General features: G+C 73.4%; 108 protein-coding genes, 2 pseudogenes and 1 riboswitch (1 of these 111 cut by a window edge). Of the genes and pseudogenes, 35 read left to right on the plus strand and 75 right to left on the minus strand.

The window, feature by feature from the left end:
* The 3 genes and pseudogenes from CXR44_RS39970 to mraZ all read right to left on the minus strand — a co-directional run.
* Positions 1–441 (minus strand): annotated as a pseudogene (locus CXR44_RS39970) (hypothetical protein); the annotation flags it as partial.
* Positions 425–1,396, minus strand: a complete 972-nt coding sequence (gene rsmH / locus CXR44_RS01565; protein WP_101783476.1) for a 16S rRNA (cytosine(1402)-N(4))-methyltransferase RsmH — start codon at positions 1,394–1,396, stop codon at positions 425–427. The gene rsmH and the pseudogene CXR44_RS39970, both read right to left, overlap by 17 nt.
* Positions 1,397–1,616: 220 nt before the next feature.
* Positions 1,617–2,048: a division/cell wall cluster transcriptional repressor MraZ gene (mraZ, locus tag CXR44_RS01570; RefSeq protein ID WP_101783477.1), complete on the minus strand. Its 432-nt coding sequence runs from the start codon at positions 2,046–2,048 to the stop codon at positions 1,617–1,619.
* Between the two features lie 463 nt (positions 2,049–2,511).
* Between mraZ and CXR44_RS01575 the strand changes: the two genes are divergently transcribed.
* The 3 genes from CXR44_RS01575 to CXR44_RS01585 are packed head-to-tail and all read left to right on the plus strand — an operon-like array spanning position 2,512 to position 7,168.
* Positions 2,512–3,489, plus strand: a complete 978-nt coding sequence (locus CXR44_RS01575; RefSeq protein WP_101783010.1) for an AAA family ATPase — start codon at positions 2,512–2,514, stop codon at positions 3,487–3,489.
* On the plus strand, positions 3,486–4,748 hold the full coding sequence (locus tag CXR44_RS01580) for a DUF58 domain-containing protein (protein ID WP_101783011.1): 1,263 nt from the start codon (positions 3,486–3,488) through the stop codon (positions 4,746–4,748). The genes CXR44_RS01575 and CXR44_RS01580 overlap by 4 nt, the downstream gene beginning before the upstream one ends.
* A complete protein-coding gene (locus CXR44_RS01585) occupies positions 4,745–7,168 on the plus strand; it encodes a transglutaminase TgpA family protein (protein ID WP_101783012.1) in 2,424 nt (807 codons plus the stop codon). Before CXR44_RS01580 ends, CXR44_RS01585 begins: the two co-directional genes overlap by 4 nt.
* A 386-nt stretch (positions 7,169–7,554) precedes the next feature.
* Here CXR44_RS01585 and CXR44_RS01590 read toward each other — a convergent pair whose 3' ends face one another.
* From CXR44_RS01590 to CXR44_RS01600, 3 genes are all read right to left on the minus strand, one after another.
* Entirely contained in the window at positions 7,555–7,950 is a 396-nt protein-coding gene (locus CXR44_RS01590) for a DUF3040 domain-containing protein (protein ID WP_101783478.1), read from the minus strand.
* A gap of 204 nt (positions 7,951–8,154) precedes the next feature.
* Positions 8,155–9,396, minus strand: a complete 1,242-nt coding sequence (locus CXR44_RS01595; RefSeq protein WP_101783013.1) for a DNA polymerase IV — start codon at positions 9,394–9,396, stop codon at positions 8,155–8,157.
* Between the two features lie 33 nt (positions 9,397–9,429).
* Positions 9,430–10,182, minus strand: coding sequence for a methyltransferase domain-containing protein (locus tag CXR44_RS01600; protein ID WP_245898744.1), 753 nt, complete (start codon positions 10,180–10,182; stop codon positions 9,430–9,432).
* 127 nt (positions 10,183–10,309) lie between these two features.
* Between CXR44_RS01600 and CXR44_RS01605 the strand changes: the two genes are divergently transcribed.
* The gene (locus CXR44_RS01605) at positions 10,310–10,639 is read left to right on the plus strand and encodes an MmcQ/YjbR family DNA-binding protein (protein ID WP_101783015.1); all 330 of its coding nucleotides are present in this window, start codon (positions 10,310–10,312) and stop codon (positions 10,637–10,639) included.
* A gap of 41 nt (positions 10,640–10,680) precedes the next feature.
* Here CXR44_RS01605 and CXR44_RS01610 read toward each other — a convergent pair whose 3' ends face one another.
* The 4 genes from CXR44_RS01610 to CXR44_RS01625 all read right to left on the minus strand — a co-directional run bounded on the left by CXR44_RS01610 (position 10,681) and on the right by CXR44_RS01625 (position 13,652).
* Positions 10,681–11,520, minus strand: coding sequence for a hypothetical protein (locus CXR44_RS01610; RefSeq protein WP_101783016.1), 840 nt, complete (start codon positions 11,518–11,520; stop codon positions 10,681–10,683).
* Between the two features lie 93 nt (positions 11,521–11,613).
* A complete protein-coding gene (nusB, locus tag CXR44_RS01615) occupies positions 11,614–12,024 on the minus strand; it encodes a transcription antitermination factor NusB (RefSeq protein WP_101783017.1) in 411 nt (136 codons plus the stop codon).
* Positions 12,025–12,585: an elongation factor P gene (gene efp / locus CXR44_RS01620; RefSeq protein ID WP_101783018.1), complete on the minus strand. Its 561-nt coding sequence runs from the start codon at positions 12,583–12,585 to the stop codon at positions 12,025–12,027. It abuts the gene before it with no gap.
* Positions 12,586–12,611: 26 nt separating this feature from the next.
* Positions 12,612–13,652: a M24 family metallopeptidase gene (locus CXR44_RS01625; protein WP_101783019.1), complete on the minus strand. Its 1,041-nt coding sequence runs from the start codon at positions 13,650–13,652 to the stop codon at positions 12,612–12,614.
* Between the two features lie 238 nt (positions 13,653–13,890).
* Here CXR44_RS01625 and CXR44_RS01630 point away from each other — a divergent pair, with 238 nt between their 5' ends.
* From CXR44_RS01630 to CXR44_RS01660, 7 genes are read left to right on the plus strand one after another with little or no spacing between them, the layout of a single operon-like run.
* Positions 13,891–14,997, plus strand: coding sequence for an aminotransferase class V-fold PLP-dependent enzyme (locus CXR44_RS01630; protein ID WP_245898745.1), 1,107 nt, complete (start codon positions 13,891–13,893; stop codon positions 14,995–14,997).
* Positions 14,994–16,301 (plus strand): ABC transporter substrate-binding protein, encoded by a 1,308-nt coding sequence (locus CXR44_RS01635; protein ID WP_101783021.1) that lies wholly within the window; start codon positions 14,994–14,996, stop codon positions 16,299–16,301. Before CXR44_RS01630 ends, CXR44_RS01635 begins: the two co-directional genes overlap by 4 nt.
* Entirely contained in the window at positions 16,298–17,200 is a 903-nt protein-coding gene (locus tag CXR44_RS01640) for a carbohydrate ABC transporter permease (protein WP_101783022.1), read from the plus strand. The genes CXR44_RS01635 and CXR44_RS01640 overlap by 4 nt, the downstream gene beginning before the upstream one ends.
* Entirely contained in the window at positions 17,197–18,006 is an 810-nt protein-coding gene (locus CXR44_RS01645; RefSeq protein WP_101783023.1) for a carbohydrate ABC transporter permease, read from the plus strand. Before CXR44_RS01640 ends, CXR44_RS01645 begins: the two co-directional genes overlap by 4 nt.
* 2 nt (positions 18,007–18,008) lie before the next feature.
* Positions 18,009–19,718, plus strand: coding sequence for a glycoside hydrolase family 36 protein (locus CXR44_RS01650; RefSeq protein WP_101783024.1), 1,710 nt, complete (start codon positions 18,009–18,011; stop codon positions 19,716–19,718).
* Positions 19,719–20,747, plus strand: coding sequence for a LacI family DNA-binding transcriptional regulator (locus tag CXR44_RS01655; RefSeq protein ID WP_101783025.1), 1,029 nt, complete (start codon positions 19,719–19,721; stop codon positions 20,745–20,747).
* Positions 20,748–22,043 (plus strand): glucosidase family protein, encoded by a 1,296-nt coding sequence (locus CXR44_RS01660; RefSeq protein WP_101783026.1) that lies wholly within the window; start codon positions 20,748–20,750, stop codon positions 22,041–22,043. It begins immediately after the preceding gene.
* Positions 22,044–22,058: 15 nt separating this feature from the next.
* On the opposite strand, the pseudogene CXR44_RS42060 reads toward CXR44_RS01660, so the two are convergent.
* The 5 genes and pseudogenes from CXR44_RS42060 to CXR44_RS01680 all read right to left on the minus strand — a co-directional run.
* Positions 22,059–22,160: pseudogene (locus CXR44_RS42060) on the minus strand (IS982 family transposase); the annotation flags it as partial.
* 92 nt (positions 22,161–22,252) lie between these two features.
* The gene (locus CXR44_RS01670) at positions 22,253–23,671 is read right to left on the minus strand and encodes a serine/threonine-protein kinase (protein WP_180903146.1); all 1,419 of its coding nucleotides are present in this window, start codon (positions 23,669–23,671) and stop codon (positions 22,253–22,255) included.
* A 139-nt stretch (positions 23,672–23,810) separates the two neighbouring features.
* Positions 23,811–25,103 carry a dicarboxylate/amino acid:cation symporter gene (locus CXR44_RS01675; protein ID WP_101783028.1) on the minus strand — a complete coding sequence of 431 codons (1,293 nt, stop codon included), beginning with the start codon at positions 25,101–25,103 and terminating at the stop codon, positions 23,811–23,813.
* An 80-nt stretch (positions 25,104–25,183) separates the two neighbouring features.
* Positions 25,184–25,267, minus strand: coding sequence for a putative leader peptide (locus CXR44_RS42065; protein WP_397022363.1), 84 nt, complete (start codon positions 25,265–25,267; stop codon positions 25,184–25,186).
* An 83-nt stretch (positions 25,268–25,350) separates the two neighbouring features.
* Entirely contained in the window at positions 25,351–26,391 is a 1,041-nt protein-coding gene (locus tag CXR44_RS01680) for an LLM class F420-dependent oxidoreductase (protein WP_101783029.1), read from the minus strand.
* A gap of 107 nt (positions 26,392–26,498) precedes the next feature.
* Between CXR44_RS01680 and CXR44_RS01685 the strand changes: the two genes are divergently transcribed.
* Entirely contained in the window at positions 26,499–27,386 is an 888-nt protein-coding gene (locus CXR44_RS01685; protein ID WP_180903147.1) for an endonuclease/exonuclease/phosphatase family protein, read from the plus strand.
* Here CXR44_RS01685 and CXR44_RS01690 read toward each other — a convergent pair.
* The 33 genes from CXR44_RS01690 to pyrR all read right to left on the minus strand — a co-directional run bounded on the left by CXR44_RS01690 (position 27,372) and on the right by pyrR (position 63,352).
* Complete coding sequence (locus CXR44_RS01690) at positions 27,372–27,962, minus strand: nucleotidyltransferase family protein (protein WP_101783030.1); 591 nt, start codon at positions 27,960–27,962, stop codon at positions 27,372–27,374. The genes CXR44_RS01685 and CXR44_RS01690 overlap by 15 nt on opposite strands.
* 9 nt (positions 27,963–27,971) lie before the next feature.
* Positions 27,972–29,072: an XdhC family protein gene (locus CXR44_RS01695; protein ID WP_101783031.1), complete on the minus strand. Its 1,101-nt coding sequence runs from the start codon at positions 29,070–29,072 to the stop codon at positions 27,972–27,974.
* Positions 29,065–30,144 carry a vWA domain-containing protein gene (locus CXR44_RS01700; protein WP_101783032.1) on the minus strand — a complete coding sequence of 360 codons (1,080 nt, stop codon included), beginning with the start codon at positions 30,142–30,144 and terminating at the stop codon, positions 29,065–29,067. Before CXR44_RS01700 ends, CXR44_RS01695 begins: the two co-directional genes overlap by 8 nt.
* Positions 30,137–31,003, minus strand: coding sequence for an AAA family ATPase (locus tag CXR44_RS01705; protein ID WP_101783033.1), 867 nt, complete (start codon positions 31,001–31,003; stop codon positions 30,137–30,139). The genes CXR44_RS01700 and CXR44_RS01705 overlap by 8 nt, the downstream gene beginning before the upstream one ends.
* A gap of 76 nt (positions 31,004–31,079) precedes the next feature.
* Complete coding sequence (locus CXR44_RS01710; protein WP_101783034.1) at positions 31,080–31,532, minus strand: PH domain-containing protein; 453 nt, start codon at positions 31,530–31,532, stop codon at positions 31,080–31,082.
* 20 nt (positions 31,533–31,552) lie between these two features.
* Complete coding sequence (gene ribH, locus CXR44_RS01715) at positions 31,553–32,023, minus strand: 6,7-dimethyl-8-ribityllumazine synthase (RefSeq protein WP_101783035.1); 471 nt, start codon at positions 32,021–32,023, stop codon at positions 31,553–31,555.
* Positions 32,020–33,237, minus strand: a complete 1,218-nt coding sequence (locus CXR44_RS01720; RefSeq protein ID WP_101783036.1) for a bifunctional 3,4-dihydroxy-2-butanone-4-phosphate synthase/GTP cyclohydrolase II — start codon at positions 33,235–33,237, stop codon at positions 32,020–32,022. Before CXR44_RS01720 ends, ribH begins: the two co-directional genes overlap by 4 nt.
* A complete protein-coding gene (locus CXR44_RS01725; RefSeq protein WP_101783037.1) occupies positions 33,234–33,902 on the minus strand; it encodes a nicotinamide mononucleotide transporter family protein in 669 nt (222 codons plus the stop codon). Before CXR44_RS01725 ends, CXR44_RS01720 begins: the two co-directional genes overlap by 4 nt.
* Positions 33,899–34,489, minus strand: a complete 591-nt coding sequence (locus CXR44_RS01730) for a riboflavin synthase (protein ID WP_101783038.1) — start codon at positions 34,487–34,489, stop codon at positions 33,899–33,901. The genes CXR44_RS01725 and CXR44_RS01730 overlap by 4 nt, the downstream gene beginning before the upstream one ends.
* Entirely contained in the window at positions 34,489–35,904 is a 1,416-nt protein-coding gene (gene ribD / locus CXR44_RS01735; protein WP_245898746.1) for a bifunctional diaminohydroxyphosphoribosylaminopyrimidine deaminase/5-amino-6-(5-phosphoribosylamino)uracil reductase RibD, read from the minus strand. The genes CXR44_RS01730 and ribD overlap by 1 nt, the downstream gene beginning before the upstream one ends.
* A 102-nt stretch (positions 35,905–36,006) precedes the next feature.
* Positions 36,007–36,137: riboswitch (FMN riboswitch) on the minus strand.
* 90 nt (positions 36,138–36,227) lie between these two features.
* The gene (locus tag CXR44_RS01740) at positions 36,228–37,037 is read right to left on the minus strand and encodes an oxygenase MpaB family protein (RefSeq protein WP_101783039.1); all 810 of its coding nucleotides are present in this window, start codon (positions 37,035–37,037) and stop codon (positions 36,228–36,230) included.
* Positions 37,038–37,290: 253 nt separating this feature from the next.
* On the minus strand, positions 37,291–37,809 hold the full coding sequence (locus CXR44_RS01750) for a MauE/DoxX family redox-associated membrane protein (RefSeq protein WP_101783041.1): 519 nt from the start codon (positions 37,807–37,809) through the stop codon (positions 37,291–37,293).
* A 314-nt stretch (positions 37,810–38,123) separates the two neighbouring features.
* Positions 38,124–38,786, minus strand: a complete 663-nt coding sequence (gene rpe / locus CXR44_RS01755) for a ribulose-phosphate 3-epimerase (protein ID WP_101783042.1) — start codon at positions 38,784–38,786, stop codon at positions 38,124–38,126.
* A 148-nt stretch (positions 38,787–38,934) separates the two neighbouring features.
* Entirely contained in the window at positions 38,935–40,389 is a 1,455-nt protein-coding gene (locus CXR44_RS01760; RefSeq protein ID WP_101783043.1) for an RsmB/NOP family class I SAM-dependent RNA methyltransferase, read from the minus strand.
* A gap of 352 nt (positions 40,390–40,741) precedes the next feature.
* Entirely contained in the window at positions 40,742–41,671 is a 930-nt protein-coding gene (gene fmt / locus CXR44_RS01765) for a methionyl-tRNA formyltransferase (protein ID WP_101783044.1), read from the minus strand.
* Positions 41,672–41,673: 2 nt separating this feature from the next.
* Complete coding sequence (gene def / locus CXR44_RS01770) at positions 41,674–42,222, minus strand: peptide deformylase (RefSeq protein WP_101783045.1); 549 nt, start codon at positions 42,220–42,222, stop codon at positions 41,674–41,676.
* Positions 42,223–42,248: 26 nt separating this feature from the next.
* Positions 42,249–43,583, minus strand: coding sequence for a hypothetical protein (locus tag CXR44_RS01775; RefSeq protein ID WP_101783046.1), 1,335 nt, complete (start codon positions 43,581–43,583; stop codon positions 42,249–42,251).
* 142 nt (positions 43,584–43,725) lie between these two features.
* Positions 43,726–45,252 carry a hypothetical protein gene (locus CXR44_RS01780; RefSeq protein ID WP_101783047.1) on the minus strand — a complete coding sequence of 509 codons (1,527 nt, stop codon included), beginning with the start codon at positions 45,250–45,252 and terminating at the stop codon, positions 43,726–43,728.
* A gap of 49 nt (positions 45,253–45,301) precedes the next feature.
* Entirely contained in the window at positions 45,302–48,025 is a 2,724-nt protein-coding gene (locus tag CXR44_RS40515) for a primosomal protein N' (RefSeq protein ID WP_245898747.1), read from the minus strand.
* 473 nt (positions 48,026–48,498) lie between these two features.
* Positions 48,499–49,686, minus strand: a complete 1,188-nt coding sequence (metK, locus tag CXR44_RS01795; RefSeq protein ID WP_101783048.1) for a methionine adenosyltransferase — start codon at positions 49,684–49,686, stop codon at positions 48,499–48,501.
* Between the two features lie 137 nt (positions 49,687–49,823).
* Positions 49,824–50,153 (minus strand): hypothetical protein, encoded by a 330-nt coding sequence (locus CXR44_RS01800; RefSeq protein WP_101783049.1) that lies wholly within the window; start codon positions 50,151–50,153, stop codon positions 49,824–49,826.
* A gap of 158 nt (positions 50,154–50,311) precedes the next feature.
* The gene (coaBC, locus tag CXR44_RS01805; protein ID WP_101783050.1) at positions 50,312–51,499 is read right to left on the minus strand and encodes a bifunctional phosphopantothenoylcysteine decarboxylase/phosphopantothenate--cysteine ligase CoaBC; all 1,188 of its coding nucleotides are present in this window, start codon (positions 51,497–51,499) and stop codon (positions 50,312–50,314) included.
* Between the two features lie 8 nt (positions 51,500–51,507).
* Positions 51,508–51,777 (minus strand): DNA-directed RNA polymerase subunit omega, encoded by a 270-nt coding sequence (gene rpoZ, locus CXR44_RS01810; protein ID WP_101783051.1) that lies wholly within the window; start codon positions 51,775–51,777, stop codon positions 51,508–51,510.
* A 5-nt stretch (positions 51,778–51,782) separates the two neighbouring features.
* Positions 51,783–52,355: a guanylate kinase gene (gmk, locus tag CXR44_RS01815; protein ID WP_245898823.1), complete on the minus strand. Its 573-nt coding sequence runs from the start codon at positions 52,353–52,355 to the stop codon at positions 51,783–51,785.
* A 139-nt stretch (positions 52,356–52,494) separates the two neighbouring features.
* A complete protein-coding gene (mihF, locus tag CXR44_RS01820; RefSeq protein WP_020541698.1) occupies positions 52,495–52,818 on the minus strand; it encodes an integration host factor, actinobacterial type in 324 nt (107 codons plus the stop codon).
* 690 nt (positions 52,819–53,508) lie between these two features.
* Complete coding sequence (pyrF, locus tag CXR44_RS01825; protein WP_101783053.1) at positions 53,509–54,207, minus strand: orotidine-5'-phosphate decarboxylase; 699 nt, start codon at positions 54,205–54,207, stop codon at positions 53,509–53,511.
* A complete protein-coding gene (locus CXR44_RS01830) occupies positions 54,204–55,181 on the minus strand; it encodes a dihydroorotate dehydrogenase (protein WP_101783054.1) in 978 nt (325 codons plus the stop codon). The genes pyrF and CXR44_RS01830 overlap by 4 nt, the downstream gene beginning before the upstream one ends.
* A 59-nt stretch (positions 55,182–55,240) precedes the next feature.
* Positions 55,241–56,092 (minus strand): dihydroorotate dehydrogenase electron transfer subunit, encoded by an 852-nt coding sequence (locus CXR44_RS01835; RefSeq protein WP_245898748.1) that lies wholly within the window; start codon positions 56,090–56,092, stop codon positions 55,241–55,243.
* 36 nt (positions 56,093–56,128) lie between these two features.
* Positions 56,129–59,419, minus strand: a complete 3,291-nt coding sequence (carB, locus tag CXR44_RS01840; protein ID WP_101783056.1) for a carbamoyl-phosphate synthase large subunit — start codon at positions 59,417–59,419, stop codon at positions 56,129–56,131.
* The gene (gene carA / locus CXR44_RS01845; protein ID WP_101783057.1) at positions 59,406–60,512 is read right to left on the minus strand and encodes a glutamine-hydrolyzing carbamoyl-phosphate synthase small subunit; all 1,107 of its coding nucleotides are present in this window, start codon (positions 60,510–60,512) and stop codon (positions 59,406–59,408) included. The genes carB and carA overlap by 14 nt, the downstream gene beginning before the upstream one ends.
* Positions 60,509–61,798: a dihydroorotase gene (locus CXR44_RS01850; protein WP_101783058.1), complete on the minus strand. Its 1,290-nt coding sequence runs from the start codon at positions 61,796–61,798 to the stop codon at positions 60,509–60,511. Before CXR44_RS01850 ends, carA begins: the two co-directional genes overlap by 4 nt.
* 67 nt (positions 61,799–61,865) lie before the next feature.
* Positions 61,866–62,786: an aspartate carbamoyltransferase catalytic subunit gene (locus CXR44_RS01855; protein ID WP_101783059.1), complete on the minus strand. Its 921-nt coding sequence runs from the start codon at positions 62,784–62,786 to the stop codon at positions 61,866–61,868.
* Positions 62,783–63,352, minus strand: coding sequence for a bifunctional pyr operon transcriptional regulator/uracil phosphoribosyltransferase PyrR (gene pyrR / locus CXR44_RS01860; protein WP_101783060.1), 570 nt, complete (start codon positions 63,350–63,352; stop codon positions 62,783–62,785). Before pyrR ends, CXR44_RS01855 begins: the two co-directional genes overlap by 4 nt.
* A 190-nt stretch (positions 63,353–63,542) precedes the next feature.
* On the opposite strand from pyrR, the gene CXR44_RS01865 reads away from it, so the two are divergent.
* From CXR44_RS01865 to bldD, 6 genes are all read left to right on the plus strand, one after another.
* Complete coding sequence (locus CXR44_RS01865) at positions 63,543–63,836, plus strand: DUF3040 domain-containing protein (protein WP_101783061.1); 294 nt, start codon at positions 63,543–63,545, stop codon at positions 63,834–63,836.
* 84 nt (positions 63,837–63,920) lie between these two features.
* Positions 63,921–65,165 carry an arginine deiminase gene (locus CXR44_RS01870; protein ID WP_101783062.1) on the plus strand — a complete coding sequence of 415 codons (1,245 nt, stop codon included), beginning with the start codon at positions 63,921–63,923 and terminating at the stop codon, positions 65,163–65,165.
* A gap of 3 nt (positions 65,166–65,168) precedes the next feature.
* On the plus strand, positions 65,169–66,104 hold the full coding sequence (gene arcC, locus CXR44_RS01875; RefSeq protein ID WP_101783063.1) for a carbamate kinase: 936 nt from the start codon (positions 65,169–65,171) through the stop codon (positions 66,102–66,104).
* Positions 66,105–66,153: 49 nt separating this feature from the next.
* The gene (locus CXR44_RS01880) at positions 66,154–67,554 is read left to right on the plus strand and encodes an amino acid permease (RefSeq protein WP_101783064.1); all 1,401 of its coding nucleotides are present in this window, start codon (positions 66,154–66,156) and stop codon (positions 67,552–67,554) included.
* Between the two features lie 2 nt (positions 67,555–67,556).
* Positions 67,557–68,435 carry a universal stress protein gene (locus CXR44_RS01885; RefSeq protein ID WP_101783065.1) on the plus strand — a complete coding sequence of 293 codons (879 nt, stop codon included), beginning with the start codon at positions 67,557–67,559 and terminating at the stop codon, positions 68,433–68,435.
* Between the two features lie 291 nt (positions 68,436–68,726).
* Positions 68,727–69,221, plus strand: coding sequence for a transcriptional regulator BldD (bldD, locus tag CXR44_RS01890; protein ID WP_101783066.1), 495 nt, complete (start codon positions 68,727–68,729; stop codon positions 69,219–69,221).
* Between the two features lie 801 nt (positions 69,222–70,022).
* On the opposite strand, the gene CXR44_RS01895 is transcribed toward bldD, so the two are convergent.
* Positions 70,023–70,469 (minus strand): SAV_6107 family HEPN domain-containing protein, encoded by a 447-nt coding sequence (locus CXR44_RS01895; protein WP_101783067.1) that lies wholly within the window; start codon positions 70,467–70,469, stop codon positions 70,023–70,025.
* 662 nt (positions 70,470–71,131) lie between these two features.
* Here CXR44_RS01895 and CXR44_RS01900 point away from each other — a divergent pair.
* Complete coding sequence (locus tag CXR44_RS01900) at positions 71,132–71,686, plus strand: NUDIX domain-containing protein (protein ID WP_219601632.1); 555 nt, start codon at positions 71,132–71,134, stop codon at positions 71,684–71,686.
* 267 nt (positions 71,687–71,953) lie between these two features.
* On the opposite strand, the gene CXR44_RS01905 is transcribed toward CXR44_RS01900, so the two are convergent.
* Together CXR44_RS01905 and CXR44_RS01910 are read right to left on the minus strand one after the other, a co-directional pair.
* Positions 71,954–72,145 (minus strand): ferredoxin, encoded by a 192-nt coding sequence (locus CXR44_RS01905; protein ID WP_101783068.1) that lies wholly within the window; start codon positions 72,143–72,145, stop codon positions 71,954–71,956.
* 9 nt (positions 72,146–72,154) lie between these two features.
* Positions 72,155–73,345: a cytochrome P450 gene (locus tag CXR44_RS01910; RefSeq protein WP_101783069.1), complete on the minus strand. Its 1,191-nt coding sequence runs from the start codon at positions 73,343–73,345 to the stop codon at positions 72,155–72,157.
* Positions 73,346–73,442: 97 nt separating this feature from the next.
* On the opposite strand from CXR44_RS01910, the gene CXR44_RS01915 reads away from it, so the two are divergent.
* Positions 73,443–74,054 carry a TetR/AcrR family transcriptional regulator gene (locus CXR44_RS01915; protein ID WP_101783070.1) on the plus strand — a complete coding sequence of 204 codons (612 nt, stop codon included), beginning with the start codon at positions 73,443–73,445 and terminating at the stop codon, positions 74,052–74,054.
* 142 nt (positions 74,055–74,196) lie between these two features.
* Here the strand turns inward: CXR44_RS01915 and CXR44_RS01920 are convergent, their stop codons facing one another.
* Positions 74,197–76,041 carry a hypothetical protein gene (locus tag CXR44_RS01920; protein ID WP_101783071.1) on the minus strand — a complete coding sequence of 615 codons (1,845 nt, stop codon included), beginning with the start codon at positions 76,039–76,041 and terminating at the stop codon, positions 74,197–74,199.
* A gap of 104 nt (positions 76,042–76,145) precedes the next feature.
* On the minus strand, positions 76,146–77,087 hold the full coding sequence (locus tag CXR44_RS01925; RefSeq protein WP_101783072.1) for a LysR family transcriptional regulator: 942 nt from the start codon (positions 77,085–77,087) through the stop codon (positions 76,146–76,148).
* Between the two features lie 74 nt (positions 77,088–77,161).
* Between CXR44_RS01925 and CXR44_RS01930 the strand changes: the two genes are divergently transcribed.
* Together CXR44_RS01930 and CXR44_RS01935 are read left to right on the plus strand one after the other, a co-directional pair.
* Positions 77,162–77,593 carry a RidA family protein gene (locus CXR44_RS01930; RefSeq protein WP_101783073.1) on the plus strand — a complete coding sequence of 144 codons (432 nt, stop codon included), beginning with the start codon at positions 77,162–77,164 and terminating at the stop codon, positions 77,591–77,593.
* A gap of 149 nt (positions 77,594–77,742) precedes the next feature.
* A complete protein-coding gene (locus tag CXR44_RS01935; protein WP_101783074.1) occupies positions 77,743–78,726 on the plus strand; it encodes an aldo/keto reductase in 984 nt (327 codons plus the stop codon).
* A gap of 67 nt (positions 78,727–78,793) precedes the next feature.
* Here CXR44_RS01935 and CXR44_RS01940 read toward each other — a convergent pair whose 3' ends face one another.
* Positions 78,794–79,666, minus strand: coding sequence for a L,D-transpeptidase family protein (locus tag CXR44_RS01940; protein WP_245898749.1), 873 nt, complete (start codon positions 79,664–79,666; stop codon positions 78,794–78,796).
* Positions 79,667–79,759: 93 nt separating this feature from the next.
* On the opposite strand from CXR44_RS01940, the gene CXR44_RS01945 reads away from it, so the two are divergent.
* The gene (locus CXR44_RS01945) at positions 79,760–80,260 is read left to right on the plus strand and encodes a YbaK/EbsC family protein (protein ID WP_101783075.1); all 501 of its coding nucleotides are present in this window, start codon (positions 79,760–79,762) and stop codon (positions 80,258–80,260) included.
* Positions 80,261–80,270: 10 nt separating this feature from the next.
* On the plus strand, positions 80,271–80,849 hold the full coding sequence (locus CXR44_RS01950) for a GNAT family N-acetyltransferase (protein WP_101783483.1): 579 nt from the start codon (positions 80,271–80,273) through the stop codon (positions 80,847–80,849).
* A 338-nt stretch (positions 80,850–81,187) separates the two neighbouring features.
* On the opposite strand, the gene metF is transcribed toward CXR44_RS01950, so the two are convergent.
* Entirely contained in the window at positions 81,188–82,111 is a 924-nt protein-coding gene (metF, locus tag CXR44_RS01960; RefSeq protein ID WP_101783484.1) for a methylenetetrahydrofolate reductase [NAD(P)H], read from the minus strand.
* 91 nt (positions 82,112–82,202) lie between these two features.
* Here metF and CXR44_RS01965 point away from each other — a divergent pair, with 91 nt between their 5' ends.
* Entirely contained in the window at positions 82,203–83,270 is a 1,068-nt protein-coding gene (locus CXR44_RS01965) for a polyprenyl synthetase family protein (protein ID WP_101783485.1), read from the plus strand.
* A gap of 211 nt (positions 83,271–83,481) precedes the next feature.
* Here CXR44_RS01965 and thiE read toward each other — a convergent pair whose 3' ends face one another.
* From thiE to CXR44_RS01980, 3 genes are read right to left on the minus strand one after another with little or no spacing between them, the layout of a single operon-like run.
* Positions 83,482–84,117, minus strand: a complete 636-nt coding sequence (gene thiE, locus CXR44_RS01970) for a thiamine phosphate synthase (protein WP_101783077.1) — start codon at positions 84,115–84,117, stop codon at positions 83,482–83,484.
* On the minus strand, positions 84,095–84,469 hold the full coding sequence (locus tag CXR44_RS01975) for an Rv2175c family DNA-binding protein (protein ID WP_101783078.1): 375 nt from the start codon (positions 84,467–84,469) through the stop codon (positions 84,095–84,097). Before CXR44_RS01975 ends, thiE begins: the two co-directional genes overlap by 23 nt.
* 30 nt (positions 84,470–84,499) lie before the next feature.
* Complete coding sequence (locus CXR44_RS01980; RefSeq protein ID WP_245898751.1) at positions 84,500–85,663, minus strand: NAD(P)/FAD-dependent oxidoreductase; 1,164 nt, start codon at positions 85,661–85,663, stop codon at positions 84,500–84,502.
* A 162-nt stretch (positions 85,664–85,825) separates the two neighbouring features.
* Between CXR44_RS01980 and thiO the strand changes: the two genes are divergently transcribed.
* The 4 genes from thiO to pknB all read left to right on the plus strand — a co-directional run bounded on the left by thiO (position 85,826) and on the right by pknB (position 90,189).
* On the plus strand, positions 85,826–86,980 hold the full coding sequence (gene thiO, locus CXR44_RS01985; protein ID WP_101783080.1) for a glycine oxidase ThiO: 1,155 nt from the start codon (positions 85,826–85,828) through the stop codon (positions 86,978–86,980).
* Positions 86,977–87,177 (plus strand): sulfur carrier protein ThiS, encoded by a 201-nt coding sequence (gene thiS, locus CXR44_RS01990; RefSeq protein WP_101783081.1) that lies wholly within the window; start codon positions 86,977–86,979, stop codon positions 87,175–87,177. The genes thiO and thiS overlap by 4 nt, the downstream gene beginning before the upstream one ends.
* Positions 87,170–87,925, plus strand: coding sequence for a thiazole synthase (locus tag CXR44_RS01995; protein WP_101783082.1), 756 nt, complete (start codon positions 87,170–87,172; stop codon positions 87,923–87,925). Before thiS ends, CXR44_RS01995 begins: the two co-directional genes overlap by 8 nt.
* Positions 87,926–88,080: 155 nt before the next feature.
* Complete coding sequence (gene pknB / locus CXR44_RS02000) at positions 88,081–90,189, plus strand: Stk1 family PASTA domain-containing Ser/Thr kinase (protein ID WP_144069828.1); 2,109 nt, start codon at positions 88,081–88,083, stop codon at positions 90,187–90,189.
* Between the two features lie 42 nt (positions 90,190–90,231).
* On the opposite strand, the gene alc is transcribed toward pknB, so the two are convergent.
* The 9 genes from alc to uraD form a co-directional block, all read right to left on the minus strand.
* Positions 90,232–91,188 carry an allantoicase gene (gene alc, locus CXR44_RS02005; protein WP_101783083.1) on the minus strand — a complete coding sequence of 319 codons (957 nt, stop codon included), beginning with the start codon at positions 91,186–91,188 and terminating at the stop codon, positions 90,232–90,234.
* A complete protein-coding gene (allB, locus tag CXR44_RS02010; RefSeq protein WP_101783084.1) occupies positions 91,189–92,529 on the minus strand; it encodes an allantoinase AllB in 1,341 nt (446 codons plus the stop codon).
* Positions 92,530–92,560: 31 nt separating this feature from the next.
* Positions 92,561–93,757, minus strand: a complete 1,197-nt coding sequence (locus CXR44_RS02015) for a glycerate kinase (protein ID WP_245898752.1) — start codon at positions 93,755–93,757, stop codon at positions 92,561–92,563.
* Between the two features lie 100 nt (positions 93,758–93,857).
* Complete coding sequence (locus tag CXR44_RS02020) at positions 93,858–95,249, minus strand: 8-oxoguanine deaminase (RefSeq protein WP_219601633.1); 1,392 nt, start codon at positions 95,247–95,249, stop codon at positions 93,858–93,860.
* Complete coding sequence (locus CXR44_RS02025; RefSeq protein ID WP_101783085.1) at positions 95,246–95,716, minus strand: (2Fe-2S)-binding protein; 471 nt, start codon at positions 95,714–95,716, stop codon at positions 95,246–95,248. The genes CXR44_RS02020 and CXR44_RS02025 overlap by 4 nt, the downstream gene beginning before the upstream one ends.
* Positions 95,716–96,576, minus strand: coding sequence for an FAD binding domain-containing protein (locus CXR44_RS02030; RefSeq protein ID WP_101783086.1), 861 nt, complete (start codon positions 96,574–96,576; stop codon positions 95,716–95,718). The genes CXR44_RS02025 and CXR44_RS02030 overlap by 1 nt, the downstream gene beginning before the upstream one ends.
* 2 nt (positions 96,577–96,578) lie before the next feature.
* Complete coding sequence (gene pucL / locus CXR44_RS02035) at positions 96,579–97,445, minus strand: factor-independent urate hydroxylase (RefSeq protein ID WP_101783087.1); 867 nt, start codon at positions 97,443–97,445, stop codon at positions 96,579–96,581.
* Complete coding sequence (gene uraH, locus CXR44_RS02040) at positions 97,446–97,745, minus strand: hydroxyisourate hydrolase (RefSeq protein WP_101783088.1); 300 nt, start codon at positions 97,743–97,745, stop codon at positions 97,446–97,448.
* Positions 97,742–98,251, minus strand: a complete 510-nt coding sequence (gene uraD, locus CXR44_RS02045) for a 2-oxo-4-hydroxy-4-carboxy-5-ureidoimidazoline decarboxylase (protein ID WP_101783089.1) — start codon at positions 98,249–98,251, stop codon at positions 97,742–97,744. Before uraD ends, uraH begins: the two co-directional genes overlap by 4 nt.
* A gap of 173 nt (positions 98,252–98,424) precedes the next feature.
* Here uraD and CXR44_RS02050 point away from each other — a divergent pair, with 173 nt between their 5' ends.
* Positions 98,425–99,264, plus strand: a complete 840-nt coding sequence (locus CXR44_RS02050; RefSeq protein WP_101783090.1) for a deoxyribonuclease IV — start codon at positions 98,425–98,427, stop codon at positions 99,262–99,264.
* 220 nt (positions 99,265–99,484) lie between these two features.
* Here the strand turns inward: CXR44_RS02050 and CXR44_RS02055 are convergent, their stop codons facing one another.
* Positions 99,485–100,852 (minus strand): FAD-binding oxidoreductase, encoded by a 1,368-nt coding sequence (locus CXR44_RS02055; protein ID WP_101783091.1) that lies wholly within the window; start codon positions 100,850–100,852, stop codon positions 99,485–99,487.
* 211 nt (positions 100,853–101,063) lie between these two features.
* Here CXR44_RS02055 and CXR44_RS02060 point away from each other — a divergent pair, with 211 nt between their 5' ends.
* A complete protein-coding gene (locus tag CXR44_RS02060; protein WP_101783092.1) occupies positions 101,064–101,966 on the plus strand; it encodes an RNA polymerase sigma-70 factor in 903 nt (300 codons plus the stop codon).
* 540 nt (positions 101,967–102,506) lie between these two features.
* Here the strand turns inward: CXR44_RS02060 and CXR44_RS02065 are convergent.
* Together CXR44_RS02065 and CXR44_RS02070 are read right to left on the minus strand one after the other, a co-directional pair.
* The gene (locus CXR44_RS02065) at positions 102,507–103,250 is read right to left on the minus strand and encodes a LytR/AlgR family response regulator transcription factor (protein ID WP_101783093.1); all 744 of its coding nucleotides are present in this window, start codon (positions 103,248–103,250) and stop codon (positions 102,507–102,509) included.
* 100 nt (positions 103,251–103,350) lie between these two features.
* Positions 103,351–103,947: a molybdopterin-dependent oxidoreductase gene (locus CXR44_RS02070; protein WP_219601634.1), complete on the minus strand. Its 597-nt coding sequence runs from the start codon at positions 103,945–103,947 to the stop codon at positions 103,351–103,353.
* A 278-nt stretch (positions 103,948–104,225) separates the two neighbouring features.
* Here CXR44_RS02070 and aroF point away from each other — a divergent pair, with 278 nt between their 5' ends.
* The 3 genes from aroF to CXR44_RS02085 all read left to right on the plus strand — a co-directional run bounded on the left by aroF (position 104,226) and on the right by CXR44_RS02085 (position 107,048).
* Positions 104,226–105,257 carry a 3-deoxy-7-phosphoheptulonate synthase gene (aroF, locus tag CXR44_RS02075; protein WP_101783095.1) on the plus strand — a complete coding sequence of 344 codons (1,032 nt, stop codon included), beginning with the start codon at positions 104,226–104,228 and terminating at the stop codon, positions 105,255–105,257.
* A 163-nt stretch (positions 105,258–105,420) separates the two neighbouring features.
* Positions 105,421–105,693, plus strand: a complete 273-nt coding sequence (locus tag CXR44_RS02080; protein WP_101783096.1) for a hypothetical protein — start codon at positions 105,421–105,423, stop codon at positions 105,691–105,693.
* Positions 105,694–105,695: 2 nt separating this feature from the next.
* Complete coding sequence (locus CXR44_RS02085; protein WP_101783097.1) at positions 105,696–107,048, plus strand: Dyp-type peroxidase; 1,353 nt, start codon at positions 105,696–105,698, stop codon at positions 107,046–107,048.
* 25 nt (positions 107,049–107,073) lie between these two features.
* Here the strand turns inward: CXR44_RS02085 and CXR44_RS02090 are convergent, their stop codons facing one another.
* Together CXR44_RS02090 and thiI are read right to left on the minus strand one after the other, a co-directional pair.
* The gene (locus CXR44_RS02090; RefSeq protein ID WP_101783098.1) at positions 107,074–107,523 is read right to left on the minus strand and encodes a MarR family winged helix-turn-helix transcriptional regulator; all 450 of its coding nucleotides are present in this window, start codon (positions 107,521–107,523) and stop codon (positions 107,074–107,076) included.
* Complete coding sequence (gene thiI, locus CXR44_RS02095; RefSeq protein ID WP_101783099.1) at positions 107,520–108,722, minus strand: tRNA uracil 4-sulfurtransferase ThiI; 1,203 nt, start codon at positions 108,720–108,722, stop codon at positions 107,520–107,522. The genes CXR44_RS02090 and thiI overlap by 4 nt, the downstream gene beginning before the upstream one ends.
* 203 nt (positions 108,723–108,925) lie before the next feature.
* Here thiI and CXR44_RS02100 point away from each other — a divergent pair, with 203 nt between their 5' ends.
* Complete coding sequence (locus CXR44_RS02100) at positions 108,926–109,942, plus strand: MHYT domain-containing protein (RefSeq protein ID WP_245898754.1); 1,017 nt, start codon at positions 108,926–108,928, stop codon at positions 109,940–109,942.
* A gap of 229 nt (positions 109,943–110,171) precedes the next feature.
* Here CXR44_RS02100 and CXR44_RS02105 read toward each other — a convergent pair whose 3' ends face one another.
* The 3 genes from CXR44_RS02105 to CXR44_RS02115 form a co-directional block, all read right to left on the minus strand.
* Entirely contained in the window at positions 110,172–111,197 is a 1,026-nt protein-coding gene (locus CXR44_RS02105) for a 6-phosphofructokinase (RefSeq protein WP_101783100.1), read from the minus strand.
* A 114-nt stretch (positions 111,198–111,311) separates the two neighbouring features.
* Positions 111,312–112,856 (minus strand): N,N-dimethylformamidase beta subunit family domain-containing protein, encoded by a 1,545-nt coding sequence (locus CXR44_RS02110; RefSeq protein ID WP_101783101.1) that lies wholly within the window; start codon positions 112,854–112,856, stop codon positions 111,312–111,314.
* A 286-nt stretch (positions 112,857–113,142) separates the two neighbouring features.
* Positions 113,143–113,311 carry the 3' portion of a lactonase family protein gene (locus CXR44_RS02115; protein ID WP_101783102.1) on the minus strand. Its footprint extends 737 nt past the window's final position, so 169 of the gene's 906 nt are visible here — the last part of the coding sequence; the start codon falls outside the window, past its right edge — the gene reads right to left on this strand; its stop codon occupies positions 113,143–113,145.

Here is a 113,311-nt window from a genome sequence, read left to right on the forward strand (position 1 = left end):
GGGACGCGAGCCGGTGCCGGGCCCCTGCGTGGGACGCGTGCCGGGCTTCTGCGCGGGACCCGCGCCGGGCTTCTGCGCGGGACGCGTGCCCGAGGCCGTCCGGGAGGCGGCGCCGGACGCCACACGCGAGCCGGAGGCCGCCCGCGACGCGGCACCCGTGGTGGCACGCGAACCCGACGCGGCACCCGTCGCGGGGCGCGAGCCGGCACGGGCCGGACGGCGGGTGCCGTCGGCGGCCCCCGCGTCGGCGTCCGGGCCAGGCCGCGTGGCGGCGTCCGGTGCGGGGCCGGTGACCGGGTTGGGCCTGGACTGGCGCGGCGCCTGGGGCCGGCGGCGGCCGGTCCGGGACGCGGCCGCGGGCCCGGGCTTCAGGCCCGTCTCGGGCAGGCCGCCACGGGCGGGCGCGTCGCGGCCGGTCTCCTGCTCAGTCGTGGTGGTCAACACGGATCCTCTCTGCCGCCCGTAGCCGGGCCGAGGCGGCCCGCGGGTTACGGGCCACCTCCTCTTCGCTCGGGAGCTCGGCTCCCCTCGTCAGCAGGCGGAACCGCGGCTGGTGAGCCGGCAGCGGGACGGGCAGCCCGGGCGGGCTGGTGTCCCTGGTTCGCGCCGTGAGGACCTGCTTGGTCAGCCGGTCCTCGAGGGAGTGGTAGGAGAGCACGACGACTCGCCCACCCACGGCGAGCGCGTCGAGAGCCGCGGGAAGCGCCGCCTCCAGGGCGGCGAGCTCCGCGTTCACCTCGATGCGCAGCGCTTGGAAAGTCCTCTTGGCGGGGTTGCCCCCGGTGCGCCGGGTCGCGGCCGGGATCGCGTCACGAACGATCTCCGCGAGCCGCTTGGTCGACGTTATGGCCTCCTTGGCCCGTTCCCTGACAATGAAGCCCGCGACACGCGGTGCGAACCGTTCCTCCCCGTAGTCGCGGAGGATGCGCGTCAGGTCGCCGGCGGAGTAGGTGTTGACCACCTTCTCGGCGGTCAGCTCCTGGCTGGTGTCCATCCGCATGTCGAGGGGCGCGTCGTAGGAGTAGGCGAAGCCGCGCTCGGCCTCGTCGAGCTGCGGCGAGGAGACGCCGAGGTCGAACAGCGCGCCGTCGATCGACGGCCGGCCCGCCTGCGCCAGCACGTCGGCCAGCCGGTCGGACGTGGCGTGCACCAGCGTCGTGCGGTCGGCGTAGGGCGCGAGCCTGCGCGTGGAGAACTCGATCGCGAACGGGTCGCGGTCGATGCCGATGAGATGAAGCGACGGGTGGGCCGCGAGCAGGGCCTCCGAGTGGCCGCCGAGGCCGAGGTTGGCGTCGACGACGACCGGGCTCACGCCCGTCAGCGCCGGGGCCAGCAGCTCCAGTACGCGGTCGAGCATGACCGGAACGTGACCGCCCGTGCCTGCGGTGTCGTGCATCTCCAACCCCCCTCTCGCGTCCGTGCTCGCGGTTGACGCGTGTCCGGTGACCGATCGGACCTTCCTGGGTCCCCACCCGGCGCCGCCCGGCCAGGTCCCCATCCGCACCCTCTTCGTGAACGCCCTCCATCTGACACCGGGGAAGGTGCATCAGCTGGCGGGCAGTGGTTGCGGGTGGAGACCTCGCCGAACGACATATCCGACGGATCGACCGTGGCTCTCACAAGATCCCTGGCAGCACCTCCTCCGACAGATCGGCGAACGCCTGCTCCTGCGCTTGGAGGTAGGTGTCCCATGCCTGCGAGTCCCAGATCTCCAGCCGGGTGTTGGCCCCGATGACCACGCAGTCACGCCTCAGGCCGGCGTACTGGCGCAGGCTCTGCGGGATCGTGATGCGTCCCTGCTTGTCGGGAGTCTCGTCGGACGCGCTGGCGAAGAAGACGCGGCTGTAGTCACGCACCGCCTTGGCGGTGACCGGGGCGGTGCTGAGAGCCTCGGTAATGCGCTGGAACTCCTCCACGGGAAAGACGTAGAGGCATCGCTCCTGGCCTTTGGTGATCACAAGACCCTCCGCCAGCTCCTCACGGTACTTAGCCGGCAGGAACAGCCGTCCCTTGTCGTCGAGGCGCGGCTGATGGGTGCCGAGGAACATCGGCTCCACCTCCCGTGCCTGGCGAAGCGCCCAGCGCTGACGCACCGTGCCCTCCACTGCGCACCACCATACTCCACTTCTCCCCACCGTCAACTGATTCAACAGCACGTCGCCGCCTGTTCGCCGGACGTTTCCGCAGGTCAGAGAGGTGGAGCGGAGTGGGGGGCGGCGGGGGGCCGGGTGGCCGTCCTGGGCGTGTCGAAGGGCGCGGAGGGCGCCGGAAGCGGGGGCGGCGACGCGGGTGGAGGGAAAGGGAGCGGGCGCGAGGCCATGTGTGACCGGATCGGCACGCGTATGCCACAGAAACCGGACACTGACTAGCTTCTGTGGAAAATCCTCAAAAGTCGCCCAAGAACCCGCAGCGTCGTAGGGTCGTACAGACAATGGAAAAGGAAAGGCATGGCTCCCGCAATGGCACCCACGCCGCCGGGACACCCGTTGCACTTCGTCTCATGGAGGCCTGGTGGCAGTAACCCATGACGTCCCTCACCGGCTCGACGAGCTGGTCTCCACCGCACACCGTATCCGCGAGGCGGTCGAGTCCGTGGTCGAGGGCAAGAGCGACGCCGTGCGTCTCACCCTCACCGTCCTGCTCGCCGAGGGCCACCTGCTGATCGAGGACGTACCCGGGGTCGGCAAGACCATGCTTGCCAAGGCGCTCGCCCGGTCCATCGACTGCCCGGTCCGCCGGGTGCAGTTCACCCCGGACCTGCTGCCCAGCGACATCACCGGCGTCAGCGCCTACAACCAGCAGACGCGGGAGTTCGAGTTCAAGCCCGGCCCGGTGTTCGCGAACATCGTGGTGGGCGACGAGATCAACCGCGCCTCCCCCAAGACGCAGTCGGCGCTGCTGGAGTGCATGGAGGAGCACCAGGTCACCGTCGACGGCGTGACGTACCGGCTGGACATGCCCTTCATGGTGATCGCCACACAGAACCCCATCGAGATGGAGGGCACCTATCCGCTGCCCGAGGCGCAGCGCGACCGTTTCACCGCGCGCGTCGCGATGGGCTACCCGGCGCCCACCGCCGAGCTGGAGATGCTCGACGTGCACGGCGGCGCCTCCCCGCTGGACAAGCTGGAGCCGGTCGCGACGACGGCCGAGGTGCGGGCGCTCATCGAGGCGGTACGCGGCGTCTACGTGGCCCAGCCGGTCAAGAAGTACGCCATCGACCTGGTGGTCGCCACCCGCACCTCCCCCGACCTGCGGCTGGGCGCTTCCCCGCGCTCGACGTTGCAGCTCGTCCGCGCGGCCAGGGCGCACGCGGCGCTGTCCGGACGCGACTACGTCATCCCCGACGACCTCCAGGACCTCGCCGTGCCCGTGCTCGCGCACCGGCTGCTGCCCAGCGTCGAGGCGCAGGGCCAGCGCCGCCTGCCCGAACAGGTGGTGACCGACCTGCTCAGGCGCGTGCCCGTCCCGGAGACACGGGCGTCGTGAGAGACGGGCTTCGGGCGCTCACCTCCAGAGGCAGGTCGTTCCTCGCCTCCGGGATCGCGGCGCTGCTCATGGCGGTGCTGCTGGGCGAGAACGACCTGTTCAGGATCGGGGTCCTGGTGACGGCGCTGCCGCTGCTGGCCGCGATGGTCGTGGCGCGCACCCGCTACCGGCTGAGCTGCGCCCGGCGGCTCGACCCGCCCAGGACCGAGGTGGGCGGAGAGGCCACCGTGATCCTGCGCCTGGAGAACGTCACCCGCCTGCCCACCGGTCTGCTCCTCATCGAGGACACCGTGCCGTACGCGCTGGGGGTGCGGCCCCGCTTCGTGCTGGACCGGGTGGAGCCGCGGGGCATCCGCGAGATCGACTACCGGGTCCGCTCCGACCTGCGCGGCCGCTACACGATCGGCCCGCTGTCGGTGCGCATCGCCGACCCGTTCGGGCTGGTGGAGCTGACCCGCTCGTTCACGATCAGCGACACGCTCGTGGTCACGCCGCAGGTCGTGCCGCTGCCCGCCGTCCGGCTGTCGGGCGAGTGGGCGGGCGGCGGCGACAGCCGCACCCGCAGCGTGGCCGCGGCGGGCGACGACGACGTGGCCCCGCGCGAGTACCGGCAGGGCGACGACCTGCGCCGGGTGCACTGGCGCTCGACGGCCCGGCGCGGCGAGCTGATGGTGCGGCGCGAGGAGCAGCAGTGGCAGAGCCGCGGCGCGCTGCTGCTGGACACACGCAGGCACGCCCACCGGGGCGAGGGTCCCCGTTCGTCGTTCGAGGTGGGCGTCTCGGCGGCGGCGTCGATCGGCGTGCACCTCTCGCGCGAGGGCCTCGGGCTGCGTCTGGTCACCGACCAGGGCGCCGAGCACCTGACGGACACGGGGGTCGGGCACTCGCTGCTCGACACGCTGTCCGTGGTCCGCCACAGCCCCGCCCGCTCGCTGGAGATCGGCGTCTCGGCGCTGCGCCAGGGCGGCGGCGACGGGCTGGTCGTGGCGGTCCTCGGGGCGCTCGACCTGGAGGAGGCCAGGGAGCTGGCCCGGGTGCGGCACACCGGCATCACCGCGGTGGCCGTGCTGCTCGACGTGGAGACGTGGGAAGGCCGCGAGCCCGACACGTCGGACGACTACCGGGCGGTGCAGGGTGTGCTGGCCGGCTACGGCTGGCGCATCGTCCGCCTGCCCGCCGGCACGTCCATCGCCTCGGTGTGGCAGGACGCCGCCCACCGCGGCGGCAGGTTCTCAGTCGGTCAGGGAGGGGCGGCATGAGACTGTCCGTCGCCGCCGCGGCGGCCACGCTGTCCGCGGCGATCCTGCTCTACCCGCTCTTCGAGGCGGCCTCGTGGTTCTGGGGGGCGACGGGGGCGGTGCTCGCCGTGCTGGCCACGAGCCTGCTGGCCGGTCGCCTGGCGCTGCCCGCCTGGGCGGCGCCGCCGGCCGCGCTGGTCGCGTTGTGGATCTACCTGACGGCCTCGTACGCCGCGCAGGAGGCGTGGCTGTACGTGGTGCCGACCAAGGCGTCGGTGGTGGAGCTGGCGCGGCTGCTGTCCACCGGCTGGACCGACATCCAGCGGTTCGCCGCTCCCGTGCCGGCCAACGAGGCCATCTCGCTGCTGGCCGCCGGCGGGGTGGGGCTCATCGCGATCCTGGTGGACCTGTTCGCCGTGCGGCTGCGGCGCGCGGCGCTGGCGGGGCTGCCGATATTGGCGCTGGCCACGGTGCCGGCCACGATCCTGCCCGAGCCGATCAGCTGGCCGGCGTTCATCCTCGCCGCCCTCGGCTTCACCGGGCTGCTCGTCGCCGACGGCCGGGAGCGGCTGGGCCACTGGGGCCGGGCGGTGCTGGTGCGCCGGACCCGGATGGCCGCCACCGCCGAGCGGCCGGGCGGCTCGCGCCCGGCCATGGACACGCGGGGGCTGCGCCTGTCGGGCAAGCGCATCGGGTTCGCCGCGATCGTGCTGGCCGTGGCGGTGCCCGCCGCGCTGCCCGTGATGGAGCCGGTGTCGTTCTTCACCTTCGGCGTGGGCGGCAGGGGCTCCGGGGCGGGCAACTCGATCAGCATCCCGAGCCCGATCGCCAACCTGAAGGGCCAGCTGGAGCTGCCCGAGCGGCGGACCGTGCTGACCTACACCAACAACGACGACAAGCCGCGCTACCTGCGCATCTACGCGCTCGACAGGTTCGACGGCGAGCAGTTCGGGATGGAGCCGAAGGGCTCGCCGGACGACCGGACGGACAACGGCCCGCTGCCGCCGCCTCCGGGGCTGGGCCGCGGGGTCAAGGTCGACAACGTGGTGACCACCGTGGAGATCAGCGAGGAGATCGCCGAGCTGTCGTTCCTGCCGCTGCCGTACCCGCCGCGCGAGGTCCGCGTCGAGGGCGACTGGCGCGCGGACGTGGACACGCTCATGGTGTTCTCCACCCGCGACGAGGCCGCGGGGCTGGAGTACGAGGTGGCCTCGAGCGAGCCCGCCGTCACCGGCGAGATGCTGGAGTCGCTGCCGCAGAGCAGGAGCGGGGCCGACCCGCGCTACCTCAGCCTGCCCGACGACCTGCCCCCGGAGATCGAGGAGCTGGCCTCGCGGATCACGGCCGACGCCGACACCACGTACGAGGCGGCGGTGAAGCTGCAGGAGTTCTTCACCAAGACGGGCAACTTCACCTACAGCCTCAGGACGCAGGGCCACGGCAACGACGCCCTGCGCGACTTCCTGCTGCGCAGCCGGGCGGGCTACTGCGAGCAGTTCGCGGCGTCGATGGCGGTGCTGGCCAGGGTGGTGGGCATCCCGTCGCGGGTGGCGATCGGCTACACCGGCGGCACGAAGATCGCCGACCGCTGGATGGTGGCGACGAACGACTCCCACTCCTGGCCCGAGCTGTACTTCGAGGGGGTGGGCTGGCTGCCGTTCGAGCCCACCCCGACCGGGGCGCTGGGCCAGGGCAGCGCCCGGGTGCCTGCCTACACGGTGCCGCCGCTCGACCCCGTCGAGCGCGACACCACCACGCCGACGCCGGGGGCGACCAGCAGCTCCGCCGACGAGCCGGTGGACCCGCAGGCCCGGGTCAACCCTCGTGAGCTGGACCGCGAGGCGAGCCTGGCCACCGGCGGGCTGCCCCCGGACGACTCGATGCCGCTGGCCGGCAAGATCGGCATCGGGGCCGCCGTGCTCCTGCTGCTCCTGCTCGTCCCGGCCGGGATGCGGCTGGCCACCCGTGGCCGGCGCGTGCGCGCCCTCGGCCGGGACGGCGCCGAGACGTCCGTCCGGGTGGGCGGCGGCGCGGCGCGCCCGCCCGTGGGCGCGGCATGGGCGGAGCTGGACGACCTGCTGCTCGACTACGGGATGGCCCGGCACCCCAGCGAGACGCCGCGCGCCCTGACCCGGCGGCTGACCCAGAGCCACGAGTTCGGCCCCGAGGCCGCCGCGGCCCTGGCGTCGATCGCCTCGGCGGTGGAGCGGTCGCTGTTCGCCAGGGATCCGGGTGACGCCGGTCCGGTGAAGAAGGATCTGCGGACGGTGCGGCGGGCCCTGGCCGCGACGGTGTCGCGCGGGAGGCGGGTGCGGGCGGTGCTGCTGCCCCCGTCGACGTTGCGCAGGATACGGCTCATGGGTGAGGGGCTGCTGGACGGTTTCGACCGGCTGGAGAACCTGCGGCTGCGCCGGACGACGGCGGCCCCGAAGGGCTCCTGAGGCCCGGACGCGACGTGGCCGCCCGGGACCGGCCGACCCGGCCGGCCCGACGCGGCCGCCCAGGTCCAGGCGGCCGGCCAGCCGTCGCCTGGGAGCGCGAACGCGGCCGTCCCCGGGAAGGGGGCGGCCGCGCGGTCGTGCAGGGGGTCGTCCATCGGGTCGGGTGCGCCGGCACCTCGTGCCGAGGCCGCACCTCGTCATCCGCTCACCGTCCGCGCGGGCGGGCCTGCCCCGGGGTGACCGGTGTCCGTGCGGGCAGGGTCGGCCGTCCGAGGGGCCCGGCAGGAGCCTGTGGGGCGGGCGGCCTGGCCGGGCGACCGATCAGGTCCGGCCGGCGTCCGAGGAGGCCGGCCGGTCCGTCGCCGTGGAAGCGGAAAGGGGTGCGGTCAGCGCTCGTCGTGACGACGGCGCCAGCGCTCCTCCATGCGCTCCATGAAGGTGCCGCGCTGGCGACGCGGCTGCTTGCCCGCAACGGGCGCGCCGCCGGGGGCCGGGGACGAGTCACCGAACCCGTTCATACGTTTCCAGCTGGACAGACCCCACAGACACGCGGCGAGCATGACCACGAAACCGCCGACGCCGAGCGGAATCAGGTTGATCACCACGCCGACCATCAGCAGGACGACGCCGAGAACAAAGCCGATGGAGGCCTTGATCAGGCGACGCTTGTAGTGGCTGCGCGGGTCACTGATCCTTACGGTGTTGGCCCACTTCGGGTCCTCGGCGTAGAGGGCCTGCTCGATCTGGTCGAGCAAGCGCTGCTCGTGCTCAGAGAGCGGCACGGCGCCTCCCAAGGACGGCCCCAGGACGGGGAAGACGGCAACGGACGACACGGGGTGTCCGAACCTCGCGGTCGGTTATCCCCAGAATACGAGGCTGTAGACGTAGGCGAAAGCAAACGTCCAACGCAGACCAAACCGGAGGTGACGTCATGGCTCCATTGTGGGGCATCACCGCACCACTCCCCCCAAGTCGCGACATCCGCGTCATGCCTCCATTTCATCAAGTCTGCCGCGTACAAGCGACGCCGGGAGCACCGCATCGGGCCCGAATCTCCGGATCGCCTTGTCCATGGCGCGCTCAGCCTCCCGCCAGCCCGTCTCACGCTCACCCAGAGCGAGCTGTCGTGACGTGGAGTCGGCGGGACGCAGGTTTTCCATCCTGACGCCCACGAGGCGCAGCCGCACCCGCTCCAGCCCGGCCGCTTCGAAAAGCTCGCAGGCGGTGACGTAGATCTCCTGGGCGACGTCGGTCGGCTCCTTGAGAGTGCGCGACCTGGTGATGGTGGAGAAGTCGGCCCGGCGGAGCTTCACGCTCACCGTCCTGCCCACGTGGCCGCTCCCCCGCATCCGGGCGGCCACCTTTTCCGACAGGCGCAGCAGCTCGCGCCGGATCACCTCGGGGTCGTCGACGTCGGCGGCGAAGGTCTCCTCGTTGCCGATGCTCTTGTCGGGGACGTGCGCGGTCACCGGCCGCTCGTCACGGCCCCAGGCCAGCGCGGCCAGGTGGGCGCCCACCGCCTGCCCCAGCTCGCGGCGCAGGGTCGCGGGCGGGATGCGGGCCAGGTCGCCCACGGTGCGGATGCCGAGGCGCACCAGGGACTGCTCGGTGCGCTCGCCGACGCCCCACAGCGCGGAGACGGGCAGCGGGTGGAGGAACGCCACCACCTCCTCGGCGGGCACCACCAGCAGGCCGTCGGGCTTGCACTGCTTGGAGGCGAGCTTCGCCACGAACTTGCTGCTCGCCACCCCCACCGAACAGGTGATGCCGTAGCGCTCCAGCACCTGGGCCCTGATCATCGCGGCGATCGCGCCCGGCGGGCCCAGCCGGCGCCCGGCGCCGCCCACGTCGAGGAACGCCTCGTCGGAGGCGATCGGCTCGACCAGCGGCGTGACGGCGTGGAAGATCTCCATGACGCCTCGGGAGACCTCGGAGTACTTGCCGTGGCTGGGCGGGATGACGGTCGCCTGCGGGCAGAGCCGGCGCGCCCTGGACATGGGCATCGCCGAGTGCACGCCGTAGGCCCTGGCCTCATAGGTGGCGCTGAGCACCACACCGCGCCCGGCCGGCGAGCCCACGATCACCGGCCGGCCGCGAAGCTCCGGCCGGTCGAGCAGCTCCACGCTGGCGTAGAAGGCGTCCATGTCGACGTGGAGGATCGGGCAGCCGCTGTCATCGCCCCCGGTCCGCGGAGCGGGGCCGATGCCGGTGATCTGCTTGCGGGACACGTCGTCGATTCTATCCGAACACGCGTTCGAGAGTCAGTCGCGGTGGCCGAAGACGTGCAGCTGCGTGGCGAGGTCGCGCAGCACCGGGTGGGTGGCCGCGGCCTTCTCCAGGGCCACCAGCGCCTCGGCCGCGCCGGGCTCGCCGTCGACCAGCCGGCTGGGCACCAGGTCGGCGAAGACCCGGACGCCGTGGACGGCGCCCACCGTCAGGCCGGTGGCCCGCAGCAGCTCGGCGAGGGCCTCGGCGGTGTAGCGGCGCGGGGTGGGGTCGCGGTCGCCCCAGGTGCCCCTGGGGTCCGCGAGGGCCGCCCTGGCCTCGTCGAAGTGGCCGGCGAGCGCGCGGTGGACGGCGCTGGCGACCGGGTTGGCGGCGAGCACGCTCACCGCGCCGCCGGGGCGCAGCAGCCCGGCGACGGCGGTCATCGCGCCGGCCGGGTCCTCGACGTACTCCAGCACGCTGTGGCAGAGCACCAGGTCGGCGCACTCGCCGTCGAGCAGCTCGGCGAGGTCGGCGGCGTCACCCTGCAGCGCGCGGACGCTCACGCCCTTCTCCTTGGCGCGGCGCTCCAGGGCGGCCAGCGAGTCGGGGCTGGGGTCGACCACGGTGACGGTGTGGCCCCGCTCGGCCAGCGGCACGGCGAACCCTCCGGTGCCGCCGCCCGCATCGACGATGTCGAGCCGGTCACGCCCGACGGCCGCGGCCAGCTCGGTCAGCTGGGCCAGCAGCACCTCCCAGACGACGGCCGCCCGCACCGCCGGGGTCCTCGTGACGCCTTCAGCACGCAACGTGGGCTCGCCTCCTTCTCGCTCCTCGAACCCGCCCCAGCCTACGCCGTCGGGGCCTCCCCCACACCGGCCGAGGGGTGTCCGGGCCCCGTTGCCGGGCGGGCCTCCGACGGGCGAGGATGAGGAGGTGATCAGCGAGGACGACGTACGACGTGAGGCGCTGGCGCTGCCGGGCGCCGATGAGCGTCCCATGTACGGGACGCCCGCCTTCTACGTGGGTGGCCGATGGTTCGCCCGGATCCGGGAGGAGGGCGACGTGCTGGCCGCGCCCTGCCCCAGCGAGGAGCACAAGCGGGAGCTGGTGGCGGCGCAGCCGGAGACGTTCTTCACCACGCCGCACTACGACGGGCACGCGGTGGTGCTGGTGCGTCTCGGCGCGGTGGACCGCCAGGAGCTGGCCGAACTGCTGGCGGACGCCTGGCGGCTGCGCGCGCCCAGGAGGCTGCTCAGGCCGTGACCGCGGGCCGTGACCGCGGGCCGTCAGCTCAGGCCGTGAGCTCAGGCCGTGACCGCGGGCGCGCGCAGGGCGCGTACGACGGCGGCGGGGTCGTCGGCGAAGAAGCGGATCGCGCGCACCTCCGCCCGGCCACCGAGGGGGCGCGTCACGGTGACCGGCTCCGCCAGCTCGACGACGACGTTGGTCTGCGACGACACCGCGACGACGAGCCGGCCGTCCGCCACGGACACCATGCCGCCCTCGTTGTAGTTGCGCGCCTGCCGCGCCGAGGAGATCAGCGCGCGGGGCACGCGTACGTCCAGGTACTCGCCGAACCGGACGCGCAGCTCGTCGGCGGAGACCAGGTGCGGCCGCAGGGCGCAGGACGCGCCGAGCGCGAGGGCGAAGACGATGCCGTACACGTCGAGCACGAGCACCGTGACCCGCACCGCCGCGGGCACGTCCAGCGACGCCAGCAGCAGGTCGACGGCCGCGGTCTCCACGGCCATGAGGAACACCATGACCAGGAGCATGGGGGCCTGTTCCCTGGCGTACGGGGCCGCGACGGCGCCGGGCGGCACGGGGGGACGGCGGCGCACCGCGAAGAGCGCGATGGCGGCCAGGCCCTTGACCTCCAGTTCGAGCAGCCGGCGCACCAGGGGCGGCACCAGGTGGTCGACGGTCGCCGACAGCGCGGCGCGCCGTCCGGCGCCGCCCCGCCGTTCGGCGTGGTACAGGCGGCGGGCGACCAGGAGCTCCAGCGCGAGCACCGCGACGGCCGCTGCCTCGGCCGCCACCAGCACCGGGGCGGGCAGCGGCACGCCGGCGACGAGCACGACGAGGAGCAGGACTTCGAGGGGTGGCACGACGTAGAGGGCGGCGCGGGCCGTCCTGAGCAGCACGACATCTCCTTGGGGCCGGGGTGGTGACGGTCCCCATGAGACACGTTGACGTCGCGTCAAGGTCAAGCGAACGGCTGCCGCCGCCCGCTCGCCTCAGAGCGTCAGGCTGGGCTTGAGCTGCTTGAACCGGGCCAGCAGCCCGTTGACGAACTGCGGCGACTCGTCCGTGGACAGCTCACCGGCCAGGTGCACCCACTCGCTGATGACGACGCCCTCGGGAACGTCGGGCATCCACAGCAGCTCGTAGGTGCCGCCGCGCAGGAGGTTGCGGTCGACGGCGGGCATGCGGTCGAGGGTCCAGCCCTCGGCGTAGGTGGTGATCAGCTCGTCGATGCGGCTCCGGTGCCGGGCGACGCCCTCGACGATGGCCGAGGTGTATTCGTTGACCGGCGGCTCCTTGCGCTCGACGCGCTCGGCGAGGATCCGCAGGGGATCCTCGCCGCGGAGCTCGGACTCGAAGAGGATGTCGAGCGCGCGCCTGCGTGCTTTGCCTCGGGCCGACACTCAGGCCCGGCCGAGGTACTCGCCGCTGCGCGTGTCGACCTTGACCCGCTCACCGGTCGTGATGAACAGCGGCACCTTGATCTCGGCGCCGGTCTCCAGCGTGGCGGGCTTGGTGCCGCCGGTGGAGCGGTCGCCCTGCAGACCCGGCTCGGTGTTGGCGATGGTCAGCTCGACGGCGGCGGGCAGGTCGACGTAGAGCGCCGCGCCCTCGTTGAAGGCGACGGTGGCCAGGGTGTTCTCGAGCATGTAGTTGGCGGCGTCGCCCACGGTGCCGGCGGGCACGTTGACCATGTCGTAGGTCTCGGTGTCCATGAAGACGAAGTCGTCGCCGTCACGGTAGGAATACTGCATCTCGCGCTTGTCGACGTTGGCCACGTCGACCTTCACGCCGGCGTTGAAGGTCTTGTCGACGACCTTGCCGGACAGCACGTTCTTGAGCTTGGTGCGGACGAACGCGCCGCCCTTGCCCGGCTTGACGTGCTGGAACTCCACAACGGCCCACAGCTCACCGCCGTCGAGCCTCAGCACCATGCCGTTCTTGAGGTCGTTGGTCGTCGCCACTCGTTACTCTCCCGCGTGCGGCCGCTCTAAAGGACGAGCAGCTCCTTGGTCGTCTTCGTGAGGAGTTCCGGCTCGCCCTCACGTGTCACGAGGGTGTCCTCGATGCGAACCCCGCCCTGCCCGGGTAGATAGACCCCCGGCTCGACGGTGATCGGAACTCGATCCTCTAGTTTACCGGTCCGCGAAGGGCCCAGGAACGGCTCTTCGTGGATCTCCAGGCCGACGCCGTGTCCGAGGCCGTGCCGGAAGTGGTCGCCGTGCCCGGCCGCCTCGATGACGGAGCGGGCGGCGGCGTCCACGTCCTTGGCCTCGGCCCCCGGCGCGAGCGCCTCCCGGCCCGCGCGCTGCGCGGCGGCGACGAGGTCGTAGATCTCCCGCTGCCAGGCCGCCGGCTCGCCCAGGCAGACGGTGCGGGTCATGTCGGAGTGGTAGCCCCGGTGGCGGGCGCCGAAGTCGAGGGTGACCAGGTCGCCGGCGCGCAGCGGCCTGGCGGTGGGGGCGTGGTGCGGGATCGCGCCGTTCTCCCCCGCGGCCACGATGCTGTCGAAGGCGGGCCCGTCGGCGCCCAGTTCGGCCATGCGGGTCTCGAGGAGGCGGGCGATCTCGCGCTCGGTCACGCCGGGCCTGATGCCGCCCGCGTCCACCAGGTCGGCGAAGGCCTGGTCGCCGATCGCGCAGGCCGTGCGCAGGTGCTCCAGCTCCTCGTCGTCCTTGGTCGCCCGCAGCCGCTCGACCAGCGGCGGCAGCGGCACCAGGCCCTGTCCCAGCCGCTGGAACGTCGCCACGGTCATGTGCGCGGCCTCGATGCCGGCGCCGGGGACGGCGAGCCGGGCGGCCACGTCGCCCGCCTCCACGGCCTCCACGTCGAGGCCGCGGGTCTTGTCGATGTAGCGGTTGTCCGTGGCCAGCAGCGCCGACCCGTCGGCCCGTACCAGGACGGCGGCGTTGGAGCTGTCGAGCCCGGTGAGGTAGCGGACGTTGACGCGGGAGGTGACGAGCAGGGCCTCGACCTGGTGGGCGGCCAGCATCGTCGCGAGCCTGGCCCGCCGCTCGGGGTGGATGGTCATGGCGTCAATGTACGCGCGCCGGCCCCGAGGGCGGTCACGTCATGCGCCCGGCCAGGGCGGGGGCCGCGGTCGCGGCCACGTGGATGCCGAGTGCGTCGGGATTCTCCGCCGCGCCACCTCGCCGCGAAACTGCCTCTTGCACACGATATGAACGCTCAAATAGTGTTTGCCCCGGTAGATGGCGATCCACCTGCTGCCACCTCCTCCTGCCGAGCCACTTCACCTGTTCGGAGCTGGTTTGAACGTTCAAAGCGCTTATCTGAGCCAGTTCCAGGAACCACCCGGATATCTCGACTTCGCCCGGATCGGGCCACCCTCGCTGGCTGTCACCCGGACCGTTGCCCAGGCTGCGGAGTCGCTGGCACGTGATCCGTCCGCGGCGCTCACCCGGCTGGAGCTCGAGGCGAGCGGCGCACGCGCCGCTGCGGCCCGCCTGCTGAGCTGCGCCCCGCACGAGGTGGCCTTCGTCTCCTCCACCAGCCACGCGCTCTTCGCCGCCGCGGCAGGACTGGACGGCGGCGTGGTGCTCGTCCCACGAGGAGAGTTCCCCGCCAACGTCTACCCATGGCTGCGGTTCCAGGAACGCGGCGGCCTTCGGCCACGCTGGATCGACTCCGTGGCGATCACCCCCGACGTCCTGCGCGAGCACCTCGACGGCGATGTCAGGGCACTCGCCCTCAGCGCGGTGGACGCCACGACCGGCCACCGCGCCCCGCTGGGCGAGCTGAAGGAGGTCCTGGGCGAGGACCGGCTGCTGGTGGTGGACGGCGTCCAGGGCCTCGGCGCGGTGCCGCTGGAGGTGACGGCAGCGGACGTGCTCGCCTGCGGCGGGCAGAAGTGGCTGCGGGCGGGCTGGGGCGCGGCGTTGATGCTCATCCGCGACCGAGTGGCCGACCGCCTGATGCCCGGCCTGGGCGGCTGGGCGGGCGTGCAGGATCCGTTCGGAGCCCGGCATCCCACACCGCCCCTGGCGGGAGCCGTCGCGCACACGGCCACCAACCCCGACCTGACCGCCGTCGCCGCGCTGGGAGCCGCCATCGACCTGGTGCTCTCCGCCGGAGAAGGCAACATCGCCCGGCAGATCGCTCGAACCCTGGCGAGTCTGCTGGACGCCGCCAGGACCGCAGGCGCCGAAGTCCTGGCCCCCACCGAGCCGGCCGGGATCGCGCGCGTACGGCTGCCCGGCCGTGACCCCGCGAGCACCCACGCGGCACTCGGCGCCGCCGGGCTCACCACCACGCTGCGCGGTGGCTGGATCCGGCTCTCCCCGCACGCCACCACTCCCGTCGACACCGCCGACCGGCTGCGCGCAGCACTCACCCCCCGAAGGGAAACACACACATGATCAACCGTCGTGGAGCCCTGGCGCTCGCCCTCACCGCCACGCTCGCCCTCGCCGCCTGTGGCGGCGAGGCGCCCGAGAAGGGCGGCGGACCCGTCAAGATCACCGTCTGGAGCTGGAAGCCCGCCTCCGACGGCTTGGCCGCCGTCGCCAAGGACTTCGAGCGGACCCATCCCGGCATCAAGGTCGACGTCCAGGCGGTCGGCAACCCGGCCATCTGGGACAAGATCACCATCGCCATGGCCGCAGGCGGCAAAGGTCTGGCCGACGTGCTGCACATCGGCGTCGACTATCTGCCCGGATACATGGACAAGTTCCCCGGCGGTCTGGCCGACCTGCGCAAGCTGGGCGGCGACACGTACAAGGACGCCTTCGCCAAGGGCCTGTGGCCCACGGTGACCGGCAAGGACGGCGGCGTCTACGCGATGCCTTGGGAGGTCAACCCGGTCGGCTTCTTCTACCGCGCGGACCTGTTCGAGAAGGCGGGCATCGATCCGGAGAAGATCCGGACCTGGGACGACGCCATCGAGGCGGGCAAGACGCTCAAGGAGAAGACCGGGGCCTTCCTCATCGGGCTGAACAAGCCCGCGGCCGGCGGCGCGGACATGGACTTCTTCCAGTCACTGCTCCAGCAGCAGGGCGCCTTCTACTTCAACCAGCAGGGCGAGGTCACGCTCTCCTCCCCGCCCGCCGTCCAGGCGATGACCCTTGTCAAGAAGATGAACGACGCGGGCATCGTCGCGGACACCTCTGGCGAGAACACCACCAAGCAGCTCATCAGCGGCGGCAAACTGGCCGTGTTGCCCTGGGCGGCCTGGGCAGTCAGCTACATCCCCGAGATGCGTCCCGAGCAGAAGGGCCTGTGGCGGGTCATGCAGCCCCCCGCGACGACGGCGGGTGGCAAGCGCACCGCGATCGTCAACTCGACCCATCTGTCGATCTCGGGGACGAGCCCGCACCAGTCGGAGGCCTTCAAGTTCGTCGAGTACGCGCTGACCAAGCCCGAGGTCGTCACCAAGGCCTTCAAGGAGGGTGGCGTCTTCCCCGCGCTGACCGCGGCCCACTCCGATCCGGCCTTCGCCGCGCCGCAGCCCTACTTCGGCGACCAGCCCGCGCTCAAGACCTTCGTGGACGCCCTCGCCGAAGGCGCCGATGCCACCTACTACTCGGGCGACTACGCCAGGGCGCTGAAGATCGCCAGTGACGCGCAGACGAAGGTTCTGCTCAAGGGCGCCGACCCGGCCGCGGCGCTGACCGAGGCCGCCACGCTGCTGAGCCAGCAGACGAACAGAAGGCTCGCGGGATGACGCTCACCCTGTCGCGGCCAAGGCGGATGACGGTGCCCAGGCGCTCGTTCGTCACCAAGCGGAACATCCCCTACCTGCTGGTCCTGCCCGCGCTGCTGGGCTTCCTGGTGTTCAAGGCCTATCCGATCCTGGCCGCCATGTACATCAGCCTGACCACCGGCGCGGGCGGGGCGCGCAGCTTCGTCGGACTGGACAACTACGTGCGGCTGGTGAACGACCCGCTGTTCTGGACCTCACTGTGGAACACCGGGCTGATCCTGGTCGTCCAGGTCCCGATCATGTTGCTGTTCGCCCTGCTGCTGGCGCTCGGGCTCAACTCGCCGCTCGTCCGGCTGCGTGGCCTGTGGCGGCTGGGCGTCTTCATGCCGTCGCTGACCGGTCTGGTCGCCTACGGCGTGATGTTCTCGGTGATCCTGCGCAAGGACGCGGGACTGCTCAACTGGCTGCTCAGCCTCTTCGGCGTCGACCCGATCGACTGGCTGGGCAGCCCGTTCTGGGCCCGCATCGCCATCGTCATCGCGCTCACCTGGCACTACACCGGCTACAACGCGGTGATCTACCTGGCCGGCCTGCAGAGCATCCCCAAGGATCTCTACGAAGCCGCCATGGTGGACGGAGCCGGCTCCGTTCGCAGGTTCTGGTCGATCACGGTCCCCCAGTTGCGGCCGATCCTGCTGTTGACCGTGGTGCTGTCCACGATCGGCACCCTGCAGTTGTTCGACGAGCCGTTCGTGCTGACCGGCGGCGGGCCGGACAACTCGACCCTGACGATCTCGCTGTACCTGTACCAGAACGGCTTCCGCTACTTCGACTTCGGCTATGCCGCGGCGATCGCCTACGCGCTCACGCTGATCGTGGCCGGATTCGGGATCGCGCAGATGAGGATGCAGAAACGATGAAGGGCTGGACGCTCACCTTCGTGCTCGCCGCGGTGTTCGGGCTGTGCGTCGGGCCGTTCTACTGGCTGGCCATGGCGGCCACGCACGCCAACTCCGACATCTTCTCCTGGCCTCCGAAGTTCTACCCCGGCGACCAGCTCGCGGCCAACACGGCGAAGCTGGAGGAGTCGATCGGGCTGGTCAACGTGCTGGGCAACACGCTCTTCGTCGCGGTCGCGCAGACCGCGGGCGCGATCGTGGTCTCGCTGCTGGCCGGGTACGCCTTCGCGAAGTTCCAGTTCGCCGGGCGCAACCTCTTCTTCGTGCTGCTGCTGTCGACGCTCGTCATCCCCGGCGGCGTGACCATCATCCCGATCTTCGAGATGATGAACGACATCGGGCTGATCGACAGCTTCCCGGCCCTGATCCTGCCGAGCCTGTCGGTGCCCTTCGGCATCTTCCTGATGCGCCAGTCGCTGCTGGCCATCCCGGACGAGCTGCTCGACGCGGCCAGGGTCGACGGAGCGGGCGAGCTGCGGGTGCTCTGGCGGGTGGTGATCCCTGTCATGCGCCCGGTCCTGGCGGCGCTGGCCGTCTTCCTCTTCCTCGGCGCGTGGAACGACTTCCTGTGGCCGCTGATCGCGTTGCGCACGCCGGAGATGTACACCCTGCCCGTCGCGCTGGCCACTCTGCAGGGGCTGGCGAGGACGGACTTCGGCCAGGTCATGGTGGGCACCGCCATCTCCTCGCTGCCGATGATGGTGCTCTTCCTCATCCTCCAGAAACAGTTCATCTCCGGCCTGCTGGCCGGTGCCACGAAAGGATAAGCATGCAGGTCTGGGAGCCCTACGCGCTCGGCGAGACGACCCTGGTACGGGCCGGCACGGTCGAAGTGGCCATGGCCGGGGTGGCCGATGCGACGGTGACGCGGGTCTCCGACGGCATCTGGCTGATCGACGCGCCGGGGGCCACAGCCGCGCAGTGGCGCGTGCCGTGCGTGAACGTCAGTGCGTTCTGGACGCCCGTGGGCGGCACCCGCTGGGTGCCGCCGATCTGGACCGCGCCGCTGACGTCGAGGCTGACCGCGGGCTCGCCGGTGGTCTCCCTCATCGGCACGAACGGGGCCAACGTCTGCACGGTCGGCCTGGCCGAGCCCGTGGCCCAGGTGAGCTTCACCGGCGGGGTGATGGAGGAGACCGGCGAGTTCGTCTTCACCCTGCACGGTGAGGGACTGCGGATCCGGCTGGACCTCTCGGAGCGGCCGTTCTCCGCAGCGGTGACCGGCGTGGCGGCCTGGTGGCAGGACGAGGCGGGCGACCTGCCTGCCACGCCGGACCGTGCCCGGTTGCCGGCCTACTCGACGTGGTACAGCATGCACCAGGACGTCTCCGCCGAGTCCGTGGAGTTCCAGGCGAAGCTGGCCAAGGAGCTGGGCTGCGAGACGATCATCGTGGACGACGGCTGGCAGACCGCCGACCGGGCGCGCGGGTACGCGTTCTGCGGCGATTGGGAGCCGAACCCGGCCACCTTCCCTGATATTTCAGGACATGTGGCTCGGGTGCGGGAGCTCGGCATGGCCTACCTGCTCTGGTACGCGCTGCCGTTCGTCGGCAAGCACAACACCGCCTTCGAACGCTTCGAGGGCAGGTTCCTGCGCTACCTCGACCACATGGACGCCGCCGTGCTGGATCCGCGTTATCCTGAGGTCCGCGAATTCCTCATCGATCGGCTCGCCCAGGCCGTCGAGACCTGGGGCATGGACGGCCTGAAGATCGACTTCGTGGACCGCTTCGCGACCCCGGGCGGCGACCTGGCGCCCGGCGCGGGAGCTGACTGCGTGGATGTGGACGAAGGGGTCAGGCGGCTGCTGCACGACCTGGACGCGCGGCTCCGCCTCACCAGGCCCGAGGTGCTGATCGAGCACCGCCAGCCTTACACCAGTCCTGGGCTGTGGCCGTACGCGAACATGATCAGAGCGGTTGACTGCCCGCTCAGCTCGCAGGAGAACCGACAGCGGACGGTCGACCTGCGGCTCACCGCCGGTCCTGCGGCGGTGCACTCCGACATGATCCTCTGGCATCCCGACGAGCCGGCGGAACAGGTGGCCGTGCACCTGATCAACGCGCTGTTCTCGGTTCCGCAGATCTCGGTCGACCTGGCGGCGCAACGCCCCGACCAGCTCGCCGCGATCCGGTTCTGGCTGGGGATCTTCCGCCGGCACCTGGGCACGCTCCAGCTAGGGACGCTGGAGCCGGAGCAGCCCGAGCACGGCTACCCGCTCGTGCGGGCCCGCGACGGACGCACCACGATCGTCGCCCGTTACGCACCCCTGCCCGTCGAGGTGCCGGACTCCGGCGAACTCCTCATCGCCAACGCCGACTCCGACCCGCGGGTCGTCCTGTACGGCACCGGCTCGGCACACGTCGAGGTCCACGACTGCGGCGGCGCCCTGGTCCGAACGGCCGCACTCGTGCTGGAGTCCGGGGTCTGCCTCGTCGAGGTGCCCATGGGCGGCCTGCTCACCCTGAGGAGGGACTGAGTGACGGCACGCCGGCCGCGTGAGCGCGGGGTCACCATCGAGGACGTCGCGCGAGCGGCCGGCGTGTCCCGTCAGACGATCTCCAACGCCCTCAACGCGCCGCACCGGCTGAAGGCCGAGACGCTGGAGCGCGTCTCCGCCGTCATCGACAAACTCGGCTACCGGCCCGACCAGTCGGCACGCAGCCTGAAGTCGGGCACCCGCCGGATCATCGCCTACCCGACACCGGTGGACGACCCGGCCAACCCCAACCCCCTGATGGGCGGCTTCCTCGAAGCGGTCGTGGCGGCGTCGGGCGAGGCGGGCTACCGCATCCTGCTGGTGCGCCCACGGCCAGGCCAGAGTCAGGAGCAGGCGCTCGACGAGCTGATCGCCGCGCGGACCGTGGACGGGTTCCTGCTGTCGGACATACTGCGCGATGACCCTCGCGTGGCTCATCTGACCAGCACGGGCTTCCCGTTCGCCGCTTTCGGCAGAACCCTGCCCGATCAACCGCAGTCCTGGGTGGACGTCGACAGCGTGCAGGCGGTGATCGACCTGGTCGGCCTGGTCGCGGCCAGAGGGCACCGGCAGGTGGCCTTCCTGGCCTCCACCTCCGGGCAGCCGTGGATGGACGACCGGCGCGACGGCTTCCTCGCCGGCGTACGCCGCCATGGCCTGGCCGGACAGGTGTACTCGGTGCCGGGCGACGATCCGGGCGAGATCGTCACGGCCACCCGCGACCGGCTGGCCGGGCGCAACCGGCCCACCGCGATCATCGCCGGTGGTGACTGGCTCGCGCTCGGCGTCTACACGGCGGCACGCGCACAAGGGCTGGAGATCGGCAGAGACCTGGCCGTGGCCGCCTTCGACGACCTGCCGATCACCGCCTTCCTCCAACCGGCACTGACCACGGTACGGCTGCCACTACGCCGCATTGCCGAGGCGCTGATCGGCCGCCTCCTCCAGATCATCGAAGACGGCGTCACCCCGCAGGCGGGGCTCATGCTCCCCGGCGAGCTGGTGATCCGCCCCAGCCTAGGACCGTGAATGCATCTTGACTCCGGCCACGACGAGCTCGTGGCGATGTTCGCATGGGCGCGCGACCGCGCGTTGCGCTGGGCCCATCCTGGCGGGACGCGTGGCCCGGTGAATGTCGACGAGCGGCGCCCGCAGGGCAGCGGTGAGGGCCTCTACCTGCCCTCCTACTGGGCCGGGTACGCGCACCGCAGCGGGTTCTACCTCCGCGATTTCGTCCATCAGGCGGCAGGCGCGCACCTGCTCGGCCTGGCCGAGGCCAACCTGGCGATGCTGCGCTGCTTCGCCGCCTCCGCCACGGAGGAGCACGGCCACCGTCCGGTGTGGGCGTTCAATTTCGACGGCTCCTACCTGTCGATCGACTACCGCGCTCCTGACGAGTTCGTCAGGGAGGTGCCGGCGGTCTTCGAGCTGGTGGAGTGCGTCGCGGCGCTCTACCGCTGGACCGGCGACCGCGCCTATGTCCACGACCCCGTGCTGCGCGACTACTGCGCGAACGCGATCGCGCTGCCGGCGACCGCCCAGGGGAAGGGCATCTTCGAGGGCACCGCAAGCTACAACGAGCTGAGCGGCGAGCCGCTCGCGGTGGCCGGTGACGGCATCGCCGCACAATACGCCGCCCACCTGGCGATGGCCGAGCTGGCCAGGGCCCGCGGCGATGACGGCGAGAGGTTCGAGGCGCTGGCCGCGAAGGTGCGTCGCCATTACGAGCAGGAGTGGAACGGTGCTCGGGGCTTCACCTTCGACGGCCGGTCTGTCACCGGGTGGGGCGCGGAGAACAGCTGGTTCATGCCCCTGAAGGGTCTGCGCGACGACCCGGCCTACCTCGACTACATCGACGCGCAGGCGAGCGGTCCGGAGCGGCCGAAGAACGTCGAGGCGTGGACGTACCTGCCCGACGTCTTCTTCCGCCACGGCAGGCCGCGGACCGCCTGGCGGTGGATGCGGGAGATCTTCCACGCCCGTACGGCCCGGCATGTGGCCGGCGGGCTCAACGGCGACTACCCGGAGGTCGCCTTCACCCTGGTGAGTCAGGTGGTGGAGGGTCTGCTCGGGGTCCGGCCGAACGCACCGGAGAACGCGCTGACCACGGTGTCGAGGCTGCCCGCGGAGATCGGCTGGGTTGCCGTCTCCGGCATCCGGATCGGCGAGGGCAGCGTCAGCGTGCGGCACGACGGCGAGCACGCCACCACGCTCACCAACCTGTCCCAGCAGGTGACGTACCGGTGGACCGCCCGTTTCCCCGGTGGTTCCGACATCACCCGGGACGTCCCGCCTGGCGCCACCGTCACCGTCGAACGCGGTTGAGCGCGTGGATCCGGCGGCAGGCTCGGAACGCTGAGCGGTGTGGCGGGAGCGGCCGCATTCCCCAGGGGTGGAGTCGGCGACCTCTGCATCGTCGCTCCACAGCGAGGTGTCGGAGGCAGTGCGGTGGCGCGGGTGTCTGACTCTTTCGTCACCCATCGAGAACGGGCACCCTCGCCCTGTCTCCGCAGCCATGCCTTCGCGTCAAACATCTAGAGGCGCCAGTCCCGCATGAAGTCGGCCAGCGGGCCGGTGGTGGGCACCTCGCCCTTGCGCTGGCCCTCCTCCAGCTCGCGCAGCACCTCGCGGATCTGGTCGCGGCCCGCGTCGTCCTTGCCCTCCAGGAACTTCCGCGCGGCCTTCCTGATCTTGTCGTGCGCCTTGGCCGCCGTCCTGGGCTCGATGGCGCCCATGGTCTCGGCGTTCGTCACGTTGTCGTCGAACACGCGCAGCCACGTCTCCCAGCCGCCGCGCGGGAGGGAGTCGCCGAGCGTGGCCTTGGGCGGGGGCACGGTGGTCTCGTCCAGGCCGGTGGGCGCGGGCGAGGCCGAGGGCGCGGGGCTGGGCAGGACGGACGGCTCGGTCGTGGCGACCGGGGAGGGCGTGGGGCCGGCGGCCCGCTCGTCGCGTGCGCCGCCCCACAGCACGAGGCCGACGGTCACGGCCGCGATCACGGCGAGGGCGGCGCCCAGCTGCAGGAACAGCCGCCGGTTCGAGGCGGGCCGGGGATCGTCGGGCGGCAGGTCGAAGACGGCGGTGTCGCCGGCCCGCGGGCCCGCGCCCGCCTGGCCGCCCTGCCCGAGCAGCGCCCCCGTCACGGGGACGGCCGCCGCCGGGCTCTGGGGAGCCGTGGCCTCGCCGGTGGGCGCGGGCCTGGGCCGGGCGATGGCGGCCAGCGTGCGGCGTACGGACTCGCCGTTGGACGGACGGGCGGCGGGGTCCTTGGCGAGCAGGGCGAGCACCAGCCGGTCCAGGTCGGCGGGCAGCTCCGGGCGGTGCCTGCTGGGCGGCGCGGGCTCGGCCGCGCGGTGCGCCGCGGCGATCTCCTCGGCGGTGCCCTGGAACGGCGGCCGGCCGCACAGCAGCTCGTAGCAGACGCAGCCGAGCGCGTACATGTCGGCGGGGGGTTCGGCGGGGCGGCCGTCGAGGCGCTCGGGCGCGGTGTAGGCGATCCGGCCGGGCGAGGGCGGGCGGCCGGCCGGACCGAAGCCCACGACCTTGAGCACGCCGCTGCCCGCCCGCCGGAAGCTGCCGGGCTCCACCTCGCCGTGCGCCACCCCGGCCCGGTGGGCCGCGTCGAGGCCGGCCGCGGCCTGTCCCACCAGGTCGCACGCCTCCACGACCGGCAGCGGTCCGCGGGCCGCCTCCTCCTCCAGGCTCTCCCCGGTGAGGAACTCCGTCACCAGGTACGGCGTGCCGTCCTGGTCGCCCACGTCGAGCACCATGGCGACGTTCGGGTGGATGACCCGGGCCACGGCCTGGGCGTGCTGTTGGAGCACCTCGCGGGCGGCCCCGGCCGCGAGCACGCGCACGGCCACGGTCCAGTCGGCCCGCGTGTCGTAGGCGCGCCACACCTCCCCCATCGGCCCGCTGCCGATGCGCTCATCGAGCCGGTAGCGGCCAGCGATCATGGACGGCGCTTGGTCCGACATATCTCCGCCAATAACTCCAGGAACGGCATTTCGATCAACCATAGGGCCCGGGAGCACCCGGCGGGACGCGCGAGGACGGGGGCGCCGCGCGCTCCCCGTCCTCACCTGCGGCGGGTCGTCAGGCCACGGCCGGCTCCGGCGCCCGCGGGGCCACGGCCCGCTCGTCGTCGAGCGGCTGCGGCGGCGCGTTGAAGGTCGCCACGTCCAGGCGCCCCTCCGAGCGGGCCACCAGCACGGGCACGACCATCTGCCCGGCCACGTTCGTCGCGGTCCTGATCATGTCGAGGATCGGGTCGATGGCCAGCAGCAGGCCGACGCCCTCCAGCGGCAGCCCGAGCGTGCTCAGGGTCAGCGTGAGCATGACCGTCGCGCCCGTCAGGCCGGCGGTGGCGGCGGAGCCGACGACCGAGACGAAGGCGATGAGCAGGTAGTCCCCCACCCCGAGCGGCACCCCGAAGACCTGCGCGACGAAGATCGCGGCCAGGGCCGGGTAGATCGACGCGCAGCCGTCCATCTTGGTCGTGGCGCCGAACGGCACCGCGAAGGAGGCGTAGTCGCGGTCCACGCCGTTGCGCTCGATCGTGACCCGCTGCGTCAGCGGCAGCGTGCCGACCGACGACCGGGAGACGAACGCCAGCTCGATGGCCGGCCAGGCGTTGCGGTAGAAGGTGAGCGGGCTGACCCTGCCCCGGAAGGCGAGCAGCGCCGGGTAGACGGCCAGCAGCACGACGAAGCATCCGACGTAGACGGCGGCGCTGAACTTGGCCAGCGGCGCCAGCAGGTCCCAGCCGTAGGTGGACACGGCCTTGCCGATGAGGCCGGCGGTGCCGATGGGCGCCAGGCGGATGACCCACCACAGTGCCTTCTGGACCAGCTCCAGCACGGAGCGGGCGAGGTCGAGGAACGGCTTGGCCGGCTCGCCGACCGCCAGGGCAGCCGCCCCGAGCACCGCGCCGAGGAAGACGATCTGCAGGACGTTCACCTCGGTGAACGCCGTCACCACGTTGGTGGGCAGGATGCCGGTGACGAAGTCGAGCCAGGTGCCGGCGCCCTCGGTGTCGACGGCCTTGGCCGCGCCGGTGTCGATCGTGACGCCCCGGCCGGGGTCGACGAGCAGGCCGATGCCGATGGCGATGGCCACGGCGATGGCGGCGGTGCCGAGGAACCACAGCAGCGTCCTGGTCGCCAGGCGGGCGGCGCCGTTGACGTTGCGCAGGTTGGCCACGCTGACCAGCACGGCGGTGAAGACGAGCGGCGGCACGGCGAGCTTGAGCAGCTGGACGAAGATCTGGCCGACCCGGGTCAGGGTCTCGGTGAGCCAGGCCACGTCCCAGATGCGGGCGGCGAAGCCGAGGGCCACGCCGACGGCGAGGCCCAGCAGCAACTGCAGGGAGAAGCTGAATCTCTTCACGGGAGAGGAAACCTTCGTGAGGTACGGCACGCCGGAGCGTGCGGTGTCGGGGTGGGCGCGATCGGCGCGTCAGGGCGCGATCAGCGACAGAGGGACCCCAGCACGCGGCACAGGTCGATGTGCAGGCGCTCCACGAGCCGCACGATGACCACCGAAAACCTCACGAGTGTGTCCAACAGCCCACATGCGCCGATTCATTCCGACATTCCGGGTGATCGGCGTCACAGTCCCCGGGCGGGGGCGGGCCTCAGGACGCGATGTCCTTGATCAGCTCGATCAGTTTGACCCGCTCCTCGTGCGTCCTGCCGAGCGGGGCGACGTTGAGGGTCGTCACGCCGGACTCCTTCATGGCCAGCACCCGGTCCCGCACGAAGCCCTCGCTGCCGATGAGCGACATCTTCTCCAGCAGCTCGTGCGGCACCAGGGCCGCCGCCTCCTCCTTCTTGCCGTCGAGGTAGAGCTCCTGGATCCGCTCCGCCTCCTTCTCGTAGCCGTAGCGGCGGGCGAGGTCGTTGTAGAAGTTCTTGCCCTTGGCGCCCATGCCGCCGATGTAGAGGGCGGCGATGGGGCGGCCCATCTCCAGCAGGCCGGCCACGTCGTCGCCGACGGCCAGCGACGCCTGCGCGATGACGTCCAGCTCGCCCAGCTCGGGATCGCGCTTGGCCTTACCCGCCGCCAGCGAGGCGCCCCACACGTCGGCGGCCTTCTCGGGCATGTAGAAGATCGGCTCCCAGCCCTCGGCCAGCTCGGCGGCCAGCTCGACGTTCTTCGGCCCGATGGCGGCCACCACGACGGGGATGCGCGGCCGCACCGGGTGGTTGATCAGCTTGAGCGGCTTGCCCAGGCCGGTGCCCTGGTCGGGGGGCAGCGGCAGCGTGTAGTGCCGGCCCTGGTACTCGACCTTCTCGCGCCGCCACACCTTGCGGCAGATCTCGATGACCTCACGCGTCCGGCCGAGCGGCGCGGTGTACGGCACGCCGTGGAAGCCCTCGATCACCTGCGGGCCCGAGGCGCCGAGCCCGAGCGTGAACCGGCCGCCGGAGACGTAGTCCATGCCCGCGGCGGTCATCGCGAGCAGGGTCGGCGTGCGCGAGTAGATCGGCAGGATGCCGGAGGCGATCTCCAGCCGCTCGGTCCTGGCCGCGATGTAACCCATCTGGCTGACCGCGTCGAAGCTGTAGGCCTCGGCCACGAAGATGATGTCGAGCCCGGCCTTCTCGTAGTCGGCCAGCTCGGCGACCGTCTCCTTGAAGCCGCCCGAGTAGTTGAGTGCCATACCGATGCGCATGCCGGGCTCCCGAGACCGCGTAGTGAAACCGAATGTTATTCCGTTCGTGGGCGGCTCCAGGTTAGCGCGTCGATGCGCGGACCCGCGACCGGCTATAGCCTTTGAGGATGCTCAGGGGGACAGTGATCGTCTTGTCCGTGGCGGTGGCCGCGGTCCTGGCCGGGCACCGGCTGATCCCCGCGTTAGGCGGCTTCACACCGGTGCTGGAGAGCCTGCTGCCGTGGCTGGGGGTCGCGGTGCCGTTCCTGCTGGCGCTGGCGGCGCTGGCCCGGTCGCGCTCGGCGGCGGTGGCGGCGGTGGTGCCGGGGCTGGTGTGGGCGGCCATGTTCGGCTCGACGGCGCTGGCCGAGCCGCCCGGCGGTCGCAGCGACCTGTCGGTCGGCACGGTGAACGTCGGCGTCACCAACGACGCCTCCGGCGAGGCGGTGCGCGTCGTGGCCGAGGACCTCGACCTGCTGGCGGCGCAGGAGCTCACCCCGGGGGGCCCGGCGGCCAAGCAGCTCAACAAGATGTTCAAGCACCGTTACACGGTCAGCACCGTGGGTCTGTGGAGCCGCTTTCCCCTGAAGGACCCCCGGCCGATCGACGTGGGCCTCGGCTGGCCGCGCGCGCTGCGCGCGGTGGCGGTCACCCCGGAGGGCGACGTCACCGTCTACGTGATGCACCTGGCCTCGGCCCGCCCCGGCCACACGGCCTCGCGCGACGACTCCTTCGCCCACGCGCGCAGGCTCGTCGACGCCGACCGCAGCCGGCGCCTCCTGCTCCTCGGCGACCTCAACACCGCCTCCACCGACCGGGTCATGGACGGCCTGATCCCGCCGCTGGCCGACGCGCAGCGCGAGGCGGGCGACGGGTTCGGGTTCACCTGGCCGTCGTCGTTCCCGATCACCCGGCCGGACCACATCCTGTTCAAGGGGATGACGGCGACCGAGGCGCGGGTCGCCCCGGCGACGGGCAGCGACCACCGCGCCGCCGTCGCCTCATTCCGGCTGTAGCGGCGCCGCGGCCTGCGGGTCGAGCAGGGCCAGGTCGGCGGGGGTGTCGATGTCGGCCGGGTCGCCGAGCCCGTCGCACGGCACCTCGGTGACCAGCTCCGGACGCGCCCGCATGAACGCGCGGGCGCCGACGTCGCCGGTCGCCAGCTCGGCCACCCCGGCGAAGTCACGGCGCGACACCAGGACGGGGTTGCGGCGCCGCCCGCCGTAGGTGGCGACGGCCAGCCGCGCCCCGGAGGCGATCAGCTCGCGCACCGCCGCGGGCCTGATCAACGGCTGGTCCACCAGGGCGATCACCACCGCCTCGGCCTCCGGCGGCAGCGCCGCCAGGCCGACCCGCAGCGAGGACCCCATGCCGGACTCCCAGCCGGGGTTGCGCACCACGACAGCCCCGCGCACCTGCACGGTGGCGGCGCCGAGCACGACCACCACGGGATGGCAGCCGCCCTCCTCCAGCAGCCGGACGCCCCGCTCGACCAGCCGCTCGCCCTCGTACTCGACGAGCGCCTTCGGCGTGCCCAGCCTGGCCCCCCGCCCCGCCGCGAGCAGCAGCCCCGCCACCCGTGATCGTCTCATCGCCGGCCGTCACCCCTCGTGGTGGATCCGGCCGCTGGTCCGGCTCAACGGCTGCCCGGAGCCGCCCCACCGCGACTGGATCAGCTCGGCGGCGATGGACACCGCGGTCTCCTCCGGCGTGCGGGCGCCCAGATCGAGGCCGATCGGCGAGCGCAGCCGGGCCAGTTCCTCGGCCGACAGGCCGGCCTCGCGCAGCCGGGCCAGCCGGTCGTCGTGGGTGCGGCGCGAGCCCATCGCGCCCACGTAGCCGGCGCGGGTGCGCAGCGCCACCTCCAGCAGCGGCACGTCGAACTTCGGGTCGTGGGTCAGCACACAGATCACTGTCCGCTCGTCCACCTGGATCGACGACAGGTAGTCGTGCGGCCAGCTGACCACGACCTCGTCGGCCTCGGGGAAGCGCTTGGCGGTGGCGAAGACGGGCCGGGCGTCGCACACGGTCACGTGGTAGCCGAGGAACTTGCCGAGCCGCGCCACCGCGGCGGCGAAGTCGATCGCGCCGAACACCAGCATGTGCGGCGGAGGCGCGAACGAGTGGACGAACACCGCCAGGTCGTCCAGCCGCCGCTCCCCCTCGGAGCCGTAGCGCCTGATGCCGGTCACGCCCTGCGCCAGCATGCCGCGGGCGTCGTCGTCCACCGCCTCGTCGAGGCGGGCGAGGCCGAGCGTGCCCGACGACCGGCCGGGCCAGACGACGCGGCGGGCGCCCGTCCGGCCGGGGCCGGAGACGATCGTGGCGACGGCGACGGGTTCGCGCCGCTCGACGGAGCGGGCGATGTCGCCCAGCTCGGGGAACGTCTCGGCCGAGACCGGCTCGACGAGGATGTCGAGGATGCCGCCGCAGGTCAGGCCCACCGCGAACGCGTCGTCGTCGCTCACGCCGTATCGCTGCAGGACGGGCGTGCCGGTCGTGGTGGCCACCTCCGTGGCCAGCTCGAACACGGCGCCCTCGACGCAGCCGCCGGACACGCTGCCGACCACCTCGCCGCCGCACACCGCCATCGACGCGCCCGGCGGCCTGGGGGCGCTGCTGAACGTGCTCACCACCGTCGCCAGGCCGAACGTCTCACCCGACCCCCACCAGCGCGCGATCTCCGGCAGCACGTCACGCATGGGCGAGCCTTTCGCTGAGCTCCTGGTAGGCGGCCAGGCTGTGCCCGGCCACCAGGTCGTCGAGGTGGGGCAGGGCCGCGCGCATGCCGCCGGTCAGCGGCTGGTAGTCGGTGTACCCCTTGTGCGGGTTGACCCAGATCATCCGGTGGGCCTGCCGGGCGAGGCGGGCCAGCTGGGCGCCGAGCAGGCTCGGATCGCCGCGCTCCCACCCGTCGGAGGCGATCACCACGACGGCCCCGCGCGCGCTGTGGCGGCTCAGGAACTCGCGCAGCTCCTCGCCGAGCCGGGTGCCGCCGCTCCAGTCGGGGATGGCCCGCGACACCGCCTCCAGCGCCGTGCCGGGGTCGCGGTGACGCAGCTCGCCGGTGATCGAGGTGAGGCGGGTGCCGATCGAGTAGACGCGGGTGGCCCGCGGTTCGCTCCTGACCAGGGCGTGGGCGAATCTCAGCAGCGTCTCCGCGTACGGCGCCATCGAGCCGCTGACGTCGACGAACAGCACGACCGGGCGCGGCCGGGTGGTGTGGGCGCGGCGGCGGAGCCGGGCCACCTCGCCCTTCCGCAGCGCCTCGCGGATGGTGCGCCGCTGGTCGAGGCCGCCCCTGGCGGCGGGCGCGAACCGCCGCGAGCGCCGCTGCGCGCGCCGGCCTCTCAGCATGGCCAGCAGGCGGTGCACCTCGTCGCGTTCGGCCGCGGTGAGCCGGGCCACGTCGCGGTGCCTGAGCAGCTCGGCGCGGCTGGCGGTGGCGGGCGCCGCCTCCCCCTCCTCGCCGCCTTCCTCGCCGCCGTCCTCCGGGACGGCGGTGTGCCGGGTGACGGCTGTCGCGCCGGGGCGCGGTGCGCGGGCGGCCCGGCGCCCGCCGAAGTAGGCGGCGAAGCACCGGTCGTAACGCGGCAGGTCGTCGGGCGTGGCGCACAGGGTGAGCCGGCCGGCCCAGTAGACCTCGCGCGGGTCGGTCACGTCGAGGTGGTCGAGGGCCTTCAGGAGGGTGGCGGTGCGTTCGTGGTCGGCGCCGACACCCGCGGCCCGGAGCGTCCTGGCGAAACCGGTGACGGTGGCGGCCAGCTCATCCATCGCGCAGCAGCCCCTTGGCCAGCACGTTCTCGACGTCCTCCCGGTACTTCAGCGCGGCGCCCAGCGTCAGCGCGGCCCGGTCGGGGTCCAGCTCGCGCACCCCCAGCGTGAGCAGCGCCTGGGTCCAGTCGAGCGTCTCGGCCACGCCGGGCGGCTTGACCAGGTCGGCCTGCCGCAGCCGCTCGGCCGCCCTGGCCACCTGGGCGGCCAGCGTCTCGGTGCAGGCGGGCAGGCGGCGCAGCAGGATGGCGACCTCGCGGTCGAAGCTCGGGTGCTCCAGCCAGTGGTAGAGGCAGCGGCGCTTGAGCGCGTCGTGCACCTCGCGGGTGCGGTTGGAGGTGACGACGACCACCGGCGGCGTCTCGGCCCTGATGGTGCCGAGCTCGGGAATGGAGATGGTGAAGTCGGACAGCACCTCCAGCAGGAACGCCTCGAACTCGTCGTCGGCCCGGTCGATCTCGTCCACGAGCAGCACGCTGGGCTGCGTCTCCAGGGCCTTGAGCAGCGGCCGGGCGATGAGGAAGCGCCGGTCGTAGATCTCGCCCTCCAGCCGCCCCACATCGGTGACCCCGGCCGCCTCGGCCGCCTTGAGGTGCAGGAGCTGCCGGGCGAAGTCCCAGTCGTAGAGGGCCTGGGCCGCGTCCAGCCCCTCGTAGCACTGCAGCCGGATCAGCGGCGCGTCCAGCAGCCCGGCCAGCGTCTTGGCCAGCTCGGTCTTGCCGACGCCCGCCTCCCCTTCGAGGAACAGCGGCCGTCCCATGCGCAACGCCAGGAACGCGGCCGTGGCCAGCCCCTCGTCGGCCAGGTAGGCATGCCGGTCGAGCAACTCGACCAGCTTCTGCGGCGATTCGACGAGCACGCTCTCAGGCTACGCGTCTTCGGCCCCGGGCGACATCGACGTCCTCGCCGCGCCGCGGGCGGTGGTCCGGCGGCGGTCAGTCCTCGCGGGCCTCGCCGCGCTCCTGGATGAGGGCGGCGAGCTCGGCGGTGGCGCGGCGGGCGGCCGCCTTCTCGGAGCCCTGGATGCCCATCGCGCCGATCGTGCGGCCGTCGGAGAAGTCGATCCGGGGCCAGGGGTCGCCGACGAGGAAGGTGACGTCGAGCACCTCCGGCCAGGTGTAGCGGTGGGTGCGGACGGCGTTGACGAGGGTGACGCCCTCCTCGTCGGCCTCGACCCGCACCCTGCCCAGCAGGTGCAGGACGAAGGCGACGAGGCCGCCGAAGGCCACGATGGCGATCCGGTCGGGCAGCATGAACGGCTCCGCGATGAAGATCGCCATCGCGACCGACCCGAGCACGATGAGCGCGGCGAAGCCGTACGCGATGACTCTCCCCCGGCGCGGACGCCAGGTGACGGGCAGCGGAGGGGCGGGCACGTGCTCAGGCATGATCGGCAATTTATCGCAGGTCAGCGGAGGTCTCTCAACAGGAGTGCCGTCTCCAGCGCGGCGACCGCCGACTCGTAGCCCTTGTCCTCCTTGCTGCCCGGCAGCCCGGAGCGGTCGCGTGCCTGGTCGAGCGTCTCGCAGGTGAGCACGCCGTTGCCGACGGGGGTCGACTCGTCGAGCGAGATCCGGGTGAGCCCGGCGGTGACCGAGTCGCACACGTAGTCGAAGTGCGCCGTCTCGCCGCGGATGACCGCGCCGAGGGCGACGACCGCGTCGCAGCGGCGGGCCAGCGCCTGGGCGACCACCGGGATCTCCAGCGAGCCCGGCACGCGTACGACGGTGGCGCTGGCGCCGCTGTCGTCGCACGCCTGCAGGGCGCGCGCCACCAGCCGGTCGGTGATCTCGGCGTGCCAGCTCGCCGCCACGACGCCGACCGTCAGACCCGCCGCGGCCGGCACGGGCTGCGCCGCCGGACGTCCCTCCCCGCTCATGAGGCCTCCGAGATGTCGTGACCGAGTCGGTCGCGCTTGGCCTTGAGGTAGCGCTCGTTGTGGGGGTTCATGGCCACGGGCATGGGCTCGCGGCCGAGGACCTTGATGCCGTAGCCGTCCATGCCCTTCAGCTTGGCCGGGTTGTTGGTGAGCAGCCGCACCGACTTGACGCCGAGGTCGGCCAGGATCTGCCCGGCGTTGGAGAACTCCCGCGCGTCGACGGGCAGCCCGAGCTCCAGGTTGGCCTCGACGGTGTCGCTGCCGGCGTCCTGCAGGCTGTACGCCTTGAGCTTGGCGAGCAGGCCGATGCCGCGGCCCTCGTGGCCGCGCAGGTAGACGACGACGCCGCGGCCCTCCTCGGCGATCGCGGCCATGGCGTGACCGAGCTGGGGGCCGCAGTCGCAGCGCAACGAGCCGAACACGTCGCCGGTCAGGCATTCGGAGTGGGCGCGGACGAGGACGTTCTCGCCGCCGGTGAGGTCGCCGTAGACGAGGGCGACGTGCTCGCCGCCGTCGAGCGCGCTGGCGTAGCCGTAGGCCCGCCAGGTGCCGTACACGGTGGGCATGTTCGTCTCGGCGACCCGGGTGACCATGCTCTCGGTACGGCGGCGGTGCTCGACGAGCTGCTCGATGGAGACGAGCGCCAGGTCGTGCTCGTCGGCGAAGACGCGCAGCTCCGGCAGCCTGGCCATGGTGCCGTCGTCGTTGACGACCTCGGCCAGCACGCCGGCGGGCGACAGGCCGGCGAGCCGGGCCAGGTCGACGGCCGCCTCGGTGTGGCCGCGCCGGGCCAGCACGCCGCCGTCGCGGTAGCGCAGCGGGAAGATGTGGCCGGGCCGTACCAGCTCGTTCGGCTCGGTGGCGGAGTCGGCGAGCGCGCGGATCGTCCGGGCGCGGTCGGCCGCGGAGATGCCGGTGGTGACGCCGTCGCGGGCGTCCACGCTGATCGTGTACGCCGTGCGCATGCGCTCCTTGTTCTCGAAGACCATCAGCGGCAGGCCCAGCCGGTCGAGCTCCGCGCCCACCATGGGCACGCAGATGACGCCGCTGGTGTGCCTGATCGTGAACGTCAGCAGCTCGGGCGTGGCCTTGGCAGCGGCGAAGATGATGTCGCCCTCGTTCTCGCGGTCGGCGTCGTCGACCACGACCACGGGCCGGCCGGCGCCGATGTCGGCCACGGCCCGCTCGATCGGGTCGAACCTGATGTCGTTCACGACGCCACCGCCAGCGAGCCGGGCACGTCCTGCCGCGCCCGGTACTCCTTGAGCCACTTGACGAACCCGATGACGACGAGCACGAAGAACACGCCGTACACGGCGCCGGAGACGACCAGCCCCGAGCTGAACGCCAGCGGCACACCGACGAGGTCGACGGCCACCCAGACGATCCAGAAGTCGACCAGCGCCCGGCCCTGGGCCCAGGTGGCGACGGCGCTGCCGACGAAGATGTAGGCGTCGGCGGCCACCAGGAAGGCGCCCTTGGGCAGCGGCACCTCCGCGCCCCACGACCACTTCGTGACGTAGAACAGCAGCCCGACCAGGACCGTCCCGGCCAGCATGGCGCCGACCAGCGCGGCCCGCTCCCACGCCCGCGCGGGCCGCACCGCGAGCTGGGCTCCGCCCTGGGTGCCGCGCCGCCAGGCCCACCAGCCGTAGACCGCGAGCACGCCGAACAGGACCTGCTTGAGCGCGTTGCCGGTGATCCCGGCGTTGACGGAGGCGATGAACAGCAGCACCGAGCCGGTGAACTGCACCGGCCAGGTCCAGATGGACCTGCGCATCGCCAGCAGGACGGTGGACAGCGCGGCTATGTTGCCGATCAGGTCCGTCCAGAGCACGTGGAAGCCGAACGCGTTGAATCCGGCATCGGCCCAGTTCACTGCCTGACCACCAGCCTTTCGACATACTTCGCGATCACGTCGACCTCGATGTTGACCACGTCGCCGACCCGGCGCGCGCCCATCGTGGTGAGCTCGAGCGTGGTGGGGATGAGGCTCACGCCGAAGCTGTCCTCGTCAACCGTGGTGACGGTCAGGCTGATTCCGTCGACGGCGATCGAGCCTTTCTCGGCCACGTACCGGGCGAGGGCGGGCGGCAGTGAGAAGCGCAGGTCGTCCCAGCGCCCACCGCTCTCGCGGGACAGCAGGACGGCGGTGCCGTCCACGTGTCCCTGCACGATGTGCCCGCCGAGCCGCTGGTCGGCGCGTACGGCGCGCTCCAGGTTGACGGGCGAGCCCGCCTGGAGCGTGCCGAGGGAGCTGCGGTCGAGCGACTCCCTGATCACGTCCACCGTGAACACGTCGCCGTCGACGGTCACGACGGTCAGGCAGACGCCGTTGACGGCGATGGAGTCTCCGTGGGCGGCGTCGGAGGTGACGAGCGGGCCCCGCACGGACAACCGCGCGGAGTCGCCGGCCGGCGCGACCGCGACGACCTCGCCTCTTTCCTCGATGATTCCGGTGAACATCACACTTCCTCGCTGGGGTGGGGCGGGCTGGAGGGGGACGGGCCCGGCCGGGCCGGGCCGGGGGCCGGCAGGGACCGGGCGGGCAGGGGGGGGGCCGGCAGGGACCGGGCGGGCAGGGGTGGGGCCGGCAGGGTCGGGGCGGGCAGGGGGCGGGCCGTCAGGCGCAGGTCGGGGCCGACCAGCCGGACGTCGTCGAAGGCGAGCCGGTGGACACCGGCGATGGTGGTGACGCCGGCGGGGCCGAGCGCGGCGGCGCCGGAGCCGAGGAGCGCGGGAGCCAGGTAGGCGACGACCCGGTCGACGAGGCCCTGGGCCAGGAACGCGCCGGCCAGGGTGGGGCCGCCTTCGAGGAACACGCTGACGATCTCGCGGCCGGCCAGCTCGCCCAGCAGGGCGTGCAGGTCGAGGCCGCCGCCGGGGTGGCGGGGCACGCGGAGCACGTGCGCGCCGGGGTTCGGCGCGATGCCGGTGGCGTCGGCGGCGACCGCGACCAGGGTCGGCGCCTCGCCGTCCAGGACCCGGGCGGTCGCCGGTGTCCTGCCCTCGGAGTCGATCACGATCCGCAGCGGCGCGCGCCGCCGCGCCGCTGCGCCCGCGCCGGGCGCCCCGGGCACGCCGGGCACGCCGGGCGCGTCGGGCACGCCGGGCACGCCGGGCACGCCGGGCGCGTCGGGCACGCCGGGCACGCCGGGCACGCCGGGCACGCCGGGCACGGGGCGGGCCGTCAGGCGCGGGTCGTCGGCGAGGACCGTGCCGATGCCCGCCATCACGGCGTCGGCGCGGGCCCGCAGCCGGTGCACGTCGGCGCGGGCCTCGGGCGAGGTGATCCACTGGCTGGTGCCGTCGGCGGCGGCCGACCGGCCGTCCAGAGTGGCGGCGAACTTCCAGGTCACGTGCGGCCTGCCGAGCCGGGCGAAGGTCAGCCATTCGGCGTTGACGTGCTCGGCCTCGGCGGCGAGGACGCCCGTCTCGACGGCGACCCCGCGCGCCCGCAGCCGCTCGGCGCCTCCCGCGGCCTCGGGGTTCGGGTCGGGCACGGCGATGACGACGCGGGCGACGCCGGCGTCGAGCAGCGCCCGGCTGCACGGGCCGGTGCGGCCGGTGTGGTCGCACGGTTCGAGCGTCACGTAGGCGGTGCCGCCGCGCGCCCGCTCTCCGGCCTGCCGCAGCGCGACGACCTCGGCGTGCGGGCCTCCGGCGTAGGCGTGGAAGCCCTCCCCGGCCACCCGCCCGGCCGCGTCGAGGACGACGCAGCCCACGACGGGGTTGGGGCTCGTGGTGCCGTGTCCGCGCCCGGCCAGCTCGACGGCCCGCGCCATGTGCGCGTCGTCGGTCTCGTGCGCCACGGGGGTGCTCGGGCGGGCGCGCGCCACGGGCGCGGCGCCGTCCGGTCGTCGTGCGGCGGGTGTCTCCACCCCGGGCCTCCTCGTCGCCATCGGCTTCGAGCGATGACGGGCCCCGGGGGTGGTACGACGCGTGCGTACGCGTCACAGAGGCGCCCGGCGTACGCCGGACACCCGCGCGCTTCCTCCCATCCGGACTTTCACCGTCGGTCCCGGAATTTCACCGGGTCAACCGGCCGATGGCATCGGCCGGGTCGCGGACTGTCACCGCCGGTTCGGAATTTCACCGACCCCGGAGCACGCTAGCTCTGTTCGCCTACCAGTCTGCCATGCGCGTGACGGCGCCTGCCAGGGACCCCCGCCAAGAAACCCAAGCGGCCGCTTGGTCAATTGGGTCAGGCGGCCGTGATGCGGCGGGCCTCGCGGGCCGCCGGGGAGTAGCGGACCTGGGCGGGGACCAGCCCGATGCCGGTGTGCAGGGCCCGCAGGGTCGCCGTCGCCCACAGGTCGCCGACGGGGGTGGCGGGCAGCCCGTACAGCCGCCGGGCCCAGCGCGGCAGCGTGGCGAACGCGAGCAGCGTGAGCGCCGGCACGGCCGGTCGGAGCGGCGTCAGGATCAGCGGCAGCGGCGCGTTGAGCGACTGGCGCAGCGGATGGGCCGCCTCGGGGACGAACCTCAGGGCCGGCCGCCGCGCCTCGATGTAGTCGCGCATCTCCCCCACCGTGCCGGGAACCCCGGCCGGGTCGAGGCCGACCACCTCGGCGGCGCGCCGCTGCTCGGCGACGAACGTGTCGGCCTCGGCGTCGGTCAGCCGGACGCCGCTGCGACGGGCGACCGACAGGTAGGAGTCGACCTCGCCGGTGTGCACCCACAGCAGCGCGTCGGGCTCGTCGAGGCGGAAGTCCTCGCCGGTGTCGGGATCGTGCGCGGTCAGCGTGGCGTGGATCTTGCGGACGCGGCGGCCAGCGCGCTCCACCTCGGCGCGGGTGCCGTACGTCCGGACGCGGACGAACTCGGTGGTCCGCACGAACCGCGACCACGCCTCGCCGGAGTCCATCAGCGCGGAGTTCTGCAGCACGCCGCGCATCGCCCGGGGGTGCAGGCCCTGCATGAGCAGCGCGCGCAGGCCGCCCACCAGGAGAATCGGCTCCCCCATGACGCGCCAGGTCACCGAGCCGGGGCCGAAGATCCCGTGGTCCGTCATAAGTAAGTGGTTACCCATCCGGCGCGGGGTTCATGTCCGGGCGCTCGCGCCGGTCGGCGCACCGGCGCCCGCCGCGCCATGACGCCGGCCGGTTCCGCGCCCCGGACGAACCCGTGCCCTCCATCCGGCGGAGCCTGCGGACGAGGCCGAGGCCGAGGCCGAGGGCGAGGGCGAGGGTGAGGGCGAGGGCGAGGCCGCGCAGAGGGTGAGTCGGCAGCGCGCCGGGCACGACGGCGGCGCTCGGGCAGGACGTTCAGGAGGGCCTCGCGAAGAGATCGACGAGGTCGTCGTAGGAGGCGATCAGAAGGGCCCCGACCAGCGCCGCGCCGGCCGCCACGACCGTGCCGCCGACCGTGCCGCCGGTCGTGCCCTCGCCGGCCTGCAGCAGCAGGGCCGTCACCGCGGCGAGGCAGAGCAGCCCGTTGCGCACCAGGTGGCGGGCGCCGAGCGGGGTGGCGGACACGCCGAAGCAGCGACAGGGAGCCCTGCGTCCCCGGGTCAGCGCCACGGCGATCGCCACGGTGAACGCCACCAGCAGCGCGAGGGCGACCCCGAGGCCGTACGGTGTGGTGGCCGGCACGGCGACGAGGACCGGCACGAGCACCTCCAGGGCGACCACCGTGGCCGCCAGCGGGCGGACGAGGGCATGGCGCACCGGGACGAGGTCGGGCAGCGAGCGGGCGAAACCGCCGAAGTCCCGCAGCTTCGACACCGTCGTGAAGGCGAAGACCAGGCCGACCAGGCAGGCGCAGCCGATCCGCACGTACTCCATCCGCGCTCCTCCCCGCTGGGCGGCCGCCGCCCGCGTGACGCTGTCGCAGGCGTGTCCGCAGGCGATCGACGAGACCGATCATGGCCCCCCCTCCGGCCTCTCGGCCGGATTGAGGGCGATCACGATGATCCGGCCCGCCGAATTACGGCGCAACGGTCAAACCAGAATCCGCGCACCTGTGGCGATCAGCCCTGGTGCCCCCCTTTTCGGACAGGGCCTATTACGGGCAGCAAAGATCCGCAAGAGAGCGCCGGGCCGGGGGCCGGTCGTAGCGCGTTCCACGGCCGCCGGTGGAGCGGCCTGTGCTCAGCAGGTCAGCCGGCCGCCGCGGCGGCCTGGGCACGCAGGGCGTCCACGGCGGCGGCGGGGTCGTCGGCGCCGTAGACGGCGCTGCCCGCCACGAACACGTCGGCCCCCGCCTCGGCACAGCGCTCGATGGTGGTGGTGTCGACGCCGCCGTCCACCTGGATCCAGACCTGGCCGCCGTGCCGCCCCACGAGCGAGCGGGCGGTGCGGATCTTGGGCAGCACCATGTCGAGGAACTTCTGGCCGCCGAACCCCGGCTCGACCGTCATCAGCAGCAGCATGTCGACCTCGCCGAGCAGCCCCTCGTACGGCTCGACCGCCGTGCCGGGGTTGAGCGCGAGCGCGGCGCGGGCGCCGAGGGAACGGATCTGGCGCAGCGTGCGCACCGGCGCCCGAGTCGCCTCGGCGTGGATGGTGACGCTGCCCGCGCCCGCCTCGGCGTACGCGGGCGCCCAGCGGTCGGGGTCGGCGATCATGAGGTGGCAGTCGAGCGGCAGCGACGTGGCCTTGCGCAGGGACTCCACCACGGGCAGGCCGAGCGTGAGGTTGGGCACGAAGTGGTAGTCCATCACGTCGACGTGCAGCCAGTCGGCGTTGTGCACCGCGGCGGCCTCGTCGGCGAGGCGGGCGAAGTCGGCGGCGAGGATGCTGGGCGAGATCTGTACGGCCATGATGAGGCGAGTCTAGTCAGCCCGCCGCACCCCACGCGGCCCCCGGCCCCCGCCCGGCCCCCAGACGCGCCGGACCCCCCGCCGGACCCACCGGACCCCGCACGACGGCCGGCCCGCCGGGTCGGCCGCCGCGGACCGGCTCCCCGTCCTAGGCGCGCCTGCGCAGCAGGGCCAGGAACATCGCGTCGGTGCCGTGACGGTGCGGCCAGAACTGCGCGTACGGGCCGTCGCCCAGCCCGTCGACCCCCGGCAGGTAGCGGCGGGCGTCGAGCTGCTCCACGTCGCCCCTCCCGGCCGTCACGTCGCCCACCACGACCCTGGTCTCGGCCAGGTGCGGGGAGCAGGTGACGTACGCGACGACGCCGCCCGGCCGTACGGCGTCCAGGGCCGCGCCGAGCAGGCGGCGCTGCAGGCGGCCCAGCTCGGCGATGCCGCCCGGGTCGCGCCGCCAGCGCGCCTCGGGGCGGCGGCGCAACGCGCCGAGGCCGGTGCAGGGCGCGTCGAGCATGACCCGGTCGAACGTGCCCGGCCGCCACACGGGCTCCGTGCCGTCGGCGGTGATCACGGCGGCGTCCGTCGTGGTCTGCCGGACCAGCCGGGCCCGGTGGTGCTGCACGTCGGCCGCCACCAGCCGGGCCCCGCCCCGGTACGGCTCCGGCCCCCCGGCGCCGGAGCCGGCGAAGGGCGGGGAGGCGAGGTCGCCGTGCACGGCGATGGCGTCGAGCAGGCCCGCCTTGCCGCCAGGACCGGCGCACATGTCGAGCCACAGCTCGTCGCGGCCGTCGAGCGGCACGCGGGTCAGGGCGAGCGCCACCAGCTGGCTGGCCTCGTCCTGGACGGCCGCGCGGGTCTCGGCGACCGCGGGGATGCGCCCGGGGTCGCCCTCCGTCAGGTAGGCGGCGTACGGGGAGTACCGGCCCGGCTCGGCGCCGGCGTCGGCCAGCTCCGCCGTCGTGGCGCGGCCCGGGCGGGCCACCAGCGTGACGAGCGGGCGTTCGTTGTCGGCGGCGAGCAGCTCGGCGGTCTCCTCCATGCCGCCGCCGAGGGCGTCGCGGAAGGCGCTGACGATCCAGCGGGGATGGCTGTGGGCGATCGCGAGGTGGCCCGACGGGTCGTCGGCGGGGTCGGGGGCCACGATGGGGATCCACTCGTCGAGCGTCCTGGAGGCGATCTTGCGCAGGACCGCGTTGACGAACTTGGCGGCGCCCGCGCCGATCCGCAGGCGGACGAGGTCGACGGTGGTGCCGACGGCGGCGTGCGGCGGGACGCGCATCCGGAGCAGCTGGTGGGCGCCCAGCCGCAGGGCGTCGTGCACGTCGGGGTCGGGGCGGCGGTCGCTGCACAGGTCGATGACGGCGTCGTAGGTGCCGAGCCCGCGCAGGGTGCCGTAGGCCAGCTCGGTGGCCAGCGCGGCGTCGCGTCCCTTCAGGCCGCGTTCGCGCAGCAGGCGGGGCGCGAGCAGGTTGGCGTACGCGTCACGCTCGTCGACGGCCCGCATGATGTCGAAGGCGGCGTTGCGTGCCTGGTCGCGTGCCGGCCTGCGGGGCCTGCCCGGCTGCCCGCCGCCGCGGCCCGCGGGCCCACGGCCTCCCCGTGTCTTCATGGTCTCCGGCTCTCGCTCGTGTCTGTCCCGTCGGCGCCGCCCCGTTCGGGGCCGCGCTCGTCTGTCCCGGCCGTACGGGGACAGGCCGTCCCCTCCCCGCCACCGGCGCGAACCATGCCCGGCCCGGCAGCCCGGCCCCTGACCCCGCCGCGCCCGTCCACGCCGCTCCGGACCTCACCGTGCCCGGCCACCCCGCTCCGGACCCGGCCGCGCCCGGCCACCCCGTTCCGGACCTCACCGTGCCCGGCCACCCCGCCGCGCCCCGCCATCCCGTTCGGCTGCCGTGCCGGCGGTGGGGCGAAGGTGCGGGGCCGGGTGGGTCGCGCGGAGCGTGCGCGCCGGCCCGGGGCGGTCACTCGAACCGGTCGTCGCCGCCGACCCGCGCGCCGCGGGCCCAGGCGCCGGCCGTCATCAGCCGCTTGCCCTGCGGCTGGACCTCGCCCAGCTCGACCGGGTGGGTGGCCGTGCCGACCAGGACGGTGTCCTTGCCGGCGTCGATCGCTCCGGGCGGGAGCGGTCCGGCGGACGGCGCCAGGCGGACGGGGCCAAGCTTGACCCGCTGCCCGCGGAAGGTGCTCCACGCACCGGGGCCGGGGGTGCAGGCGCGCACGAGCCGGTCGACGCGCATGGCGGGCGCCGTCCAGTCGACCTGCGCGTCGGCCACGTTGATCTTGGGGGCGACGCTGATCCCGTCGCGGGGCTGCGGGCGGGCCTCCAGGGTGCCGTCCTCGACGCCGTCGAGGGTGGCGGCCAGCAGCTCGGCGCCGGAGACGGCGAGCCGGTCGAGCAGGGCGCCGCTGGTGTCGTCGGGCCGGATCGGCTCGGGCACCCCGCCGTAGACGGGCCCGGCGTCGAGCTCCTTGACGATCTGGAACGTCGAGGCGCCGGTGATCTCGTCGCCGTGCAGGATCGCGTGCTGGACCGGGGCGGCGCCGCGCCAGGCGGGCAGGATCGAGAAGTGCAGGTTGATCCAGCCGAGGCGCGGCACGTCGAGCGTGGCCTGAGGCAGCAGCGCTCCGTAGGCGACCACGGGGCAGCAGTCGGGCTTCAGCTCCGCCAGCCGGTCGAGGAAGTCGGGAGCGCCGGCCTTCTCCGGGCGCAGCACCTCGATCCCCGCCTCCTCGGCCAGCTCGGCCACCGGCGAGGGGTGGACCCTGCGGCCGCGACCGGACTGGGCGTCAGGCCGGGTGACGACCGCGACGACCTCGTGCCGGGGGGAGTCGATCAGGGTGCGCAGGGACGGCAGCGCCGTCTCCGGTGTGCCCGCGAAGACCAGGCGCATCGTCACAGCGCCTTTCCGCCGGTGGCGTGCGGCGAGAACCTGATCGTGGGGGCCGACAGGCCGCTCCACTCGGCCTCGCGGATCGCCTTCATGGCGAGCTTGCGCTGCTTGGGGTCCATCCGGTCGATGAACAGGATGCCGTCGAGGTGGTCGGTCTCGTGCTGGAAGCAGCGGGCCATGAGGTCGGTGCCCTCCAGCACGACGGGCTCGCCGTGCATGGTGAAGCCCTTGGCGACGGCCCGGACGGCCCGCGGCGTCGGGAACGACAGCCCGGGGAAGGACAGGCAGCCCTCCTCGCCCTCCTCGTCCATCTCGGCGGACAGGTCGAGGTCGGGGTTGATCAGGTGGCCGAGCTGGTCGTCCACGTAGTAGGTGAACACCCGCAGCCCGACGCCGATCTGCGGAGCCGCCAGGCCTGCGCCCGGCGCGTCCATCATGGTGTCGGTGAGGTCTTTGACCAGCTTGCGGAGCTCCTTGTCGAAGTCGACCACCGGCGCGGCCGGGGTGGTCAGCACCGGGTCTCCGAACAGCCGGATCGACTGGATCGCCAAAGGGTCACTCCGTTTCGTCGGTGAGGTCAGCCCAGTTTAGTGTGCGCCAGGGAGCGCGCCTTCATCGCGGCTTTGCGGGCTGCCTTGACGACGGCCGGGTCGTCGTGGGCAGTGGCGAGCATGTCGAGGACGGCGATCGTGTCGGGGTGGTCGACGGCCGGCATCTCGTCGATGAGCCGGACCAGGTCCTCGCCGGGCTCGGGGGTGTCGAGCCGGCCGGCCGCCTGGCCCGACAGGTGCATCAGGGCGGCGAGCGAGTCGACGGCGAGCCAGGTGTGGTCCTCGCCGCTGAGCGGCGGTGCGTCGAGGTCGCGGATGTGCAGCCAGGACGCGGCGTAGCGGCGGGTCAGCGGCAGGTCGAGCGCCTCGCGCAGGGGCGCCTCGGCCTCGGGGCCGAGCTCCTCCAGGATGGCGCCGACCGCGCCGCGCTGGCCGGCGGTGCCGTCGGCGGCGATGCGCACGAGCTCGCGGGCGGCCTGCTCGGGCGGGCGGCGTTCGAGCCAGCCCGCGACGGCGCTCTGGCTCGCCGCGCCCTTCACCAGGGCCTCGACCAGGTCGGCGGCCGACAGGTCGGCGAAGACCTCGACCTCGGCGGTGGTGGGCGCGTCGTGGCCCTCACGCAGCAGGTCGCGGCGGATGGCCCACACACCGAGCGGGGTGAGCGCGGTGCGGCCGGAGCCGGTCTGCTCGACGAGCCCGCAGTAGCCGAGCAGCGACAGCGCCTCCAGCAGCTCGGCGGGCAGCGAGGCGGCCAGGCGGCGCATCGGGACGGCGCCGGGCTCGCAGGCGACCTCGTGGGACTGCAGGATGCCGCGCGCGAGGTTGGCGACGGCGACGCCCGAGCGCACGGAGTAGATGGTGGCGAGCATCTCGGCGAGGTGCTCGTCCACCACGGCGGAGCCGGTCAGCCCCTCGTCGGCCCGGTCGAGCACGTCCATGACGACGCCGTCCCAGAACTCCAGCGTGGCCTCGACCGTGAGCCGCAGCGACAGCGGGCCGCGCGACGCCTGGCCGCGCATGATGCGCAGCAGGCCGGTGTTGACGGCCACGATCCACACCAGGCGCAGCCGCGCGGGGTCGATGCCGAGCTCGGCCGCGGCCGCGGCCGCGTCGGCGTCGGCGAGCAGCCCGTCGGGCGTCACGGCGCGGCTGCCGGTCCACCCGGTCAGCCGGATGGCGTCGGCCACCAGCGGAACGGTGGGGACCTGGGCGGCCAGCTCGGCGTCCGGCGCGAGCTGGACCGGCGGGAACGTCAGCGCCTCGTGGTCGGCGCGCGTCTCCTGCGGTGGCCGCGGGGGCAGCGCTGCCTGCTCATCGATCAGCTTGCGCAGCTCGGCGAGGTCGAAGACGTTGTTGGCCACCCAGGAAACTTACTGCACACCGGTCACAGGGACGTACTCATCCGGTGTTGCCGCCCTCTGAAGGGATCGGCTTCTCGCCGGGCGGTGCGGTCGTCCGCCGTACCACTGCCTGGCCGGGAGGCGCGCGCAGGCGACGGCCCCGTCAGGAGGACCTGATGGCTCGGGAGCGGGCTTTGAAGGCGGCCTTGCGCGCGGCCTTGGCGAGGGTGCCGTCGGCGAGGGAGCGGCCGAGCAGTTCGAGCACCTCCACCACGTCGGGGTGATCGACCTGCCACATCTCCTCGATGAGGTGGGCGGGCGGTCCGGAGGCCTCCATGTTCTCCGAGAAGACGTCGGGGTCCTCCTCGGCGGCGGGCAGGGCGAGCGCCAGCATGTCGACGCTCACCCAGAGCAGCTCCTCCTGGGTGAGCGACGGAGCCGGCAGCCCGCGGGCGGCCAGCCAGTGGATGGCGTGCGGGCGCAGCTCGGGGTCGTCGAGGCCGGCGCGCACCGCGGGCTCGGCTTCGGCGCCCAGCCGGTCGACGATGGTGACGGCGATGCCGCGGGCCACGGCGGGCACGCCCGAGGCGGCGCCGAGCAGCTCGGCGGCGGCCTCCGCCGCCGTGCGGCGGCCGAGCCAGCGGGTGATGTCGTCCTCGGCCAGCTCGCTCGGCACGCCGTCGAGCAGCCCCCCGATGAGGCCGGTGGCGTCGGCCTCGGCCAGGTCGGGGGCCTGCGGGGCGTCGAGGCCGAGCGTGAGGTAGTGCTCGCGCAGCGCCCAGACGGCGAGCGGGGTGAGCCCGGCGTCGTCGCCGCTCACCTCGACCAGGCCGCACCAGGCGAGCCGGTCGAGGGCGGCGGCGACGTCGGGCTCGGAGTCGTCGGCGGCATCCTCCAGGTACTCGCCGATCACGGCGACGGGCACGCGGGTGCGGACCCGGTACAGCATGTCGAGCAGGTCGTACAGCGCGTGGTCGGCCTCGGCGCTGCCGGTGACGGCGCCGCCGGTGTCGTGCTCGACGAGGTGGGCCACGATCCGGGCCCACTGCCCGAGCGGCTCCCCACGCGGCTCCGCGTCGAGGAGCGGGCGCAGGCCGGCGACCGGCTCGGCGTGCGGGCCTGGACCGTGCAGCTCGGCCCAGAGCGGGACGTCCGCGAGGCCGGCCAGCAGCGCGTCGGGCGAGGCGATCCGTACGGCGGGCAGCGGCGAGCAGCCGGGGCAGTCGCACGGCGCCTCGCCCAGGTCAGGCACCTCGCCGGACGGGATCGCGACCGACTGCTCCAGCGACTCGGGCCCGATCGAGCTGAACAGGCTCTTGGCCATGCCGAAGTTGGCCTCGTCGGCCAGCGCCTCGGGCAGCCGCGGCTCGATGCCGGCGATCCGCTCGCGCATGGCGGCCGCGGTGATGCCGGGGACCTGGCGGGTGTCCTCCAGGTAGTCGACCAGCGTGCGGGCGGCGGCCACCGTCTGCGGCGCGCTCTCGGGTGGGGCGATGACCTTGCGGGGATAGATGGACAGCAGCAGCTCGTCGAAGGTCTCGGGAGCGAAGTCGCCCGGCTCGTCGACGTTCAGGTAGTCGCTGGCGTAGTCGCAGAGCAGTCGTACCTCGTCCGCGTCCACCTCGACGCCCCGCGCCCGGCCCCAGGCGCGCAGGGAGTCGATGGCCTGGTTCACCCATTCGATCGACACAGGGGCACGCTAACGGCTGACTTACAGATGAGCGAATCGGGGATCCCCGTCAAATCAGATCGAGAGGGTCAACACTCACTTTCACCACATCGGGCGCCTTGCGTGCCGTGCGGACGCCGCCGGCGCCCTTGAGCGCCGCCGCGAGCGCCGCCCCGTCGGTGCGGGGGACGCGGACCATGGCGCGTTCCTGGCCGCCGTCGCCGACGGGTACGGGCCCGAGAACCTGTGCCGCGGGCGGCAGCCGCGTCTCGTCGAGCATCTGCCGGACGGCGGCGGCCGCGCCGGTGAGCGTCGCCATCCGGACCGCGGGCGGGAAGCCCAGCTCGGCGCGGTCGGCCAGCTCGCGTTCGGCGTGCGTGATCGGGTCCCAGCGCAGCAGTGCCTGGACGGCGGGCAGCGCGGCGTCGGCGAGCACCACCAGCTCGGCGCCGGGCCGCAGCAGGGCGGCCGCGTTCATCCAGCGGCGCAGCGCCTCCTCGCCCGCCCGCAGGTCGGCCCGGCCGAGCAGGGCCCACCCGTCGAGCAGCACGGCCGCCGCGTACCCGCCCTCGGCCACCGGCTCGGCCCCGGGCGTCGCCACGACCAGCGCGCGGCCGGCGGGCACGGTGGCGAGCACGCCGTCACGGCCCGACGTGCGCACCGGCACGGACGGGAAGGCGCGGCCCAGTTCCTCGGCGGTGCGGCGGGCGCCCACGACGACGGCACGCAACCGGGGGCTGCCGCACCGGGCGCAGCGCCAGCCGGGGTCCACCCGGCCGCACCAGCGGCAGTAGGGGGCGGCGTGCCCGGCCCGCAGCGCGAGCGGGCCGTGGCAGCTCTCCGGCGGCACCGGCGCCCTCGGCGGGCCGGCCGCCTCGGCCGGGCCCGCGACGGCCGTCTCCGGCACGACGAGCCCCTCCCCGGGGCCTCTCCTCCCCGAGAAGGGCAGCGCCTCGGGCACGGCGATCCGCCCGGCGCTCCCGAGCCCTCCCCCGCCGCCGGGTGCGCCCGGACCACCGTCCCGGCCGCCCGCGCCCTGTCCGGGCTCGGCACCGGCTGCGCTCCCCGTGCCGGACGCGCCGCCCCGCGCGTTGCCCGAACCGCGTGCGTCCCCGAGCCCGCGCACGTTCCCCTGGCCGTGCCCGCCTCCGGGACCGCGCACGCCGCCCGGACCGCGCACGTCTGACGGACCGTGCGCGCCTCCCTGGCCGTACACGGCTCCCGCGCCGTGCGCGCCTCCCGCGCCGTGCGCGCCTCCCGGGCCGTGCGCGCCTTCCCGGCCGTACATGCCTCCCGGGCCGGATGTCGCGGCGGCGGGGCCGGGGAGGTCCACGGCACCGTACGCGGGGTCGTGGGCGGCGTACGGGCCCCCCGAGCGGGTGGGCGGCAGCGCGCACCGGGCGGGAGCGCGACAGTGCTGGCACGCCACGGCGGGCAGGTAGCCGCGCCGGGGCACCTGGACGAGCACGGGCCCGGACTCCAGCCCCAGGCGCAGCGCCCGCCAGGCCAGGCTGGGCAGCCGCGCCGCCCTGGCCGCCTGGTCCTTGGCCAGCTCGGCGTCCTCCCCTGCCGGCCGCACGCGCGGCGCCCGGCTCCTGATCGTCTGCCGGGCGGCGACGATGGGCCGCGCCCAGCCGGTGGCGATGAGCTGGGTGGCCTCGGCCGTTCGGGTGTAGCCGCCGACGAGCAGGGCCGCGCCGGACCGGTGCGCCCGCAGCGCCAGCACCTCGCGGGCGTGCGGGTACGGCGCGAGGCGTTCGGCGTGCAGGTCGTCGCCGTCGTCCCAGATGGCCACCAGCCCGAGGTCCGCCACGGGCGCGAACATCGCGGCCCGGGTGCCGACGACCGCCTTCGCCTGCCCGCGCAGCAGGCGCAGCCACCGGCGGTAGCGTTCGGCCGGGCCGAGGTCGGCGGTGAGCGCCACGTGGGCTCCCCGCCCGAGCACCCGGACCAGCGCCGCGTCGGCCAGTTCCACGTCCTTGCCGTCGGGGACGACCACGACGGCTCCCCTGCCGCCGTCGAGGGTGGCCCGCACCGCCTCGGCCACCGCCCCGGCCCACCCGCCCGCGCCGGGCAGCGCCTGCCAGACGGCGCGCGGCGCCCTGCCGTTCCTGAGCGCGTCGAGGAACGAGGCCCCCATGGGGTACGCCCCCCACTCCCCCACACCATGACCGTCGGCACCCGCGCCACCCGCACCACCCGCACCACGACCGGCCGCATCGGCCCCTGCCTCCGGCGCCGCCACGTCCACGCCGTCGCCGGCCCGGTCGGAGTCCGGGGGGCCGGCCGCCGCGTCCGGGAGCGGGTCCGCGGGCGCCGCGGCGGCCTCGATCGGACCGGCGGCGGGCGGGGCGGCCGCTGGGGTCTCCGCCTCGGTCCTGGCGTGGCGCGGGGGGACGGCCAGGCGCAGCACGTCGGCGAGCGTGCCGGCGTAGCGGTCGGCGACCGCCCTGGCCAGCCCGGCGATCTCGGGCGTCAGCACCCGTTCGGGCGAGACCACCCTCTCCAGCGGCGTGAGCCTGCCGGGATGGTCGCTGTGCTCGGCGCGGTCCAGCAGGAACCCGTCGACGAGCTTGCCCGCGAAGCGCACCCGCACCCGCACCCCCGGCTGGGCGCTCTCGTGCATCGAGGCGGGCACCAGGTAGTCGAACAGCCGGTCGAGGTGCGGCAGGGGGTTGTCCACGGCCACCCGCGCCACCGGCGACTCCGGCGCGGGCTCGGGAGCTCCCCTGGACGGCGCCGCCGGGGGCCGCACGGCGTCGAGCGGCAGGAGGGCGTCGTCGGGGCGGGTCACGCCCTAGGTCTACCAGAAGCCGTCACCTCGCCATGCCCGCGCGTGGGCGTTCGCCGAGGTCGCGCGCGCAGGCGGCAGCCAGCCGGCCGCCTTGCTCACGCGGACGCGCCCACCATGCCGAACAGCGCTCACCGCCGGACCGGGCCGCCCGCCGCGCCGGAGGGACAGGTTCGCCGTGCCGGGCCTGTTCGACGGCACTCACGCGCTCGAACCGGCCGGGCCTGTTCGACCGCACTCACGGGGTGTACCGGCCGCCTCGGACGCCGGCACTCCTCCGGTGGGGAGCGAGGACCCCACCGGTCTTCTCGTCGTGGCGCGGCAGGAGGATCGCCCGCACGGAGGAGAAGCTTCGGGGACCTGATCGAGGCGCCCAAGAGGCACGTGGAGAGCCGCCCCCGACCGGGAGCACGGACATCCCCGAACGCCCGGATGCCGCACCCCGGACAGGGGCGCGGCATCCGGCGGGAACGGGCTCAGAGGCCGGCGGCGGTCCGCAGCGCCTCGGCGCGGTCGGTCGACTCCCAGGAGAAACCCTCACGGCCGAAGTGGCCGTAGGCGGCCGTCTCGGAGTAGATCGGGCGCAGCAGGTCGAGGTCGCGGATGATCGCGGCAGGGCGGAGGTCGAACACCTGCAGCACCGCGTCCTGGATCTTCTCCACCGGCAGCCGCTCGGTGCCGAAGCACTCGACGAACAGGCCGACCGGCTGGGCCTTGCCGATGGCGTAGGCGACCTGGACCTCGCAGCGGTCGGCCAGCCCGGCGGCCACGACGTTCTTGGCGACCCAGCGCATGGCGTAGGCGGCCGACCGGTCGACCTTGGACGGGTCCTTGCCGGAGAAGGCGCCGCCACCGTGGCGGGCCATGCCGCCGTAGGTGTCGATGATGATCTTGCGGCCGGTGAGGCCGGCGTCGCCCATCGGGCCGCCGATCTCGAAACGGCCGGTCGGGTTGACCAGCAGCCGGTAGCCCTCGGTGTCGATGTCGATGCCCGCGAGCACCGGGTCGACCACGTGCTCCTTGATGTCGGGGGTCAGCATCTCGCGCAGGTCGATCTCTGCGGCGTGCTGCGTGGAGACCACCACGGTGTCGAGGCGAACGGGCTTGTCGCCGTCGTACTCGATCGTGACCTGTGTCTTGCCGTCGGGACGGAGATAGGGCACCGTGCCCGACTTGCGCACGTCGGCCAGGCGCTGGGCCAGGCGGTGGGCCAGCATGATCGGCAGCGGCATCAGCTCGGGCGTGTCACGGCAGGCGTAGCCGAACATGAGGCCCTGGTCGCCGGCGCCCTGTCGGTCGAGCTCGTCGACGTCGCCACCGACGCGGTGCTCGTAGGCGTCGTCCACGCCCTGGGCGATGTCGGGCGACTGCGCGCCGATGGACACCGAAACGCCGCACGAGGCGCCGTCGAAGCCCTTGTGGGAGGCGTCGTAGCCGATCTCCAGGATCTTCTCGCGGATGACGCCCGGGATGTCGACGTAGGTCTCGGTGGTCACCTCGCCCGCGACGTGAACCTGGCCGGTAGTGATCAGCGTCTCGACGGCGACCCGGCTCTTGGGGTCGTCCTTGAGCATGGTGTCGAGAATCGCGTCACTGATCTGGTCGGCGATCTTGTCCGGGTGGCCTTCGGTGACCGACTCGGAGGTGAACAGGCGACGTGACAACTCAGTGGCTCCTCATGCAGCGGCTGCTGACGGATGTGCGGCTCCGGCTGGTGGTCGGGCCAGGGCCTCGCCGAAGTCTAGCCCTACCCGGCGCTCCATCGCGAAACCGCCACACCCTACGGACAATCAGGGGCATCTCACAGGTGGGGCAGCGGGTCCGGGGGAAGCGTCTCCGGCGCGAAGACCTCCGCGTCGGCCGCCGCGACCACCGCGGCGTACTCCTCATCGAACTCCAGCGTCATCGAGCCGAGCTCGATTCTCGGTCCAGGCTCCCGGATGATCGGCCCCAGCCTGGTCCGCCGCGGGAGGCTCGCGTGCACCGAGACCGGCCTGTCGCTGCGCAGCACCCTGGTGGCCAGCACCGAGACGCCGCCACCGGTCACCACGACGAGGAAGCCGGCCCCGGCGGGCGGCCCGACCGAGACGGCGGGGAAGACGTAGCGGATGTCCTCACGCGTGCCCAGCAACGTCCTGCAGCGATCCCTGACAGCGGAACTCACCGGCATCGGTCCCCCTTCGTGCCCAGTATCCGCAGGCATCCGGGGTGCCGCAACAGCCCGGATCGCAGCTGTCACGAGTGATGCGTCACGCCCCGGCCGGTGGGTGCCCGGCCGTCGAGGGCGGGTCAGCCGAGGCGGGCGGCGACGAGGTCCCAGACGGCGTCGGCGACGTCCTCCTTGGGACCGCGCGGCACCTCGACCGGCTCGCCACCGGCGACGAGGACGGTGGCGGCGTTGTCGGGGGTGCCGAACGCCAGGCCGGGGCCCACCTGGTTGACGACGAGGAGGTCGCAGCCCTTGCGGGCGAGCTTGGCCCGGCCGTTGGCGAGCACGTCGTCGGTCTCGGCCGCGAACCCGACGATCACCTGGGACGGGGTGGTGCGACGCTCGCCCAGCTCGGCGAGGATGTCGGGGTTGGTCGCCAGCCGGATGGGCTCGGGCTCGCCGCCGTCGGACTTCTTGATCTTGGAGTCGGAACGGGTGGCGGGCCGGAAGTCGGCGACGGCCGCGGCCATGACGACCACGTCGGCGGCACCGGCGGCGGTGAGCACGGCCTCGCGCAACTCGGCCGTGGACTCCACCCGGACGACGGTGGCCCCCGCAGGGTCGGGCAGCGCGACGTTGGCGGCGACCAGGGTCACCTCGGCGCCGCGCGCGGCCGCGGTGCGGGCCAGCGCGTAGCCCTGCAGGCCGGAGGAGCGGTTGCCGATGTAGCGGACCGGGTCGATGGCCTCACGGGTGCCGCCGGCGGAGACGACGACCTTGCGCCCGGCGAGGTCGCGCGGGCGTCCGCTCAGCACGCGCAGACAGACCTGGAAGATCTCGGCGGGGTCGGGCAGCCGCCCGGGGCCGGTGTCGGAGCCGGTGAGCCGCCCGACGGCCGGGTCGAGCACGATGGAGCCGCGTTCGCGCAGCGTCGCGACGTTGGCCTGGGTCGCGGCGTGCTGCCACATCTCGGTGTGCATCGCGGGGGCGAACACCACGGGGCACCGGGCGGTCAGCAGCGTGTTGGTCAGCAGGTCTCCGGCCAGACCGTGGGCGGCCTTGGCCAGCACGTCGGCGGTGGCGGGCGCCACCACGACGAGGTCGGCGCCCTGGCCGATGCGCACGTGGGGCACCTCGTGCACGTCGTCCCACACCTCGGTCGCCACCGGACGGCCCGACAGGGCGGCCCAGGTGGGCTCGCCCACGAACCGCAGGGCGTCACGGGTCGGGACGACCCGCACCTCGTGCCCGGACTCGGTGAACAGGCGCAGGAGCTCGCACGCCTTGTAGGCCGCGATGCCCCCGCTGACGCCAAGGACGACCTTCATCGAAGGGGTCAGACCGCGCCTTCGATGGGCTCGGCGTTGAGCAGACCCTCGGAGACCTCGCGCAGCGCGATGGACAGCGGCTTCTCCTGGGCGTGCGTCTCGACCAGCGGCCCGACGTACTCCAGCAGGCCCTCGCCGAGCTGGGAGTAGTAGGCGTTGATCTGGCGGGCGCGCTTGGCACCCATGATCACCAGGGAGTACTTGCTGTCGACGATGTCGAGCAGCGCGTCGATCGGAGGGTTGGTGATGCCCTCGGCGACCGGGGCAATGCCTGCCACGATTGTCAGACCTCTCGGTTGGTGGTTGTCGTGACCCCCAGAGGGTCAGTCATCAAGGCTATCAGCCGGTGGCACACGTCTTTGACATCCGTGTTCACCAGGGTGAGGTCGAACTCCCTCTCGGCCGCCATCTCGATCCGCCCGGCGTCCAGCCGGCGGGCGATGACGTCCTCGGGCTCGGTGCCGCGGCCGCGCAGGCGCTTCTCCAGCTCCTCCCACGTGGGCGGGGCGAGGAACACCAGCAGCGCCTCGGGCATGCTGCGCCGCACCTGCCTGGCGCCCTCGAGGTCGATCTCCAGCAGGGTGGGGACACCCGCCGCGAGCTTGTCCATGACCGCCCGGCGCGGGGTGCCGTAGCGGTTGCCGGCGAACTCCGCCCACTCCAGCAGCTCACCCGCCGCCACGAGCCGGTCGAACTCCTCGCCGTCGACGAAGAAGTAGTGGACCCCGTCGGTCTCGCCGGGCCGGGGTCGCCGGGTGGTCACCGAGACCGACAGCCACACCTCGGGGTGCGCCCGCCGGATCTCGGCGACGACCGTGGACTTGCCGACGCCCGACGGCCCCGACAGGACCGTCAGGCGCCTGCCCTCAGAGGGGAGGAGGCCGCCGACCTGTGTCCCGGTGCGGACCGTCTCATGAACACTCGCACCGCCGGACCGGGACCTGTCGGTCACTTCCTACCCCCCTGCTGAACCAGCGCTTCGTGTGGCTACGAGATTAGCTCTCGTTGCCACCGAACTCGCGCTCGAGGGAGGCCCTCTGGTTCGCGCCGAGGCCCCGCACGCGGCGGGACTCGGCGATGGCGAGCCGCTCCATCAACTGCTTGGCGCGGACCTTGCCCACGCCGGGAAGCGACTCCAGGAGAGCCGACACCTTCATCTTGCCGATGACGTCGTCGGTCTGCCCATCCTTGAGCACCTCAGCCAGAGAAACCGCGCCATGCTTGAGCCGGTTCTTGACCTCGGCACGCTCTTTACGGGCCTTTGCAGCCTTCTCCAGGGCTGCGGCGCGCTGCTCAGGGGTCAGGGGAGGAAGAGCCACGCCGGGTCACCTCGAATTTCTGTCGATGTACTCGGACGGGAAGGGAAACTAGCTGGTCATCGCCCCCTAAGCAACGCCAAAGGCGGTTTCTCCCGCTACAAAATCAACTTCATCACTTTCCGTGCAGGTAAAACTACGGTCAGGTGATCGAATCGCCTCCACTTCCCCGTTTCCGGGGGGACACGCGACAGTTCGGCCGAATGGGACGATGATCACATTTCCGTCGATCACTCCCGTCCGAAACCCGGCTCCCACCTGCGTCCCAAACCCGATGGCATCATGATCCAGGTCGCGTCACGACGGCGTCTGTGCCATGATTTGATCTTGTACGCGGGGTGTTCAGGCGCGCTGTCCACGATCTTGTCGTCGGACCGCCGCACGCGGGTGGCGACGATCTTTGGCGGGGTCCGGCCGTCGCCCGTCCGGGCGTGCCGCGTCTTGGTGTGGGGTGAGCGCGGCGAGCCCGGCCCCGCGCACCGCCCGTCGTCCCTTCCCGGCCCCGCCGGAGTGCGCGCGCGAGCCGGTCGGAGAGGACCGCCGCGATCGGCGAGGGCGGCCGCGACCACGCGGGCCGGCCGGCGAGGACGGCCGCGACCCGCGCCTTCGGGCCGGGTCACGGATCGCCGTGCCCGCGGGCGACCGGACGCGGGCCGTGGACCAGGCCAGGCCAGGCCGCGGACGCGTGGGGCGTCAGGACGGGGTGGTGCGGCGCAGGGCGGCGGCGATGGTGGCGGCGGCCGCGCCCGGGTCCGGGGCGCCGGTGATGGGGCGTCCGATGACCAGGAGGTCGGCGCCGTCGGCGAGCGCCTGCTCGGGCGTGGCGACGCGCGCCTGGTCCTGCGTGTCGGCCCCCGCGGGCCGCACACCCGGCGTGATGAGCGTGATGCCCGGCCCGACTTCGGCGCGCACCGCCGCCACCTCGTTCGGGCTGCAGACGAGTGCCGTGGCGCCCGCCTCGACCGACATGGCGGCCAGACGGCGCACGGCGTCGTCGGCGGGTCCCTCGATGCCGATGCGGCCGAGATCGGCCTCCGTGAGCGACGTCAGGACCGTGACGGAGGCGATCTGCGTGTGCGGCGCCGCCTCCACCGCCGCCCGGATCATCTTCGGGCCGCCGGTGGCGTGCACGGTGAGGATGGCCGGCCGGAGCCGGGCGACTGCCCTCGCGGCCCCCGCGACGGTGTTGGGGATGTCGTGCAGCTTCAGGTCGAGGAAGACGCTCACACCGCTGGCCCCCCGTACGGAGGCGATCACGTCGGGGCCGTAACGCAGGTAGAGCTCCAGGCCCACCTTGACCGTGCTGACGTGCGGAGTCACCAGGCCGGCCCACCGGGCGGCGGTCTCCAGGTCGGGGGCGTCGAGGGCGACGGCGATGGGTGCGGGCGTCACGGGGAGCTCTCCTCGGAGTCGACGAGCAGGTGCCGGGGGGCGCTCCCCGGCGGACGGTGGGCCAGGCCGACGGCGTCGGCCAGCCGCTGGAAGCCACGCGCCTGCAGCAGGTCCTCGAGCTCGCGCTCGATGCGCAGGCACGCGTACGGGTCGTGGAACAGCGCCGTCCCGACCCCGACCGCGCAGGCGCCGGCCAGGATGAGCTGGAAGGCGTCCGCGCCGGTCATGACGCCGCCGACGCCGATCAGCGGCACTCCGGGCAGCGCGGCGTGCACCTGCCACACACACCGTACGGCGATGGGCAGGATGGCCGGCCCGGACAGCCCGCCGGTCACGGCGGCGAGCGAGGGCCGCAGCGCCTCGGTGTCGATGGCCATGCCCAGCGGGTTGTTGATCATGGACAGGGCGTCGGCCCCGGCGTCCACGCAGGCGCGGGCCACGGCGACGATGTCGGCCACGTCGGGGGCGAGCTTGGCCACGACGGGCACGTCGTAGCGCATGATGGACCGGACCGAGGCGATGACCTCGGCGGCGGCGCTGCCCTCGCGGGCGAAGACCCGGCCGCGGTCCTCGATGTTCGGGCAGGACAGGTTGACCTCCAGCGCGGTCACGCCGGGGGCGTCGGCGAGCCGGCGGGCCAGCTCGGAGTATTCGGCGACCGTGCCGCCGCCGATCGAGACGATGGTGCGGATGCCGCGCTGGGCGAGCCAGGGCAGCTCGCGTTCGAGGAAGGCGTCGATGCCGGGGCCCTGCAGCCCGACGGCGTTGAGCATGCCGGAGGGCGTCTCGGCCATGCGCGGCGTGGGACGGCCGGCGCGCGGGGCCATGGTGATGGACCGGGTGGCGAGCGCGCCGAGCCGGTGCAGGTCGAAGAACTGGGCCAGCTCCCGCCCGGACGCGGCGCAGCCGGCGGCGGTGGTGATGGGGTTGGCGAGTTCGACGTGCGCGAGGAACGTCCGCATGTCCACGGGCATGTCACGCCACCGCGCCGGGCCGGTGGCTGGCGGCGCGCGTCACGGACGGCCCGTGCGGCTCAGCCCGCATGGCGAGCACCGCCCCCGGGCGCGCCGAGGGCGTCGAACGGGATGGTCCCCACGTCCTCGAACCGCACCCGCTCCCCCCGGAACACCGGCCCCTCGGCGCAGGCGCGCACCATCCTGGTCGCCCCGTCGTCGCCGATGACCGGGATGACGCACGTCATGCACACCCCGATCCCGCAGGCCATCGACTCCTCCACCGCCACCTGCACCGGGATGTCGAACTCGATCGCCACCGCGGTGACCGCGCGCAGCGTCTCCATCGGTCCGCAGGCGTAGACGGCGTCGGCCCGGGTGTCGGCGATCACCGACGGCAGCGCGTCGGTGACCTTGCCGCGCAGGCCGAGCGAGCCGTCCTCGGTGGTGAGGGTGGTGGTCTCGGCCATCCGCCGGGCCCGCATCGCCCCGAACACCCGGTCGGCGCTGGCCCCGCCCAGCAGGAAGTCGACCCGGCAGCCGCGTTCCATGAGCGCGTCGGCCACCGGGAACAGCACGGCCGAGCCGTACTCGGCGCCGACGAGCACGCAGTGCACGGGGTCGCGCGGCAGCGGGAACGGCCGCCCCAGCGGCCCGACCAGGTCGAGCGTGTCGCGGGCGCGGCGCTCGGCCAGCCAGGCGGTGCCGGGGCCGCGCACGGTGAAGACCAGCTCCACCGTGCCGCCGTAGTCGGGCTTGACGTCGTGGACGGTCAGGGCGCGCCGGGTGATCATCGACGTCTGCGCTCCCCCGACCGCGACGGACACGAAGTGGCCGGGACGATAGCGCTCGGCGATGCCGGGCGCCACCACGGTCAGCGCATGGTAGGCGTCGACCCGGCGCGTGGTCAGCACCGTGCCCGTCACCTGCACCGGTGTGCCGGCCAGTCTCCTTCACCTCCCGGGGGGCTATCCCCGAAGCGCCCGTGCGTGCTCCTGGAGAGACCGTACGCCGACGTCGCCGCGCATGATGGCCTGCATGCCCGCGGCGGCCGCGGCGAGTCCCGCCACCGTGGTGATGCACGGGATGCCGCGCAGCACCGCGGCGGTGCGGATCTCGTAGCCGTCGAGCCGCGGGCCGGACTGGCCGGGGCTGCCGAACGGCGTGTTGACGATCAGGTCGATCTCGCCGTCCAGGATGCACTGCACGATCGTCGGCTCACCTCCGGGTCCGGGGCCCTCGCTGTGCTTGCGCACGATCTTGGCATGGACGCCGTTGCGGCGCAGCACCTCGGCCGTGCCCTCGGTGGCCAGGATCTCGAAGCCGAGGTCGGCCAGCGCCCGCACGGGGAAGATCATGGCCCGCTTGTCGCGGTTGGCCACGGACACGAACGCGCGCCCCTTGGTGGGCAGCTCGCCGTAGGCGCCGGCCTGCGACTTGGCGTAGGCGATGCCGAAGAACTCGTCGATGCCCATGACCTCGCCGGTCGAGCGCATCTCGGGCCCCAGCACGATGTCCACCCCGCGGAACCGGTTGAACGGCAGCACCGCCTCCTTGACCGCGATGGACGCCTCCAGCGGCAGCGTGCCGCCGTCGCCGGTGGCGGGCAGCATGCCCTCCTCGCGCAGCGAGGCGATCGACGCGCCGAGCATGACACGGGCCGCCGCCTTGGCGAGCGGCACCGCCGTCGCCTTGGACACGAACGGCACGGTACGGCTGGCGCGCGGGTTGGCCTCCAGGACGTACAGGACGCCGGCCGACATGGCGTACTGGACGTTGAGCAGCCCGCGCACGCCGACGCCGCGGGCGATGCCCTCGGTGGCGGCGCGGATGCGCTTGATGTCGTGGCTGCCGAGCGTGATGGGCGGCAGCGCGCACGCCGAGTCGCCGGAGTGGATGCCGGCCTCCTCGATGTGCTCCATGACGCCGCCCAGGTAGAGCTCGGTGCCGTCGTAGAGGGCGTCGACGTCGATCTCGACGGCCTCGTCGAGGAACTTGTCGACCAGCACCGGGTGGCCGCCCTCCTGGCCCGCCATGTAGCGGGTGAGGGTCTCGTCGTCGTAGACGATGGCCATGCCGGCGCCGCCCAGCACGTAGGAGGGGCGCACGAGCACGGGGTAGCCGATGTCCTGGGCGACGCCCAGCGCCTCGGCGACGGTGGTGGCGGTGCCGTGGCGGGGCGCGGGCAGCCCGGCCTCGGCGAGCACCCGGCCGAACGCGCCGCGCTCCTCGGCCAGGTGGATCGACTCGGGCGAGGTGCCGACGACGGGCACGCCCGCGTCCTTGAGCGCCTGCGCGAGGCCGAGCGGCGTCTGCCCGCCGAGCTGCACGATGACGCCGACCACGGGGCCGGTCTGCTGCTCGGCGTGCACGACCTCCAGCACGTCCTCCAGGGTCAGCGGCTCGAAGTAGAGCCGGTCGGAGGTGTCGTAGTCGGTGGAGACGGTCTCGGGGTTGCAGTTGACCATGACGGTCTCGAACCCGGCCCGCGACAGCTCGAAGGAGGCGTGCACGCAGGCGTAGTCGAACTCGATGCCCTGGCCGATGCGGTTGGGCCCGGAGCCGAGGATGATGACCTTGGGCCGCTCCCCCTGGGGGACCTCGGTCTCCTCGTCGTAGGTGGAGTAGAGGTAGGGGGTGCGGGCGGCGAACTCGGCGGCGCAGGTGTCGACCGTGTTGTAGACGGGCCGCACGCCGAGCGCGTGGCGCAGGTCGCGCACCCTGGCCTCGTCGACGCCGCGGATCTCGGCGATCTGCGCGTCGCTGAAGCCGTGGCGCTTGGCCCGCTCCAGCACCTGCGGGGTCAGCTCGGGGGCCGCACCGAGGACGCCGGCCTCCTCGTGCAGGAGGAAGAGCTGGTCGAGGAACCACGGGTCGACGCTGGTCGCCTCGTACAGCTCCTCGGCGGTGGCGCCCGCCCGGATGGCCTGCTGCATGGTGCGCAGCCGCCCGTCGTGCGGCGTGCGGCAGGCGGCCAGCAGCTCGTCCTTGGCGAGCTGCTCGCCGGGCGCCCAGGAGAACGACGAGCCGGGCTTCTCCATCGACCGCAGCGCCTTCTGCAGCGCCTCGGGGAAGGAGCGGCCGATGGCCATCGCCTCGCCGACCGACTTCATGTGGGTGGTGAGCGTACGGTCGGCGCCGTGGAACTTCTCGAACGCGAAGCGCGGCACCTTGACGACGATGTAGTCGAGGGTCGGCTCGAAGGAGGCCGGGGTCTCCTTGGTGATGTCGTTGGGGATCTCGTCGAGCGTGTAGCCGATGGCCAGCTTGGCGGCGATCTTGGCGATCGGGAAGCCGGTCGCCTTCGACGCCAGGGCCGACGAGCGCGACACGCGCGGGTTCATCTCGATGACGATCATGCGGCCGGTGCGCGGGTCGACGGCGAACTGGATGTTGCAGCCGCCGGTGTCGACGCCGACCTCGCGGATGACCGCGATGGCCACGTCGCGCATGTTCTGGTACTCGCGGTCGGTCAGGGTCAGCGCGGGGGCCACGGTGACGCTGTCGCCGGTGTGCACGCCCATCGGGTCGATGTTCTCGATGGAGCAGACGATGACGACGTTGTCGGCCTTGTCGCGCATGACCTCCAGCTCGTACTCCTTCCAGCCGAGGATCGACTCCTCCAGGAGCACCTCGGTGGTCGGCGAGGCGTCGAGCCCGGCCCCGGCGATGCGCCGCAGGTCGGCCTCGTCGTAGGCGAACCCGGAGCCGACGCCGCCCATGGTGAAGGACGGCCGCACGACCAGCGGGAAGCCCAGCTCTCCGGCGGCGGCCAGGACCTCGTCCATGGAGTGGCAGATGACCGAGCGGGCCGACTCGGCGTTGAGCCCGTGCTCGCGGGCGACCTTGGCGACGATCTCCTTGAACCGCTCGCGGTTCTCGCCGGCCTGGATCGCGTCGAAGTCGGCGCCGATCAGCTCGACCTCGTAGCGCTCCAGGACGCCCGACTCGTGCAGGGCGACCGCGGTGTTGAGCGCGGTCTGCCCGCCCAGGGTGGGCAGCAGCGCGTCGGGCCGCTCCTTGGCGATGATCTTCTCGACGTACTCGGGGGTGATGGGCTCGACGTAGGTGGCGTCGGCGAACTCCGGGTCCGTCATGATCGTCGCCGGGTTGCTGTTGACGAGGATGACGCGGAAGCCCTCGGCCCGCAGCACGCGGCAGGCCTGGGTGCCGGAGTAGTCGAACTCGCACGCCTGGCCGATCACGATCGGGCCGGAGCCGATCACCAGGACCGACCTGATGTCCTCACGCTTGGGCACGGGTCATGACCTCACAGAACTCGTCGAACAGGTAGGCGGCGTCGTGCGGGCCGGCCGCGGCCTCGGGGTGGTACTGGACGCTGAACGCCCGCCCGTCGAGCAGCCGGAGCCCCTCGACGCAGCGGTCGTTGAGGTTGACGTGGCTGACCTCGGCCGGGCCGTACGGCGTCTCGAACGGCCCGTCGAGCGGCGCCTCGACGGCGAACCCGTGGTTGTGGGCGGAGATCTCGACCTTGCCGGTGCGCACGTCCTGGACGGGCTGGTTGACCCCGCGGTGGCCGTAGCGCAGCTTGTAGGTGGACAGGCCCAGGGCGCGGCCGAACAGCTGGTTGCCGAAACAGATGCCGAAGAACGGCGTGCCGCTCGCCAGCACCTCGCGCAGCGGCCCGATGTCGGCGGTGGCGGGGTCGCCGGGGCCGTTGGAGAAGAACACCCCGTCGGGCCGGACGGCCAGGATGTCGCCGGCGGTGGCGGTGGCGGGCAGCACGTGCACCTCGCAGCCGCGCTCGGCCATCCGGTGCGGGGTCATGCCCTTGATGCCGAGGTCGACGGCCGCGACGGTGAACCGCTTGGCGCCGATGGCGGGCACGACGTACGGCTCGGTGGTGGCGACCTCGGCGGCCAGGTCGGCGCCGGCCATGGCGGGCGCCTGGCGGACGCGCTCGACGAGGGCCGCCACCGGCTCGGCGGGAGCGCTGAAGATGCCGGCGCGCATGGCGCCGCGCTCGCGCAGGTGGCGGGTCAGGGCGCGGGTGCCGGGCATGGCGATGCCGACGACGCCCTGCTCCTTGAGGTAGTCGTCGAGCGAGCGGTTGGCCCGCCAGTTGGAGACGACGCGGGACGGCTCGCGCACGACGTAGCCGGCGACCCAGACGCGACCGGACTCGGGGTCCTCGTCGTTGACGCCGGTGTTGCCGATGTGCGGGGCGGTCATGGCGACGATCTGGCGGTGGTAGGACGGGTCGGTGAGGGTCTCCTGGTAGCCGGTCATGCCGGTGTTGAAGACCATCTCGCCGAACGTCTCGCCCACGGCACCGTACGGGGTGCCGCGGAAGACCCGCCCGTCTTCGAGTACGAGCAGCGCGTCGGTCACGTGAGCTTCCCTTCGAGAACGGTGGCCCTGCCGCGCAGGAAGGTCGCGACCACCCGGCCCGGCAGCGTCATGCCCTCGTACGGGGTGTTGCGGCTCTTGGAGGCGAAGGCGGCGGGGTCGACCGGGGTGCGGCCGGAGGGGTCGTAGAGGGTGAGGTTGGCCGGGGCGCCCACCTCGAGGGGCTGCCCGTGGCCGGGCAGCCGGCCGATGCGGGCCGGCGCGGCGGACATGCGGTCGGCGACGCCCGCCCAGTCGAGCAGGCCGGTGTCGACCATCGCCTCCTGGACCACGCTGAGCGCGGTCTCCAGGCCGACCATGCCCATGGCCGCGGCCGACCACTCGGTCTCCTTGTCCTCGACCGGGTGGGGGGCGTGGTCGGTGGCGACGACGTCGATCGTGCCGTCGGCCAGCGCGGCGCGCAGCGCCTCGACGTCGGCGCGGGTGCGCAGCGGCGGGTTGACCTTGTAGATGGGGTTGTAGGCGCCGACCGGGGAGTCCTCGACCAGGTCGTCGGTCAGCAGCAGGTGGTGCGGGGTGACCTCGGCCGTGACGTTCCAGCCCTTGGACTTGGCCCAGCGGATGATCTCGACGGATCCCGCGGTGGAGACGTGGCAGACGTGCAGCCTGGAGCCGACGTGCGCGGCGAGCAGGCAGTCGCGGGCGATGATCGCCTCCTCGGCGACGGCGGGCCAGCCGGTCAGGCCGAGCCGGCCGGAGACGACGCCCTCGTTCATCTGCGCGCCCTCGGTGAGCCGGGGCTCCTGGGCGTGCTGGGCGACGACGCCGTCGAAGGCCTTGACGTACTCCAGCGCGCGGCGCATAAGCACGGCGTCGCTGACGCACTTGCCGTCGTCGGAGAAGACCCGGACCCGGGCGGCGGAGTCGGCCATCGCGCCGAGTTCGGCGAGCTGCCTGCCCTCCAGGCCGACGGTGACGGCGCCGACGGGCTGGACGTCGCAGTGGCCGTGCTCGCGGCCTAGCCGCCAGACCTGCTCGACGACGCCGGCGGTGTCGGCGACGGGCGAGGTGTTGGCCATGGCGTGCACGGCGGTGTAGCCGCCGCGGGCGGCCGACTGGGTGCCGGTCTGCACGGTCTCGGCGTCCTCGCGGCCGGGCTCGCGCAGGTGGGTGTGCAGGTCGACCAGGCCGGGCAGGACGACGGCGCCGCCGCCGTCGACCGTCTCGCCGGCGCCGGTCAGGCCGGGGCCGATCTCGGCGATGAGGCCGTCGTGGAGCCGGAGGTCCACGGGGTCGCCGCCGAGGATCCTCACGTTCTTGATGATCATCGAGTCTCCTTCGCCGGCATGGCGATCATGATGGTGCTGTGCCCGTGGGTTCGTTCGCTGCGCTCGCTCACGCTACGGTCTCTCCTCCGAGCAGCAGGTACAGGACGGCCATGCGGATGGTCACGCCGTTGGCGACCTGCTCGACGATGGTCGAGCGGGGCGAGTCGGCCACCTCGGCGGCGATCTCCATGCCGCGGTTCATCGGGCCGGGATGCATGACGATCGCGTCGTCGGGCATCTTGGCGAAGCGGTCGCGGTCGAGGCCGTAGCGGCGGGAGTACTCGCGCTCGCTGGGGAAGTAGGCGGCGTTCATCCGCTCCTTCTGCACCCGCAGCATCATCACCGCGTCGGACTTGGGCAGCACCGCGTCGAGGTCGTAGGAGACCTCGCACGGCCAGGTGCCGACGGCGACGGGCAGCAGCGTGGGCGGGGCCACCAGGGTGACCTCGGCGCCGAGCGTGGCGAGCAGAAGCACGTTGGAGCGGGCGACGCGGCTGTGCAGCACGTCGCCGACGATCGTGATGCGGCGGCCGTCGAGGCCGCCCAGACGGCGGCGCATGGAGAAGGCGTCGAGCAGGGCCTGCGTGGGGTGCTCGTGGGTGCCGTCGCCGGCGTTGACGACGCTGCCGCGCACCCAGGTGGCCAGGCGGTGCGGCGCGCCGGAGGCGCCGTGGCGGATGACGACCGCGTCGGCGCCCATGGCCTCCAGGGTCAGCGCGGTGTCCTTGAGCGACTCGCCCTTGGAGACGCTGGAGCCCTTGGCCGAGAAGTTGATCACGTCGGCGGACAGCCGCTTGGCCGCCGCCTCGAAGGAGATGCGGGTGCGGGTGGAGTCCTCGAAGAAGAGGTTGACCACGGTGCGGCCGCGCAGCGTGGGCAGCTTCTTGATGGACCGTTCCGAGACCCTGGCCAGCTCCTCGGCGGTGTCGAGGATGAGCAGGGCGTCGTCCTTGGCGAGGTCGCCGGCGGAGATGAGGTGACGGTTCACTTGGCGGCCTCCTTGATGAGCAGCACGGCCTCGCGCCCGTCGGTCTCCTGGAGGAAGACCTTGACCTTCTCGCTCTTGGCGGTGGGGAGGTTCTTGCCCACGTAGTCGGCGCGGATGGGCAGCTCGCGGTGGCCGCGGTCGACCAGGGTGGCGAGCTGGACGGCGGTGGGGCGGCCGAGGTCGTTGAGCGCGTCGAGCGCGGCCCGGACGGTGCGGCCGGAGTAGAGGACGTCGTCGACGAGGACGACGATCTTGCCGTCGACGCCGTCGGGCGGCAGCTCGGTGTGGCCGAGCGGGCGGGCCGGCTTGAGCCGCAGGTCGTCGCGGTACATCGTGATGTCGATCGAGCCGACGGGGACCTTGACGCCCTCGAACTGCTCGATGCGCTCGCCGAGCCGGCGGGCCAGGGTGGCGCCGCGGGTGGGGATGCCGAGGAGGACGACCTCGTCGGCGCCCTTGGTGCGTTCGAGGATCTCGTGCGCGATGCGGGTCAGCGCCCGGTGGATGTCCGGGCCTTCGAGGACCGCCCGGGACTCGGCCCTGGATTCGGGCCTGGATTCGGACATGGGAGGTCACCACCTTTCCCGCCTCACGGGACGGGGCTTAAAGGGTGTTGGTCGGCCCCCACAGTACCAGGGCCCACCAGCCACGACGGGAGGGGCCGCCCGCACCGGGCGATCGGGCCGTCGACTTGGCAAAAAGCGGATAAAAAGGTATAAAACCTCCTCAAAGTATCCCTGTGGAAGGTTTAGCGCCATGACGCTGTCCGCACGTCAGCGACTGGTCCTCAAGGACATCGCCCGCCAGATCGAGGCCGAGGACCCCGGACTGGCCCACGGCCTCGCCCGGCTCGGCACCGGTCCGGTGACGGCCGAGCGCATCGCGCCTGTCGCCCCGGTGAGCTCCCAGCGCGCCGCCCGCCGGCCCGCCTCCCCCGGCGGGACCGGGCGCGAGAAGATCGACTACGGCAGGACGGTCGGCCTCGTGGCGGCCGGCCTCGCGGTGCTCGCCGTCGCCATGCTCCTCACCCCCGCCCCCCGGGACAGGTAGCGCGCCGGAGGCGTGACGGGTCGCGGTGGACAGGGCGTCACCGTCCGGACGTGACGGTCGGGTCCTCGGGGGGATATAGGACCAATGACCTTCCATGTCGATTCGGAGGTGGGCCGGCTCCGCCAGGTGCTCCTGCACCGGCCGGACCTCGCGCTCAAGCGGCTCACCCCCACCAACAAGGACGAGTTCCTGTTCGACGACGTGCTCTGGGTGCAACGCGCCGTGGAGGAGCACGAGGAGTTCCAGCAGGTGCTGCGCGAGCGCGGCGTCACCGTCCACATCCTCGGCGACCTGCTGCGCGAGACCGTCGAGATCCCCGAGGCCCGCAAGCACATCCTCGACGCGGTCGTGGACGAGCGGTTCCTCGGCCCGCTGGCCGTCGACGACATCCGCAACACGCTCGACGCCCTCGACTCGGCGTCCCTGCAGACCTACCTGACCGGCGGCGTCACCAAGCGCGAGCTGGTCGAGCTGGGCTGCGACCCCAAGTCGGTGGCCTTCCACGCGCTGCACGACGACGGCTTCGTGCTGCCTCCGCTGCCCAACCACCTGTTCACCCGCGACCCGTCGTGCTGGATCTACGACGGCGTCTCGGTCAACGCCATGCGCAAGAAGGCGCGCATGCGCGAGACGGTGAACATGGAGGCCGTCTACCAGTTCCACCCCACCTTCGCCGAGGGCTTCGACCGGCCGCAGAAGGACGGCTACCACGTCTGGCTGCCCGGCCACACGATCGCGCCCGCCACGCTGGAGGGCGGCGACGTGCTCGTCATCGGCCGCGGCGCGGTGCTCGTCGGGATGAGCGAGCGCACCCAGCCGCAGGCCGTCGAGATGCTCGCCCGGCACCTGTTCCAGGCGGGCTCGGTACGGCGCATCGTGGCCCTGGACATGCCGAAGGCACGCGCCTTCATGCACCTCGACACCGTGATGACCATGGTGGACGCGGACGTGTTCACCAAGTACGCCGGACTCGGCATGCTGCCCTCGTACACGATCGAGCCGGGCGACACCGAGAAGGAGCTCAAGGTCACCGACCACCCGCCCGAGGACATGCACCGGGCGATCGCGCGGGCACTGGACCTGGACGACATCAAGGTCCTCACCCCCACCCAGGACGTCTACGCGGCCGAGCGCGAGCAGTGGGACGACGGCTGCAACGCGCTGGCCGTCGAGCCGGGCGTGGTGATCGCCTACGAGCGCAACACCACCACCAACAACTTCCTGCGCGCCAACGGCGTCGAGGTGATCACCATCCGCGGCAGCGAGCTCGGCAGGGGGCGCGGCGGGCCCCGCTGCATGAGCTGCCCGCTCGAGCGTGACGGCGTCTGAGCCATGCGCGTCATCGTCGCGCTCGGCGGCAACGCCGTCCTGCGGCGCGGGCAGCGACCCGACGCCGAGCAGCAGATCGCCAACGTCGCCGCCTCCGTGAAGGAGCTGGCCCGGCTGGCCGAGCGGCACGAGCTGATCATCACGCACGGCAACGGCCCGCAGATCGGCCTGCTGGCCCTGCAGAGCGCTTCCGACCCCGGCCTGAGCCGGCCGTACCCGTTCGACACGCTCGGCGCGCAGACCCAGGGCATGATCGGCTACTGGATGCAGCAGGCCCTGCAGAACGCCCTGCCCGGCCGGCAGGTGATCGCCATGGTCACCCAGACGCTCGTCTCCGCCGTCGATCCCGCCTTCGGCGACCCGACCAAGTTCGTCGGCCAGGTCTACGACCGCGAGGAGGCCGAGAAGCTGGCCGGCGAGTACGGCTGGACGATCCGGCCCGACGGCGACCACTGGCGGCGCGTCGTCCCCTCCCCCGCGCCGCGCCGCGTGGTGGAGACCAGGCTCATCCGCCGGCTGCTGCGCGAGGGGGTCGTGGTCGTCTGCGCGGGCGGCGGCGGCATCCCGGTCATCCGCGACGAGCACGGCCGCCTGTCCGGTGTCGAGGCGGTCATCGACAAGGACCTGACGGCGTCGGTGCTGGCCGAGGCGCTGGAGTGCGACGCCTTCCTCGTCCTCACCGACGTGCCGCGGGTCATGCGCGGCTTCGGCACCCCGCTGCAGCGCGAGATCGCCCACACCACCCCGCACGAGCTGCGCGCCCTCGACTTCCCGGCCGGGTCCATGGGGCCGAAGGTGGAGGCGGCGTGCAGGTTCGTCGAGACGACCGGCGACATGGCCGCCATCGGCAGGCTCGACCAGTCCGAACGCATCCTCGACGGCTCCGCTGGCACCATCGTCACCCCCAACGCCCGCTGGCCCCTCACGAGCACGCTGTAGCACCCGCTTGCCCATCTGGGAGGTCACCGTGACACTGGCTCGACGGCTGATGCGGACCAAGCCGGCCGACATGATCGTGGCGGAGGGCGGCCGGGGTGAGGGCGGCGAGCTGCGCCGCACGATGTCGCTGTGGCAGCTCACGCTGTTCAGCGTCGGCGCCACCCTCGGCACCGGCATCTTCGTGATCCTCGGGCAGGCCGTGCCCAAGGCGGGGCCCGCCGTGGTGCTGGCGTTCGTCCTGGCCGCCGTCACGGCGCTGCTGTCGGCCCTGTCCTACGCCGAACTGGCCGGCACGATCCCGGTGTCCGGCTCCTCCTACTCCTACGCCTACGCGACGCTCGGCGAACTGGTCGCCTGGGTCGCCGGGTGGTGTCTCATGCTGGAGTACGCCGTGTCGGTCGCCGCGGTGGCCGTCGGCTGGGGGCAGTACCTCAACTCGTTCCTGCAGAGCCTGTTCGGCTGGACGCTGCCCCCGGCGATCATCGGCTCGCCCGGCCAGGACGGCGGCGTGGTGAACCTCATGGCGATCCTCATCGTGCTGCTGGCCACCTGGCTGCTGCTGCGCGGCGCCTCGGAGAGCGCCACGGCCAACGCCGTGTTCGTGCTCATCAAGGTGGTCGTGCTGCTGTTCTTCTGCGTGGTGGCCTTCACGGCCTTCCGGGCGGGCAACTTCACGCCGTTCGCCCCGATGGGCGTCGCCGGCGTCACGGCCGCGGCCTCCCAGGTGTTCTTCTCCTACATCGGCTTCGACGCCGCCTCCACCGCCGGCGAGGAGGCCAGGAACCCCAAACGCGACCTGCCGCTGGCGATCATCCTGTCGCTGGCCCTGGTGACCGCCCTGTACGTGCTGGTCGCCGTGGCCGCCGTCGGCGCGATGCCGTGGAGCGACTTCGACCCGGAGAGCACCGAGGCCGTCCTGGCGCGGATCGCCGACCTGGCCACCGGCTCGACCTGGGCGGGGCTCGTCGTCTCCTTCGGCGCGTCGATCGCCATCGCCAGCGTCGTGCTGACCGTCATGTACGGCCAGACCCGCATCCTGTTCGCCATGTCCCGCGACGGGCTCATCCCCCGCGTGTTCCAGAAGGTGAACCCGCGCCGCCAGGTGCCGGTCGCCAACACGCTGATCGTGGCGGCGTTCATCTCGGTCCTGGCCGGGCTGGTGCCCCTCGGGCAGCTCGCCGAGGCGACCAGCATCGGCACGCTGTTCGCGTTCGCCATCGTCAACGTCGGCGTGCTGGTCCTGCGCCACCGCCGGCCCGACCTGCCACGCAGCTTCCGCACCCCGCTGTTCCCCGCCACACCGGTGCTCGGCGCGATCATGTGCGGCGTGGTGATGGCCGGGCTCGCCGCGGTGACCTGGCTGGCGTTCGGGCTGTGGATGCTGCTCGGGTTCGCCTGCTACTTCCTGTACGGCTACCGCAACTCGCGGCTGAGCACCGAGGTGGTCTGACCATGAGGCTCGACAACGTGCTGAGCGGGTTCGTCGCCGAGCCACGGGGGCGCGACGGGCTGCTGCTGGCCGCCCTGCTGACCCGCCAGGCCGGAGGCCGCCTGACGGTGGCGACCGTGCAGCCGCCCGCGCGGACCGTGCCCGGACCTGCCCGCGCCGAGGAGAGCGCCTGGCGCGCCTACCTCGACGAGCAGGCCGAGGCGACGCTGGCCAGGGCCCGGCAGGAGGTGGACGACCTGCCCGGCGGCGACGTCGACTACGTCGTCCACTCCCACAAGGGCAGCGGGCGCGGGCTGGTGGAGCTCGCGCGCGAACGCGGCGCCGACGTCGTCGTGATCGGCTCGGCCGCGGGCGTCAGCAGGGGCCGCATCGCCGTCGGCAGCACCGCCGACCAGCTCCTGCACGCCTCGCCGGTGCCCGTCCTGCTGGCCCCCCGCGGTTACGCCGACGCCCGGCCGGAGGCGTTCGAGCGGATCACGCTCGCCTACCGGCGCGGGCCGGGCGCCGACGCCGCCGTCGCCTCGGCCGCCCAGGCCGCCGTCCGGCTGGACGTGCCGCTGCGGCTGGTGACGCTGCTCGTCAGCAGCGGCCGCCGGGTGAAGGCCGAGCAGGACATGCTGGACCGCCTGCGCGACCTGGCCTGCGCCGACCTCGCCGCCGCCGCCGAGGGGCACCGCGGCCGCCTCCCGGTGGAGGTGGAGGTGCTGGAGGGCCGCACCGTCGCCCAGGCCCTCAGGGCGGCGTCCTGGCGGACCGGAGACCTGCTGGTCTGCGCCTCGAGCAGCAGCGGGCCGCTGCGCCGGGTCTTTCTCGGGGACACCTCGGTCAAGATCATACGTGCCGCCTCCCGCCCCGTGATGATCCTCACTCGACAGCAGTGAAACACCCGGCAAACTATGACGAATCGCCGTTATTTATGGGACATGTGGGGCTTTTGCGACGTAGTCTCCCGGATCGGATTCGGCATCTTTTTTCCAATCAGCTTGACCTTGAGCGTCCTCCCCTTTACCGTCACTGTGCGTAACCAGCACCGCGCGGCGAATTGGGGTAAACCCATGGCCACCGCCACCGATGGAGCCTCCCTCGGCACCAGACCCCCGGTGGCTCGGGCATTCGCCGCAAGGGAGCACAATCTACTGAGAGCAACACATAGAGAGCCGGGGGGCCACACGATGCCGTCTGAGTACGCCAAGTCGCTGGGTGCACGACTGCGCGCCATCCGCACCCAGCAGGGCCTGTCCCTGCACGGGGTCGAGGAGAAGTCACGTGGCCGGTGGAAGGCCGTGGTCGTGGGCTCGTACGAGCGTGGCGACCGAGCGGTCACGGTGCAGAAGCTTGCCGAGCTTGCCGACTTCTACGGGGTTCCCGTCTCCGAGCTGCTGCCCGGCGGCGCCGCGCCCAGCCCGCTCGGCCCCACCCCGAAGCTTGTGATCGACCTCGAACGGCTCGCGACGCTGCCGAAGGAGAAGGCGGGCGCCCTGGCCCGCTACGCCGCCACGATCCAGAGCCAGCGGGGCGACTACAACGGCAAGGTGCTGTCGATCCGCCAGGAGGACCTGCGCTCCCTGGCCGTGATCTACGACAAGTCGCCGAGCGAGCTCACCGAGGAGCTCATCAACTGGGGCGTCCTCGACGCCGAGGCCCGCCGCGCCGTCGAGTCGTTCTGACGGACCTCGTGGCCCCCAGGGGCTGACCCGCGACTCTCCGAGGGGCGCGCCACCGCACGGGCGCGCCCCTCACCCATGCCCGGAGCCCTTCGCGAACGGCCGCCGACGGGGAACGACCGTCGAGGGCGGGGAGAGGCACCCAGGCGCGTCACGGGCACGCGCGGGAATCACGGGCACGCGCAGGAGTCACGGGCACACGCGCAGAAGGCCCGGGCACGCGCAGGAGTCACGGTCACGCGCGGGAGTCACGGGCACGCGCAGGAAAAGGGCGAGCGCAGAAAGGGACCGACGCGGAGGGGGCGGGCGCCAAGCCTCCAGCGGAAAGGCCGAGGCGGCAGCGTCGGACGTAAGGGGCGAGCCGGGAAGACTCGGGCATCATGGCGCGGCGTCGCCGACGCAGCGGGCCGCACAGGCGCGGAAGCCTGGCGCAGCGGGCTGGCGCAGCGGGCTGGCGCGAAGGGCCGAACAGGCGCGGAGAGCTGGCGCGAAGGGCCGGACAGGTGCGGGGGGCTGGCGCGGAGGGCCGAACGGCGCGGAGGGCCGAACGGCGCGGAGGGCCGAACGGCGCGGAGGGCCGGACAGGTGCGGGGGGCTGGCGCGGAGGGTCGTACAGCGCGGAGGGCCGTGGGACGGGCGGGGAGGAAGCCGCCGTGGGATGGCCGAAGGCGGTGGACACGCATCGTGGGGCAGCCGGCGTGTGGTCCCCAGGGGTCTTGCGGACGGCCGTGGGGCTCCTGCGGATGGCCGCGCGGGATTGCGGCTCGGCCCGTGGGCCGGGCGCCGGGCCCGGAGGTGAGGTGCTCAGCCGGCCAGGGGCACGGTGACCGGGAGCTGTGGCTGGGTGGGGACGCCGAGGATGCCCTCGACCGTGGTGACGAACTTCTCGGCCTCGGTGAGCAACTCGTCGGCGTCGGCCGCCGAGACGCCGCGGACCATGCCGGCCTCGGCCCTGGCCCGCTTGGCGGCGCTCACCGCGAAGTAGGCCGCCCATTCGGCGAGCTGCGGCTCAGCCTCCGGCAGGAGCTCCCACGCGCTGCGCAGGCGGCGCCTGCGGCCCTCCATGGGACGTGGGCGGGCGGCCAGGATCGCGGCGGCCGCGCGCAGCGCGGCGAGGTGGGCCGCGACATACCGGGATGCCGGGGTGCGAGCCGTCGTCGCCTCCGCCAGGCAGGAACGTGAATCCGTCAGGTGCGCCCGAACAGCAGGCGACAGCCCGGGACCCTGCGGGTCTCTAGACCGTGGTGCCATGTGCACGCCTCCTTGGGGTCGTGGCGGCTCCCGGCGTCGCCGCCGGTGAAGCCAACGATCGCAGACGCCACCGACATTTCCGCCGGGCCGGCCGGACGAGAAGCTTCCCCTCTCCCCGTCCGGCCAGGACGCGCCCACTCGTCTCCGCCGACGACGAGGACGCGCCCTTCGCCCGTGGAGCCTGACCGCGGGTCTCGCTTGGGGGAAGCGTGGCCCGCGATCAGGTCCTCGACGTGAGCCGCGAGTCTCACGTCACTACGTCGAACATAATTTCGATCACGGTCTGTGTCAACCTGCTCCAGAACACAGGTTCGATCGTTGTGGGCGACCACTTCCCCGCGGGCGTGGCGTGGCGCGCGTCCCATGCGGGAAGCTGGGCACGTCGCGGCAGCCCGGCGACGCGCCCACGCCCCGTCGCCGCACGTGCCCCGTCGCCGCACGGGCACCGGGGCACAGGCGTCGGGGCACGGGCGCCACGACGCCCGGGGCGCCCGAGGCCGCACCCGGGGTGCCCGCGCCGCACGCCCGCAGAGCCGTCCGAACCATCGACACGTCCGAACCATCGCACCGCCCGGAGCCGCCCGGAGCCGCCTGGAGACACCGGGGACCGCCGGAACCGTCCGAACCGTCCGAACCGTCCGAACCGCGCAGGGGAGCAGCCAGTGACGCAGCAGGAGCAGGGACAGGTCATCGAGCAGGTGTCCACCGAGATCGTGTACGAGAACGCGTACCTGCGCCTGCGCGAGGACCGCATCCGCCGCCCCGACGGCTCGCCAGGCGTCTACACCTACCTCGACAAGCCGGACTTCGCGCTGGTGATCGCCGTCGAGGACGGCGGGTTCCACCTGGTCGAGCAGTACCGCTACCCGGTCCGGGCCCGGTCGTGGGAGTTCCCGCAGGGCACCTTCCCGCACCTGGCGACCGGCGACCCGGAGGTGCTGGCCCGCGAGGAGCTACGCCAGGAGACCGGCCTCACGGCGGGGCGGATCCGCCACCTGGGGCGCCTGGACTCGGCCAAGGGCGTGTCGGCGCAGGGCTTCGACGTGTTCCTGGCCGCGGACCTCACGCACGGGGAGGCCGAACTGGAGCCGGAGGAGCAGGACCTGCGGCACCAGTGGTTCCCCCGGGGCGAGGTCGAGGCCATGATCCGGCGGGGCGACATCACGGACGCCGCCACGCTGGCGGCCTACACGCTGCTGCTGCTGGCGGGCGAGTGAGCCCGGTCCCTCCCGGCCGGCGATCCGGCCGGGAGGGGCCCCGCGGGCGACGTCGCGGCGCCGCGCCCGTGCGCCCGAGGGGCGTGGAAAGGACGGGCGGTCGTGACGGCGGCGGGCGGTGGCCGGCCCATGCCGGCCGTAAAACTCCTATATGGCGACAGGACGGAAAAAGCGCCCGTCTGACCATCCACTGGGCAGAAAAGCAACCCCGCAGTCAGAACCGCACGCGTCAGGACGGCCGGAAAACGGCGAAACGCCCGTGGTTTCTCAGGACACCGACAAGGCGCCCGACGGGCAGAGGTTCACGGCGCGGCGCACGGCGCCCTCCAGCTCCGCCGGCGGCGACGGGTCGAGGAGCACGACGGTCCCGTCCTCCTCACTCTGGTCGAACACCTTCGGCACCGTCAGCGCGCACATGCCCGCCCCGATGCACACCGTCGTATCCGCTTCGATCTTCATGATGGTGACCTACCAGGTGACAGGGAGGCGGTGCACGCCGTAGATGCTCATGTCCGTGCGCATCGGCACCTCCTCCGGTGGTACGGCCAAGCGTAGGCCCGGCAGCCGGCGCAGCAGCGCCGCGTAGCCGACCCTCATCTCGATCCTGGCGAGCTGCTGGCCGAGGCACTGGTGGATGCCGTGCCCGAAGGTCAGGTGGCCGCTCGCGGGCCGGGTGACGTCCAGCCGGTCTCCGCCGGGGAAGCGCGCGGGATCGCGGTTGGCCACCGGCAGGTGGAGGGTGACCGCCTCGCCCTTGGCGATGACGGTGCCCTCCAGCTCGACGTCCTCCAGCGCGGCCCTGACGGGCCCCAGGTGGATGATCGTGAGATGGCGCAGCAGCTCCTCGACCGCGTCGTCCATCAGCGAGGGGTCGTCCCGCAGCGCGGCGAGCTGCCCCGGGTCGGTCAGCAGCGCATAGGTGCCGAGGCCCAGCATGTTCGCGGTGGTCTCGTGGCCCGCCACGAGCAGCAGGAAGGCGACCCCGGTGAGCTCCTCGTCGGTCAGCTCGCCGCCCTCGATGAGCCCGGTGAGCAGGTCGTCGCCGGGTTCGGCGCGCTTGTGCTGGATGAGGCCGTACAGGAACGTCGAGATGCGCGTCATCGCGGCGACGACGTCGGCGCCCTCGCTCTCGAGGCCGAAGAGCACCTTGGAGTCGGCCTGGAACCGCTCGCGGTCGTCGTACGGGACGCCGAGCAGCTCGCAGATCACCAGCGACGGGATCGGCAGCGCGAACTCCTCCACCAGATCGGCGGGCCGCTCCCCCGCCTCCATCCGGTCGAGGCAGGCTTCGGCGATCTCCGCGATCCGGGGCTCCAGCTGGTTCATCCTGCGCACGGTGAACTGGCCGGCCAGCAGCTTGCGGTAGCGCGTGTGCTCCGGCGCGTCCATCCGCAGGAAGAAGCCCGGCGGCACCTGGAACTGCTGCTCCTTCAGCAGTTCGAGCCGCGCCGGGATGGGCGGGTGGGCCAGCTCCGGCCGGTTGCTGAAGCGCGGATCGGCCAGCACGGCGCGGGCGGCCGCGTAGCCGGTGACCAGCCAGCCGAGGTGCCCGTCGGCGTACCTCATGCGGTGCAACGGGCCCCGTTCTCGAAGCTCCGTGAACTTGTCTGGCGGGTCCAGGGGACGCTCGCGCTCGGTGGTCAGAGTGAGGTCGGACATGCCGGGACTCCTTCCGGATCGGTACGTCCACAAAACCTCATCCAGTGCAAAGTTTCAATGGGTGAAAATCATGAGCCGGTGCGCGTATAGTTCCGCCATGGTGGGTATGCGGGAGCGCAAGAAACAGCGCACACGCCGGGCGCTGATCGAGGCCGCGCTCCGGCTGTTCGCCGACAAGGGCTACGAGGAGACGACGCTCGCCGAGATCGCGGCGGAGGCCGACGTGTCGACGCGCACGTTCTTCAGCTACTTCGCCAGCAAGGAGGACGTGGTCTTCCACGACTCCGGCGTCCGGCTGGAGCGCCTGCTCGGCCTGGTGGCGGCCAGGAAGCCCGACGAGCCGCTGCCCCGGCTGCTGCTCGGCATCGTCCAGGAGAGCATGGCGCAGGCGACCGAGGACGACGAGTTCCCGCTGCGCGACGCGCCGCTGCGCCTGGCCCTCATCATGAACGTCCCCGCCCTGCAGGCGCGGGCGCTGCACGTGCTGTTCGACAGCCAGCTCCGGCTGACGCGGGCCCTGCACGACGCCTACGCCGACCGGCTCGACGTGGTGGATGCGGCGGCGGCCGTGGGCGCGCTGACCGGCGCGGCGAAGCTCGCCGTCATGGCCTCGCTCGAGCGGGGCGACTCGATGGAGCAGGCGATGAAGGCGGCCGCCCGCGCCGCCGAGGTGGCGATGCGCGGCCTCGACCGCCTCGGCGACGCCTGACGCACCCGGCCCGGCCTGACCCGGCCCGAAGATCCGGCCCGGCAATTCAGCCCGGCGACTCAGCCCGGCGACTCAGCCCGGCGACTCAGCCCGGAAAGCCGGCCCCGAATCCGGCCCGGCCCGGAGATCCGGCGGGCGAACGTCAGCGGCAGCCCGTTCCCCGCCAGGACGTCCAGCCCTTCGACGGGCCTCCTTCGCCCGTGGCGGTCCAGCCCGCGGGAGGCGGACCGGCCGCGGGCGGCACGATCGCCGTGCAGGCGCCCGCCGGCGGAGCCTGACGGGCGCCGTCGTACTTCTCCAGCCTCGTCCACCAGACGCGGTGGGCGAGCGGGAGCCAGACGTTCCACTTCACCCGGGTGTCCACCGCGACCCGGCCAGGGCCCGGGGCGGGCAGCCAGTCGCGGCCGGTCGCCGGAGCCGACGCGGGGGCCAGGTGCACGACGAACGCGACGGTGACCGCAGCCAGTCCTGCCGCCGGCGCCCACCCCTTCGCCGAGGGCCACGGGAGCGTGGCGAGGGCGGCGAGCGCGGCGAGCAGCGCCAGGGCGGTCAGGGAGGCGGCGGCCATGTCCAACCGGTCGCGCACCCCGCTCAGGAAGATCACCTCGGGGAAGTCGAAGGCGATGAAGGCGTACCGGGAGAGCCGGTCCCCGGCGTGCCACGCGGCCAGGCCGCCCGTCACCCCTCCCAGCACCGCCGCGGCGGCCGCGAGCCCGGCGATGGCCGGGCGCCGGGCGCGGGCCAGGACGCCGAGTCCGACCAGCGTCCACGCCACGGCGACGCACGCTAGGTAACGGCCGTAGGCGTAGTTGCCGACCCGATGCTCGTCGGGCAGCGCGGCGGACGAGGCGTACGCGATGCCCAAGGTGACGGCCAGCAGCGCCACGGCCGTGACCCGGTGCGCGGAGGAGACCGCCCGGCCGGCTCCCCGTACGGCGGCGATGGCGGCGGCGGCCAGGCCGATCCCGGCCAGCCCCCAGGTGCCCACGATCAGGTTCCAGAGCTGTCCGGCCGCCCCGGACAACGCCCGTACCTGCCCGTCGAGGCCCGCCAGCCGCGAGACCAGGATGCCGGACAGGTCGCGCGCGCCGCCCGGGTAGATCGCGGCGGCCAGTGCGCTGTTGAGCACCGTGCCCGCCGTGGCCACGGCCGCCGCCACGGCCAGCGACGCCAGCCCGGCCCGGCGCGGAACCCGCCGCGAGACCAGCAGCCCGCCCACCACGACGACCGACACCGCCAGCACCACCATGCCCCGCATGTGCACCGTCGCCGCGAACCCAGCCAGTCCCCCGGCGGCCAGCCCCGCCCGCACACCCGCATCCCGGCCGCGCCCGCGCCGCATGATCCGGCACCGCAGCCGGCACCGCAGCCGGCACCCCGTCCCGCACCACCCGGTCCCTTCCCGCCCGGTCTCATCCCGCCCGGTCCCATCCCGCCCGGTTCCGCCCTGTTCCGGACCCGCGCCCGCCAGGTCGTGCAGCGCCAGCAGCCATCCCAGAAGCAGCGTCGGCAGGATCGCGTCGGCGAGCGCCAGCCCGGAGAACAGCAGCAGCGACGGCGCGGCCCCCGCCACGAACGCCAGGCCCAGCGCGGCGCCCCGCCCGACGGCCAGCCGCCGCAGCACCAGGTACGCCAGCGGGAACGCCGTGGCCGCCACCATGGACCCCACCGCCACCACCAGCCGGTAGACCGTGGCGGGGTCGGCGGTCACCCAGTGGATCGGCGCCAGCAGCAGCGCGTATCCGCCCTGGTAGAACGTGGACCCGGTGAGGTCCGCCCCGGGCCCGCCGGCCAGCCACCGGGCGGCGAGGAGGTAGCCGGTCTCGTCGGGGTTGGCCACCGGACCCGTGTGGTACCTGAACAGCCATGACCGCAACAGCAGCTGCGCGACCCACCCGCCGGCGAGCGCCCACCCCCACCGGCGGTCCGGCGCGGCGGGACGGGCGACAGGCGGCGGCCTCAGGCGGGCGACGGGTGTGGACAGCATGGTTCTCCCCCGGATGCTCCGGGCCGGGGCGGCCCCGGCCTCGGGCATGGGAGTCCAGCAGGAGGTGGATAACCCTCCCGTCACCAGAAGGGGTTATCCAGACGTTATGTCCGCCCGGTCCAGCCGCTCCCCCGGCCTCGACCCCGGAGGTCCCGCGCGGTCTCCAGGAGGCCGGCCACCAGCGGCGAGGAGTCGTCGCGGCGGTGGCACAACGCGACCGTCGTGCGCGCGGTGCCGGGCGTGACGCGCCGGTAGGCCACGCCCGCCAGCCGGACGCGGCGGATGCCCGCCGGCGCCAGCGACACCCCGAGCCCGGCCTCGACCAGCGCCGAGACCGTCTGCCACTCCACCGCCCGCTGCCGCACGCGCGGCTCGAACCCGGCCTGCCGGCACACCTCGACGATCCGGTCGTGGAAGGCCGGCCCGGCGGCCCGCGGCAGCAGCACGAACGGCTCGCCGGCCAGCGCGGCGACGGGGAGAACGCGCCGGGCGGCGAGCGGGTGACCGGCGGGCAGCACGGCGACGAACGGCTCCGACAGCACCGGCTCGGCCACCAGGTCGTCGTCGTCCGGCGGCTCGCGCAGCAGCCCGACGTCGAGACCGCCCTCGCGGAGCGCGGCGGCCTGCGGCGCGCTGGTCATCTCGCGGATCTCCAGCTCGACGCCGGGGTGGCGGTCTCCGTAGACGCGCACGATCCTCGGCAGGACGGTGAGCGCCAGCGACGCCGCGAAGCCGATCCGCAACCGGCCCGCCTGCCCGCTGCCCGTGCGGCGGGCCGCGTCGAGCCCGGCGGCCACCTCGTCCAGCGCCCGCCGGGCGGCGGGCAGCAGCTCCCGCCCGGCCGGGGTGAGGGCGATCCGGCCGCCGGGCCCGCGCCTGCCCCGCTCGAACAGCGGGTGCCCCACCCGGCGCTCCAGACGGCCGATCTGCTGGCTCAGCGGCGGCTGGGCGATGCCCAGCCGTTCGGCGGCGCGCCCGAAGTGGAGCTCCTCCGCGAGCACGGCGAAGGCGTGCAGCTGGTGGAGAGCAAGCTCGGGCCGGTCCATACGCCGAGAGATATCACACCGCTCTCCAATGCGTCTTGGACGTATCGCGGCCAGGTCGCCTACCGTTCCCAGACGTGAGAGAACGACGTGCGATCATGAGCGGTTCCGTGTTCGAGGAGCGGATCGGGTACGCCCGGGCGGTCGTGGACGGCGACCGCGTCCACGTGTCGGGGACGACCGGGTTCGACTACGCGACCATGACGATCTCCGACGACGTGGTCGAGCAGGCCGAGCAGTGCCTGCGCAACATCGGCGCCGCGCTGGAGGCGGCCGGCTGCTCGTTCGCCGACGTGGTCCGGGTCCGCTACCTGCTGACCGACCGCGACGACTTCGAGCCGTGCTGGCCGGTCCTGCGCCGCTTCTTCGGCGAGGTGCGGCCGGCCGCGACGATGCTCGTGTGCGGGCTGGCCGACCCGCGCATGAAGATCGAGATCGAGGTGGACGCGGCCCGCCCGTGGACGCCGGACGGCCGCGATGACCCGGCCGCCGGTCCGCCCGCCGCCTGATCGCCGGTCGCCGGACTGCCGGGCGCCCCGGACGCGGACGCCGGCTGATCCACCGGTAACCTCCGTGCCGGGCGGCGACCCCCGGCACGCTGCCGGAGGGCCCCGTCGTCCCGCTGTCCCGCACGACGACGAATGGGCGAGAATCCCCCGTGAACTACGAACGCCAGCCGTACCGGCGCTGCGGCAGGAGCGGCCTGCGGCTCCCCGCGATCTCTCTTGGCCTGTGGCACAACTTCGGCGCCGACAGGCCGCTCGACGGCCAGCGGGCCATCGTCCGCAAGGCGCTCGACCTCGGCATCACCCACTTCGACATCGCCGACAGGTACGGCCCGCCGTTCGGCGCGGCCGAGTCGGCGTTCGGCGCCATCCACCGCCAGGACCTGCGCGGCCTGCGCGACGAGATCGTGGTCACCACCAAGGGCCGCAACCCCATGTGGGAGGGCCCGTACGGCGAGGGCAACACCCGCAAGCACCTGCTCGCCACGCTCGACCGGTCGCTGCGACGGCTCGGCCTCGACTTCGTGGACATCTTCTACCTGCACCGCGACGACGAGGAGACGTCGCTGGAGGAGCAGGTCGGCACGCTCGACCACATCGTGCGCTCCGGCCGCGCCCTGTACGTCGGCGTCTCCAACTACTCGCCGGAGCGCACGGCGGAGGTGTCCCGGATGCTGCGCGAGCTGGGCACCCCGCTGCTGGTGCACCAGCCGCCCTACTCCCTGCTCAACCGGGGCATCGAGCAATCGCTGCTCGGCGTGCTGGAGCGGGAGGGCGTGGGCTGCGTGGTCTACTCGCCGCTGGCGCAGGGCCTGCTGACGGACCGCTACCTGGACGGCATCCCGGCGGACTCGCGGGCCGCCGAGGGCCGCTTCCTCACCCCGGACCGGGTCACCCCGGAAGTGCTGTCGTTCGTCCGCGCGCTCGGCGCGATCGCCGAGGCACGCGGTCAGACGGTCGCCCAGCTCGCGCTGGCGTGGGCGCTGCGTGACGAGCGGGTCACCTCGGTGCTGGTCGGCGCGTCCAGCCCCGCCCAGCTGGAGGCGAACGTGGCGGCGGTGGACCGGCTCGACTTCACCGGCGACGAGCTGGCCGCCATCGACGCGGCGGCCAAGGAGGCCGGCGTCACCGCCTAGGCGTCACCCGCCTGGGGCTCCGCACCGGGCCCGCACGCGGGCCCGGGTGCGCCTCGGCGGGCTCGCGTCATGCCCTCCTGAACGCCCCGCGCACGTGCACCGGCACGCCCTTGCCCAGCATGCCGGGCAGCACCTCGGCCACGTTCATGGGCAGCCGGACGCACCCGTGCGAAGCGGGGTACAGCGGCACCGACAGCGCACCGTGGAACGCGATCCCGCCGTTGAAGAAGATCGGGTTGTACAGCTGGCCGAGGTAGGACTTGTGCCAGCCCGACTTGCGCCACGTCGTCTTGTAGTCGCCCGTGGGCGTGCGGGCCGAGCCGCAGAAGCGCTGCCTCTTGCCCTGCCAGACGCTGGTCTCGCAGTACGGCACGCCGCTGCCCGAGGAGATGTGGCTGATCAGCTTCGGCTGCCCGGCCACGTACAGGACCATGATCTGCGTGGTGAGGTTCACCTCGGCGCGGGTGGCCTTGCCGTTCCTGACCAGCACCTTCGGAGCTCTGGGACGCTCGAGTGCCCGCCAGGTGGACGTGGCGACCGTGCTGCTCGGCCTGATGCCGTTCACCTTCTGGAACGCCCACACGGCCATGAGCGTCGTCCCTCCGTACCGGCCGTCGGCCTTGCCCGGCCGGTAGCCCAGCTCGGCCAGGCGCCGCTGCAGCGCCTCGACGGCCTCGCCCTTGGCGCCGAGCTTCAGCCGCTTCGGCGCGCTCAGCGGGGCCGACCAGGCCGCCGTGCCACCCTGCCGGGCCTCGGCCGTCTGGAGGACACCGGTGGTGGCCTCGGCGGCGACGGTGACCGCGGGCCGGACGGCGGCGGCAGGCGGCGCCGCCTGCGCGGCCCCCGCTCCGGCTCCGGCCACGAGGCCCGTGCCGAATCCCGCACCGGCGAGCACGACGGCGCCCGCGGCCGCGAGTGCGACCACACGTGGTGCGCCCACCCGAATCACCCCTCATCTCAACGATCAAGTCAAAGGACCCTATACCAACACCATGCACGGTAAAGCCGCGCTCAATCGCTTTAGAGTGTCCGCATGTCCGAGAAGTTCTCCCGCGCGGGCGGGGTGCCGCTGCCTTCCAACGCCGTCATCGTCCAGTCCGCGCTGCGCGAGCTCGGGGCGGGCGGCGAGATCGTCGTGCTGCCCGAGAAGGCCCCCACCGCCGCCACCGCCGCGGCCCAGCTGGGCTGCGAGGTCGGGGCGATCGCCAACAGTCTCGTCTTCGACGCCGACGGCACCCCGCTGCTCGTGCTCACGAGCGGCGCGCACCGCGTGGACGTCGACCTGGTCGCCCGTACGGCGGGCGTCGGCACGGTACGGCGGGCCACCCCCGAGTTCGTCCGGCAGGCGACGGGCCAGCCGATCGGCGGGGTCGCCCCCGTCGGGCACCCGTCGCCGGTCCGGACGCTGGTCGACAACTGGCTGGGCAAGCACGAGATCGTGTGGGCCGCGGGCGGGCATCCGCACACGGTGTTCCCCACGACGTTCGAGGAGTTGGTCCGCATCACCGGGGGCGCCCCCGTGGACGTCGAGTAGCGTGCGCGAGGTGATCGAGTTCCGCGGCGGCGGGCCCGTCGAGTTCGGCGAGCGGCTGGACACGGTGATGGACATCTACACCGCCGCCATGCGCCCACCGCCCGAACAGATCACCGGTCGCACCACCATCATGCGCAATCACGCCACTTATCCCCGTTTTCAGTGCTATTTCGCGGAGCTACGGGAAATTTCTGACATGTCGCTCGGGGCGCGGCCGGCGCCACGCGTCGTGGGATTCGCGTACGGGTTCCACGGCGCGCCCGGCCAGTGGTGGCACGACGTGGTCCACCGGGCGCTGGAGGACCGCGCCGGACGCGAGGCGGCCGACGCCTGGCTGGGCGACGCGTTCGAACTGGCCGAGATCCACGTGCACCCCGACCACCAGGGCAAGGGGATCGGCCGGGCGATGATCACGACGCTCTGCGCGGGCCGGCCCGAACGCTCGGCCGTGCTGTCCACGCACGACCGGCCCACCGCCGCCCGCCACCTCTACGCCGCCATGGGCTTCACGGACCTGCTCAGCCGGTACGTCTTCCCCGGCGGTTACGAGGAGTACGCGATCGTCGGCCGGCCACTGCCGCTGACCTGACACCGGGCACCCATGGTAAAGCCTTGACCTGCCGGTTTGGCCTCCATGACGGACGGGCACAACCGAACACGTAAGGTAACGGACGCTTTACCCCGCGTCTGCCCACCCCAGCCCGCCACCCGCCGGGTCCCCCTGCGGGCGGGTGGCGGGACCCCGGCCGATCGTCCCGCGCAGCGGAAGCCTCAGGCGTTCACGGCCCGTCGTCCCACGCACCGTGAGCCTCAGGCCGTCACCGCAGACCGTCCCGCGCAACGTGAGCGTCAGGCGGTCACCGCCGAGCCTCCCGCGCAACCTGAGCGTCAGGCGGTCACCGCCCATCGTCCCGCGCGATGCGAGCCTCAGGCGGTCACGGCCTCCGCGTGCGACAGGCGCTGGAAGACCTCGCGCGAGGCGCTCGACCGGTTGAAGGTGATGAAGTGGATGCCCGGCGCCCCCTCGTCGAGCAGCCGCTGGCACAGCTCGGCCCCGTGGTCGATGCCCAGCTCGCGCACTGCCGCGGGGTCGTGGGCCACGGCCTCGAAACGGGCCGCCACGTCGGGCGGGAACGGCGCGCCCGACAGCTGCTCCGACCGCGCGATCGTGCTCATCTGCGTGACCGGCATGATGCACGGGATGATCGGCGTGTCGCAGCCCTGGGCCGCCACCCGGTCGCGCAGCCGCAGGTAGTCCTCCGCCTGGAAGAACATCTGCGTGATCGCGAAGTCGGCGCCGGCCCGGCACTTGCGCACGAAGTAGTCGGTGTCGGACTCGATGGACGGCGAGCGCGGGTGCTTGTAGGGGAACGCGGCCACGCCGACGCAGAAGTCGCCCGCCTGCCGGATCAGCCGCACCAGCTCCTCGGCGTAGAGGACACCCTCGGGGTGCCTGACCCACTCGCCGGTCGGGTCGCCGGGCGGGTCACCGCGCACGGCCAGGATGTTGCGCACCCCCGCGTCGGCGAACCGGCCCACCAGGTGGCGCAGCTCGCGCACGGAGTGGTTGACCGCCGTGAAGTGGGCCACGGGCGTCAGCGTGGTGCCGTGGGCCAGCCGCTCGACGATGTCGACCGTGCGGTCACGAGTGGAACCGCCCGCGCCGTAGGTCACCGAGACGAACGTCGGGCGCAGGGCCTCGAGCTCCCTGATCGCCCGCCACAGCTGGCGCTCCCCCTCGTCGGTCTTCGGGGGGAAGAACTCGAAGGAGAACGAGCGCCCGCCTGCGGCGAGGAGCTCGCGGACGGTGGGGACGCGATCGGGGAGGACGGATGGTCGACCAAGGGCCATGAGGTCAGGGTACCCCGACCTGTCCCGCACCAGCGGTCCCAGAGGAACCTGCAGATCCTGCTTCGGGCGCGCGACCACTAGTCTCATGCACATGAGCACTGAGGCCGCGGGCATGGACACCCTGCGCGAACAGGTTGATCGTTCCCTGCGGGCGTTCGTCGACCGGCAGCTCCCCGCAGCGGGGTCGGAGGAGCTGGAGCCGTTGCGCGTCGCCGCCACCGAGCTGCTGGCGGGCGGCAAGCGGCTGCGTCCGGCGTTCTGCTACTGGGGCTGGCGCGGCGCGGGTGGCGCCGACCTGCCGGAGATCTTCACCGCTGCCGCCTCTCTGGAGCTGCTGCAGGCCAGCGCGCTGGTGCACGACGACGTGATGGACAAGAGCGACCTGCGCCGGGGCATGCCGGCGGCGCACCGGCGCTTCGAGACGATCCACGCCGAGTCCGGCTGGCAGGGGTCGGCGGAGCAGTTCGGCGTGGGCGCGGCGATCCTGCTGGGCAACCTGCTGCTGATCTGGTCGGGCGAGATGTGGCGCACCAGCGGCCTGCCGCCCGCCTCGCTGGCGGCCGCCCAGCCGGTGCACGACCACATGCGCACCGAGCTGATGTGCGGCCAGTACCTCGACCTGCTGGAGCAGGCCCACGGGGAGAACACGTTCGAGTCGGCCCTGCGCGTCGCCCTGTACAAGAGCGGCAAGTACTCCGTCGAGCAGCCGCTGCGGCTCGGCCTGGTCCTCGCCGCCGGCGAGCGGCTGCCGTGGATGGACGAGCTGTGCACGACGTTCGGCACGCGGGTGGGGATCGCCTTCCAGCTGCGCGACGACATCCTCGGCGTGTTCGGCGACCCGGCGCACACCGGCAAGCCGGCCGGCGACGACCTGCGCGAGGGCAAGCGGACGATGCTCGTCGCCCGCACCCTGGCCGCCGCCTCGCCGCAGCAGGCGGCGACCGTGCGCCGCCTGCTGGGAGACCCCGGCCTCGACGACGGGGGCGTGGCCACACTGCGCGCGATCATCGACGACACGGGCGCGCTGAACGAGTGCGAGGACCTGATCAGGAGTTACCTGGGCGAGGCGCTGGCCTGCCTCGACAAGGCCCCGATCACGCCGGAGGCCCGCGCCGCCCTGGCGGAGCTGGCCGTGGCGGCCACCTCACGCAGAACCTGACCGCCCGCCCGGCGGCTCGGCAGCCCCAGCGACCGGGCCACGCCGGGTGCCAGGCACCCGGCGTGCCAGGCACCCGGAGTCCCGGCCCGCCGGAGTCCCGGGGCCGGTCGAGGTGACGGGACCTCGGAGTGCGGGACCGTCGAGGTGACGGCCTGCCGAGGTGACGGGCCGTCGGAGTGCGGGACCGTGGCCTGCCGAGGTGCCGGAGGATTCAGCGGGCCAGGCGCTTGGCGAACTCGGCCGCCGCGGCGCCCGGGTCGTCGGCGTCGGTGATCGCCCTCACCACGACGACCCGCGTGACCCCGTAGGACATGACCTCGTCCAGGTTGGCGAGGTCGATGCCGCCGATGCCGAACCACGGCCGGTCCGTGCCGAGCGAGGCCGCGTGCCGGAGCAGCGCGGGCCCCGGCGCCGGCCTGCCGGGCTTGGTGGGCGTGGGCCAGACGGGGCCGCAGCAGAAGTAGTCGACGCCCTCCTCCACCGCGGCGGCGGACGCCTCGGCGGTGGAGTGGGTGGACCTGCCGATGAGGACGTCGTCGCCGAGTATCTCTCGCGCGACCCTCACGGGCAGGTCGTCCTGCCCCAGGTGGAGCACGTCGGGCCGGGCGGCGTAGGCCACGTCCGCCCGGTCGTTGACCGCCAGCAGCCTGCCGTGCCGGTCGCACGCGTCGCGGAACACCTCCAGCAGCGCCAGCTCCTCGCGCGCCTCCAGCCCCTTCTCGCGGAGCTGGACGATGTCCACGCCGGCCGCCAGCACGGCGTCGAGGAACTCGGCCAGGTCCCCCCGCTCGCGCCGGCCGTCGGTGCAGAGGTAGAGCCGGGCGTCAGAAAGCGAGGGCCTGGGCACGCCGCTTGACCTCGGTGTGACGACCGGCCTTGATCGCCTGGACGGGCGAGCCCGGCAGCGAGTCGTCGGGGGTGAAGAGCCAGCGCAGCGCCTCAACGTCGTCGTATCCGGCGTCCTGCAGCACGGTGAGCGTGCCCGGCAGACCCTTCATCACGTCCTTTCCGTCGATGAACACCGCGGGCACCTGCGGCCCACCGCTGCCGCGGCGGACGCCCAGCAGCTTGTGGTCCTTGAGGAGTTGCTTGGCCCTGCCCAGGGACAGCCCCAGGCGGTCGGCCACTTCGGGAAGAGTGAGCCACTCGTCGACGAGCTGGTCGGTCTCCCGGTCGATCTGTGCAACAGAAAGCGTCACGGAACCACAACTACCACATGCCGTGCTGGCTCAAACAACACAATCTCGTAGCGAAATATCGGGATCTACCAGGCGGTTCGCGTCGAGTCGCCGCCCCGCCGCGATGAGCCGGCGGCCCTGGACCAGGTCCCGCGGCCGGTCGACGGTCAGCACGGCGGCGAGCCGGTCGTCGCCGGTGAGCCAGACGGCCGCCCACTTGCCCTCCGGCCCGCCCCGGTACAGCAGCCGCTCTCCCGCCTCGCGGTGGCCGGCGTACTGGAGCATGTGCCCGAACTGCTCCGACCAGAAGTACGGCACCGGGTCGTAGACGGCCTCCTCGCCGAGCAGGGTCGCGGCGGCCACCTCGGGGGCGCCGAGCGCGGTGTCCCAGTGCTCGACCCGCAGCCGCGTCCCGTACCGGCGCGACCACCAGGCGGCGCAGTCGCCGACGGCGACGACGCCCGGCAGCGAGGCGCGCAGGTGCTCGTCGGTGACGACGCCGTTGTGCAGGTCGATCTCGGCGCCCGCCAGCCACTCGACGGCCGGGCGGACGCCGATCCCGGTGACGACGACGTGCGCCTGCACGAACTCCCCGCCGACCAGCTCGACGCCGCCCTCCTCGACCGAGCCGACCATCGTCTCCAGCCGCAGGTCGATGCCGTCGTACCAGCTCAGGGTGCGGGCGCCGATCTCGGGGCCGACGGCCTGCGCGAGCGGCGCGGCGCCGGCCTCGACCACGATGACCTCGCAGCCGACGCGGCGGGCCGCCGTGGCCACCTCGGCGCCGATCCACCCGGCCCCGATGACGAGGACGCGGGCGCCGGGCACCAGCCTGGCGCGCAGCTCCAGCGCGTCGTCGAGGGTGCGCAGCACGTGCTGCTGTCCCTCGCCGGGCACCGTGACGGGATCGGCGCCGGTGGCGATGACGAGGCCGTCGTAGGGCAGCTCGCCCTCGGTGGTCTCCACGACGCCGGGCCGCAGCGACGTGGCGCCGACGCCCGGCCGGAAGTCCACCCGCAGCGCGTCGGCGTCGAAGTCGACGTAGCTGGAGTCACTGGCGCCCAGCAGGACCGCCTTGGACAACGGCGGACGGTCGTAGGGACGGTGGCGTTCGGCGCCCACGAGGGTGATCGCGCCGTCGAACCCCCTCGCCCGCAACGCCTCGATGCTCCGCACACCCGCAAGGCCCGCTCCGACCACCACGACATGGTTCACGATGATGACCATAACGGGCCCGGTGCCGGGCGATCGCAGCGAGGGCTTAGGGTGGAGGCGTACGACGCGCGGGAGTCCGGCCGCACCGGGCTGAGAGGAAGGCTGCACGGGCCTTCGACCGCAATCCACCTGATCCGGATCATGCCGGCGAAGGGAGCGCGCATGGAAGTGATCGTGGGCGGCGGGATCGTCGGGCTGACGATCGCCTGGCGGCTGTCCCGGGCGGGACGCGCGGTGACCGTGGTGGACCCGGCTCCGGGCACGGGCGCCACACACGCGGCGGCGGGCATGCTGGCGCCGGTCAGCGAGGTCACCTACACCGAGGAGCCGTTGCTGCGGCTGGGCCTCGCCTCGCTGGGCCGGTGGCCGTCGTTCGCGGCCGAGCTGGCCGCCGACGCCGGGCTGGACACCCCGGCCGTCGAGGCCGGGCGAGGTGTGGACCTGCGGACCGACGGCACGCTCGACGTGGCCTTCGGCGCCGACGACCTGGCGGCGCTGGACGAGCTGGCCGCGTTCATGGCGAAGCTCGGGCTGCCGGTGGAGCGGCTGACGGGCCGCGAGTGCCGCCGTCTGGAGCCGATGCTGGCGCCGTCGGTGCGGGGCGGGCTGCTCGCCGCCGGTGACGCGTGGGTCGACCCGCGCCGGGTCGCGGCGGCGCTGCTGACCGCCCTGGAGCGGCGCGGCGTCCCGCTGGTGCGCGCCCGGGTGACCGCGCTGCTGCGCGAGGGCGAGGGCGAGGGCGGCGCGGTCCGCGGTGTGCTGCTGGACCGGGCGCCCGGCGAGCTGCGGGCGGACGGGGTCGTGCTGGCGGCCGGTGCGTGGAGCGCCGAGCTGGCCGACGTCGAGGTGCGGCCGGTCAAGGGTCAGATCATCCGGCTGCGCTCCCCCGAGCCGCTGCTGAGCCGGTGCGTGCGAGGCACGGTGCACGGCGCGTACGTCTACCTGGTGCCGCGCGGCGACGGCGAGCTCGTGGTGGGTGCGACGCAGGAGGAGCTGGGGTTCGACACGCGGGTGACGGCCGGCGGCCTGTACGAGCTGCTGCGCGACGCCCGCGAGCTGGTGCCCGGGGTGACGGAGCTGGAGGTCGCCGACGTGGTGGCCGGGCTGCGCCCCGGCACGCCCGACAACGTGCCCTACATCGGCCCGAGCGGCACCCCCGGCCTGACGCTCGCCACCGGGCACCACCGGGGCGGCGTGCTGCTGGCTCCGCTCACGGCGGCCATCCTGCTGGGCGAGGAGCCCGAGCTGGCCGCCCTGTGCGCCCCGTCGCGTCCCCGGGCCGGAGCCCGGGTCGAGGCCCTCGAGGAGATGGGATGAGAGTGACGATCAACGGCGACGCCCGGGAGGTGCCCGACGGCACGACCGTGGCGCAGGCCGTACGGATCCTGACCGGCGTCACCACCGGCGTGGCGGTGGCCGTGAACGACGAGGTGGTGACGCGCGGCACGTGGGAGACGACGCCGCTGCGCGACAGCGACCGCGTCGAGGTGCTGACGGCGGTGCAAGGTGGATGACCTGATCATCGCGGGCGAGAAGTTCACCTCGCGGCTCATCATGGGCACGGGCGGCGCTCCCTCGCTGGAGGTGCTCGACCAGGCGCTGGTCGCCTCCGGCACCGAGCTGACCACGGTCGCGATGCGCCGGCTCGACCCGGCGGCGCGCGGCTCGGTGCTGGACGTGCTGCGGCGGCGCGACATCAAGGTGCTGCCCAACACGGCGGGGTGCTTCACCGCGGGCGACGCCGTGCTGACCGCGCGGCTGGCCCGCGAGGCGCTCGGCACCGACTGGGTCAAGCTGGAGGTGATCTCCGACGAGCGGACGCTGCTGCCCGACCCGATCGAGACGTTCGACGCGGCGGAGCGGCTGGTGGCCGACGGGTTCGTCGTGCTGCCCTACATCGGTGACGACCCGGCGCTGGCGCGCCGACTGGAGCAGGCGGGCTGCGCGGCGGTCATGCCGCTCGGCGCCCCGATCGGCTCCGGCCTCGGCATCCGCAACCCGCACAACATCGAGCTGATCGTCGAGGCGGCCTCCGTGCCGGTGATCCTGGACGCGGGCATCGGCACCGCCAGCGACGCCGCCCTGGCGATGGAGCTGGGCTGCGACGCGGTGCTGCTGGCCACGGCGGTCACCCGGGCCCAGCGGCCCGACCTCATGGCGACGGCGATGCGCGGCGCCGTGCAGGCGGGCCGGCTCGCGCGCCTGGCGGGACGCATCCCCCGCCGCCGCTACGCCGAGGCGTCCTCCCCGATGACCCCCTAGCGCCGCCCGGCGGCCCGTCCCGGACGGGCGGCCGCGCCGGGGTTTCCGGTGGGCGTGGTGGCCGTCCCAGGTCCGGGTCGGGTACGGGGCACGGGTCGGCATCGTTTGGGATGGTCAGGACGTGCCGGGCCTCAATCGCCCGTAAACTCGGCCCCGTGGACACGACGACTGCGGACCCCCTCGTCGGGCGGCTCCTCGATGGCCGCTACCGCATCGAGTCCCGCATCGCGCGGGGCGGCATGGCGACCGTCTACCTCGCGCTCGACGTCCGGCTCGACCGCACGGTGGCCCTGAAGGTCATGCACCGCTCGCTGGCCGAGGACCCGTCGTTCGTGCGCAGGTTCATCGGCGAGGCCAAGTCCGTGGCCAGCCTGTCGCACCCCAACGTGGTGGCCGTCTTCGACCAGGGCACCGACGGCGACGTGGTCTACCTGTCGATGGAGTACGTGCCGGGCAGGACGCTGCGCGACATCCTGCGCGAGCGGGGCAGGCTGCCGGCGCGCGAGGCGCTGGAGATGGTGATCCCGGTGCTCGCCGCCCTGGGCGCGGCCCACCAGGCCGGGATGGTGCACCGCGACGTCAAGCCGGAGAACGTCCTGCTGACCGCCGACGGGCGGGTCAAGGTGGTCGACTTCGGTCTCGCCCGCGCGATCGAGGCGTCCGGCCAGACCCGCACCGGCATGATGATCGGCACGATCGGCTACATGTCGCCCGAGCAGGTGACGACGGGCGCGGCCGACGCGCGCAGCGACGTCTACGCGACCGGCATCATGCTGTTCGAGCTGGTGACCGGGCAGCCTCCCTACGACGGCCAGACGCCGATGTCGGTGGCCTACCGGCACGTCCACGACACCGTCCCGGCGCCGTCGTCGCTGACGCCCGACGTGCCGCCGCAGGTCGACGCGCTGGTCGCGCAGGCCACCGCCCGCGAGCCGGGCGACCGGCCCGCCGACGCGACCGCGATGCTGGTGGCGGCCGTCGAGGCGCACCGCCTGCTGCCCCGGCTGACCGACCCCACCGCGTCCCGCACCCAGCATTCGCAGCCGCAGCCGTCGCAGCCGTCCCCATCGCAGCCGTACGGGCAGCAGTCCGGCGCGTCCCGGCCGTACGGCTCGCAGCCGCACTCGGCGCCGCAGTACCCCTCCCAGCCGCACTCGGCGCCGCAGTACCCCTCGCAGCCGCACTCCGCCCCGCACGCGCTGCCGCAGCAGCCGCCGCAGCCGACGCAGGCGCTGCCGCAGGCGGCGCTCACCGGCCCGGCGGGCGGCGGACCCAGCCACACGATGGTCCAGCCGCGTGCCGAGGTGGCGCCACCCGCGCCGCCGAGGCGCAGGGGCGGTCTCCGCTCGACCTGGTTCCTGGTCGCGCTGGCCGCCGTGATGGTGGCGGCGATCACGGCCACGGGCCTGTACTTCTCGCAGACCCGCTACGTGACCGTGCCCGGCGGGCTGGTCGGCAAGAACGTCGTCGTGGCCGAGCAGAACCTCACCTCCCGAGGGTTCAAGGTGCGCCAGGCGCCGGGCCAGTACGACGAGAACGTGGCCGAGGGCCTCGTGCTCAGCCACGATCCGGTCTCCGGCAAGGAGGTCGAGAGCGGCGAGACGATCACCCTCGTGCCGTCGCTGGGCCCCAAGCGGGTGCTGGTGCCCAAGGTGCAGGGCCTGAGCGAGAGCGACGCCCGGCTGGCGATCGCCAAGGCCGGCCTTTCGGTGGGCACGGTCAGGCGGCTGCCCAGTCAGACGGTCGAGCGGGGCGCGGTGATCCGCACCTCGCCGCAGGTGGGCGAGAAGGTCAAGGAGGGTTCGAAGGTCGGCGTCTTCGTGAGCGCCGGCCTGGTGATGCCCGACGTGTCCGGCATGACGAAGAACGAAGCCGCCGCCTACCTGCAGGAGCAGGGGTTCCAGGTGCAGGTCAACGAGGTGGACGACGACGCCGAGCCGTGCACCGTCATCGCGCAGGCGCCCAAGGCCAAGGCCGAGGTCGACAAGGGCTCGGTGGCGATGGTCACGGTGGCGCGCTGCACCGACGACTTCTGGGGCTGGTTCAACCGCGGCGACGCCGACGACGAGGCCCGTGACGACCAGCAGTTCGCGCTGGTGCCGCAGGTGATGGGCAAGAACGTCAACGACGCCAGGCAGGAGCTGGAGCAGCTCGGATTCAAGGTCAAGATCCGCCGGCTGGGCAACGGCGGCGTGGTGCGTTTCCAGCGGCCGCTGCCCAACAGCGAACGCCCGCCGGGCTCGCTGGTCGTACTCTGGCACTGACCGGCCGCCGAGGAGGCGCCGACCGGCCGCCGCGGGGCCGGGTCAGGCGAGGTGGCCGTGCAGCCGCACCCTGGCCAGCCCGCCGTCCGGGTAGATGTCGACCCGCACGTGCGTGACCGGCTCGGCGGGCGGCAGGCGGAAGCGGTGCGGGGTGTCGGGCTGCAGCCGCGTCCGGGGCAGCAGCCCGATCTCGCGGCCGTCGCGGCCTCCGGTGGTCAGGCCGGTGAGCGCCACGGCGGCGGGGGCGTTGAAGACGAGGTTGGTGGTGTCGATCTCGGCCAGCCGGACGACGCCGCGCCCGGCCAGCCGGATCACGAGCCAGTCGTTGCCCCCGTCGCGGCGGCGGGCGGTCTCCCAGCCCTCCGCCTGGTGGCGGGCCAGGCCGGGGGCGATGACGTTGTTGGGCGCGGAGTAGAACTCGTCGGAGCAGGCGGTGACCAGGCCGCCGTTCTGCAGCGCTGCCAGGTCCAGGCCGAGACCGTCGTACACGGACAGGTCGGGGCGGGCCTCGCCGTGGACGCGCAGGCGGGCGATGCCCCCGTCGGGGTAGGCGTTCAGCCGCACGTGCGTGTAGCGGCGAGGGTCCGTCACGGGGACGTGGTGCTCGGCGTCGCCGCGCAGCGCGGTGCGGGGCACGATCTCGGTCCAGGCGGCCCGTTCCAGTTCGGCGGGCGACGGATGGCCGTCGGCGGCCGTGGCGTCCACCGAGGCGTGCGGCGGGTAGTTCCCGGTGAACCAGGCCGTGTCGATGACCACGCCGTGGACGACGCCGGGCATCCCGAGCCGGGCGATCGCCCAGTCGTGGCCGGGTTCGCGACGGCGCCGCGTCTCCCACCCGTCGTACACCTGGCCCTTGCCGCCGAACGTGCCGGCCTGGAAGCCGGGGCGGCCGGGGCGGATGAGGTTCTCCTTGCCGGCGAACGACTCGTCGCTGGCGGCGACGACCGACCCGCCGACGGTGCGCAGCGCCAGGTCGGGCAGGGAGGTGAAGGCGGCCACCTAGCGCTCTCCGAACACGAACTCGCCGTGCGGCTCGCCGTCGGCCGGCCGGCCGCGCAGCCAGGTGGTGAGGACGGCGCCCCGGAGGGTGCGGCCGTGGTACGGCGTGACGGGGTTGCGGTGGTGCAGCCTGCCGGCGTCCACGGGCACGGCGGCGCCGGGGTCGAAGGCGACGAGGTCGGCGTCGGCGCCCGGCTCGATGGCTCCCTTGCCGGGGAGGCCGGCGAGGGCGGCGGGGCCGGCCGCCATCCAGCGGGCCACGTCGGCCAGGCCGTGACCGCGCCGGGACGCCTCGGTCCAGACGGCCGCCAGCCCGACCTGCAGGGAGGCGACGCCGCCCCAGGCGGCGGCGAAGTCGGGCACCTTCAGGTCGGCGGTCGAGGGCGAGTGGTCGGAGACGACGCAGCTCAGCACGCCACGGGCCAGGCCGTCCCAGAGCCGGTCGCGGTTGGCCGCCGAGCGGATCGGCGGGCAGCACTTGTAGCTGGTGTCACGCTCGGGGACCTCCTCGGCGGTCAGGGTCAGGTAGTGCGGGCAGGTCTCGGCGGTGACGGGCACCCCGTCGGCCTGGGCGGCGGCCAGCGGCTCCAGGCAGTCGGCGCTGGAGACGTGCAGGACGTGCGTGCGCGCGCCGGTCTCCCGGGCGAGCGCGATCACCTGCTCGACCGCGCTGCGCTCGGCCGCCCCCGGCCGCGAGTCCAGGAAGTGCCGGTACGTGGGGCCGCCCGGGTCGCCGAGCAGGGCCGGGTCCTCGGCGTGCACGAGGAGGAGCCCGTCGAACGCCGCGATCTCCTCCATCGCGCGCCGCACCTCGTGCGGCCGCAGCGGCGGGAACTCGTCCACTCCGGACGGCGACAGGAAGCACTTGAACCCGAGGACCCCGCGGTCGTGCAGCGGCCGCAGGTGCTTGACGTTGCCGGGCACCGCGCCGCCCCAGAAGGCGACGTCCACGTGGCACCGCCCCGCCGCGGCGTTCAGCTTGGCGTCCAGGGCGGGCACGTCCACGGTGGGCGGCAGGGCGTTGAGCGGCATGTCCACGATCATGGTGACGCCGCCGGCCGCCGCCGCCCGGGTGGCGGTGGCGAAGCCCTCCCAGTGGGTCCGGCCCGGCTCGTTCACGTGCACGTGGGTGTCGACCAGGCCCGGCAGCAGGGCCAGGTCGCGCAGGTCGACGTCTTCGGCCGCGGTCAGGGGGGCGGTGTAGCCGTGCAGCGCGGCGATCCTCCCGCCGCGCACGGCCACGGCGGCGGCGCGCTCGCCGCCGGGCGTGACGGTGCGCCGGGAGCGCACGACGAGGTCGTACTCCGTCGCCTCGGGGACGGCCGGCGGGCGGGCCGTCATGTCAGCCCGCCGTGAGCGAGCGTACGGGCCGTCATGTCAGCCCGCGGTCGGCGGCCAGCCGGGCGGCGAGCCGTTCGAGGAGCGGTCCGGCGTCGGCCATGCACCGGGCCGGGTCGGGCTCCAGGTCGGTCAGGGCGTAGGCGGCCTCGATGCCGGCGGCCTTCAGGTCGGCGTCGGTGAGGGTGCGCCGGCCGCAGACGGCGACCACGGGGACTCCCGCCTCGGCGGCTGCCTGGGCGACGCCGACGGGGGCCTTGCCGCGCAGCGACTGCTCGTCCAGCGATCCCTCGCCGGTGATCACGAGCCGGGCCCCGCGCACCAGGCTCCCGAACCCGAGCAGGTCGAGCAGGTAGTCGATGCCCGGACGGATCTCGGCGTGCAGGAACGCCAGCGCCGCGAACCCGACGCCGCCGGCGGCGCCCGCGCCCGGCGCGCCCGCGACGCCCATGGGGCGCGGCCGGTCGTCGTGCTCCACCGCTCCGGTCAGGCCGTGGGTCCAGGCCGCCACCGCGGCGAGCCGGCCGAGGGCGGCGTCGAGCGTCCTGACGTCGTCGGGGGTGGCGCCCTTCTGCGGGCCGTAGACGGCGGCGGCGCCGTGCGGGCCGAGGAGGGGGTTGTCGACGTCGCTGGCCACCACGAACTCCACGCCCGAGATGTCGGCGAAGCCGGTGACGTCGATACGGTCGAGGGCGGCGAGCGCGGCGCCGCCGGGGCCCAGCTCGTCGCCGTTCGCGTCGAGCAGGCGCGCGCCGAGGGCCTGCACCATGCCGGCGCCACCGTCGGTGCACGCGCTGCCGCCCAGCCCGAGGACGATCCGCCGGGCGCCCCCGGCGAGCGCGTGCGCGATCAGCTCGCCGGTGCCGCGGCTGGTGGCGGTGAGGGGCTCCGGCGCGCCGGGCAGGCGGCGCAGCCCCGAGGCCTCCGCCAGCTCCACCACGGCCGTGGGCCGTCCCGGCGAGCTGTCGCCGGCGGGCGAGCCGGTGGGGTGCCAGGCGTACGACGCCTGGACGGGCTGCCCGGTCGGGCCCGTCACCTCGACGGTGACCCGGGTGAAGCCGCAGGCGACGACCGCGTCCACCGTGCCGTCGCCCCCGTCGGCGACCGGCAGGCGGACCGCCGGCACCCCGAGCCCGGCCGACACCCTGTCGGCGACCTCGGCGGCCGTCAGCGACCCCTTGAACTTGTCGGGGGCGACAAGCACGTGCTCAACCACTACGAACTCCCACACGACGACGACGGTGGCCGCACGCCCCCGTCGGGCCGCGCGGGGCGGACGGCGGGGCGTGCCGGCGTGGCCCCATCATCACACCTGCCCCGTGGCGGCCGCGTCACGGGTGGACCTCGGCGGAGACGGCGTGCCCCAGCTCCCCGGCCAGCCGGACCAGCCGGCGGTGCGCCCGTACCCCGGCCGCGCCCGCCGCGTCGTGCGGGACCGTGCGCAGCTCGTCGTCCTCGACCACCGTCTGCCCGCCGACCAGCAGCCGCGCCAGCGGCGGCTGGCGGGTCGCGAAGACCAGCGCGCACACCGGGTCGGCCACCGCTGCGGCGAAGGCGCCGTCCGTCCGCCACAGCGCGAGGTCGGCGAGCTTGCCCGGCTCCAGCGTGCCGAGCTCCCTCTCCCGGCCGAGGTTGCGCGCCCCGCCGAGCGTGGCCAGCTCCAGTGCCTGCCTGGCGGTCAGCGCGGTCGGCCCGTATCGGGCCCGCTGGAACAGCAGCGCCTGCCGCATCTCGCCGGACAGCCCGGTGAGCTCGGCGGAGGCGCTGCCGTCGACGCCGAGGCCGACGTTCACGCCGCGCCGCAGCATCTCCGAGACGCGGGCGATACCGGCGCCGAGCCGGCCGTTGGAGGTGGGGCAGTGCGCGGCGCCGGTGCCGGTCGCGGCGAGCGCGCCGATGTCGGAGTCGCTCAGGTGCACCGCGTGCGCCACCCACACGTCGGTGCCGAGCCAGCCCAGCTTCTCCATGTACGCCACGGGCCGCAGCCCCGTCTGGCGCACGCAGAGCTCCTCCTCGTCGAGCGTCTCGGCGAGGTGGGTGTGCAGGCGGACGCCCTTGTCCCTGGCCAGTTCCGCCGACCGGGTCATCAGCTCGGCGCTGACGGAGAACGGCGAGCAGGGGGCGACGGCGACGCGCAGCCTGGAGGAGAACGACGGGTCGTGGTAGGCGTCCACCGCCTCGGCCGTGGCGTCGAGGATGTCGTCGAGCCGTTCGACCACCTCGTCGGGCGGCAGCCCGCCCTGCGACCGGCCGCGGTCCATCGAGCCGCGGGCCGGGTGGAAGCGCAGGCCCACCGCGCGCGCGGCCTCGATCTCGGCGGCGAGCAGGTCGCCGCGTCCCGCGGGGAAGAGGTAGTGGTGGTCGCTGGAGGTGGTGCAGCCGGACAGCGCCAGGTGGGCGAGGCCGGCGGTGGCGGCGCCCGCGACGACGTCGGCGTCCATGGCGGCCCACACCGGGTAGAGCGTCACCAGCCACTCGAACAGCGTCGCGTCCTGGGCGAGGCCCTGCGAGGCCCACTGGTACAGGTGGTGGTGGGTGTTGACCAGGCCGGGGGTGGCCAGGCAGCCGGACCCGTCGATCCGGGTGGCGCCGGGCGCGGCGGGCGCCTCGGCCATGGGACCGAGCGCGGCGATCCGGTCGCCGGTGATCAGGACGTACCCGTCGGCGATCTCGGGGCCGGCCACGGGCGCGACGTACACGTTCTCGATCAGCGTGGACGTCACGGCGCCGCCTTGCGCGCCGCCGCGAGCCGGACGGCGTCCAGGATCTTCTCGTAGCCGGTGCACCGGCACAGGTTGCCCGCCAGCGCCTCGCGGATCTCCGCGTCGCTGGGCCGCGCCACCCGCTCGATCAGGTCGTGCGCCTGCACGACCAGGCCGGGCGTGCAGAAGCCGCACTGGACCGCCCCGCACTCGACGAACGCCTCCTGCACCGGGTCGAGGCGGTCGCCGTCGGCCAGGCCCTCCACGGTGCGCACCCGCCGGCCCTCGGCCTGCCCGGCGGCGACCAGGCAGGCGCAGACGGGCGTGCCGTCCAGGTAGACGGTGCACGAGCCGCACTCGCCCTGCTCGCAGGCGTTCTTCGAGCCGGGCAGGCCGACCCTCTCGCGCAGCACGTACAGCAGGCTCTCGCCCTCCCACACGTCGTCCACGGTCTCCTCGCGGCCGTTGACGGTGAACGTGACGCGCATCAGGCGGCCCTCCTTCCCAGGTGGTCGTCCCACGCCCAGGTGAGCGTGCGGCGGGCGAGCACGGCGATGGCGTGCCTGCGGTAGGCGGCGGTGCCGCGCACGTCGTCGATCGGCGCGGCGGCCGCCGCGCACAGCTCGCCGAAGCGGCGCAGCAGCGCCGGGTCAAGCGCCGCCGACCAGTCGAGCTCGGCGCTCAGGAACTCCTCGGCCGCCGTCGCCCGCAGCGGGGTCGGCGCGGCCGAGCCGATGCCGGTGCCGACCCGCCGCTCGCGCGGGTGCAGCGCGACGGCGAAGGAGCACACCGCGATCACCATGGCGTTGCGGGTGCCGACCTTGGAGAAGTACTGCGGCCCGGCCGCGCCGGCGACCCTGACGGCCCTGATCAGCTCGTCGGGCAGCAGCGCCGAGCGCTTGACGCCCAGGTAGAACTCCGCGGCCGGGATGAGCCTGACGCCCCGCTCGCGTGACTCGACCTCCACGACGGCGCCGGCGGCGAGCAGCGGCGGGTGGCAGTCGCCGGCGGGCGAGGCGGCGCCCAGGTTGCCGCCGACGGTGCCGCGGTTGCGGATCTGCGGCGAGCCGACCGTCCGCGACGCCTGCGCCAGCCCGGGCAGGGCGCCGCCCAGTTCCTCGACGACAGTCGTGTACGGCACGCCGGCCCCGACGCGGTGGACGCCGTCGGCCTCGCTCCAGGTGCGCAGCTCGGCGACCCGGGTGAGGTCGAGCAGGGCGGGGGGCCTGCGCACCCCGAAGTTGATCTCGACCATCACGTCGGTGCCGCCCTGCAGGGGCACCGCCTCGGGCCGCTCGGCCTTGGCGGCCAGCGCCTCCTCCCACGTCGTGGGGCGCAAGAAGTCCATCGCTACTCCCAGGCGAATGCGGCGTCAGGGGCGTCCTCGCGCAGCACCGCGCCCTCGATCAGCCCGTACGGGCGGTCGGCGGCGTGGTACACCTCGCCCTCGTTGTCGAGGCCGAACGGCGCCAGGTCCACGAGGAAGTGGTGCCTGTTGGGCAGGGCCAGCCGCACCTCGCAGATCTCCTCGCAGGTCCGCAGGGCCCGCTCCCCCATCGCGTACAGCGTCTGCTGCAGCGACAGGCTGTGCGTGCCGGCGAACGCCTCCAGCAGGCTCTGCCGCACCCGCGCGTAGGAGGAGGCGTAGGAGAGGGTGTCGCCGGCGTGCCGCCAGCGGGCCGTGACGGCGGTGGCGAGGACGCGGTCGGCGGCCGGTGCGAGGGTGGTGTACTGGTCCACCGCGAAGCCGTGGAACTCCGAGCCGGTCGTGTTCAGCAGGACGAGGTCCGTCAGGCCGGACACGACGGTGGTGCGGCCGTCGCGGTCGTGGTGCACGACGCAGGTGCGCACCTCGCCGCCGTCGCGCACGAACGAGTGCGGGGTGACGGGGACGCGGCTCCAGCCGTACTCCTCGATCTCGACACGGGCGTGGTGGATCGCCGGCTGGGAGCCGACGAAGTGCCGGGCGAGCAGCAGGGCGAAGTCCTCGATCTGGTCCACGCCGTGCTTGCCGGCGAAGGCGTAGACGGTGTTCTTCTGCGTGTCGGTGGGCAGCACGGCGGAGTTGTCGCCGGTGAGGTGGACGGGCTCCATCGCGCCGGACAGGGAGGTGCTGACGTTCAGGTCCTTGAGGTGGTGCGTGGCGCCGTCCCTGGTGACGCGGACGAGCCTGGTCTCCGCCTTGCCGTAGCGGTTGGGCCCCAGGATGATCGGCATCTAGCTTCCCCGGTAGGTGGAGTAGGCGTACGGGCTGAGCAGCAGCGGCACGTGGTGGTGGGCCGAGGGGTCGCGCACGGTGAAGGCGATGACGACCTCGGGGTAGAAGGTGTCGTCGAGGTAGCCGCCGGTGTCGAAGACGACCCGGTTGACGCCGGGGCCGGCCGTCCAGCCCTTGATGCGGCCGTCGCCGTCGGTGCGGCCCTCGGCCACGACCCGGCCGTCGTGTTCCAGCCGGACGCGGAGCCCGGTGGCGGGGCGGCCGGTGACCGCGTCGAGCACGTGGGTGGAGAAGCTCACGGGGCCTCCCCGAGGAGCCCGGCGATCCGCAGCCGGGTGATGCGGGCCAGGTGGCCTCGGACGACGCCGCGTTCGGTGGTCTCGTCGTTGCCGAGGCGTCCGCGCAGGTCCGCCAGCATCTCGGTCCCGGTCAGGCCGGTGGCGCAGACCAGGTAGACGTGGCCGAAGCGGTCCTCGTAGGCGCGGTTGCCGTCGGCGAGGGCTTGGCGCAGGTGGTCCTCCACTCCGGCCTGCTCCTGCCGCGACCAGGCCGCCTCCCGGCCGTCGCCGCCGGGGCGGGCGCCGATGCGGGGGTGGGCCGCCAGCGCCTCCAGCACGTCGGGCCAGTCGAGGGCGCGGACGGCCGCCTCGGCGGCTCCGGCCAGCTTCTCGGGGCCGGTGTACGGGCGGCCCGCGGCGACGGTCGCGGCGAAGGCGCGGGAGGCGCAGCAGGCCAGCACCTCCCGCTCGGCCTGCTCGGGCGCCAGCGCGTTGAACCGGTCGAGGCCGGCGAGCGTGTGGGGCATGCCAGCAGTACACACATGTCGGTCGTGCCCGGTCCATCCGTAAGAACTCTCAACTGTCCAACCGGTTGTCCACGAGTTTTCGTGGCATGCTCCAAGCCGTGCGGCGCGGGACGCCCCAGCGGGCTCCGGGCGGGCTCGGGTGACGGGTGGGGGCCCATAAACTGGGTTCCATCATGACCCCACGCTCTCTCATCGGCGGACACGTGTCCGTCACCGGCGGCCTGGCCACGGGCGGCCTGAAGTACATGGCCGAGATCGGCGCCGAGATGATCCAGGTGTTCGTCACCAACCCGCGCGGGTGGGCGCTGGCCGAAGGCAAGCCGGAGCAGGACGCCAAGCTGGCCGAGTCGGGCGTCGACACGTTCGTCCACGTGCCCTACCTCGCCAATTTCGGCTCCCCCAGCCCCGAGACGCTCGACAGCTCCGTCGCGCTGGTCCGCCACACGCTGCGGCGCGCCGTCGCCATCGGGGCCAGGGGCGTGGTCGTCCACACCGGCTCGGCGGTGACCCAGCCGCGTGACGCGGCGATGCGTCAGCTTCACGAGCACCTGCTGCCGCTGCTCGAGGAGATCCCCGACGGCGGGCCCGACCTGCTGCTGGAGCCGATGGCCGGCCAGGGCGCGATGCTGTGCGCCACCGTCCAGGACCTGGAGCCCTATCTCGCGGCGCTCGACTGGCACCCGCGGGCCGGCGTCTGCCTCGACACCTGCCACGCCTTCGCCGCCGGTCATGACCTGCGGACCGCCGACGGGGTGCGGGAGACGTTCGACGCCCTGCACAAGATCGCCCCTGGGCGGCTGAAGCTGATCCACGCCAACGACTCCAAGGACGACTGCGGCTCCAAGAAGGACCGCCACGAGAACATCGGGGCCGGCCTCATCGGCAGCCAGGCGTTCGCCGACCTGATGCGCCATCCTGCGGTGGCCGGCGTGCCGATCTGCATCGAGACCCCCGGCAAGGCCGACAAGCACCGCGCCGACATCGAGGTGCTCAAGCGGCTGCGCGACGGCTGAGGCCCGTCTCCGTCCACGCGGCGTCCTCGCAGTGTCCTCGCGGCGTCTCTCGCGGCGTCCTCGCGGCGTCTCTCGCGGCGTCCTCGCGGCGTCCTCGCGGCGTCCTCGAAGGCGCGGGGAGGCGGCCGAGGCCACGCCCACCGGCGCGTCGCCCAGGTCGGCGGCGACTCGGCCGGCGTGGCCGGCGGACGACGCGCCCCCGTCCGCCCTGCCGGGCGCCTCAGCCGGCTTCGCCTGTCGGCGAGGCCTCCTCGGGCCGGATGTTGTGGTTGCCCGCGAACAGGTTGCCGGGGTCGTAGTGACGCTTGACCGCCGCGAGCCGCTCGTAGGTCGGCGCCGGGTAGATCGCGGCGACGTCCGCCTCGGTAGCGGAGGCGAGGAAGTTGGCGTAGGCGCCGTTGACGTGGGGTGCGAGTGCCGTCCAGAGCGTGTCCAGAGCGGGACGCGCCGCCTCGACCACCGGCTGCGGACCCACGACGGTGGTCACGACCATCAGCTCCGCTCGGCGATGCGCGTAGGCGGTGGCGTCGTGGGGCACCCGGGAGACGGCGCCGCCGACGCTGCGAACGGCGATGAACGGCGATCCCTGCGATGCCCCGGCCTTGGCGAGGAGCCGGAGGACCGCGGGCACCGCCCCCTCGTCGACGAACGCGCTGCGGGTGACCAGCCGGATGCCGGGCGGCGGGGTGACGCCGTCCACGAGCGTGCCCGCACAGGGCCTCAGCGCGACATCGTCACCGATCACCGTGCCGAACCGGCGGATCGGGTCGATGGCCTTCGCGGCGAGCTCCGGGTCGTCGCCGTCGAAGACGACGCGGATCTCGACCGGCGCCTCGGGCCCGCCCGCGAAGGGATTGGCGAACTCCGCGACGGAGGTGAGCTCTTCGGGGGCGGTGCGGAGGTGGTCCGCCCAGCGCCGGAGCACGGTGGCCGCCTCCGACGCCGGGAAGGCGATCCTGCCGTAGAAGACGTCCGTCGTCGGATGCGCCGCGAACTCGAAGGCGGTCACGACTCCGAAGTTGCCGCCGCCACCGCGAATCGCCCAGAACAGCTCCGGGTTCTCCCCCGCGCCGGCCCGCACGACCGCTCCGCCGGCGGTGACCACCTCCGCGGCGACCACGTTGTCCAACGCCAGGCCGTACTTCCTGACCTTCCAGCCGATGCCGCCGGTCAGCGTCAGCCCACCGACGCCGACGCCCCTGGTGTCGCCGGAGGAGATCGCCAGGCCGTGCGGGGCCAGGACGTCGGCGACCTGGCCCCAGGTGGCGCCGCCGCCGATCCGGACGAGGTGGCGTTCCTCGTCGATGATCTCGACGCTCGCGAGCAGTCCGAGGTCGATCACGACACCGCCGTCGTTGGTGCCGAAGCCCGCGAAGCCGTGGCCGCCGCCCCGCACGGACAGCGCCAGCCCCGCGGCGGCGGCGAACGTCACACCTGCCTGCACGTCGCCGACGCTCTTGGGCCGAAGCACGTAGGCGGGGCTTCCCGACGCCAGCACCGAGCGGCTGGCCGACGCGTACTCCGCTGCTCCGGGTTCGATGATGTCGCCGCCGAACTCACGGCGAAGGGTCTCAAGCGCTGAACTCATGTCGTTCCTTCCATGGCGTCGCCCCGCGGGTGGGATCGTGTGCCGCGCGGATCGCCGGCGCTGCATCCCGGCGAGCATGAGACCCCGGCGGCCCGATGCTTGTGACAGCGCGGCCGATGTGAGCCGCGTCACCGCCCGTGGATGTCACATCACGGCGGGGGGCGGGGTCTCATGCATGCACGGCCGCGAACGAACAGGGCAGGAAGCAGTGATGAGCGAACACAGCGGGCATCGGACGGACTCGGCCACGGACCCCGCCACCGAGGCGTTCCTCACCCACCGCAATCTGCTGTTCACGATCGCCTACCAGATGCTCGGCTCGGCCGCCGACGCCGAGGACGTCCTGCAGGAGACCTGGCTGCGGTGGGCGGGCGTCGACCTCGACACGGTGCGGGACCGGCGCGCCTACCTGGTCCGCGTCGCCACGCGGCAGGCGCTGAAGCGGCTGCGTACGCTCGGCCGGCGCAAGGAGTCCTACGTCGGCCCGTGGCTGCCCGAGCCTTTGCTGACCGCGCCGGACGTGGCCGAGGACGTCGTGCTGGCCGACAGCGTGTCGATGGCGATGCTGCTGGTGCTGGAGACGCTCCAGCCGACCGAGCGGGCGGTGTTCGTGCTGCGCGAGGTGTTCGATCTGTCCTACGACGAGATCGCCGACGCCGTCGGCAAGAGCCCGGCCGCGGTACGCCAGATCGCCCACCGGGCACGGGCCCACGTCGCCGCCCGCCGGCCGCGTGGGGTCGTCTCACCGGCCCAGACCCGTGACGCGCTGGAGGCGTTCCACCGGGCGGTCGAGACGGGCGATCTGCAACGTCTGCTCGACGTCCTCGCGCCCGACGTCGTCCTGCTGACGGACGGCGGCGGAATCGTGCCGGCCTCGCCGTCGCCCGTCGTGGGAGCCGGTCAGGTGGCCCAGTTCCTGTACAGGATCCCTCCCGGTCGATCGCTGGAGCCCGCACAGGTCAACGGCCACCCCGCCCTGATCGTCCGGGTCGGCGACGAGGTCGACACCGTCATCGCGGTGCGCGTCGAGGACGGCCTCATCGCCGGGCTCTACGCCGTCCGCAACCCCGAGAAGCTGTCGCACGTGGGGCGGGAGACCACGGTGAGCCGCTGAGCCGTGCCGGACCCGGTGGGGTCGTGTCGGGGCGCCCGCCCGCGACCCGGCGCCCCCGTCCGGCCGGCTCGCGCTCTGCCCGCTCTGCGGAGCGGGCGCCCCTTCACGTACCCGGCGGGCGGGCCCCTACCCCCGGTCAAGGGCCCGACAGCCGTGGTGACCCTGTGGTCACCGGTGAGTCCGGCGCATCAGGCGACGGTGAGCCCCCCGGCTCGTCCACCCGATGCGCCGGAGTGGCTTGTCCGATGCGGAAACACTACGAGTGCGATCTTGTGGCCGACACCCTGTTCCCGCACAGCGCGGCGAACGGTCTGTAGTCATCGACATACGGAGCGTGTTCGGCGGACGAACGGTAGGTGTGGCGCGACGAACGGTCACTCAAGGGGCTCGCGGGCACCTCACGCACCCCCGGGCGCCGGACGCACGGGAGTAGCCCGGGAGCCTCGACGGCATCCCGGGCGGCGGACGCACGGAAGCGGCCGGGAGCCTCGACGGCATCCCGGGCAGGGCGGCGCGAGGGCACGCCCTCTCGCCAGAGGGTCAGGAGAGGGCGGCGCGATGCTGGTGGACGAGCTGCTCGCGGACCTGGCGGGTGTGGCGGCGGCTGACCTTGAGGATCTCGGTGCCCACCGTCAGCGTCACCCGCCCTCCCTCGAACCTGAGCTCGCTCACATGCCGGCTGGACACCAGCGTGCTCCGGTGCACACGGATGAAGCCGGCCTCGGCCCAGCGGCGTTCGAGGGCGGCCAGCGACATGCGCACCAGGTAGCTGCCGTCGACCGTGTGCAGCCGGACGTAGTCGCCCTTGGCCACGGCGAACCACACCGACTGCTGCGGCACGAACCTGGTGCGCCCGCCCAGCTCGACCGGGATGACGTCGTCCTGGCCGGCCTCGGCGGCGGCGGGCGCGGCGGCCGCCTGCAGCCTGCGCACGGCCTCGGCCAGGCGGGCGGCGCGGACGGGCTTGAGGAGGTAGTCGACGGCCTCCAGCTCGAACGCCTGGACGGCGCACTCCTCGTGCGCCGTGACGAAGACGAGCTTGGGCGGGCTGGGGAAACCGCCGACGAGCCGGGCCAGGTCCAGGCCGCTGAGGCCCGGCATCTGGATGTCGAGGAACACCCCGTCGAGGCGCTCGCCGGTGCCGATCATCTGCACCATGTCCTGCAGTGCCGTGACCCCGTCGCAGGCGGTGGTCACGTGCTCGACCCGGGAGTCCTGGCGGAGCAGATATGCCAGCTCCTCCAGTGCGGGCTGTTCGTCGTCGACGGCCAGGAGACGCAGCATGCCATCTACGCTGACGCAAGAACGCCAAGGTCACAAGCGATACGCAAACCCTGGGTAAAGATTTGGCCACAATGGGTCACCGGCGAGACTCCGCGGAGCCTCAGGGCGGCCCCTCGCCGGGCTCCTCCTGATGGGAGTAGCGCTGCTCGCGCCACGGGTCGGCCACGTTGTGGTAGCCACGCTCCTCCCAGAAGCCGCGGCGGTCCTCGAGCAGGTACTCCACGGCGCGCACCCACTTGACGCTCTTCCACGCGTACAGGTGGGGGACGACGGCCCGCACCGGGAACCCGCGGTCGAGGCTGAGCGGCTTGTCGTCGAGCTCCAGGGCGAACAGCGTGCCGGGGGCGGTGAAGTCGGACATCCGCAGGTTGGCGCTGTAGCCGTACTCGGCCCAAATCATCACGTGCCGGACGCCGGGGTCGGGTGGCGCGGCCTCGATGAGGGTGGCCGGGCTCACGCCCCGCCACTCGTTGCCCAGGAGCGAGAACTTGGTGACGCAGTGGAAGTCGGCGAGCACGCTCTTCCGGGGCAGGCTCTCGAACTCCGGCCAGGTGAAGCGGTGCTCCTTGCCCGAGGCGGTCGCCCCGAAGACGCTCAGGTCCCAGCTCTCCGGCCGGAACGGGGGCACCCTGCCGTAGTGGATCACGGGCCGGCCGCGCGGGACGTACTGGCCCGGGGGCAGGCGCGACTGCTCCACGATCACTCCCCTCGCACGATCTCGCGGTCGTGAGCCATCCTCCCATCGGGCGGGAGATGGTTCGCGATCGGGTGGGGTGCGCTAGCATTACGCGTTATGCGCACCGCGTGGCTGTTTTGGTATGGCGACGGACCCGAGTCCGTTCGCCATCTGAGGCTGCGCTAGCAGACAGGCGAACGAAAGGCCCCGGGTCCGTTGCGGACCCGGGGCCTTTCGCGTTCCCCGGCATCTTTCCCACCCGCCTACTTCCGCAGTTTTGTCGGACAAGGAGACAGCACATGGTCATCGTGATGGGCCCCGAGGCCACCGGTGAGGATCTCGCGTCGATCGTCACGGTCGTTCAGTCGGCCGGCGTCGAGGCGTTCGTCAGCAAGGGCGTGCAGCGCACGATCGTCGGGCTGGTCGGCGACGTGACGCAGCTCGACGCGGCGGCGCTGCGCGGCATGCGCGGGGTCGGCGACGTGATGCGGGTGTCGGCCCCGTACAAGCTGGTGAGCCGGGACAACCACCCCGACCGCTCGACGGTGCGGGTGGGCGGGGTGCCGATCGGCCCCGCGACGGTGACGCTGATCGCCGGCCCGTGCGCGGTGGAGACGCCGCAGCAGACGCTGGAGGCGGCCCTGATGGCGAAGGCGGCGGGGGCGACCCTGCTGCGCGGCGGCGCGTTCAAGCCGCGCACGTCGCCGTACGCGTTCCAGGGGCTCGGCGAGGAGGGCCTGCGCATCCTGGCCGACGTGCGGGAGGAGACGGGCCTGCCGATCGTGACGGAGGTGGTCGACGCGCAGGACGTGGAGCTGGTCGCCTCGTACGCCGACATGTTGCAGGTGGGCACGCGCAACGCGCAGAACTTCGCGCTGCTGCAGGCGGTCGGCGCGGCCGGGAAGCCGGTCATGCTCAAGCGGGGCATGAACGCCACGATCGAGGAGTGGCTGATGGCGGCCGAGTACATCGCGCAGCGCGGCAACCTCGACATCGTGCTGTGCGAGCGCGGCATCCGGACGTTCGAGACGGCCACCCGCAACACGCTGGACGTCTCGGCGGTGCCGGTGGCGCAGCGGCTGTCGCACCTGCCGGTGATCGTGGACCCGTCGCACTCCGGCGGGCGGCGCGACCTGGTGCTGCCGCTGACCCGCGCGGCCATCGCGGTCGGCGCGGACGGTGTGATCATCGACGTGCACCCGCAGCCGGAGCTGGCGTTGTGCGACGGGCCGCAGGCGCTCGTGGACGGCGACCTGGAGGAGCTGGCGGGCGTGCTGCGCGAGCTGCCGCCGCTGCTCGGCAAGGCCGCCGCGGCGACGCTGACCGGCTGATCCCGGCACGTGGGTCCCGGGGCCGGTGTGCGGCGGCACCGACCCCGGAACCCGCTTCAGGGAGCCTGAAGGCCGACTGCTAGGCTTCAGTCAATCTGAAGGTTCTGGGAGGCCCCATGGAAGCCCTGACATCGCCGGTCCGCCGCTTTCCCAGGGAGGCGGCGTGAAGGTCCCGCTGACCCTGCGCATCGCGGCCGCGGTGGAGGCCGCCTCGCTGGCGGCGCTGCTGACCAATCTGGCGACCGTGCACCTGAAGCCGGTCACCACGCTGCTCGGCCCGACGCACGGCGCCGCCTACCTCATCGTCATCCTGAGCACCCTGGCGAGCCCCACCCCGGCGGCCGTCCGCCGGCTCGCTCTCATCCCGGGCGTCGGCGGCCTGCTGGCGTTGCGGCGGCTCCGTCGCCGGCCCCTGGCCCTGATCCAGGAGAAGTGACCATGCCGGATCAGCCGACCCGCTTCTCCCGCCGTTCCCTGATCGTCTCGATCGCCGGCACCGCGGGGGCGGCCGGCGCGGGCGTCGCCTCGGGGGCGGGCGCCCGCGCGACGGAGCCGGTGGTTCAGGTCAGCGGCGCGGCGGTGCGGGGCGCCGAGCCGTTCCACGGGCCGCACCAGGCGGGCATCGCCACACCGCAGCAGCAGTACGGGTTCTTCGCGGCGTTCGACCTCGAACGCGCGGATCCCCGGAGCGGCAAGCGGCTGTCCACCGGCCAGGTCGCCGCCAACTTCCAGCAGCTCATGGAGCAGTGGACGGCGGTCGCCGAGCGGCTGACCCGCGGCCTGCCGCCCGGCCCGAGACCGGTCCCCCGCCCCGGGGTGCCGGCCGACTCCGGCATCGCCGACGGCCTCGACCCGGCTCGGCTCACGCTGACCTTCGGCCTGGGACCGGAGCTGTTCGAGCGGATCGGCAAGGCGGAACGACGGCCGCGCCGGTTGGCCCCGCTGCCGGAGTTCGGCACCGATCGGCTCGAGCGCGCCTGGTGCGGCGGCCAGTTGCTCGTGCAGATCTGCGGCGACGACCCGCAGGTGATCAGCCGCGCCTTCCGCGCCGTGCGCGGCCGCGCGCCGGGGCTGGCCCGGCTGCGCTGGAGCCAGCAGGGCTTCCTCGGGCTGTTCGGTGACGCCACCCCGCGCAACCTGTTCGGGCACAAGGACGGCACCGCCAACCCCCGGCCCGGCACACCGGCGTTCGACGAACGCGTCTGGGCCGGCTCGGACGAGCCGGACTGGTTCGCCGGCGGCACCTATCTCGTCTTCCGCAAGATCCGCATGGACCTGCCGAAATGGGACACCACGACGGGGCGGGAGCAGGACCTGACCATGGGGCGGCGCCGGGACAACGGCGCGCCCCTGAGCGGCGGGCACGAGTTCACCACCCCCGACTTCGCCAAGGTCGGCGCGGACGGCAGGCGCGCGATCCCGGCCGACTCCCACGTGGCCCTGGTGCACGGCATCCCGATGCTGCGCCGGTCGTACAACTACGACTACGCCGTGCAGGCGATCGCCGAGCCGATCCCGGACGCGGGCAAGCGCGGGCACGGCGACGCCGGCCACGACCACGACGGCCACGCGCACGACCACTCCGGGAGCGGCCACGCCAGCTACGACAGCGGCGTGCTGTTCTGCGCCTACCTGCGCGACCCCGCCGAGTTCGTCCGCGCGCAGCGCAAGCTGGCCGCCGCGGACCGGATGAACGCCTTCGTCCGGCACACCGGCAGCGCGATCTTCGCCATCCCGCCGGGCGTCAGGCCCGGGGGGACCCTCGCCGCCGCGCTGTTCCGGGGGAAGTGACCGGCACCGTCAGCGCGGCGGGGCGTCAGGAGGAGGGGTCACCGCCGAACGCGGCGCGGACCGCGTCGCCGACCCGCCGCTGGGCCGGGTCGGCGCCCGGGCCGAACATCCGCTCGTCCACCTCCGCCACCGCCCGCCGGGCGGCCTGCAGCAGGCGGGCGCCCTCGGGGGTCAGCTCGATCGTCGAGGCCGATCCGGCCCGGGAGGTGTGGTCGCGCACCAGGCCGGCCGCGACCAGGGCCTTCACCGAGGCGTGCGCGGTCTGCACCGTGGTGCCGGACATCCGCGCGAGGTCGCTGAACGACACTCCCGGCACGCCGGCGATGTGGCCGAGCAGGCCAAGCCTGCGCACCGTCAGGTCGAGAGGGGCCAGGGCGGCGTTGAGCTCGGCCTCGACCCGGCGCGCCAGCGCCAGCGCGGTGACGGACGTGCTCGCCGCGGGCGTGCCGGTCCGCCCGTCGCCGGTCACGGTCACGGCTCCAGGGTGTATTCCTGGATCGAGTCGGCGAGCTGGACGACGAGCTCCTCGGCGTCCAGCCGCTTCTCGATCTGCTTCAGGTCCTCGATCTTGGCACGGGTCTCGGCGCGCTTGGGGGCCAGCAGGCTGCAGCAGTCCTCGTCGGGCAGCTCGGAGATCTCCAGCGTGCCGATGCGCCGCGCCTCGGCCATGATCTCCGTCTTGTCCCAGCCCACCAGCGGCCGCAGGATGGGCAGGTCCACCGCGTGGTCCTGGGCGGTGATGTTGGCCAGCGTCTGGGAGGAGACCTGGCCGAGCGCGTCACCGGTGATCAGCGCGGCGGCGCGGATGCGGTGGGCGACCTCCTCGGCCGTCTTGAGCATGAGCCGCCGCTGGGCGATGACCGCCAGGCGGTCCTCGCCCGAGGTGCGGATGGACTGCTGGGCCTTGCCGAACGGCACCACCCACAGCCGGGACCCGCCCTGGAACCGGTCGAGCTTCCTGACCAGCGCGTACGCCTTGTAGATCGACTCGGACGTGGTGAACGGGATGCCCGAGAAGTGCAGGAAGTCGACGTGCAGGCCGCGCCGCATCATGCGGTAGGCCGCGACGGGCGAGTCGATGCCGCCCGACATGAGCACCAGCGCCCGGCCGCTGCTGCCGACCGGCAGGCCGCCCTGCCCCGGCAGGCCGCCGGTGAAGACGAACACCTCGTCGCGGTCGACCTCGATGAACAGGGTCAGCTCGGGCTTGCTCAGGTTGACGGGCAGGCCGTACTCGTCGTTGATGGCGCCGCCCACCAGCCTGTCGAGCTCGTTGGAGCGCAGCGGGAAGCGCTTGTCACGGCGGCGGGAGCGGACCGCGAACGACGCGCCGCGCGCGACCTCCTCGCGGTCGCGCAGCAGCTCCAGCCCGGCCTTGAGCACCGTGTCGGGGTCCTTGGCGACGCGCCAGGCCTGGTGGATCCACACCAGGCCGGGCACGTCGGCGACCCGCTGGGCGACGGCCCGGGCCTGCTCGGCGGTGGCGCCCGTGGGCAGGAAGACCGCGATGACACCGTGCCGGCGGCGCACGTCGAGCTTGAGGTCGAGCTCCTTGAGCGCGGCGCGGATGTTGGCGATGAGCCGGCGTTCGAACAGCTCGCGGTTCTTGCCCTTGAGGACGATCTCGCCCAGCTTGAGCAGAACGCACGGCTCGCCCAGGGCGGACATCGTCATGGCGGGACCTCCGGAGGAAGAAGGGGACGGCGCTGTGGGCAACGCCGCGACCATCGAGTTTAGTCCGCTCCCGTCGGTGAAACCGGCAGCCCCTGGCTCGTCACGCCCCGACACGCCCGATTGACAGATAGTCCGGATATCCATGCAAATGGGACAAGCATGCTGCAACAATCCGGAGACCCCTAATGCAAGGAACTTGAATCATGTCCTCCGCTGTTACCCATTTCGCCCATGGCTTCATCACGCCGCTCCTGGCGTACGTGATGTCGTGCATGGGGTCGATGCTCGGACTGCGGCTGACCGCTCAGGCCCATGCCTCCCGGGGCGGCGCGCGGGTGCGATGGCTGCTCGGCGCGGCCGTCTCCATCGGCGGCACCGGCATCTGGGTCATGCACTTCATCGCCATGATGGGCTTCCAGGTCGACGGCACCCAGATCCGCTACGACGTCCCGCTGACGGCCGTGTCGGCGGTGGTGGCGATCGTGGTGGTCGGCACCGGCCTGTTCCTCGTCTCGTACGGCGGCGGCCGCATGCTCGCGCTGCTCGGCGGCGGCCTGCTGACCGGGCTCGGCGTGGCGAGCATGCACTACCTCGGCATGTACGCCATGAACATGTCGGCGCACGTCTCCTACGACCGCACGATCGTGGCCGCCTCCGTGGCCATCGCGGTGATCGCCGCCACGACGGCGCTCTGGTTCACCCTCCGGGTCAAGCGCCCGATCTGGATCACTCCGGCCGCCCTCGTCATGGGCGTGGCCGTCGCGGGCATGCACTACACCGGCATGTTCGCGATGGAGGTCACGGTCGATCACCAGGCGGGCGTCGTGGAGGGCGCCGACGCGCTGGACTTCCTGGTGCCCCTGATGACCGTGATCAGCCTCATCACCCTGACCATGCTGCTCATGGTCATCCTGTCGCCGTCGGAGGAGGAGCTCAACGAGGACGCCGAGCTGGCGGCCCGGCTGGAGCACCGGCGCCGCGCCTCCGCGCAGCCGATCACCGCGACGCCGGTCGCCCAGTCGTCGTTCGCCGCGCCCGCCGAGCGCCACGCGGCCCAGCGGCCGGTCTTCGCCGCACCCGTCCCGGGTGCGCAGACCGCCGGCGAGCAGGGACCGTACCCGGGCGCGTACGGCCCGCAGCCGTCCCACCAGCCGGAACCCGCGGCGCCGGATCGCGCCCCCGGCCGGTCGCGGGGCGCCAGGCCCCGGCGCGGCCGGTGACAGAAACCGGCAGGCGGCCGGGTCGTGCGGCCGCATGCGACGGGGGGCGTGCCGGAGATGGGGTTCTCCGGCACGCCCCCCGCTGCTTCGACCAGGTCCCGGGGTGCGGCTCGCGGCGCGTGGTGGGCCGCCGACTCTGCGCGGCGAGGACCGTACCCCGTCGGACGAGGTCGTGGCGGTGACCCCGCGGGACAGAACGTACGGCCCTGCGCTTGCAAGCCGCTTTCACTCAGCCGAAGAAGACCTCCGCCTCGGCGTAGCGGGAGGCGGGCACGGTCTTGAGCTCGGCGGTCGCCTCGTCGAGCCCGACGCGCACGATGTCGGTGCCGCGCAGCGCCACCATCGTGCCGAAGTCGCCCTCGTGCGCGGCGTCGATCGCCTGCAGGCCGAACCTGGTTGCCAGCACCCGGTCGTACGCGGTGGGCGTGCCGCCGCGCTGGATGTGGCCGAGCACGGTGGTGCGCGCCTCCTTGCCGGTGCGCTTCTCGATCTCCTTGGCCAGCATCTCGCCGATGCCGCCGAGCCGTACGTGGCCGAACGCGTCGAGCTCGCCCGCCTGGAGCGTCATCTGCCCCTCGACGGGGTGGGCGCCCTCGGCCACCACGATGATCGGCGAGTAACGGGTGCGGAAGCGCGACTCGACGTACTCGCAGACGCGGTCGATGTCGAACGGCTTCTCGGGGATGAGGATGACGTTGGCCCCGCCCGCCATGCCGGCGTGCAGCGCGATCCACCCCGCGTGCCGGCCCATGACCTCGCAGATCAGCGCCCGGTGGTGGGACTCGGCGGTCGTGTGGAGCCGGTCGATCGCCTCGACGGCGATGTTGACGGCCGTGTCGAAGCCGAAGGTGTAGTCGGTGCCGGACAGGTCGTTGTCGATGGTCTTGGGCACGCCCACCACGTGGACGCCGCGGTCGTAGAGCTGCTTGGCGACGCCCAGGGTGTCCTCGCCGCCGATGGCGATCAGGGCGTCGACGCCGGTGGCGGCGAGGTTCTCCTTGATCCTGTCGACGCCGCCGTCGATCTTCATGGGGTTGGTGCGCGACGAGCCGAGGACGGTCCCGCCGCGCGGGAGGATGCCCCGTACGGCCTGGATGTCCAGTGGCATGGTGTCGCCTTCCAGCGGCCCTCGCCAGCCGTCGCGGAAACCGACGAACTCGTGGCCGTAGACGCCGACCCCCTTCCGCACGACAGCCCTGATCACGGCGTTGAGACCGGGGCAGTCGCCGCCCCCGGTCAGCACTCCAATACGCATGACGGGTTCCTCCCGATGAGCTTCAGGACCAGAATCGCATTGTGCCCGCCCGTCTGGCGAGTGGTCTAGACCAAGACGTGAAGCGATGATCGCCAACCTCGTACGGGGGCCGCCTCACGACGGCTCGCCGGGAGGCCGACCCGCGGCTGGGGAGGCAGGGCGCGACGGGCCGGGGCGCGCGGCGGGGCCCTCGGCGAAGCGGGTCAGCAGGTTGCGGGTGGCCCTCCGGGTGAAGGCGGCGGCGGCCCCGGTCACGCCGTGACGGCACCGCCGGCCGCGCATGCCGCACACCCAGCGCGTCGTCCCCGCGGCGAACACCCCTGCCCCGCTGGGCGCGGTGTAGTACGTGGTGGTGCCCTCGGTGGCCCGGCCGGCGCAGTCCACGGGCGAACGGGCCAGCACCTGGACGCCCGCCGGCGACCGCGGCGAGACCCGGTCGGTCTCCACGCCCGCCAGCCCCGGGAAGCGCCTGCCGCGCGTGCCCTCGAAGATCCAGTGGCCGGGCCTGCCCACCACGTAGGCGCCCTCGGCCGGATAGCAGTCGAACCCCTGCCCGACCAGCGCGCTCTCCGGCTCCGACGCCTGCCAGGGCAGGCACCGGCTCTCCTTGTCACACATGATCATCCGACCGTGCAGGGCGATCCGCCAGAAGACGGCGCCTGCGCCGAGGAAGGCCAGGTTCACGCCCCGGTCGCGGGCGCGGGTCAGCGCCGCCCGCATGCCGGGCGAGTAGTACTCGTCGTGCCCCAGGGACACGACGGCGCGGGCCCCGTCCAGGGCGCCCGGCCGCAGATCGAGGCTCGTCAGGTACGCCAGCGGCACGCCGCTGCGCTCGGCCACCGCGATGGCGTCACGTTCGAAGGCCAGGAAGTGCCGGGCGCCCGTCCCGTCGTACGGCCGGTCGAAGGTGATCTTGCGCGACCGGCCGGCAAACCCGCCGGGGCCCTGGTAGAGGCTGCGCCCGCCCCATCCGTTGTACGCCTGCCAGGTGGTGACGGCGTTGACCAGCACCACGCGGCCACGGGTCGAGGCCGAGCGGACGGTGACGGGGACGTACCGCTGGGCCCCCGTCGAGGCGTCCAGCCGCACCAGGTAGGCGCCCTCGGGCCAGCCGGTGGTGTCGACCGTGACGGAGGGCCTCCAGTGAGCGGCGGTCACCATGTCCTCGACCACCAGCGCGGGCGGCTGCCGCACTCCGGGCAGGGGGCCGGAGCGCCACACCGGCGTGGGGCGCGCCCCCATGCGGAAGGCGCGCGCGGTGAACGCGGGCGCGGTCGTGGAGACCAGCAGCCGGAACCGCTCGCCCGGCAGCACGCTGACCCGGTCGGCGTACCCCTCGATCTCGTGCTCGGCGCCCCGGCGGGTGATGCGCCACGACGCCCGCTCCCGCGCTCCCGCCGCACGAGCCGCGCCCACGGCGACGGCTCCGGTCGCGCGGCCCGCCTTGGCGACGGCTCCGGTCGCGCGGCCCGCCTTGGCGGCGGCTCGCGTCGCGCGGCCCGCCTCGGCGGCGGCTCGCGTCGCGCGGCCCGGCTCGGCGGGGGCGCCCGCGGCGGGAGCGGCCGTACGGGGCCCGGCCGCCTCGCCGGGTCGGGCGTCGGGTGCGGCGGCGCCGCAGCCGAGGGCGAGCAGGGCGAGGGCGGCGATGGGCTTGCGCACGGGCCCCATCGAAGACGACCGCGCCCGCCCGGCACACCGGCTTGGCCGACACCTGACGCGCCCCTTACCCGCCCTTACCGGACCACGACCGCGCCGCACCACGACCGCGCCGCACCACGACCGCGCCCGCAGCACCGCGCCGCACCGCACACGCCGCACCGCACACGCCGCACCGCACACGCCGCACCGCGCCGCGCCGCACACGCCGCACCGCGCCGCACACGCCGTACCCGCCGCACCGGGAGAGGCGCTGCCCGGCTCCCACCCGGCCGGGCCTGCCGCCCGGCTACCGGATGAGGACGCAGGCCGGGCTCTCCACCTCGTAGGCCTGCCCGGTCGGGGCCGGCACCCCCGCCTCCAGCGCGAACACGGCGACCGTCCCGGAGTACTGGTTCGCCACGTACAGGCGCCCGCCGCCGATCGCGAAGTGACGCGGCCACCGGCCGCCCGAGGGG

Source organism: Nonomuraea indica (assembly GCF_002850745.1).
GTDB classification, from domain to species: domain Bacteria; phylum Actinomycetota; class Actinomycetes; order Streptosporangiales; family Streptosporangiaceae; genus Nonomuraea; species Nonomuraea indica.

Coding starts and splice junctions, on each gene's coding strand:
- rsmH (WP_101783476.1), bottom strand. CDS start 1,396: ATGCACGACACCGCAGGCACGGGCGGTCACGTTCCGGTCATGCTCGAC.
- mraZ (WP_101783477.1), bottom strand. CDS start 2,048: ATGTTCCTCGGCACCCATCAGCCGCGCCTCGACGACAAGGGACGGCTG.
- CXR44_RS01585 (WP_101783012.1), top strand. CDS start 4,745: ATGAGACTGTCCGTCGCCGCCGCGGCGGCCACGCTGTCCGCGGCGATC.
- CXR44_RS01625 (WP_101783019.1), bottom strand. CDS start 13,652: ATGACCATCCACCCCGAGCGGCGGGCCAGGCTCGCGACGATGCTGGCC.
- CXR44_RS01635 (WP_101783021.1), top strand. CDS start 14,994: ATGATCAACCGTCGTGGAGCCCTGGCGCTCGCCCTCACCGCCACGCTC.
- CXR44_RS01640 (WP_101783022.1), top strand. CDS start 16,298: ATGACGCTCACCCTGTCGCGGCCAAGGCGGATGACGGTGCCCAGGCGC.
- CXR44_RS01645 (WP_101783023.1), top strand. CDS start 17,197: ATGAAGGGCTGGACGCTCACCTTCGTGCTCGCCGCGGTGTTCGGGCTG.
- CXR44_RS01650 (WP_101783024.1), top strand. CDS start 18,009: ATGCAGGTCTGGGAGCCCTACGCGCTCGGCGAGACGACCCTGGTACGG.
- CXR44_RS01660 (WP_101783026.1), top strand. CDS start 20,748: ATGCATCTTGACTCCGGCCACGACGAGCTCGTGGCGATGTTCGCATGG.
- CXR44_RS01670 (WP_180903146.1), bottom strand. CDS start 23,671: ATGATCGCTGGCCGCTACCGGCTCGATGAGCGCATCGGCAGCGGGCCG.
- CXR44_RS01680 (WP_101783029.1), bottom strand. CDS start 26,391: ATGCGCATCGGTATGGCACTCAACTACTCGGGCGGCTTCAAGGAGACG.
- CXR44_RS01685 (WP_180903147.1), top strand. CDS start 26,499: ATGCTCAGGGGGACAGTGATCGTCTTGTCCGTGGCGGTGGCCGCGGTC.
- CXR44_RS01690 (WP_101783030.1), bottom strand. CDS start 27,962: ATGAGACGATCACGGGTGGCGGGGCTGCTGCTCGCGGCGGGGCGGGGG.
- CXR44_RS01695 (WP_101783031.1), bottom strand. CDS start 29,072: ATGCGTGACGTGCTGCCGGAGATCGCGCGCTGGTGGGGGTCGGGTGAG.
- CXR44_RS01700 (WP_101783032.1), bottom strand. CDS start 30,144: ATGGATGAGCTGGCCGCCACCGTCACCGGTTTCGCCAGGACGCTCCGG.
- CXR44_RS01710 (WP_101783034.1), bottom strand. CDS start 31,532: ATGCCTGAGCACGTGCCCGCCCCTCCGCTGCCCGTCACCTGGCGTCCG.
- ribH (WP_101783035.1), bottom strand. CDS start 32,023: ATGAGCGGGGAGGGACGTCCGGCGGCGCAGCCCGTGCCGGCCGCGGCG.
- CXR44_RS01730 (WP_101783038.1), bottom strand. CDS start 34,489: ATGTTCACCGGAATCATCGAGGAAAGAGGCGAGGTCGTCGCGGTCGCG.
- CXR44_RS01740 (WP_101783039.1), bottom strand. CDS start 37,037: ATGACGGACCACGGGATCTTCGGCCCCGGCTCGGTGACCTGGCGCGTC.
- CXR44_RS01750 (WP_101783041.1), bottom strand. CDS start 37,809: ATGGAGTACGTGCGGATCGGCTGCGCCTGCCTGGTCGGCCTGGTCTTC.
- rpe (WP_101783042.1), bottom strand. CDS start 38,786: ATGGCCGTACAGATCTCGCCCAGCATCCTCGCCGCCGACTTCGCCCGC.
- CXR44_RS01760 (WP_101783043.1), bottom strand. CDS start 40,389: ATGAAGACACGGGGAGGCCGTGGGCCCGCGGGCCGCGGCGGCGGGCAG.
- fmt (WP_101783044.1), bottom strand. CDS start 41,671: ATGCGCCTGGTCTTCGCGGGCACACCGGAGACGGCGCTGCCGTCCCTG.
- coaBC (WP_101783050.1), bottom strand. CDS start 51,499: ATGAAGGTCGTCCTTGGCGTCAGCGGGGGCATCGCGGCCTACAAGGCG.
- CXR44_RS01830 (WP_101783054.1), bottom strand. CDS start 55,181: ATGCCCGTGGACATGCGGACGTTCCTCGCGCACGTCGAACTCGCCAAC.
- CXR44_RS01850 (WP_101783058.1), bottom strand. CDS start 61,798: ATGATCATCAAGAACGTGAGGATCCTCGGCGGCGACCCCGTGGACCTC.
- pyrR (WP_101783060.1), bottom strand. CDS start 63,352: ATGTCCGAATCCAGGCCCGAATCCAGGGCCGAGTCCCGGGCGGTCCTC.
- CXR44_RS01865 (WP_101783061.1), top strand. CDS start 63,543: ATGACGCTGTCCGCACGTCAGCGACTGGTCCTCAAGGACATCGCCCGC.
- CXR44_RS01870 (WP_101783062.1), top strand. CDS start 63,921: ATGACCTTCCATGTCGATTCGGAGGTGGGCCGGCTCCGCCAGGTGCTC.
- arcC (WP_101783063.1), top strand. CDS start 65,169: ATGCGCGTCATCGTCGCGCTCGGCGGCAACGCCGTCCTGCGGCGCGGG.
- CXR44_RS01880 (WP_101783064.1), top strand. CDS start 66,154: ATGCGGACCAAGCCGGCCGACATGATCGTGGCGGAGGGCGGCCGGGGT.
- CXR44_RS01885 (WP_101783065.1), top strand. CDS start 67,557: ATGAGGCTCGACAACGTGCTGAGCGGGTTCGTCGCCGAGCCACGGGGG.
- bldD (WP_101783066.1), top strand. CDS start 68,727: ATGCCGTCTGAGTACGCCAAGTCGCTGGGTGCACGACTGCGCGCCATC.
- CXR44_RS01895 (WP_101783067.1), bottom strand. CDS start 70,469: ATGGCACCACGGTCTAGAGACCCGCAGGGTCCCGGGCTGTCGCCTGCT.
- CXR44_RS01905 (WP_101783068.1), bottom strand. CDS start 72,145: ATGAAGATCGAAGCGGATACGACGGTGTGCATCGGGGCGGGCATGTGC.
- CXR44_RS01910 (WP_101783069.1), bottom strand. CDS start 73,345: ATGTCCGACCTCACTCTGACCACCGAGCGCGAGCGTCCCCTGGACCCG.
- CXR44_RS01915 (WP_101783070.1), top strand. CDS start 73,443: ATGGTGGGTATGCGGGAGCGCAAGAAACAGCGCACACGCCGGGCGCTG.
- CXR44_RS01920 (WP_101783071.1), bottom strand. CDS start 76,041: ATGCTGTCCACACCCGTCGCCCGCCTGAGGCCGCCGCCTGTCGCCCGT.
- CXR44_RS01925 (WP_101783072.1), bottom strand. CDS start 77,087: ATGGACCGGCCCGAGCTTGCTCTCCACCAGCTGCACGCCTTCGCCGTG.
- CXR44_RS01945 (WP_101783075.1), top strand. CDS start 79,760: ATGTCCGAGAAGTTCTCCCGCGCGGGCGGGGTGCCGCTGCCTTCCAAC.
- metF (WP_101783484.1), bottom strand. CDS start 82,111: ATGGCCCTTGGTCGACCATCCGTCCTCCCCGATCGCGTCCCCACCGTC.
- CXR44_RS01965 (WP_101783485.1), top strand. CDS start 82,203: ATGAGCACTGAGGCCGCGGGCATGGACACCCTGCGCGAACAGGTTGAT.
- thiO (WP_101783080.1), top strand. CDS start 85,826: ATGGAAGTGATCGTGGGCGGCGGGATCGTCGGGCTGACGATCGCCTGG.
- thiS (WP_101783081.1), top strand. CDS start 86,977: ATGAGAGTGACGATCAACGGCGACGCCCGGGAGGTGCCCGACGGCACG.
- allB (WP_101783084.1), bottom strand. CDS start 92,529: ATGACGGCCCGCCCGCCGGCCGTCCCCGAGGCGACGGAGTACGACCTC.
- CXR44_RS02025 (WP_101783085.1), bottom strand. CDS start 95,716: ATGCGCGTCACGTTCACCGTCAACGGCCGCGAGGAGACCGTGGACGAC.
- CXR44_RS02030 (WP_101783086.1), bottom strand. CDS start 96,576: ATGGACTTCTTGCGCCCCACGACGTGGGAGGAGGCGCTGGCCGCCAAG.
- pucL (WP_101783087.1), bottom strand. CDS start 97,445: ATGCCGATCATCCTGGGGCCCAACCGCTACGGCAAGGCGGAGACCAGG.
- uraD (WP_101783089.1), bottom strand. CDS start 98,251: ATGCCCCACACGCTCGCCGGCCTCGACCGGTTCAACGCGCTGGCGCCC.
- CXR44_RS02050 (WP_101783090.1), top strand. CDS start 98,425: ATGACCCCACGCTCTCTCATCGGCGGACACGTGTCCGTCACCGGCGGC.
- CXR44_RS02055 (WP_101783091.1), bottom strand. CDS start 100,852: ATGAGTTCAGCGCTTGAGACCCTTCGCCGTGAGTTCGGCGGCGACATC.
- CXR44_RS02060 (WP_101783092.1), top strand. CDS start 101,064: ATGAGCGAACACAGCGGGCATCGGACGGACTCGGCCACGGACCCCGCC.
- CXR44_RS02065 (WP_101783093.1), bottom strand. CDS start 103,250: ATGCTGCGTCTCCTGGCCGTCGACGACGAACAGCCCGCACTGGAGGAG.
- aroF (WP_101783095.1), top strand. CDS start 104,226: ATGGTCATCGTGATGGGCCCCGAGGCCACCGGTGAGGATCTCGCGTCG.
- CXR44_RS02085 (WP_101783097.1), top strand. CDS start 105,696: ATGCCGGATCAGCCGACCCGCTTCTCCCGCCGTTCCCTGATCGTCTCG.
- thiI (WP_101783099.1), bottom strand. CDS start 108,722: ATGACGATGTCCGCCCTGGGCGAGCCGTGCGTTCTGCTCAAGCTGGGC.
- CXR44_RS02100 (WP_245898754.1), top strand. CDS start 108,926: ATGTCCTCCGCTGTTACCCATTTCGCCCATGGCTTCATCACGCCGCTC.
- CXR44_RS02105 (WP_101783100.1), bottom strand. CDS start 111,197: ATGCGTATTGGAGTGCTGACCGGGGGCGGCGACTGCCCCGGTCTCAAC.